At 63.0% G+C, this 115343-nt stretch carries 94 protein-coding genes and 1 pseudogene (1 of these 95 running past the window's edge); 49 read left to right on the top strand and 46 right to left on the bottom strand.

Annotated features, from left to right (window positions below; translation table 11 throughout):
• The 11 genes from FFS45_RS13565 to FFS45_RS13515 all read left to right on the top strand — a co-directional run.
• Positions 1-14 carry the end of a tetratricopeptide repeat protein gene (locus FFS45_RS13565; RefSeq protein ID WP_137955159.1) on the top strand. Its footprint begins 688 nt before the window's first position, so the window shows 14 of its 702 coding nt (coding positions 689-702); its start codon lies off the left edge, out of view; it ends in the stop codon at positions 12-14.
• A gap of 36 nt (positions 15-50) precedes the next feature.
• Positions 51-599, top strand: a complete 549-nt coding sequence (tssB, locus tag FFS45_RS13560; protein WP_137955158.1) for a type VI secretion system contractile sheath small subunit — start codon at positions 51-53, stop codon at positions 597-599.
• Between the two features lie 14 nt (positions 600-613).
• Positions 614-2104, top strand: a complete 1491-nt coding sequence (tssC, locus tag FFS45_RS13555; protein WP_137955157.1) for a type VI secretion system contractile sheath large subunit — start codon at positions 614-616, stop codon at positions 2102-2104.
• A gap of 72 nt (positions 2105-2176) precedes the next feature.
• Positions 2177-2716 carry a type VI secretion system tube protein Hcp gene (locus tag FFS45_RS13550; RefSeq protein ID WP_137955156.1) on the top strand — a complete coding sequence of 180 codons (540 nt, stop codon included), beginning with the start codon at positions 2177-2179 and terminating at the stop codon, positions 2714-2716.
• Between the two features lie 71 nt (positions 2717-2787).
• Positions 2788-3267 (top strand): type VI secretion system baseplate subunit TssE, encoded by a 480-nt coding sequence (tssE, locus tag FFS45_RS13545; protein WP_137955155.1) that lies wholly within the window; start codon positions 2788-2790, stop codon positions 3265-3267.
• Positions 3268-3332: 65 nt separating this feature from the next.
• Positions 3333-5171, top strand: coding sequence for a type VI secretion system baseplate subunit TssF (gene tssF, locus FFS45_RS13540; RefSeq protein WP_137955154.1), 1839 nt, complete (start codon positions 3333-3335; stop codon positions 5169-5171).
• Positions 5135-6220, top strand: a complete 1086-nt coding sequence (gene tssG / locus FFS45_RS13535; protein WP_137955153.1) for a type VI secretion system baseplate subunit TssG — start codon at positions 5135-5137, stop codon at positions 6218-6220. Before tssF ends, tssG begins: the two co-directional genes overlap by 37 nt.
• A gap of 85 nt (positions 6221-6305) precedes the next feature.
• On the top strand, positions 6306-8981 hold the full coding sequence (tssH, locus tag FFS45_RS13530; protein ID WP_137955152.1) for a type VI secretion system ATPase TssH: 2676 nt from the start codon (positions 6306-6308) through the stop codon (positions 8979-8981).
• Positions 8982-9053: 72 nt separating this feature from the next.
• Positions 9054-10175, top strand: a complete 1122-nt coding sequence (tssA, locus tag FFS45_RS13525; protein ID WP_137955208.1) for a type VI secretion system protein TssA — start codon at positions 9054-9056, stop codon at positions 10173-10175.
• Between the two features lie 204 nt (positions 10176-10379).
• Entirely contained in the window at positions 10380-10886 is a 507-nt protein-coding gene (locus FFS45_RS13520) for a hypothetical protein (RefSeq protein WP_137955151.1), read from the top strand.
• Positions 10887-11057: 171 nt separating this feature from the next.
• Positions 11058-11792, top strand: coding sequence for a Fic family protein (locus FFS45_RS13515; RefSeq protein WP_349292315.1), 735 nt, complete (start codon positions 11058-11060; stop codon positions 11790-11792).
• 19 nt (positions 11793-11811) lie between these two features.
• Here the strand turns inward: FFS45_RS13515 and FFS45_RS13510 are convergent, their stop codons facing one another.
• From FFS45_RS13510 to FFS45_RS13490, 5 genes are read right to left on the bottom strand one after another with little or no spacing between them, the layout of a single operon-like run.
• The gene (locus FFS45_RS13510; protein WP_137955149.1) at positions 11812-12810 is read right to left on the bottom strand and encodes an OmpA family protein; all 999 of its coding nucleotides are present in this window, start codon (positions 12808-12810) and stop codon (positions 11812-11814) included.
• Positions 12811-12814: 4 nt separating this feature from the next.
• Complete coding sequence (gene tagF / locus FFS45_RS13505; protein ID WP_137955148.1) at positions 12815-13807, bottom strand: type VI secretion system-associated protein TagF; 993 nt, start codon at positions 13805-13807, stop codon at positions 12815-12817.
• The gene (gene tssM, locus FFS45_RS13500; RefSeq protein WP_137955147.1) at positions 13804-17706 is read right to left on the bottom strand and encodes a type VI secretion system membrane subunit TssM; all 3903 of its coding nucleotides are present in this window, start codon (positions 17704-17706) and stop codon (positions 13804-13806) included. The genes tagF and tssM overlap by 4 nt, the downstream gene beginning before the upstream one ends.
• A gap of 20 nt (positions 17707-17726) precedes the next feature.
• A complete protein-coding gene (locus FFS45_RS13495; RefSeq protein ID WP_137955146.1) occupies positions 17727-18080 on the bottom strand; it encodes a hypothetical protein in 354 nt (117 codons plus the stop codon).
• A 31-nt stretch (positions 18081-18111) separates the two neighbouring features.
• Positions 18112-18951 (bottom strand): M15 family metallopeptidase, encoded by an 840-nt coding sequence (locus tag FFS45_RS13490; protein ID WP_137955145.1) that lies wholly within the window; start codon positions 18949-18951, stop codon positions 18112-18114.
• Between the two features lie 125 nt (positions 18952-19076).
• Between FFS45_RS13490 and FFS45_RS13485 the strand changes: the two genes are divergently transcribed.
• A complete protein-coding gene (locus FFS45_RS13485; protein WP_137955144.1) occupies positions 19077-20006 on the top strand; it encodes a hypothetical protein in 930 nt (309 codons plus the stop codon).
• Positions 20007-20113: 107 nt separating this feature from the next.
• On the opposite strand, the gene FFS45_RS13480 is transcribed toward FFS45_RS13485, so the two are convergent.
• The gene (locus FFS45_RS13480; RefSeq protein ID WP_137955143.1) at positions 20114-21070 is read right to left on the bottom strand and encodes a LysR family transcriptional regulator; all 957 of its coding nucleotides are present in this window, start codon (positions 21068-21070) and stop codon (positions 20114-20116) included.
• Between the two features lie 220 nt (positions 21071-21290).
• Positions 21291-22343, bottom strand: a complete 1053-nt coding sequence (locus tag FFS45_RS13475; protein ID WP_137955142.1) for an NAD(P)-dependent alcohol dehydrogenase — start codon at positions 22341-22343, stop codon at positions 21291-21293.
• A gap of 244 nt (positions 22344-22587) precedes the next feature.
• Here FFS45_RS13475 and FFS45_RS13470 point away from each other — a divergent pair, with 244 nt between their 5' ends.
• Positions 22588-23556, top strand: a complete 969-nt coding sequence (locus FFS45_RS13470) for an AraC family transcriptional regulator (protein ID WP_137955141.1) — start codon at positions 22588-22590, stop codon at positions 23554-23556.
• Positions 23557-23633: 77 nt separating this feature from the next.
• On the opposite strand, the gene FFS45_RS13465 is transcribed toward FFS45_RS13470, so the two are convergent.
• Positions 23634-24026 carry a VOC family protein gene (locus tag FFS45_RS13465; RefSeq protein ID WP_137955140.1) on the bottom strand — a complete coding sequence of 131 codons (393 nt, stop codon included), beginning with the start codon at positions 24024-24026 and terminating at the stop codon, positions 23634-23636.
• A gap of 182 nt (positions 24027-24208) precedes the next feature.
• Between FFS45_RS13465 and FFS45_RS13460 the strand changes: the two genes are divergently transcribed.
• Positions 24209-24529, top strand: coding sequence for a hypothetical protein (locus tag FFS45_RS13460; RefSeq protein WP_137955139.1), 321 nt, complete (start codon positions 24209-24211; stop codon positions 24527-24529).
• Here FFS45_RS13460 and FFS45_RS13455 read toward each other — a convergent pair.
• Both FFS45_RS13455 and FFS45_RS13450 read right to left on the bottom strand, forming a co-directional pair.
• A complete protein-coding gene (locus FFS45_RS13455; protein ID WP_137955138.1) occupies positions 24516-25235 on the bottom strand; it encodes a carbonic anhydrase in 720 nt (239 codons plus the stop codon). The two genes, FFS45_RS13460 and FFS45_RS13455, sit on opposite strands and share 14 nt — an antisense overlap.
• Positions 25236-25332: 97 nt before the next feature.
• Positions 25333-26811 carry a sensor domain-containing diguanylate cyclase gene (locus tag FFS45_RS13450; RefSeq protein ID WP_137955137.1) on the bottom strand — a complete coding sequence of 493 codons (1479 nt, stop codon included), beginning with the start codon at positions 26809-26811 and terminating at the stop codon, positions 25333-25335.
• Positions 26812-27117: 306 nt separating this feature from the next.
• On the opposite strand from FFS45_RS13450, the gene FFS45_RS13445 reads away from it, so the two are divergent.
• Entirely contained in the window at positions 27118-28050 is a 933-nt protein-coding gene (locus FFS45_RS13445; protein WP_137955136.1) for a 2-hydroxyacid dehydrogenase, read from the top strand.
• Between the two features lie 592 nt (positions 28051-28642).
• Positions 28643-30208, top strand: a complete 1566-nt coding sequence (locus tag FFS45_RS13440; RefSeq protein ID WP_137955135.1) for a methyl-accepting chemotaxis protein — start codon at positions 28643-28645, stop codon at positions 30206-30208.
• 1 nt (position 30209) lies between these two features.
• On the opposite strand, the gene FFS45_RS13435 is transcribed toward FFS45_RS13440, so the two are convergent.
• The 7 genes from FFS45_RS13435 to betI form a co-directional block, all read right to left on the bottom strand.
• Entirely contained in the window at positions 30210-33089 is a 2880-nt protein-coding gene (locus FFS45_RS13435; RefSeq protein ID WP_137955134.1) for an Hsp70 family protein, read from the bottom strand.
• A 5-nt stretch (positions 33090-33094) separates the two neighbouring features.
• Positions 33095-34942 carry an Hsp70 family protein gene (locus FFS45_RS13430; protein WP_137955133.1) on the bottom strand — a complete coding sequence of 616 codons (1848 nt, stop codon included), beginning with the start codon at positions 34940-34942 and terminating at the stop codon, positions 33095-33097.
• The gene (locus FFS45_RS13425; protein ID WP_137955132.1) at positions 34939-35535 is read right to left on the bottom strand and encodes a DUF2760 domain-containing protein; all 597 of its coding nucleotides are present in this window, start codon (positions 35533-35535) and stop codon (positions 34939-34941) included. Before FFS45_RS13425 ends, FFS45_RS13430 begins: the two co-directional genes overlap by 4 nt.
• A gap of 613 nt (positions 35536-36148) precedes the next feature.
• Positions 36149-37591 carry an MFS transporter gene (locus tag FFS45_RS13420; protein ID WP_137955131.1) on the bottom strand — a complete coding sequence of 481 codons (1443 nt, stop codon included), beginning with the start codon at positions 37589-37591 and terminating at the stop codon, positions 36149-36151.
• Positions 37592-37787: 196 nt separating this feature from the next.
• Positions 37788-39509, bottom strand: a complete 1722-nt coding sequence (betA, locus tag FFS45_RS13415) for a choline dehydrogenase (RefSeq protein WP_137955130.1) — start codon at positions 39507-39509, stop codon at positions 37788-37790.
• Between the two features lie 10 nt (positions 39510-39519).
• Entirely contained in the window at positions 39520-40998 is a 1479-nt protein-coding gene (betB, locus tag FFS45_RS13410) for a betaine-aldehyde dehydrogenase (RefSeq protein WP_137955129.1), read from the bottom strand.
• Positions 40999-41047: 49 nt separating this feature from the next.
• Positions 41048-41635, bottom strand: a complete 588-nt coding sequence (gene betI / locus FFS45_RS13405) for a transcriptional regulator BetI (protein ID WP_137955128.1) — start codon at positions 41633-41635, stop codon at positions 41048-41050.
• Positions 41636-41925: 290 nt separating this feature from the next.
• On the opposite strand from betI, the gene fdhA reads away from it, so the two are divergent.
• Positions 41926-43125: a formaldehyde dehydrogenase, glutathione-independent gene (fdhA, locus tag FFS45_RS13400; RefSeq protein ID WP_137955127.1), complete on the top strand. Its 1200-nt coding sequence runs from the start codon at positions 41926-41928 to the stop codon at positions 43123-43125.
• Between the two features lie 126 nt (positions 43126-43251).
• On the opposite strand, the gene FFS45_RS13395 is transcribed toward fdhA, so the two are convergent.
• Both FFS45_RS13395 and FFS45_RS13390 read right to left on the bottom strand, forming a co-directional pair.
• A complete protein-coding gene (locus tag FFS45_RS13395) occupies positions 43252-44553 on the bottom strand; it encodes an MFS transporter (protein ID WP_137955126.1) in 1302 nt (433 codons plus the stop codon).
• A gap of 46 nt (positions 44554-44599) precedes the next feature.
• A complete protein-coding gene (locus tag FFS45_RS13390; protein WP_137955207.1) occupies positions 44600-46027 on the bottom strand; it encodes a M20 family metallopeptidase in 1428 nt (475 codons plus the stop codon).
• Between the two features lie 134 nt (positions 46028-46161).
• On the opposite strand from FFS45_RS13390, the gene FFS45_RS13385 reads away from it, so the two are divergent.
• Positions 46162-47058 (top strand): LysR family transcriptional regulator, encoded by an 897-nt coding sequence (locus FFS45_RS13385; protein WP_137955125.1) that lies wholly within the window; start codon positions 46162-46164, stop codon positions 47056-47058.
• A gap of 49 nt (positions 47059-47107) precedes the next feature.
• Here the strand turns inward: FFS45_RS13385 and FFS45_RS13380 are convergent, their stop codons facing one another.
• On the bottom strand, positions 47108-47569 hold the full coding sequence (locus FFS45_RS13380) for a hypothetical protein (protein WP_137955124.1): 462 nt from the start codon (positions 47567-47569) through the stop codon (positions 47108-47110).
• Between the two features lie 55 nt (positions 47570-47624).
• The gene (locus FFS45_RS13375; RefSeq protein WP_137955123.1) at positions 47625-48641 is read right to left on the bottom strand and encodes a 1-aminocyclopropane-1-carboxylate deaminase; all 1017 of its coding nucleotides are present in this window, start codon (positions 48639-48641) and stop codon (positions 47625-47627) included.
• A gap of 214 nt (positions 48642-48855) precedes the next feature.
• On the opposite strand from FFS45_RS13375, the gene FFS45_RS13370 reads away from it, so the two are divergent.
• Positions 48856-49365 (top strand): Lrp/AsnC ligand binding domain-containing protein, encoded by a 510-nt coding sequence (locus tag FFS45_RS13370; RefSeq protein ID WP_137955122.1) that lies wholly within the window; start codon positions 48856-48858, stop codon positions 49363-49365.
• A gap of 78 nt (positions 49366-49443) precedes the next feature.
• Here FFS45_RS13370 and FFS45_RS13365 read toward each other — a convergent pair whose 3' ends face one another.
• A complete protein-coding gene (locus tag FFS45_RS13365; RefSeq protein WP_137955121.1) occupies positions 49444-49971 on the bottom strand; it encodes an Lrp/AsnC family transcriptional regulator in 528 nt (175 codons plus the stop codon).
• Between the two features lie 152 nt (positions 49972-50123).
• Here FFS45_RS13365 and mdeB point away from each other — a divergent pair, with 152 nt between their 5' ends.
• On the top strand, positions 50124-52871 hold the full coding sequence (mdeB, locus tag FFS45_RS13360; protein WP_137955120.1) for an alpha-ketoglutarate dehydrogenase: 2748 nt from the start codon (positions 50124-50126) through the stop codon (positions 52869-52871).
• Positions 52872-52917: 46 nt separating this feature from the next.
• Here mdeB and FFS45_RS13355 read toward each other — a convergent pair whose 3' ends face one another.
• The 4 genes from FFS45_RS13355 to FFS45_RS13340 all read right to left on the bottom strand — a co-directional run bounded on the left by FFS45_RS13355 (position 52918) and on the right by FFS45_RS13340 (position 58727).
• Positions 52918-54489: a methyl-accepting chemotaxis protein gene (locus FFS45_RS13355; protein ID WP_137955119.1), complete on the bottom strand. Its 1572-nt coding sequence runs from the start codon at positions 54487-54489 to the stop codon at positions 52918-52920.
• A gap of 113 nt (positions 54490-54602) precedes the next feature.
• Positions 54603-55682 carry a beta-propeller fold lactonase family protein gene (locus FFS45_RS13350; protein ID WP_137955118.1) on the bottom strand — a complete coding sequence of 360 codons (1080 nt, stop codon included), beginning with the start codon at positions 55680-55682 and terminating at the stop codon, positions 54603-54605.
• Between the two features lie 112 nt (positions 55683-55794).
• Positions 55795-57156, bottom strand: a complete 1362-nt coding sequence (locus FFS45_RS13345; protein ID WP_137955117.1) for an MFS transporter — start codon at positions 57154-57156, stop codon at positions 55795-55797.
• A 551-nt stretch (positions 57157-57707) separates the two neighbouring features.
• Positions 57708-58727, bottom strand: a complete 1020-nt coding sequence (locus FFS45_RS13340) for a GlxA family transcriptional regulator (protein ID WP_137955116.1) — start codon at positions 58725-58727, stop codon at positions 57708-57710.
• 425 nt (positions 58728-59152) lie between these two features.
• Between FFS45_RS13340 and FFS45_RS13330 the strand changes: the two genes are divergently transcribed.
• From FFS45_RS13330 to FFS45_RS13285, 10 genes are all read left to right on the top strand, one after another.
• The gene (locus FFS45_RS13330; RefSeq protein WP_137955114.1) at positions 59153-60427 is read left to right on the top strand and encodes a serine hydroxymethyltransferase; all 1275 of its coding nucleotides are present in this window, start codon (positions 59153-59155) and stop codon (positions 60425-60427) included.
• Positions 60428-60503: 76 nt separating this feature from the next.
• On the top strand, positions 60504-61475 hold the full coding sequence (locus tag FFS45_RS13325) for a dipeptidase (protein ID WP_137955113.1): 972 nt from the start codon (positions 60504-60506) through the stop codon (positions 61473-61475).
• 40 nt (positions 61476-61515) lie between these two features.
• Positions 61516-62049, top strand: a complete 534-nt coding sequence (locus FFS45_RS13320; RefSeq protein ID WP_137955112.1) for a DUF5943 domain-containing protein — start codon at positions 61516-61518, stop codon at positions 62047-62049.
• A 38-nt stretch (positions 62050-62087) separates the two neighbouring features.
• Entirely contained in the window at positions 62088-64151 is a 2064-nt protein-coding gene (locus FFS45_RS13315) for an NADH:flavin oxidoreductase (RefSeq protein ID WP_137955111.1), read from the top strand.
• A gap of 2 nt (positions 64152-64153) precedes the next feature.
• On the top strand, positions 64154-66073 hold the full coding sequence (locus FFS45_RS13310) for a (Fe-S)-binding protein (RefSeq protein ID WP_137955110.1): 1920 nt from the start codon (positions 64154-64156) through the stop codon (positions 66071-66073).
• A 4-nt stretch (positions 66074-66077) separates the two neighbouring features.
• Positions 66078-67265 carry an electron transfer flavoprotein subunit alpha/FixB family protein gene (locus tag FFS45_RS13305; protein ID WP_137955109.1) on the top strand — a complete coding sequence of 396 codons (1188 nt, stop codon included), beginning with the start codon at positions 66078-66080 and terminating at the stop codon, positions 67263-67265.
• A complete protein-coding gene (locus FFS45_RS13300) occupies positions 67262-68047 on the top strand; it encodes an electron transfer flavoprotein subunit beta/FixA family protein (protein ID WP_137955108.1) in 786 nt (261 codons plus the stop codon). Before FFS45_RS13305 ends, FFS45_RS13300 begins: the two co-directional genes overlap by 4 nt.
• 40 nt (positions 68048-68087) lie before the next feature.
• Complete coding sequence (locus tag FFS45_RS13295) at positions 68088-69329, top strand: aromatic ring-hydroxylating dioxygenase subunit alpha (RefSeq protein ID WP_137955107.1); 1242 nt, start codon at positions 68088-68090, stop codon at positions 69327-69329.
• A 45-nt stretch (positions 69330-69374) separates the two neighbouring features.
• Entirely contained in the window at positions 69375-70520 is a 1146-nt protein-coding gene (locus tag FFS45_RS13290) for a hybrid-cluster NAD(P)-dependent oxidoreductase (RefSeq protein ID WP_137955106.1), read from the top strand.
• A gap of 182 nt (positions 70521-70702) precedes the next feature.
• The gene (locus FFS45_RS13285) at positions 70703-71521 is read left to right on the top strand and encodes a glycine betaine ABC transporter substrate-binding protein (protein ID WP_249362774.1); all 819 of its coding nucleotides are present in this window, start codon (positions 70703-70705) and stop codon (positions 71519-71521) included.
• Between the two features lie 701 nt (positions 71522-72222).
• On the opposite strand, the gene purU is transcribed toward FFS45_RS13285, so the two are convergent.
• Together purU and FFS45_RS13270 are read right to left on the bottom strand one after the other, a co-directional pair.
• Entirely contained in the window at positions 72223-73101 is an 879-nt protein-coding gene (purU, locus tag FFS45_RS13275) for a formyltetrahydrofolate deformylase (protein WP_137955103.1), read from the bottom strand.
• 216 nt (positions 73102-73317) lie between these two features.
• Positions 73318-74220 (bottom strand): LysR family transcriptional regulator, encoded by a 903-nt coding sequence (locus FFS45_RS13270; RefSeq protein ID WP_137955102.1) that lies wholly within the window; start codon positions 74218-74220, stop codon positions 73318-73320.
• Between the two features lie 148 nt (positions 74221-74368).
• Here FFS45_RS13270 and betC point away from each other — a divergent pair, with 148 nt between their 5' ends.
• The 6 genes from betC (at position 74369) to FFS45_RS13240 (ending at position 80992) form a co-directional block, all read left to right on the top strand.
• A complete protein-coding gene (gene betC, locus FFS45_RS13265; RefSeq protein WP_137955101.1) occupies positions 74369-75907 on the top strand; it encodes a choline-sulfatase in 1539 nt (512 codons plus the stop codon).
• Positions 75908-76059: 152 nt separating this feature from the next.
• Positions 76060-76962, top strand: a complete 903-nt coding sequence (locus FFS45_RS13260; protein WP_249362773.1) for a choline ABC transporter substrate-binding protein — start codon at positions 76060-76062, stop codon at positions 76960-76962.
• 300 nt (positions 76963-77262) lie between these two features.
• Positions 77263-78402: a porin gene (locus FFS45_RS13255; RefSeq protein WP_137955099.1), complete on the top strand. Its 1140-nt coding sequence runs from the start codon at positions 77263-77265 to the stop codon at positions 78400-78402.
• Positions 78403-78524: 122 nt separating this feature from the next.
• On the top strand, positions 78525-79061 hold the full coding sequence (locus FFS45_RS13250) for a MarR family transcriptional regulator (RefSeq protein WP_137955098.1): 537 nt from the start codon (positions 78525-78527) through the stop codon (positions 79059-79061).
• Between the two features lie 207 nt (positions 79062-79268).
• On the top strand, positions 79269-80525 hold the full coding sequence (locus FFS45_RS13245) for an SDR family oxidoreductase (protein ID WP_137955097.1): 1257 nt from the start codon (positions 79269-79271) through the stop codon (positions 80523-80525).
• The gene (locus FFS45_RS13240; protein WP_137955096.1) at positions 80522-80992 is read left to right on the top strand and encodes a DUF2269 domain-containing protein; all 471 of its coding nucleotides are present in this window, start codon (positions 80522-80524) and stop codon (positions 80990-80992) included. The genes FFS45_RS13245 and FFS45_RS13240 overlap by 4 nt, the downstream gene beginning before the upstream one ends.
• Here FFS45_RS13240 and FFS45_RS13235 read toward each other — a convergent pair.
• Positions 80976-82037: a GlxA family transcriptional regulator gene (locus tag FFS45_RS13235; protein WP_137955095.1), complete on the bottom strand. Its 1062-nt coding sequence runs from the start codon at positions 82035-82037 to the stop codon at positions 80976-80978. The two genes, FFS45_RS13240 and FFS45_RS13235, sit on opposite strands and share 17 nt — an antisense overlap.
• Before the next feature lie 302 nt (positions 82038-82339).
• On the opposite strand from FFS45_RS13235, the gene FFS45_RS13230 reads away from it, so the two are divergent.
• From FFS45_RS13230 to FFS45_RS13210, 5 genes are all read left to right on the top strand, one after another.
• Positions 82340-83317, top strand: a complete 978-nt coding sequence (locus FFS45_RS13230) for a choline ABC transporter substrate-binding protein (RefSeq protein WP_137955094.1) — start codon at positions 82340-82342, stop codon at positions 83315-83317.
• A 67-nt stretch (positions 83318-83384) separates the two neighbouring features.
• On the top strand, positions 83385-84314 hold the full coding sequence (locus FFS45_RS13225; RefSeq protein ID WP_137955093.1) for a 3-keto-5-aminohexanoate cleavage protein: 930 nt from the start codon (positions 83385-83387) through the stop codon (positions 84312-84314).
• 40 nt (positions 84315-84354) lie between these two features.
• Positions 84355-85320 carry an L-carnitine dehydrogenase gene (locus FFS45_RS13220; RefSeq protein ID WP_137955092.1) on the top strand — a complete coding sequence of 322 codons (966 nt, stop codon included), beginning with the start codon at positions 84355-84357 and terminating at the stop codon, positions 85318-85320.
• Positions 85321-85507: 187 nt separating this feature from the next.
• Positions 85508-86002: a thioesterase family protein gene (locus tag FFS45_RS13215; protein ID WP_137955091.1), complete on the top strand. Its 495-nt coding sequence runs from the start codon at positions 85508-85510 to the stop codon at positions 86000-86002.
• Positions 86003-86044: 42 nt separating this feature from the next.
• Positions 86045-87034, top strand: coding sequence for an alpha/beta hydrolase (locus FFS45_RS13210; RefSeq protein WP_137955090.1), 990 nt, complete (start codon positions 86045-86047; stop codon positions 87032-87034).
• Positions 87035-87075: 41 nt separating this feature from the next.
• Here FFS45_RS13210 and FFS45_RS13205 read toward each other — a convergent pair whose 3' ends face one another.
• Positions 87076-87375, bottom strand: a complete 300-nt coding sequence (locus tag FFS45_RS13205) for a DUF3331 domain-containing protein (RefSeq protein WP_137955089.1) — start codon at positions 87373-87375, stop codon at positions 87076-87078.
• 337 nt (positions 87376-87712) lie between these two features.
• Here FFS45_RS13205 and FFS45_RS13200 point away from each other — a divergent pair, with 337 nt between their 5' ends.
• Positions 87713-88792, top strand: coding sequence for an AI-2E family transporter (locus FFS45_RS13200; protein WP_137955088.1), 1080 nt, complete (start codon positions 87713-87715; stop codon positions 88790-88792).
• On the opposite strand, the gene FFS45_RS13195 is transcribed toward FFS45_RS13200, so the two are convergent.
• Both FFS45_RS13195 and FFS45_RS13190 read right to left on the bottom strand, forming a co-directional pair.
• Positions 88734-89705: an alpha/beta hydrolase-fold protein gene (locus tag FFS45_RS13195; RefSeq protein WP_137955087.1), complete on the bottom strand. Its 972-nt coding sequence runs from the start codon at positions 89703-89705 to the stop codon at positions 88734-88736. The genes FFS45_RS13200 and FFS45_RS13195 overlap by 59 nt on opposite strands.
• An 86-nt stretch (positions 89706-89791) precedes the next feature.
• Positions 89792-90904, bottom strand: a complete 1113-nt coding sequence (locus FFS45_RS13190; RefSeq protein ID WP_137955086.1) for an OpgC domain-containing protein — start codon at positions 90902-90904, stop codon at positions 89792-89794.
• 417 nt (positions 90905-91321) lie between these two features.
• On the opposite strand from FFS45_RS13190, the gene FFS45_RS13185 reads away from it, so the two are divergent.
• A complete protein-coding gene (locus tag FFS45_RS13185) occupies positions 91322-92476 on the top strand; it encodes a porin (protein ID WP_137955085.1) in 1155 nt (384 codons plus the stop codon).
• Between the two features lie 113 nt (positions 92477-92589).
• Here FFS45_RS13185 and FFS45_RS13180 read toward each other — a convergent pair whose 3' ends face one another.
• From FFS45_RS13180 to FFS45_RS13165, 4 genes are all read right to left on the bottom strand, one after another.
• Positions 92590-94404 carry a flotillin family protein gene (locus FFS45_RS13180; protein ID WP_249362771.1) on the bottom strand — a complete coding sequence of 605 codons (1815 nt, stop codon included), beginning with the start codon at positions 94402-94404 and terminating at the stop codon, positions 92590-92592.
• A gap of 90 nt (positions 94405-94494) precedes the next feature.
• Positions 94495-95151: an OB-fold-containig protein gene (locus tag FFS45_RS13175; protein ID WP_137955084.1), complete on the bottom strand. Its 657-nt coding sequence runs from the start codon at positions 95149-95151 to the stop codon at positions 94495-94497.
• A 31-nt stretch (positions 95152-95182) separates the two neighbouring features.
• The gene (locus tag FFS45_RS13170; RefSeq protein WP_137955083.1) at positions 95183-95881 is read right to left on the bottom strand and encodes a PspA/IM30 family protein; all 699 of its coding nucleotides are present in this window, start codon (positions 95879-95881) and stop codon (positions 95183-95185) included.
• 72 nt (positions 95882-95953) lie between these two features.
• The gene (locus FFS45_RS13165) at positions 95954-96448 is read right to left on the bottom strand and encodes a hypothetical protein (RefSeq protein WP_137955082.1); all 495 of its coding nucleotides are present in this window, start codon (positions 96446-96448) and stop codon (positions 95954-95956) included.
• Positions 96449-96719: 271 nt separating this feature from the next.
• Here FFS45_RS13165 and FFS45_RS13160 point away from each other — a divergent pair, with 271 nt between their 5' ends.
• The 5 genes and pseudogenes from FFS45_RS13160 to FFS45_RS13140 all read left to right on the top strand — a co-directional run bounded on the left by FFS45_RS13160 (position 96720) and on the right by FFS45_RS13140 (position 102523).
• On the top strand, positions 96720-96965 hold the full coding sequence (locus FFS45_RS13160) for a type II toxin-antitoxin system prevent-host-death family antitoxin (protein ID WP_137955081.1): 246 nt from the start codon (positions 96720-96722) through the stop codon (positions 96963-96965).
• On the top strand, positions 96962-97348 hold the full coding sequence (locus FFS45_RS13155; protein WP_137955080.1) for a type II toxin-antitoxin system VapC family toxin: 387 nt from the start codon (positions 96962-96964) through the stop codon (positions 97346-97348). Before FFS45_RS13160 ends, FFS45_RS13155 begins: the two co-directional genes overlap by 4 nt.
• 431 nt (positions 97349-97779) lie before the next feature.
• Positions 97780-100608: pseudogene (locus FFS45_RS13150) on the top strand (molybdopterin cofactor-binding domain-containing protein).
• On the top strand, positions 100605-101243 hold the full coding sequence (locus FFS45_RS13145; protein ID WP_137955079.1) for a (2Fe-2S)-binding protein: 639 nt from the start codon (positions 100605-100607) through the stop codon (positions 101241-101243). Before FFS45_RS13150 ends, FFS45_RS13145 begins: the two are co-directional and overlap by 4 nt.
• On the top strand, positions 101240-102523 hold the full coding sequence (locus tag FFS45_RS13140; protein WP_137955078.1) for a cytochrome c: 1284 nt from the start codon (positions 101240-101242) through the stop codon (positions 102521-102523). The genes FFS45_RS13145 and FFS45_RS13140 overlap by 4 nt, the downstream gene beginning before the upstream one ends.
• A gap of 172 nt (positions 102524-102695) precedes the next feature.
• Here FFS45_RS13140 and FFS45_RS13135 read toward each other — a convergent pair whose 3' ends face one another.
• The 6 genes from FFS45_RS13135 to tssD form a co-directional block, all read right to left on the bottom strand.
• Positions 102696-103688, bottom strand: coding sequence for a sugar-binding protein (locus tag FFS45_RS13135; protein WP_137955077.1), 993 nt, complete (start codon positions 103686-103688; stop codon positions 102696-102698).
• Positions 103689-103869: 181 nt separating this feature from the next.
• Positions 103870-104895: an ABC transporter permease gene (locus FFS45_RS13130; protein ID WP_249362770.1), complete on the bottom strand. Its 1026-nt coding sequence runs from the start codon at positions 104893-104895 to the stop codon at positions 103870-103872.
• A gap of 26 nt (positions 104896-104921) precedes the next feature.
• Entirely contained in the window at positions 104922-105662 is a 741-nt protein-coding gene (locus tag FFS45_RS13125) for an ATP-binding cassette domain-containing protein (protein WP_137955076.1), read from the bottom strand.
• Positions 105663-105795: 133 nt separating this feature from the next.
• A complete protein-coding gene (locus FFS45_RS13120) occupies positions 105796-106065 on the bottom strand; it encodes a hypothetical protein (protein ID WP_137955075.1) in 270 nt (89 codons plus the stop codon).
• Positions 106046-106564: a DUF2778 domain-containing protein gene (locus FFS45_RS13115; RefSeq protein WP_137955074.1), complete on the bottom strand. Its 519-nt coding sequence runs from the start codon at positions 106562-106564 to the stop codon at positions 106046-106048. The genes FFS45_RS13120 and FFS45_RS13115 overlap by 20 nt, the downstream gene beginning before the upstream one ends.
• Positions 106565-106582: 18 nt before the next feature.
• Positions 106583-107065 carry a type VI secretion system tube protein TssD gene (tssD, locus tag FFS45_RS13110; protein ID WP_137955073.1) on the bottom strand — a complete coding sequence of 161 codons (483 nt, stop codon included), beginning with the start codon at positions 107063-107065 and terminating at the stop codon, positions 106583-106585.
• Between the two features lie 827 nt (positions 107066-107892).
• Here tssD and FFS45_RS13105 point away from each other — a divergent pair.
• Positions 107893-108990 (top strand): peptidoglycan DD-metalloendopeptidase family protein, encoded by a 1098-nt coding sequence (locus FFS45_RS13105; RefSeq protein ID WP_137955205.1) that lies wholly within the window; start codon positions 107893-107895, stop codon positions 108988-108990.
• Positions 108991-109185: 195 nt separating this feature from the next.
• Here the strand turns inward: FFS45_RS13105 and prpF are convergent, their stop codons facing one another.
• From prpF to prpB, 4 genes are all read right to left on the bottom strand, one after another.
• On the bottom strand, positions 109186-110376 hold the full coding sequence (prpF, locus tag FFS45_RS13100; protein WP_137955072.1) for a 2-methylaconitate cis-trans isomerase PrpF: 1191 nt from the start codon (positions 110374-110376) through the stop codon (positions 109186-109188).
• A 107-nt stretch (positions 110377-110483) separates the two neighbouring features.
• Positions 110484-113081: a Fe/S-dependent 2-methylisocitrate dehydratase AcnD gene (gene acnD, locus FFS45_RS13095; RefSeq protein WP_137955071.1), complete on the bottom strand. Its 2598-nt coding sequence runs from the start codon at positions 113079-113081 to the stop codon at positions 110484-110486.
• Positions 113082-113191: 110 nt separating this feature from the next.
• A complete protein-coding gene (gene prpC / locus FFS45_RS13090) occupies positions 113192-114358 on the bottom strand; it encodes a 2-methylcitrate synthase (RefSeq protein ID WP_137955070.1) in 1167 nt (388 codons plus the stop codon).
• Positions 114359-114388: 30 nt separating this feature from the next.
• Entirely contained in the window at positions 114389-115282 is an 894-nt protein-coding gene (prpB, locus tag FFS45_RS13085) for a methylisocitrate lyase (RefSeq protein ID WP_137955069.1), read from the bottom strand.
• Positions 115283-115343 lie beyond the last annotated feature (61 nt).

Below are 115343 nucleotides of genomic sequence, written 5' to 3'. Positions count from 1 at the left end.
GCGCACTTCGCTAATTCACACGCAAGACCACCTGCTTCAGGGAGCCGACGATGGCGAAGAAAGAAAGTATTCAAAAACGTTTGCAAAAAGTACGGCCGCCGCGCGTTCAATTGACCTATGAGGTCGAACGTGGCGACGCGATCGAGATCAAGGAGCTGCCGTTTGTCGTCGGCGTGGTGGCCGACCTCGCGGGGCAATCGGAGGTGGAGCAGCCGAAGCTACGTGACCGCAAGTTCGTGAATATCGACCGCGACAATTTTGACGACGTGATGAAAGGCATCGAACCGCGCGCCGCCTTCCAGGTGGAAAATCGCCTGAGCGAAACAGGCGGCAAGTTTGCCGTGGATCTGCGCTTTCGTTCCATGGCCGACTTCAACCCGGACGAAGTGGTCTCGCAGATCGACCCGCTGCGCCGCCTGCTCGAGGCGCGCTCGAAACTGGCCGATCTGCGCAACAAGCTTGCCGGTAACGACAAGCTCGAAGACCTGCTGAGCGAAGTGCTGACCAATACCCAGCAACTGCAGGCCCTCGCGAAGAGCCAGGGTGAGGCGGCAGAACAGCACGGCAGCGCGCCGGATAAAGACCAGCAGGGCGAATAAGTACGGGGTGTGAGATGAACCAGCAAACGGCAGCAGCCCAACTCGCCAGCCCGCAAGGCGGCGCTGAGACCACGCTGCTCGACGAGATCGTCGAGAAGAGCAAGGTGGCGAAGTCCGACTCGGAGCACGCGCGCGCGAAAGACCTGATCGGCGAGCTCGTGCATCAGGTGCTCGACGGCACGGTGATCGTATCGGACAACCTCTCGGCGACTATCGACGCCCGCGTGGCCGAGCTCGACCGCCTGATCTCCGCGCAACTGAGCGCGGTGATGCATGCCCCGGAATTCCAGCGCCTCGAAGGCACGTGGCGCGGTCTCGACTACCTGTGCAAGGAAAGCAACACCGGCGCGACCGTCAAGATCAAGGCGCTGCATGCGCCCAAGCGCGATCTGGTGCGCGACTTCAAGAACGCGATTGAGTTCGACCAGAGCGCGCTCTTCAAGAAGGTCTACGAAGAAGAGTTCGGCACCTTCGGCGGCGCGCCGTTCGGCACGATCATCGGCGACTTCGAAGTGACGCGCCAGCCGGAAGACGTTTATTTCATCGAGCAGATGGCGCACGTCGCCGCGGCGGCGCACGCACCGTTCATCGCCTCGGCTTCGCCGGAACTGCTGGGCCTCGAGTCGTTTGCCGACCTAGGCAAGCCGCGCGATCTCGGCAAGGTGTTCGATACGGTCGAATACGCCAAGTGGAAGTCGTTCCGCGACTCCGAAGATTCGCGCTATGTCGGTTTGACGCTGCCGCGCTTCCTCGGCCGTCTGCCGTTCAATCCGAAGGACGGCGCGACGGCGGAAGGCTTTAACTTCGTCGAAGACGTGGACGGCACGGATCACAGCAAGTATCTGTGGTGCAACGCGGCGTGGGCCTTTGCGGCACGTCTGACCGCGGCGTTCGACGATTTCGGCTGGTGCGCGGCGATCCGCGGCGTGGAAGGCGGCGGCCTGGTCGAAGACCTGCCCACCCACACGTTCAAGACCGACGACGGTGAAGTGGCGCTGAAGTGCCCGACTGAAATCGCCATTACCGACCGCCGCGAAAAGGAATTGAGCGACCTCGGCTTCATTCCGCTGGTGCATTGCAAGAACTCGGACTACGCCGCGTTCTTCGCCGCCCAGTCGGTCCAGAAGCCGAAGAAGTACAGCACCGATAGCGCGAACGCGAACGCCGTGCTGTCAGCGCAGTTGCAGTACATCTTCTCGGTATCGCGCGTGGCGCATTACCTGAAGGCGATGATGCGCGACAAGATCGGCAGCTTTGCGTCGGCACAGAACGTCGAAGTGTTCCTGAACCGCTGGATCTCGCAGTACGTGCTGCTCGACGACAACGCCACTCAGGAACAGAAAGCGCAGTTTCCGCTGCGCGAGGCATCCATACAGGTTTCGGAGATTCCAGGCAAACCCGGTTCGTACCGTTCGGTCGCGTTTCTGCGCCCGCACTTCCAGCTGGACGAGCTGTCGATCTCTTTGCGACTTGTTGCTGATCTGCCGAAGCCGGCAAATTCATAAACGTAGCCAGTATGCCTGGGCTGGCCGTCCGGGCTGGCTGTAAAAACCACCTCTTTGGGGAGTCGATGAGTTATGAAGGACATCTATTTAAAATTCGGCAATCCGGCGATCAAGGGCGAGTCCGCCGATAAGGATCACCAGGGTTGGATCGAAATCGATTCGTGGAATCACTCGATCACGCAACCGCGTTCGGCAACGGCTTCGACGGCCGGCGGCCATACGGCGGAGCGCTGCGAGCACGGCGACATGATCTTCACGAAAGACATCGACGTGGTCAGCCCGCTGATTTATCAACACGCCTCGGGCGGCACGACGTTCGACGAAGTCACGGTCGACTTCATGCGTTCGGACGGCGAAGGCAACCGGATCAAGTATCTGGAAGTCAAGCTGAAGTACGTCATCATCTCGAGCGTTGCACCGAGCGTCGGCGCGGTTAGCTCGGGCAACGGCACGGCTGATGCCACGGGCATTTCCTTGCCGAACGAACAGTTCTCGCTGAAGTACGCTGCCGTGCAGTGGAAGTACACGCAGCAGAAGATCGGCGGCAACCAGGGCGGTAACGCGCAAGGCGCGTGGAGCCTGACGAAGAACGACAAGACGTACGCAGTCTGAGGTCCGGGCGCGGCGGCCGTACTTGACCCGCGGGCGCCGCGCCCCGTTTTGCAGCGCTTCTCTGGCACCTGATGAAACGATTCGAACCGAGCTTTCTCGACAAGCTGTTCGACGACGAACCGCATTTGCCGGCGTCCCCGGCGATGCGGCAATTGTCACTGGACGAACTGAAGGCGACCGTCGCGCGCGACGTCGAGGCAATCCTGAACACCCGGATCGCCTTGACCGAACACGAGCTGGCGGCGCTTCCCGAGTGTCAGCAATCGGTCTTGACGTACGGTCTGAACGACTTCGCGGGCCTGAGCCTGGCGAGCCACTACGACCGTACGTTCATCTGCAAATCGATTCAGCAGGCGATAGCACGGCATGAGCCGCGCTTAAAGCAGGTGGCGGTCACACTCGAATTGAACGAACAGTCGACCAATGCGCTGTATTTCGGCATTCAGGCGCTGCTGGTCGTGCATCCGGCAGAAGAACCGGTGAGTTTCGATGCGATGCTGCAGCCCTCGACGCTGCAGTATTCCGTAACGCGCGCACGCGCGAAGCTTTAACACCGCTTGCTGGCCACCGTTACGCGCAACGGCGGCGCGCAGGTATCAGGTCCGGGGATAGGTTGATGGAAGAACTGCTGCCGTATTACGAGCGCGAACTGGCATTTTTGCGGCGCTACTCGAACGATTTCGCGGACCGGTACCCGAAGATCGCTGCGCGCCTCGCGATGTCCGGCGAGCACTGCGAAGACCCGCACGTCGAACGGATGATCGAATCGTTCGCGCTGCTCGGCGCGCGCATCAACAAGAAACTCGACGACGATTACCCCGAATTCACCGAAGCACTGCTCGAAGTGCTTTATCCGCACTACCTGCGGCCGTTCCCGTCGTGTTCGATCGCCCAGTTGGGCACGTCCAGCGCCTTTAGTCATATGACCGAGCCGGCCACGATCGAACGTGGCACGGAGCTGAAGTCGCGCCCCATCCGCGGCGTGCAATGCCGCTTCCGCACGGCCTACGATGTCACGCTGGCGCCGATCCGCATTTCCGAGGCCAGGTACACCTCAGTGGCAATGGCGCCAAGCGCAACGGTGTTGCCGGCCAACGCCTCGGCGATGGTCTCGATCACCTTCGAATCGACCGCGCCGCAACTGGATCTGGGCGCCCTGAAGCTCAGCACGCTGCGTGCTCACCTGCATGGCGAGCAATCGTTTATCGCGGGCCTGACCGATTGCCTGTTCGTCAATGCGATGGCCACCTATGTCGAGGCCGACCGGCGCGGCGTATGGACCGCGCTGCGCGCGTCGCCGCTCGCACAGGCCGGCTTCGACGAAGAAGATTCGTTGATCGACTACCCGGCCAAATCGCACCCGGCGTACCGGCTGCTCACCGAATACTTCGCCTTTCCCGACAAATTCAATTTCGTCGATTTCGATCTGGCGGCGATGACGCGTGCGAGCGGCCGTTGCCAGCGCCTGACGCTGCATGTCGTGCTCAAGGACGTGCGCAACGATTCGCATGTCGCGCGCCTGCTGGATTCGTTGTCGGCGCAGCACTTCCGGCTGTTCTGCACGCCGGTGGTCAACCTGTTCCAGCAGCACGGCGAACCGATCCGCCTGAGTCATCAGGCCGTTTCGTATCCGGTGATCGCCGAAGGGCGCCGTGCCTTTGCTTACGAGGTGTACTCGATCGATTCGGTGAAGCTCGTCCGTCAGCAGGCGCACGAAGAAACGGTGATCGAATTCAGGCCGTTTTACTCGCTGCATCACGGCGAACGGCAGCGCGCCGGGCATTACTGGTTCGCGCGCCGCAACGATTGGGTGGCCCAGAAAAGCCCGGGCTACGAAACCGAAATCTCGATCGTCGATATCGACTTCGAACCGGCTGCGCCGCAAACCGACACGCTGAGCCTCGATCTGACCTGCACCAATCGCGACCTGCCGGCAGGGCTTGCCATGGGGATCGAAGGCGGCGACCTGTTTCTGGAAGGCGGCTCGCTGACCAGCAATATCTCCATGCTGCGCCGGCCCACGCCGAGCGTGCGCTTCGAGCGTGGCCGCGCGGTGCATTGGCGTCTGATCTCGCACCTGGCGCTCAATCACGTCTCGCTCGCGAGCAGCGGCCTCGCGGCGCTCAAGGAGATGATGGTGCTGTACGACGTGCGGCGCACGGCGGTGTCGGCGCGGCATATCGACGGGCTGGTCGGCATCGAGCAGCGCGCGGCCGTGCAATGGCTGCCGGGCAAACCGTTCGCTACCTTCGTGCGCGGCATGGAGATCCGCCTGACGATCGACGAGGACCATTTTGTGGGCACGAGTCTCGCGTCGTTCGTGCGTGTGATCGACACGTTTTTTGGGCTGTACGTGCACCTGAACAGCTTTGTGCAACTGGTCGTCGTGTCGAAGCGCACCGGCGAGGAGATCTTGCGATGCAAACCCCGCAGCGGCGAATCGATCCTGGCGTAGTCGAGCAACTGCTCGACGAGCCGCACCGCTTCGAGTTTTTTCAGGCGGTGCGGATTCTCGAGAAGTGGTTCGGCAAGGAGCATTCCACGCGCCCCGGGGAGATCGTGGCGCAGCGCATTGCGTTTCGCAACACGCTCTCGCTCGGTTTCCCGCCGAGCGAGTTACATGGCGCCCAGTCTTACGACGAACAGGGCGTGGCGCTCAAGGACAAGCCGCAACGGACTACAGCGGTGGAGGACGGCACGCTTGGGCGCGTCGATCTCACGCCGGCATTTTTCGGGCTGCTGGGCGGGCAGGGCGCGCTGCCGCTGCACTATACCGAGCAGATCATTGCCCGCGAGCAGTTGCGGCGCGACCGTGCGGCGCGCGAGTTTTTCGACGTGTTCTCCAACCGGGCAACCGCGCTGTTCTACGCGGCGTGGAAGAAGTACCGGCTGCCGTTTCACTACGAGCTGGACCGTGACGAGCGCTATCTGCCGTTGCTGCTGGCGCTCGCCGGCGTGGCCGATGACGACACCCGCGGCAGTCTGCAGGAAGGCGACGGCGCGCTGTTCGACGAGGCGATTGCCGGTTATGCGCTCGCGGCGCGGCATCGGCCGGTGTCGGCCGCTTACCTGCAACGCACGCTCTCGGAGTATTTCCAGGTGCCGGTGCGCGTCGACCAGTTTGTCGGCAAATGGTATGACGTGCCGCGCGATCAGTTGACGGTGCTCGGCAGCTACAACGCAACGCTCGGCGCCACGGCGCTCGCCGGCGAACGGGTCTGGCAGCGCGACATGCGCGCACGCCTCGTGATCGGCCCGCTGCGCAAGAAGGACTACGAGGCTTTCCTGCCCGGCGCCGAACGCGCTATTGCCTTGGAACGGATGTTGACGCTGCTTGCCGGAGTGACGCTCGAATACGAGGTCTCGCTGGTACTGCGCCGCGCCGAGGTGGGTTCGATCCAGCTTGGGCAAGGTGCGCGGCTCGGCTGGGATGCGTTTCTGTGCACGCACGACGCCGACCGCGACCGCGCCGATGCCCGTTACGAGCTGCACGTGATTCACTGAATATAACGACGTGTCGCGAGAGATCGCGAAACAGCGTGAAGCAACACGAGACGTCAAGACACCAACAGGACCTGGACCGCACGACATGAGCACGCCCCTCAAGACCCTGATCGCGAAACTGAATCCGACCTGCCGCCAGGCGACCGAGCGCGCGGCGAGCCATTGCCTGTCGCGTGGTCACTACGAGGTGGATCTCGAGCATCTGTTTCTGGCCTTGCTCGACGAGCCGGCAAGCGACGCGTCGCTGGTGCTGCGCGCGAGCCGTATCGATGCTCATGGGCTGCGCGCCGACCTCGAACGTGAGCTGCAACGCCTGAAGACCGGCAATGCGCGCACGCCGGTGTTTTCCGTGCATCTGATTGCGCTGTTCGAACAGGCCTGGCTGGTGGCGTCGCTCGATTCGCAGATTGGCCGTATCCGCTCGGGGCATCTGCTGCTTGCCTTGCTGAGCGCGCCGGATCTGGCGCAGTTTGCACAACGGATGTCGCCCTTGTTCCGCGACGTCCGCCTGACCGATCTCAAGCACAAGTTCGATGAGCTGACGGCCGGCTCGTGCGAAGTGGAGCGCAAAGCGGACGTGTCCTCTGCGGAGGACGGCGAAGGTGACGGCGATCTGCGGCCGGTGCAAAGCGGCGGCCTGTCGAAGACCCCCGCGCTCGATACGTACACCACCAACCTCACGCAACGGGCGCGTGACGGCCATATCGATCCGGTGATTGGCCGCGAGGCGGAAATTCGCCAGACCATCGACATCCTGATGCGCCGCCGCCAGAACAATCCGATCATGACGGGCGAAGCGGGCGTCGGCAAGACCGCCGTGGTTGAAGGCCTGGCGCTGCGCATTGCGGCCGATGACGTGCCCGCGCCACTGAAAGGCGTGGCCTTGCATGTGCTCGATATGGGGCTGTTGCAGGCCGGTGCGAGCGTCAAGGGCGAATTCGAAAACCGCCTGAAGAACGTGATCGACGAGGTCAAGAAGAGCGCGCATCCGATCATCCTGTTTATCGACGAAGCGCATACGATCATCGGCGCAGGCGGACAGGCCGGGCAGAACGACGCGGCAAACCTGCTGAAGCCGGCGCTTGCGCGCGGCGAACTGCGTACGATTGCCGCCACCACGTGGAGCGAGTACAAGAAGTACTTCGAGAAAGATGCGGCGCTGGCGCGGCGCTTTCAGGTCGTGAAGATCGAGGAGCCGAATGAGACGCTGGCGGCGTCCATGCTGCGTGGTATGGCCGCCTTGATGGAAAAGCACTTCAACGTGCGTGTGCTGGACGACGCGATTACCGAAGCCGTGCGGCTGTCGCATCGCTATATCAGCGGGCGGCAATTGCCCGACAAGGCGATCAGCGTGCTCGATACGGCCTGCGCGAAGGTGGCGCTGGCGCATAGCTCGACACCCGCGGCAATCGACGATGCCAGGAAGCGGATCGAACGGATCGACGCGGAAGTGGCCGCGCTCGAGCGTGAAGCGGCGAGCGGCGCGCAGCACGACGAGCGGCTTGGCGAACTGCGCAGCCTGCGCGAGACGGACGTGACCGCGCTGGCTGCCGGCGAAGCGCGCTATGAGAACGAGCGCGCGCTGGTATCGGAGATCGGTGAACTGCGGGCGCAGATCGACGCCGCCCGTGGCGGCAGCGCCGACGCTGACCAGGCGGAAAAGGCCGCGAGCGCGCGTAAGACCCTGGCGGCGCGCGTGAGCGAACTGCACGCGCTGCAAGGCGGCCAGCCGATGGTGCCGTTGCAGGTCGACGGCCACGTGGTCGCCGAGATCGTCGCGTCGTGGACCGGCATTCCCCTGGGGCGCATGGTCAAGGACGAGATTCAGACCGTGCTGAACCTGCAGCCGCTGCTGGGCGCCCGCGTGATTGGCCAGGACCATGCGCTCGAAGCGATTGCCCAGCGCGTGCGAACCGCAAGCGCGAACCTCGAAGACCCGAACAAGCCGCGTGGCGTGTTCATGTTCGTCGGCCCGTCGGGCGTCGGCAAGACGGAAACAGCGCTGGCGCTGGCCGATATCCTGTATGGCGGCGAACGCAAGATGGTCACGATCAACATGAGCGAGTATCAGGAGGCGCACAGCGTCTCCGGTCTGAAGGGCTCGCCGCCGGGTTACGTGGGCTATGGGGAAGGCGGCGTGCTGACCGAAGCGGTGCGCCGCAATCCGTATTCCGTCGTGCTGCTCGACGAGGTGGAGAAGGCCCACCCGGACGTGCTCGAAATGTTCTTCCAGGTGTTCGACAAGGGCACCATGGATGACGCGGAAGGCCGCGAGATCGACTTCCGCAATACCTTGATCATTCTGACCTCGAACGTCGGCTCGCAGGCCGTCATGCAAGCCTGTCTGAACAAGAGTGCCGAAGAGTTGCCGGACGCCGATGCGCTGGCCGAAACGTTGCGCCCGCAACTGTACAAGGCCTTCAAGCCGGCCTTCCTCGGGCGCATGAAAGTGGTGCCGTACTATCCGATTTCCGACGATGTGCTCGCCGAGATTATCGAATTGAAGCTTGAACGGATTCGCCGGCGTATCGAGACGAACCACAAGGCGACGTTCGAATGGGACGAATCGCTCGTAGACGCTGTGCTGGCCCGTTGCACGGAGGTGGATTCCGGCGCGCGCAACGTCGATCACATCCTGAACGGCACACTGCTGCCCGAAGTGGCGCAACAGGTGCTGGAGCGGATTGCGGACGGTACGGCGCTCGAACGCATTGCGGTGCGGGCGAGCGAGGCCGGTGAATTCGAATATACGGTGGTTTGAGGTGCGTGCCTTGACGCGCGGACCTGACTGTTGCAACGCCTCATCAGGCACTTATCGCTTTCTGCCATGCTAATGCCCGCTCATATCAACACGCTGCTGGAACCGATCAGCGAAAGCTCGCCTTGCGGCGACGACATGCTGTTCTCCGCCGACTTCGACGCGATCCAGAACGCGCGCCGTTTCGACGACCCATCGCTCGATCAGGGCGAGTGGGTCACGGACATCAAGGAGGCGAACTGGCCGTTCGTCGTCGAGCGCAGCACGAATCTGCTCAAGACGCAGACCAAGGACTTGCGGCTCGCGGTGTGGCTCACGGAGGGGCTGGCGATCGAGGAGGGCGTGACAGGCCTCACCGATGGCTATGGGCTGATCACCGGGCTTTCGGAGCGCTATTGGGAGCATCTGCACCCGCTGCCGGAAGGCGATGACGCGGAGTACCGGCTCGGCAATGTCGCATGGCTGGTGGGGCGCACAGCGGAGTTGCTGCGCGCCATGCCGCTCACGGGTGCGCCGGGCGACGCTTACAGCACGGTCGATTGGGAAGTGGCGACGCACGTCGCGCAGGCCGTGAAGCGCGACCCCGACCACGCCGACGATATCGCGCGCGGCAAGCCGTCGATCGAGCAGATCGAGGCGTCGAAGCGCGCCACGCCGGCGCCGTTCTACTCAGGCTTGCTGGCGGACCTGAAGGCGTTCGAAGCGGCCATGCTCGCGCTCGAGCAGGAACTGGACCGGCGCGCGGGTGATGCGGCGCCGAGTTTTCGACAGGCGAAGGACGCGTACGAAGGGGTGTACCGGCTCGCCGAGCGCTTTGCGCGCGAACAGGGTGTGACGGCCGAAGCTGCCGCGCCGAAAGTGCAGAAGCCGGAGAGCAGTGAGCTTTCCGAACGTACTGAACCGAGTTTCAAGACCTCACCGCAACGGGAGGAACCCGTGTTGACGAGTGTATCAACGAATGCGCCTGGGAGCAGCGCCGGCATCCAGAACCGGGCCCAGGCGGTGGCGCAGTTGCGCGCGGTGGCCCGCTTCTTTCGCAGTACCGAGCCGCATAGCCCCGCGGCGTATCTGGCCGACAAGGCGGCGGAATGGGCGGAGATGCCCCTGCATCAATGGCTGTCTACGGTGGTCAAGGACGATGGCTCGCTCGCCCATATTCGGGAGCTGCTGGGGGTGAAGCCGGAGGCGGGGCAGTAAAAAGGCTGTAAAAATTTCCCGGCGACCATCAAGAAACTCCTTTTCGTGCCGATATCCACGGCAACGAAAGCACCTTGTCCGTCCAGAGATCTAGCGATCCGGCGCGGAGTGAGGGAGCAAGGAGATGAGATGGCGTTTGCGACAGTTACGTTCCCCCGGCAGCGGCAAAACTCAGATAACGATAACGTTAGCGTTCGCGGCGGTATGGCGAAGGCGGCGGTCCGTCGCCGGCCCGGTTTTGTTGCGATGCGGCAGATTTTTGCCCGTATCACGCTGGTGGCGCTGATCGGTAGCCTGGCCGGTTGCAGCGACAGCATGTCTGAGACCGACGTTCAATTTGTCATTGGCGCCATGCCGCCACAGTTCCAGTCGATGCGCATGTACCTCACCGCGCCCGAAAACGCCGCGCCGTTCGGCAGTTCCGCGCATGCGGCGGTGAAGCTTCAACAGGGTTGCGAGGCGGTGCTAACGGTGCCCGGCGGCCAGAAGCGTGAGGCTGTGATTCTGGAGAGCCAATCGGCGGCGACATTCGACCTCGATGCCGTGCGCACCGCCGACGGCTGGAATGTCACCTCGGATGGACTCGCGCCGCCGGGTGACCATCCCGTGGAGTTTCGCACCCAGTTCACCAACTGCGTGAGTGCGATTGAGGATAAGTACCGGTCCGAGCCGGAGCCGGCGCCGTTTTCGGGGGCGACGGTGTTTAAGTGAGGGGCGCGTCGCCGGAGCGTGGCTTCGCCGAACCAGGCAGAAGGCCGTTTCGATGCCCGGCAAGGCATAAATTGAGGGTGCAATCGCAGTGCTATGATAAGCAAAGCTCCCTTCAATTGATCCGCCTGCTATTGGCTGTTTAGGAACGCGATGTCTCTCCCAACCACGGCGCTGTTGCACGCAATCGACGCCGACAAGACGAAGCTCGACGCTGCGCGTCCGCTCCCGGTTCATACGCTCGCGTCGTTGCGCGAGAAGCTGACGCTGGAATGGACTTATCACTCGAACGCCATTGAGGGCAACACGCTCACGCTGCGTGAGACGAAGGTCGTGCTCGAGGGCATCACGGTGGGCGGCAAGTCGTTGCGCGAGCATTTCGAGGCCACGAACCATCGGGACGCGATTCTCTACGTCGAGGCAATCGTCGCGAAGAACGAGGCGCTTAGCGAATGGCAGATCAGGAACATTCACAGCCTGGTTCTGAAAAGCATCGACGACAAGGAAGCGGGCCGTTATCGTCAGGAAAACGTCGTGATCGCGGGTGCGAGCACCACGCCGCCCGATTTCCTTCATCTGCCCGAGGAAATGAAGTCGCTCGTTGAGTGGTACGAACAGGCGGACCAACTGCATCCGGTCGAACGCGCCGCCGAACTGCATACCCGTTTCGTCAAAATCCACCCGTTTGTCGACGGCAATGGCCGCACGGGCCGCCTGCTGCTCAACTTCGAGTTGATGAAGGCCGGCTATCCACCGGCGATCATCCAGAAAGAGGACAGGCTGGAGTATTACGACTCGCTGGACGAAGCGTGCGTGAGCGGGGATTACGGCGGCATCACGCAGCTAGTAGGGAACTCGGTGCAGCGTTCGCTGGACACCTACCTGAGCGTGCTGGGCCTACGCAACTAGCGCCGCCGAGCCCCTCCAGTCACGCGCCGCCGCTTGTCCCACCCAACCCGGCGCGAAACTCGATCCGCCGGTTCCGTGCGCGACCATCGTTCGTGTCGTTGGACGCAATCGGCTGGTCCGGTCCAACGCCGGTGGTCGTCAGCTTCTGCGGCGAGATTCCCTTCGCCACCAGGTAGCCCTTGACCGCATCCGCACGCGCCTGGCTCAGCGCGATATTCGACGTGCGATTCCCCGAGTTATCGGTGTGCCCGATAATCTCCACCGTGTTGTTGGTCATCGTCAGCAGCACCGCCGCCATCTGATCGAGAATCGCCTTGCCCTGCGGCGTCAGCGTCGCGCTGCCGGTTTCAAACTCGATCGTGCGGTTGGCCAGCGTCTGATCGAGCAGCCCCTGTTGCGACGCGCTCACACGCAAGCCGTTCTTGATCGTATAAGTCGGGTTGAGCGCGTTCGCCATGTCGCTTGCCAGTTGCTGGCGCTGCGCTTCGTTATTCACTTCGCCCTTGACGTCCACCTGGGTGCCGTCGATCTTCAACTGCCCCTTGCTGATCTGTTTCAACTGCGGCCCGATCAGTTTCTGCACGTTGGCGGCCCAGTTCGGCGGCGTAGCGACGTCGCCCACCTCGATCTGATCGACCACATTGCCGGCGCCATAGGTATCGCGCAAGCGTTGCAGGACCGCCGCCTTGGTGGCTTCGTCCGGCACCTTGCCGCCTGCCACCACCTGGCCCGGCGTCGCATTGGCAGGGGCGGGCATCTGCGTGACCGCTCCCGTGCCCGTGCTTATGCCGCCGGCAGAAGCCGTGCCGCTTCCCGACGCCTGCGCCGGCAGGATCGTCGTATGGATCTGGATGCCGCTGTTGTCGACCGGTGTGACGCTTGCGGGCCCGACGCTGTCGGCAAACGCGCTAGCGCCGCCCAATACGCCAGCGAGCAATGCAGCCACGAGCGCCGTAACCGGAACCAGCTGGCTTCGGTCCGAGCGGCGTGTCGTCAAACGTTCAGGATTGCTGTGCATCGTCTCACTCCCCGGAGAATGCTTCGCGGAACGTGTCGATACTGACGCGCAGCGACAGTTGCGGTTGGTCGAGGTAACTGACGAGCTTGCTGATGCCATGGTCGTTTTGTGCGTGTTCGTCGATCCACTCGGGGTCGTCGATATCGATGTTATGTGCTGCATAGGCCTGCGGGTCCACCACGCTGTGCAGCGTTTTCGCCGAGGCGCCGTTAAAGCCGATCACGAGCCGTTCGCGCTGCGCAATCGTGCCGATAAAAATCGCCAGCTCGAAATCGGCCCGTGCGACGAACGGCGCGATCAGTTCGAGCCAGAACGCGGCGACGAGGCTGCGGTAGAACGGATCGTTCGGCAGCGGCAAGGTCAGTCCGCGTTCGAGATGCGACGAGCCGCTGTTCATCACCGGCCGCAGCAGCGAACCGAGCGCCAGCATTGCGCCGCGCAGCCGCACCGGATGGCCGTTGGCGAGCAGCATCTGTTCGAGGCCGGCCAGCGTCTGGTGCTCGACGAAATCGTTAAAGGTGCCGTCATGCGGATTGCCTGGGCCGCCGCCGACTTCGATCGGCACCTGGGTGTCGCCGAGCGCCTGCAGCGCACCGCTGGGCTCGGCCTCGCCCAGCAGCGGCCGCATCTGCGAGGCAACCCGTGACCACAGGCGCGCGAAGGCGAGCGGGCTGCGCGCGAGGAAGGTCAGCGGCCGTTCGACTTCAAGCGCAGTCGCGGCAAGAAACGGAAAGCGCCGCGACGACTGGTCGTGGCTCGCCATCATATGGCCGGCAATCGCCAGCTTGCTGCGCGAGCCGAGGAATGCAAAATGCAGCGGCCGGGCGTTTTCGTAGACGATCTTCCAGCGCGGATCGTTGGTCAGCAGTTCCATGGTTTCGGCGAGCCAGCGGTCGAGCGTTTGCAGCAACTGCGGGTTATGCGCGCTTTTGACGAAATCGCCACGTGACGGAATCTTGCCGAAGTAGGCGATTTGCGCCTGGATGGTTTGCGTCATTGCGCACCCCCTGTGTTCGAGTTCGCAGTCGTGGCGGCGTTCGGGTTCGCCTGCATCGAGGTGGAGCCCGAAGCGGAACCCGAGGTGGCGCCACCGGCGGCTCCAGAGGCGCCGGTCTGCGTTGCATTCACCGAATTCGCCGCCGCGCTCACGTCCGCCACCGAGGACGGCAGCTTGAGGCCGCGCAGGCTCTGCTGCTGCGGCGCGTCGCCGCCGCCGCTCGACGGCTGCGAGGTGCTGATGATGCGCATGCTCACCGCCACGCTCACGTTGCCCTGCGTCCACGACAGATCGAACGTGCCGTCCGGCTGGCGCTTGCGCTGCGCCGAATTGATCAGCTTCTCGAGACCGTAGCGGCCCGGCTCGTTGACGAGCTGGATCGTGCGGCCGTCGAAGGTCGTTGCCGACAGCGTGGCGCCCGGCGAGCCGGACGGATTCGGCCAGACGAAGTTGGTCCATTGCGGCGGCGTATTGCGGTAACGCAGTTGCTGGCCGTCGATCGCCAACGTGTATTCGGTCGTCCCGCTGCTCGGCTGCGGCAGGATCTGGAACACCGTCTGCGGCTCCGACGAGCCGCCCTGAGCCGCACCCGCGGCGCCGCCCGAGAGCGGGGCCACCCAGCGGGCGAAGCCGCTCGTGAAGTCAGGCGTCAGCGCGAGGCCCATGTCGCCCCATGTGCGTGCCGTCAGCGTATCGCCGCGGCGCACCGCGAGCGGCCCGAGCGTGGTGCCGACAAACTTTGCCACTGCGCCGTCCGGGCCGAACACCTGGGCGATTTCGTTCGCACCGGCTTCGACCTTGGCATCACCCGAGAACGGGTACTTGCTGGCGAGCGAGGTCTGGAACGGCTGATACACCTGCGCATTCCACACCTTGTTGACTTCGACGCTGGCCGGCTGGATCACCACCGCGAACGCCTGCATCAGCGGGCGCACCAGCAGCGGGCGCAGACCCTTGCGTTGCGAGTCGGTCAGGCCGGTGAGCATCTGCTCGTCGACGTACTTCAGCGAATCCGCGAGTTCCGAGCCGTTGCCGTCGAGCGTCTGCTGCATCAGCTGGCGCGCGCCCGGTCCCGGGTCGCCCTGGTTCTTGATCACGTTAAAGCGCGTGCGGACCTTCGACAGCGTGTCCATATAGCCTTGCAGCATCGAGCCGTTGTCCTGCTTGACGACGATCCGCCCGAGCCCTGCAAACTCCTGGCCGATCGGTCCCATCGGCATGTCGACCGGGTTGCCGTTGATGTCGATATTGGCCGTGACCGGGGCGGCCGGCGTATGCGAGAACCAGCGCGTGAACCAGCTCGTCACGCCGCTTTGCGCGCCCTTCACAGCCGCGCTCGCGAGCGACGGGTTGTCCCACGAAGTCTGGTCGTAAGCGGTTTCGAGCACCTTGCGGATCGGCGAATCCTGCGGGTCGCCGAGGCGGTTCATCGCATCCACGGCCTGGTTGAACGTGCCGAAGTTCTGCACCGCAATGCCTTGCATGAACTTCTGCCAGTGCATTGCATACTCGGTCTTGTACATCGTCACCAGCGCTTTCTGGATCTGCTCCGGGCTGCCTTCGAGCGTCAGGTCGTCATGCGCCGAGGTGTTGAGCACCCAGTCCTTCGCCTGCAGTTCCTTGGTCGCGGCATCGCGAATCGCCGGCTGCACGTACTGGAACCAGGCGTCACGCGTGAACGTGCCGGGGATCGCATAGCTGCCCGCAATCAGGCCGGTGTTGTTGTCCCCGACAATGCGGGCGATCGTCATTGGCGCGAAACGGGTCGAGGCGCGCGCCTTGATCTCTTCGTAGACGCGTTGGCGGGCCGGCATGCCGCGCACCACGCGGCGCAGGTTCTCGCGGGTCTGGTCGACGAGCGCGAGGTTCTGGTCGATCATCGGCCAGTCGTCGTCCGAGACGCGCGACAGGTAGAACGTGATCATCCTCTCGGCGCTGCGGATCATCTCGTCGCGCGGCATGTTGCCCCGGTTGGTTTCAAGCCAGCCGCGCCAGAAGCGCGCCACCTGATCGGTCAGGTGGGCCGTTTCGACGTGACGCTTGTCGCCCAGCATCAGGTAGGTCTTGAGCGCGTTGTAGGCGTCTTCCACGTTGGTGGGGGAGGCGTCGCTATAGAGACCGCCCTGGCTCGTGGCGACCATCGCGGACGCGCGCGAAGACACGGGGATGGCGCCCGAGTCCGGTGTGCGCGTCATCGGCGCGAGCTGTTCCGGATGCGAGTTGACGTCTTTGAGGAAGCCTTCGAGATTTTGCGCGACCGGGTCCAGCATGATCTGCCGCACGCCGTTGTAATACTCGGTCAGCAAGTGCTGCTCGAGACGGTCGCCCTGATAGAGGCCGAGCGACACCGCCAGCGGCCGCTCGCGGCGGAACTGCTCGAGCTGGTCGATGCGGTCTTCAAGAATATCCATGGCCTGCAGGCGCGATTGCAGGTCGTTGCGGTTCTGCTGCAGACGCACCACGTTGTCGAGGTCGGCCTGCACGTTCGAGGTGAGCTGCTGATTGTTGACGGTCGACCAGGTCCAGCCGCCCAGCGCCAATGCGAGCACCGCGACGAAGCCGAAGAACGTCGCATAGCGCATGCGCGTCTTGGCCGGGCTGGCAAACTGCTTGACGGTCTGGCGGTCGGCAAAAATGACTTTCGAGAACAGATCGCGCAGGAAGAAGCCGTTCTTCGAGATCGCGCTTTGCGGCTTGGGGAGGCCGGCGCCATCGAGACCGAAGCGGGTGGCGATGCGTTGCGCCGCGGCGCTGTTGGTTTCGCCTTCCTGCAGCGCGCTCGTGAAGTAGAAGCCGCGGAAAATCGGCTTGTACTGGAACGGGTTGGTTTCGAACAGCGTGGCGAGGAACGAGCGCAGCGCCGGCTTGATGGTCGAAAATTCGAGCGGGAAGCTCAGTTGCCCCGGCGACAGTTTATTGCCGCGGTTGATAGACATCTGCGCCACGCTGATTTCCTTCAGGCCGTCGTACAGCTCTTCGAAGCGCTCGTCGAACAGCGCCACCACATCGCGCTTTTCGTCCGGCTCATAGGGCAGGGTGGCGCCCCATACGCGGTCATACTCGTGACGTTCGCTGCCGCTGAAGAATTCCGTGAAGCCCGTAATCAGGTCGGTCTTCGTGAACATCACGTAGACCGGGGCGAACACTTCGAGCTTCTCGGTCAGCTCCTGCACCCGCTGGCGCAGGTTCTTCGCCAGATTGATGGCGAATTCCGGCTTGCTGCCGGTCAGCTCGGCAATGCTTGCCGTGACGATGATGCCGTTGATCGGCGCTTTCGGACGGTGGCGTTTGAGCAGGCTCAGAAAGCCCAGCCATTCCGTGCGGTCTTCCTCGTGCACCGAGTAACGGCCTGCGGTGTCGAGCAGAATGCCTTCGGTCGTGAAGAACCAGTCGCAGTTGCGGGTGCCGCCAATGCCGTGGATCACCGCGTTGTTCTTGTCCGCGAAGGGAAATTGCAGACCCGAGTTCAGCACCGCGCTGCTCTTGCCGGCCGCCGGGTTGCCGATCACGATGTACCACGGCAACTCGTACAGTGCCGCGCCGCCCGAGACCTGGCCGATCTTGGAGGTCTTGATGGTCTTGACCGCGTCGACGAGACGGGTGCGCAGCGCGTCCAGCTCCGCCTGGCGGGCCGGCGTGGCAGCGCTCGTTGCCTCGGTCTGCTTTTCGGCCTGCTGTTCGAGCATCTCGCCGAGCTTGCGGTTGGCGCGCCGCGCGGCGAGCCTGCGCACGAGCCAGATCAGGAACCACAGGACCAGCACCGCGCCGAGCACGATGGCGGGCCAGATCGGGTCGATCTGCAAGGTGTCGGCCGCGATGAACAGCACGGCGGCTAGCGCGATCACCCCGATGATCGAGAGCGTTCGAGAGTGGGTCAAGCCGTTGAGGAAGCGTTGCATAGGCCGTTCAGGTCTGGATGTTATGGGTAGCGTGTGGAAGGACGATCAGCGCTCTCGCGTTCGCGGGCGTCGGCAAGCGTGGCGGCATTCCGTTTTGAGTTGGGATGGGATGAAGCGCTGCGCCCCGGCGTGGCCAGACGCAGATGCGAAATAGATAAGGAGAAGGGCCCGTCAGCGAAGTCGTGACTAAAGGGCTGCAATGCGGGCTGCAATGCGGGCCGCAATGCAGGTTGTAATGCGGGCTGTAACTGTAATGCCGGCTGCAATACAAGCGGCAATGCGGGCTGTGAGGCGGCCTGTAGCGAGAGCTGTAATGAAAAGCCAGCGCCGACATGATCGGCCTTGCCGCCGAAAAGGTTAAATGAAAGCCCCATGCAAACCCCATTATTTGCCGCTTTGTGCCGCTTAATGCCGCCCGAGTACGAAGCCGGGTTTGTGATATTCAACGTGCCCAAGATCCATCAATTTCCAGCGGCCCCCCCACACCAGGCCGCATTGCTCGGCGACCTGGCCGTATAACTGATAGCCTCGCATGGCCCACGGATCTTTTTCTGAAATCACAAGCTTGCCGTCGCGCAAAAACGCATTGTCCGCCGCTAGCCCGTATTGGTGATAGCTTTGAAACGCTGCGGCATTGGTGACACCCCCCATTTGCGCCAGCCGGTTTTGCCGCTCCGGGCTGCGATAGCCTTCCAGCAGGGCCATTTCATAGCCATATTGTTCGTGCATGATTTTGTAGACGAGCAATAAACGGGTTCTGAAATCGGCATCGAGCAGATTCCAGTCGCGGCTTGCATCCTGCAGCGCCGGGCGAACCTGCTCCACTTCCTGCGTTGCAAATACTTCGGGCGGCAGTGCGGGCGGTGGGACGAGCTGCTCGCCGTTCAGCAGCGCGGCAATTTTCTCGTCCGGAACCCGTACTGTGTCGTCGTATTGGAAAAACTGACGACCGCGCAATGCGATCGCCACCAATGGCGGCGTCGCAAGAATACCTGCGGTAGTTAAAATCAGCAAGCGCCGCTTTACGAGTAAATTTTGCATATCGACTACTGTCGATTGCGAAATTTTTGCCGAGCGACTTAATTGCCCACGCGCACGCGCTACACCATAAGATGCATTGCGCATAAATCGGCCTTGCAAATTCCGCACAATGGCCAGTATTGAAGATCGCACAGGCGGCAATAGCAGCATGGCTGCGATCAGCACGGCGATGGCGAAATAAGCGACGAGTACGACGGCAATCAAAGGTAACCCCGGGAAATTGGAAACAATTGTATTTTGTAATGCTTGCTCTTAGAATCAGGCCTGCTCGAAGACGAGCCGAAACGTATTATCACGGCGAAATAAACCAGGATTCAATGAGACAGTGAATGAGTGCGCCGGACAGCTCGAATTCCAAAGCCCCGCCTAGCCTGCTACCCGATACGGCACAAGGCTCACAAGCCAATGGCTCGCGGATTCTCGCGAACCTCGAAGGCCGCGTTGCGCCGCCCACGGACAAGCCGCGCCGCTCGAAGGCGCCGGCCGTGCTGGTGGCGCTGCTGGTGGTCGCCGCCGGCGGCTGGGGTGCATGGCACCTGCAGCAGCGCGCCCGTAACGGGCACGCTGAGGTAGCCGCTGCGCCGGCCCCCGAGGTTGCGCAGGCCGCCGCGTCCGCCGCAGGCGCCAGTTCTACCCAGGCGTTGGCGAAAGCCGCACCTGCCGAGAGTGCCTCCGCGTCGCAAGCGGCCACTATCGTGGCGGACGACACCGATAACAAGGATTCCAAACCATCTGCTGAAGCAGCCGCTTCGACGGCTGGCGGGATTGACGACAATCGCCTTTCGCGGGCGCTCGCCAATGGCGCCGAGGTGAGCGGCGCGTCGGCGCCGGCAACGGAAGCGGCGAGCGGCGCAAAGCCGGCTGCAACCGCAGCCAGCCACGCGCATCACGAAACCGCGACGGCGCACGCGAAGCACGATGCGGCGAATACTCGCCACGCCAGTGCGACCGCGGTCGCGCAGGAAAAGAAGGACAAGCAACGCACGGCGCATAACGCTCCCGCTGGATCGAAGGACGATCCTGATGCGGACCTGCTGGCGGCGCTGGTTGCGCGCACCAAGCCGGCTACGCCGAAAGCCGATACGACCAAGGTCAGCGCTGCCACGGGCAATCCGAAGCTTGCCGAGCAGGTAAAGGAGTGCGGCACGCGTGGTTTCTTCGAAGACCAGTTGTGCCGCTGGCGTGTGTGTGAGGGGCACTGGGGCAAGGATCCCTCCTGCCCAGGCGCGGCTGCCCAGCAGCCCAATAAGGAACCGTAAGGCGGCGGCCTGAAAAAAGCGGGCGGTGGCGCGTGATAAGCGCAACCGCCCGTCTGTCAACCCATCCGCTACGAACCCCGCGGATTCAAGCCTGGTTCAGATTCGGCTCAAGCCGGATGCAGCCCGCGCAACAACTGCCGCACTCGCGACAGATCCTGGTCGACGTGCTCGGCCTGCTCGAACAGCACCGCCAGCCAGTCCACAAAAGCCCGCACGCGCGGCGAGACGACCCGGTTCTTCACGTACGCCACTGAAACCGTCATCGGGATTGGCTTCCATTGCGGCAGGACTTCCCGCAACTGGCCCGAATCGAGGTACGGTTGCGCCGCGATGCGCGCCGGCTGGATCAGCCCGAGCCCTTGCAGGCCGCAGGTCAGGTAAGCCTGCTCGTCGCTGACCTTGACGAAGCCATTCACCTTCACGTTGAGCGCACTGCCGCCGACCTCGAAATCGAAGTCCACCGCGCGTCCGTTATGCGGCGACAGGCAGTTGACGGCGACGTGCCGCGCAAGGTCGTCCAGATCTTGCGGCATGCCATGGCGCTCCAGGTAGTCCGGACTCGCGCACGTCACGTGTTCGATTGTGCCGAGCCGGCGCGCCGCGAGACCCGAGTCGGGCAGCTCGCCGAGCTGGATGCTGCAGTCCACCGCCTCGGCGACCAGATCCACCGCACGGTTGCTGACGCCAATCGCGAGGTCGATGTTCGGATACAGCTCATGAAAATCGTCGAGTGCCGGCAACACCAGCGCAGTCGCCACGGCGCTGGGCATTTCGACGCGCAGGCGGCCGCTCAGGTTGTCGGTGGAATGGCGCAGGCTCGCTTCCATCTCATCGATGTCGGCAAGAATCTGTGCACAACGTTCGTAGTACGCAGCACCTTCCGCCGTCAGGCTGAGGCGGCGCGTGGTGCGCACCAGCAGGGTCGTGCCGAGCATGGCTTCCAGATTCTGAACTAGCGTCGTCGCCGTGGCGCGCGGCATGTCGAGCGATTGCGCGGCGCGCGTGAAACTATTGGTATCGACGATACGGATAAAAGTGCGCATCGCCTGAATACGGTCAATCACGGGCAATCTCCTATGCAAACGGGACAATCCGAATAAAGGACGTACAGCCAACGTGCCTTGTCCCGTTGGGAAGGCGCGTCGGCATGACGATGCAAGGCGGGAGCAGGGCAGGCCGCCGCAGCGGGCGCGGCCTGTGCATCACGCGTGGCGGGTGTTGAACCCGCCGGCGTGACGACCTGTGGAACTACCGGGGTGAAGCCTGGGGTAAAACGACCGGCAGTTACTTCCGGAGCGAGTCGAGATCAATCACAAAGCGATACTTCACATCGCTCTTCAACATCCGCTCATACGCATCGTTAATCTTTTGCATCGGAATCAGTTCGATATCCGATGTAATGCCGTGCTCGCCGCAAAAATCGAGCATTTCCTGCGTTTCAGCAATGCCGCCGATCAGCGAACCCGCCAGACGGCGGCGCTTGAAGATCAGGTTGAACACCTGCGGCGACGGGTGATCGTGTTCCGGTGCACCGACCAGCGTCATCGTGCCGTCCCGGCGCAGCAGGTTCAGGAACGGGTTGAGGTCGTGCGGGGCCGCGACCGTGTTGATGATCAGATCGAAGCTGTTCGCATGGGCTTCCATCTCCTGCGGGTTCTTCGAAATCACCACCTCATGGGCGCCGAGACGTTTCGCATCTTCGATCTTCGACTGCGAGGTCGTGAACAGCACGACGTGCGCGCCCATTGCACGGGCAAGCTTCACACCCATGTGGCCGAGACCGCCCAGGCCGACGATGCCGACCTTCTTGCCGGGACCCGCGCCCCATTGGCGCAGCGGCGAGTAGGTGGTGATACCGGCGCACAGCAGCGGCGCCACGCCGGCCGGATCGAGATTCTCCGGTACGCGCAGCACGAACGCTTCGTCGACGACCAGTTGGGTCGAATAGCCGCCGAACGTGAGGTCGCCGCTCACGCGGTCCACGCCGTTATAGGTGGGGACAAAGCCGTTCTCGCAATACTGTTCGAGACCTTCGGCGCAACTCGGGCAGGTGCGGCACGAGTCGACGAGGCAGCCTACGCCGACCAGATCGCCGGCCTTGTAGCGCGCGACGTCCGAGCCGACCGCCGTGACGCGGCCGACGATTTCGTGCCCCGGCACGACCGGATACACGGAGTTCTTCCATTCGTTGCGGGCTTGATGCAGATCCGAATGGCAGACACCGCAAAACAGCACTTCCATTTGCACGTCATTGGCGCGCAGTTCGCGGCGCTGGAATTCAAATGGGGCGAGCTTGGACTGCGCATCGCTCGCAGCATAGGCATAGGTCGTGGTCATGAGTGCTCCTGCAAATAGAGGGGTGGCATCAGGCGCCGCCGCAAGCGCTGGGCTTGCGTGGGCCTCCCGGGTGTCAGCGCGGCAATCGGGTGATCCGGCAGGGTTCCCATCGTAGGCGGTGGCTTATACCTGGGGAATACCTGAATGTCTTGAAGATTTGCCTATTTCTCCTGGCTGCGAGCGCTATAGGCCGTTTGGTGCTAAATTTCAAGCCTTATTCTCTGCCGAATCTATAGGCATTGTCATGCAAACGACTCATTCATCCCGTCCACCCGTCAGTCCGGCGCAGCAGCGCATGGTCGAACTGTTCGATATTCTTGCGCCGTCCGAGGGCTTTACGCAGTCGTGTCTGGAGGGCGTCAAGCTGATGCGCGCGAGCCAGCCCATGTCGCGCAGGCCGGTGCTCTACGAGCCGAGCATCGTGATTGTTTGTCAGGGCAGAAAACGCGGCTTCATCGGCGAGCAGACCTACCTGTACGACGCGCAGCAGTATCTGGTGCTGTCGGTGCCGCTACCGTTCGAGTGCGAGACCGAGGCGAGTGCGGAGGAGCCATTTCTGGGCATCTCCGTGCAGGTCGACTTGGCGGTGGTCGCAGAGTTGCTGATGGTGTTGAACGAGACCCATGGCGCCACGCATACCGAGCCGCGCGGCATTTATTCCACGCCGCTGGACCGGGTCATGAGCAATGCGGTGCAGCGCTTGCTCGAGGCGCTGGCTTCGCCGGTCGATGCCAAGGTTCTCGCGCCGGCCATCATGCGCGAGATCTGCTATCGCGTGCTGACCGGTGAGCAGGGCGATGCGATTCGCGCGGCGCTCACGCACCAGCACCACTTCGGGCGCATTGCCAAGGCGTTGCGGCGCATTCATGCCGATTATCAGGGCGAACTCGACGTGGATACGCTGGCGCGTGAGGCCGGCATGAGCCTTGCGGTGTTTCACTCGCAGTTCAAGGGCGTGACCTCGACCTCGCCGATGCAATATGTGAAGACCACGCGGCTGCATCATGCGCGGCTCTTGATGGTGCAGGACGGTCTGAATGCGGGTGCGGCGGCGGCGCGGGTCGGTTATGAGAGCGCGTCGCAGTTTAGCCGCGAGTTCAAGCGCCTGTTCGGGCTGAGCCCCATGGACGAAGTGAAGCGCATGCGCGCGGCGTTCGATCCATCGCCGCCGCGCGCGGTGCCGCCGGCGCCGAAGTATGTGACTGCGGGGTGATGCCTGCCGGGGCGGTGCGGTTTGCGTAGCGGCTTTCTCGCAGCGGTTGCGTGCCCAGGTTCAACGCGCCAGTCAGTTCATTCAGGCTCGTGGCAGCATACGCAGAGTTTGTTGCCATCAGGATCGCGGAAGTAGGCGCCGTAGTAGTGCGCGTGATACTGCGGGCGCAGACCCGGTGGCCCTTCGCACCTGCCGCCGTGAGCCAGCGCCGTGCCATGCGCGCGTTCGACGCCGGCGCGATCCGGCGCCAGCAGGGCGAGCATCTGACCGTTGCCGGCGCTTGCCGGATTGCCGTCGTAGGGCCGGCCGATCACAAAGAGCGGCCGGGGTTGCCCGCCCGCCATCCAGCCGGCCCAGCCTGTATCCGCGTCACGGAACTTGAGCTTGAGGTTCAGTCCGTCCATCAGAGCGGCGTAGAAACCGAAAGCGCGCTCGAAGTCGGTGATGCCGACGAATACGTGGGAAAGCATCTCGCGCTCCTGTCGATATGAAGCTAGTTGGTGTGACGTTAGCCACCGTGCATGTTACGCGGTGTTTCCTCGTGACTCAGCGCAAGACCGGTAACGTCAATACCAGAATGATTGGGCAACTGGTTAGCTTTTGAGCACCAGACTAGGATGGCGTCACTCACCTCTCCTGGAGACATAGAAACATGAAGCGCTTCCATATCGCTCTTGCCGTTGCCGATCTCAATGCATCGATTGCCGACTATAGCGAACGCCTCGGCCAGCGCCCCACCGCGGTCGTGCCTGGCCGCTACGCGATGTGGCGCACCGATCTGCTCAACTTCTCGATCAACGAGACGCCCGAAAAAGCAGGCCAGCTTCGGCATGTCGGGTTCGAGGACGATAGCGCCCAAGGCTATTCCAGCAGTGTGGACATCAACGGTCTCGAATGGGAGCTGTTCCCGGCGCAGGAACAGGATCGCCGGATCGTCGCCAGCTATGGCAAGGCTGTGCTCACAACAGATTGACCTTGCCGGTGGCCAGATCGTAAACCCCGCCGACCACTTTTACTTTGCCATCCTTCACATAGTGGCCGATGATCGGCTTCGACACGCTCAGGCGGTTGGCATTGAGCCGCACGTTCTCGACGGTGGCGCTGGCTTTCAGGTCGGCGTCTTTATGCAACTGGGCGATCGCCACTGCGGGCTTGATCGAGCGCACCAGGTCAGGCAGATGGCCCGGCAGTACAACGCCTTTCTGAATCGCGTCGACGGTGGCGCTCACAGCGCCGCAGTTGGTATGGCCGAGCACCACGATGAGCGGCACCTGCAAAAACTTCACACCATACTCGAGGCTCGCGAGTCCATCCTCGTTGACGAAGTTGCCCGCCACCCGCACCACGAAGAGATCGCCCGGCCCCTGATCGAATGCGAGTTCCGGGGCGACGCGCGAGTCCGCGCAACTGACGATTGCGGCGATCGGATACTGCGCCGTGACACGGCTCGCGCGGCCAGCCGAGTAGTCCTTGTTGGCCGGCGCATTGGCTGCGTAGCGCGCGTTGCCGTCCATGAGACGCGCGAGCGCCTCGTCTGGGGCGATCGCGTTGGGGGCGTTCGGGTCGGCGGGCTCGGCGGCATCCGCTTCGCCAGTGGCGAAGCGGGCCAGCGTCAACGACGCGGCACCCGCGAGCAGCAACTGGCGGCGTGCCGCGGACGGCAGAAGAGGGGCACACATGGTTCGTCTCCTTGCGAGAAGGACTTCGGCGTTCAGGCGACAGATAGAACCAGAGTGCGGGGGAGCCGTCGCGCGAGGCCACCCGGGCCGGCAGGTGTCAGTCGTTCACGCCACCCGGCCCCTGGTTCGCGTAGTGCGCACGCTTTTCTTCATACATCAGCAAATCTGCCCGCTGTATGGTGGTCTCGAGCCGTTCGCCTTGCTGGCAGGTTGCCGCACCCATCGAAAAGCTCAGCACCGAACCCGGGTAGAACTGGTTGTTCAGCTCGACCAGTTGCCGGATCGTGTCGATCATCGCCGCGCCGCCATGCTCGTCGGTACTGGGCATCAGGATGGCGAATTCGTCGCCGCCGATACGCGCCGCGTGAAACGGCGACTCCATCGCTTTCGCCAGCACCTCGCCGGCACGCCGCAACAGCGCGTCGCCTGCCGCGTGACCGAGCTGATCGTTGATCCGTTTCAGGCCGTTCAGGTCGGCCATGATCACGGTCACGGGGAACGGGCCCTTGCGTTCGAGCCGGTTCAGTTCGTCGACATAGAACGAGCGGTTGCGCAGCTTGGTCAGTACGTCGTGCTTGCCGAGAAACTCCAGATAGGCCTCGGCTTTCTTGCGCGCGGTGATATCGGTGAGCGCGACCAGCACGAGGTCCCAGTTCTGCTCATGGCCCGGCAACACCGAGAATTGCAGATGCACGTGAACCTCGCTGCCGTCCAGCGAATAGTTGAGGACTTCGCGCTGCTGGAACAGCTTGCCGTCCCACAGGTCGATAAGCTGCTCGCGGAAATGCGGCCGCATGTCGTCGCGGAACACATCCTGCAGGTGCGACAGCAGCGTCGCTTTGTCCGGCGCCGCAAACATGGCAAGCGTGTGCCGGTTCACGTCGAGCACGTGAATTTCCTGCATGCAGCGATCGACGAACTCCGGGTGCACATCAGTGAACACGCGGAAGTCGGCGATGCCGGCCGCCCGTGCTTCGTTGAGCAGGCGTTTGACCGCGCTGAAATCTTCCACCCACAGCGACACCGGTGAGTCTTCGAACAGACCGCGTGCGTATTGCTCAGCCTGTACGAGGCGATGGCGCGCGCCTTCGAGCTCGCTGACATCCTCCAGCGAGACCAGCACGCGGTCCCATTGCGCTTCGTGCCCAGGCAGCACGGCGCCCTTGAGCAGGACGTCGACCCGTCGTCCGCCCAGCGTGTAATTGACCGTCTGGCTCATGAAGCTGTTCTGGCCGGCCCACAACTGGCAAAGCTCTTCGAGGTGGGTCTTCAGCATGTCGTCGCGAAACACCGTGCCGAGATTGCCGGTCAGTGTGGCGAGACTGTCCGCTTCGAACAGGTCGAGCGTCTTGCGGTTGACCTTGACGACGCGGATGCTGTGCGCGCATTGCGCGACCCGCTCGGGATGCTCGCGGAAATGCACGCGCAGATCGGTCACGCCCTCGGCGCGCCAGGTGTCGAACAGGGTGCGTACGCCGCTGAAGTCCTCGAGCCAGAGCGAAACGGGGGCTAGCTCGAACATCTCCGAGTCGTCGCTGGCGGGGGGTATCTCTTGAGCGTTAAGGGAATCCAGCATGACGAATCCGTGGTGAGGGTGTGGCTATTCTAAGACGACTTTGCGGGCGGAGGCTGACCGGTCAATAACGACCTTGGCTGAAGGCAGAGCAGGGGCGGCGTGCTGGCCCCCCAAAGCGCCGCCGGACCCGGCCGGAGGTGTTTGAACCCTTGCCGCATAACGGCAGACAGGGCGGGAACTTGAGCGGGGGCACGCGTCGGGGCGGCCGCCTGCACGGTCGCCGGGCCCTTGTTACACTTTCCGGCGTCGCCGTGTCCCGCCAACGCCGCAGTTTTCCGCAATCCCGCTAATCAACGCATCGAGCCCATGAAACCCACCCTGCTGATTCTGATTCCCTTGAATGACGAGAGCCGTGAGCGTATCGCCGCGGCCTTTGAGTTCATTTACGCGCCGGATCCCGCTTCGCGCACCGCAGCGATCGCGTCGCATGGCGCAACGGTCCGCGCCGTGCTGACCAACGGCACGACTGGCCTGACAGCCGCTGAAGTCGACCAGTTGCCGCAACTCGAATTCATCAGCGCGCTGGGCGCGGGCTACGAAAACCTTCCGCTCGACCACGCCCGCGCGCGCAATATCGCGCTGGTCAACGGCGCGGGGACCAACGATCACTGCGTCGCCGATCATGCGTTCGCGCTGCTGCTTGCCGTGGTGCGCGATGTCCCGCATCTCGATCTGGCGACCCGCCAGGGCGTATGGCGCGATACGCTGCCGATGCAGCCGAACGTGTCGGGCAAGCGGCTGGGCATTCTCGGCCTCGGCAATATCGGCCAGAAGATCGCCCGGCGTGGTGCGGGGTTCGACATGGAGTTGGGCTATCACAACCGCAAGCCGCGCGATGGTGAGCCGATGCGCTACTTCGACAGCGTTACGGCGCTCGCGCAGTGGTGCGATTTTCTGCTGATCGCGACGCCCGGCGGTCCCGGCACGCGGCATCTGATCAACAAGCCTGTGCTTGAGGCGTTGGGGCCGGGCGGCTACATCGTGAATGTGTCGCGCGGGAGTGTTGTGGATACGGCGGCGCTGGCCGACGCGCTCAGGGCGGGAACGATTGCGGGGGCCGGGCTCGACGTGTACGAGGGCGAGCCGCATCCGCCCGAGGCCTTGCTTGAACTACGCAACGTGGTGTTGACGCCGCATGTGGGCGGCAGGTCGCCGGAGGCGATCATGGCCTCGGTGCAGAACTTTATAAATAACGCGACGCGGCATTTTGCAGGCGAACCGGTGTTGACGCCGATCTGAGCGGATTCAACGTGTTCATGTTGTGGCCGGGCGTGCTGCCCGGCGAAGGCGTTCGGCGGTGAGCTTGCGCTTGTGTTCTGCGCAAGTCAATTTCCCTTGGGACACGAATGACGCCCTCGCATCGGCCGGGGTGTCAATGGCGATGCGTGCGATTAGGCCATGCCTGCTTGCTTTGTTTCGTCAGAGAAATCAAAAAAGTATCGGTGGGTTTCGCTTGCTTCACATTAACCCGCTAATTTATTTAATGAATGTTAAATCACTGTGTCAATTCGCAGGCGTCGACCCTGCTTTTCCGGGGCTAAAAGACGAATCCTGGCGATTCGTGCAGATGCCCAGCCAGCTTGATAGATCTGCAAACCATGGGCGCGGCTGGATTATCTGTATAGGGAAATGTTAAATCCAGATCAATTGCACGGATCGTAAAAAATAAAACAGACGCAAACCTTTGCGTAACTAATGAAAATTGTGCCGCTGCCGTTAAGGCATTTAGATGGCAGGTAATGCCGCAGCCGACCCGGGCCGTTGGAATATGAGAGAGATGTGACAAACAACGAACTATTTTTCTCGATTCAATCGAGGGGACCGGAAAAACATGAACTTTAAAGATATGTCCGTAAAAGCCCGGCTGTACAGCGCTTTTGGGACCTTGACTGTGGTGGTGATGGTGGTGGCGGGGATGTCGTTGAAGTCGCTGAGCGACTCCAACGCGCGCTTTGCCGGTTTCGTGTCCGGCATTGATACGCGTGCCAACATCGCCCAGCAGGTGCGAACCGCGGTCGACCGGCGCGCCATTGCAGCCCGCAACATGGCACTGGTGACGAAGCCGGACGAGTTCCAGTTGGAGAAGGATGCTGAGGCGCAGGCGCAGCAGGATGTCCAGACGAATCTCGCGAAACTCAACCAGTTGATCGCATCCGGCAGCGACGTCAGCGATCAGGCTCGCGACATGGTGAAGGAGATCAACCGGATCGAGGCGGACTACACGCCGGTGGCGCAGGCCATTGTGGCGCTGGCCGTTGCCAACAAACGCGACGAAGCGATCGCGAAGATCGACAACGATTGCCGGCCGCTGCTTGCCGCGCTGGTCAAAGCCACCGACGCCTACGAGGCCTACACCCGCACCCGGGCCGATGAGTTGGTGGAGGCTTCCGCCGATCAATACGCGGTGCAGCGAGGGGTCCTGATTGGTACCTGTGTCGCAGCCGTTGCGCTTTCGTTACTGCTGGGATTTTTGATTGCCCGCGGCCTGATCCGCTCACTGGGCGCCGAACCGGGCGTGCTGGGCGAGCTGGCCCAGCGTGTCGCCAGCGGCGACCTGAGTGCAGTCGCGGGCGCCGCACAGGCCCCAGCGGGCAGCGTGCTGTCGTCGATGGGCCGGATGCAGGCGAGTCTGGTCGAATTGATTGCACGCGTGCGGACGGCGGCGGACAACATCGCCACCGGCTCGAGCCAGATTGCCGCGGGCAATATCGACCTGTCGTCGCGTACCGAACAGCAGGCCTCGTCATTGCAGGAAACCGCGTCGAGCATGGATGAGCTCACCTCGACGGTCAAGCAGAACGCCGAGAACTCGCAGCAGGCGAGCGTGCTGTCGGCGAACGCTTCGGACGTGGCCGTGAAGGGCAATCACGTGGTGAGCCAGGTCGTGCAGACCATGGGCGAGATCAGCACAAGCTCGACCAAGATTGCTGATATCACCAGCATCATCGAAGGCATTGCCTTTCAGACCAACATTCTTGCGCTCAACGCGGCGGTGGAAGCCGCTCGCGCAGGCGAGCAGGGGCGCGGCTTCGCGGTGGTGGCGAGCGAAGTGCGCAGTCTCGCGCAACGTTCGTCGAGTGCGGCGAAGGAGATCAAGGACCTGATCGCCGAATCAGTGGCGAAGATCCAGGGCGGCTCGGAGCGGGCCAGCGAAGCCGGAAAGACGATGTCGGAAGTGACACAGGCGGTGGCGCGTGTCACGGACATCATGGGTGAGATCGCGGCGGCTTCCATCGAGCAGAGCCGAGGGATCGAGCAGGTCAATCAGGCGATCACGCAGATGGACTCGGTCACGCAGCAGAACGCGGCTCTCGTCGAGCAAGCGACTGCGGCGTCAAAATCGCTGGAGGGACAGGGGTATGAATTGAATCAGGCGATTGCGTTTTTCAGGCTATAGCTCAACCAATCAGCTTGAGCCCCGCCGGCAGCGACTCACCGAACACGCGTCCCTCATCGGCCTCGTCGAGTTCGACTGCCTCGCGGACCATCGTGATCCAACTGGCCGGCGCATGCGCGGATTCCAGCCGCTTGACGACGCTTGCCCGCACCTCGTCGGCGAGATCCCGCGAGCGGTCGCCGCTCATCCGTGCGATCTGCACGGCGGCAAACGCGGCCGGTTCGACCTTCTTCCAGTCGAGCGCCAGAATCGTCTCGAGCCATTGCGTCGCGACCTCCGGCGGCACCACGCTGTGCGCGCTGCCATAGAACGGCCGGCGCGCGCCGATGCGGCCGACGGCCCACCAGCCCTGGTGGTTCTCGGCGGGCTTTTTGAGCCGCTCGATCAGCCGCGCGCCCAGTTCGATCTTGCGCTCGGCCGGCACCCGTTCGAGCGACGCTTCAAGGCGCACCATGTCGGCATAGCCGGACTTCGCAGGGTCGAACGGCAGCCTCGCGCGCGAGCTCGCGGCGGACTGCATGAACGCCACCGCGTCGAGCACGTCGAGCTGTTCGCGCTCACCGAGGCCACCGGCGGCGCGCCGCCACAGCGTCCACCATTCCGACCAGACCTGGCTGTCGTTGACGTACTGGATGCCGTCGTCGAAGAGTGTCCATAGTTGCTCGACGCGCCATTCATCGAGCGGATAACCGAAACCTGGGCGCACGCAATAGCCGGCGAGGTTGAGCCAGAGACGCTCGTGGTCCGCCGAACGGCGCCGCCGTTTGGCGCGCTCCCACAGCGCGTTGAAGAGTTCGCGCAGCAGCGCGCTATTCCAGCCCGCACGCGGACCTAGGACCTGCTCCAGTTCGGCCCGGGTGCGCTTGACCTCTTTGGGATCGATTTTCTGCGAACGCGAACCGAAGGCGCGGTCGATCAATTCGAGCGCCTTGGGCAGGGCGGGGTGCGGGGCCTCGCCGGGTACGGTGACTTTGGCCTCGCCGCGGCGCAACTGGAATTCGAGCAGCCAGCGTTGGGCGGTATCACCGGAATCGCCAGCATCCCCGGCATCGCCGGCGTCAATGCAGTGCACCTCCAGCGTACCCACTTCGGTAAGCGAGGCGGCGAGCTGCACCGGTGTCTCGGCGGACTGGCCGGCCTCACGCGGCGCCACCACCGTGGCGATCGGCGGCAGGCGCACGAATTCGCCCAGCGGCAGTTCGGCCAGCTCGCCCGCTTGCCAGCGGGTGTCGGATACAGAGGACACCAGATGAAACTGCACCGGTTGCCCGAGCCGCAGCGCGAACGTGCGCTCGGCCAGATGAATCTCGTGACCTTCTTCCGTGCCGCGCGGCAGCACGCAGACGCCGCGCAGCGTTTGCGCGTCCTCCTCCAGCACGAGGAAATAGCTGCGTGGCGAGCCGCCGCCGATCCGCGGCGAGCGACCGGCCCGCGCGAGCGCATAGGCCACCGCGCCGCGCGCCACCGCTACGTCGGGATTGTCGTTGTGCAGGACATGCAGAGGTTTGCCGCGCCACGTTCCCAGCGTGCCGGAAAGACGTTCGCTGAGCGCATCGGCACGGAACACGCCGCCGTTGAGCAGCAGGGTATCGGGCACGGGCAACGCGCTGTCGTCAGCGGCGGCGGTTGAACCGAGTGCCTCGCGCGACTGTGTCGCGAGCCGCCCGAGAAACGCTGCGACGTGGCGCGTGATCGCCGCGTCGCTCGCATAGGGCAGACCGAATTCGACGATGGCGCCACGCGGGCGCCCCGGCCGTGCATCGGCGGCAACGGCCGGGAAAAAGCCGTCGACGATGATGCGCTCGACTTCCTCGCGGGTGATTTCCGTCGTCCGCGCGCCGCCGATCAGCTTCGAGCCGGCGCCCAGCAGCGTGATCGGCACCGAGGCCGGCGCTGAGGCGCCGAGCAATTGTTCTTTCGCCACCCGACAGCGCTCGACAAGCTGCGATAGGCTCGCCGCCGAGAGCCGCGCCTGCGGCGTCGACAGCCGGCTCTCGGCCAGATGCGCAAGCGCGAGATCCATGTTGTCGCCGCCGAGCATCAGGTGGTTGCCCACGCCGACGCGCGTCAATTGCGGCTGCCCGTCCTGCATCTTCACCTGGATCAGCGTGAAGTCGGTGGTGCCGCCGCCCACGTCGCAGATCAGTACGAGCCGGGTGTCCGCCAGTTCCGTATCGAGCGAGCCGCGATGCCGGAACAGCCAGTCGTAGAAAGCCGCTTGCGGCTCTTCCAGCAGCCGGAGCTTTGGCAACTGCGCCAGGCGCGCCGCTTCGAGCGTCAGCGCGCGAGCGCCGTCGTCGAACGAAGCGGGCACCGTGAGCACCACGTCCTGCTGTTCGAGCGGGGCATGCGGGAAGCGCTGGTTCCAGGCCGAGCGCACATGCGCCAGATAGCTGGCGCTGGCGGTAACGGGGGAGACCTTGTCGACGTCCTCGCCTGCGCCCCACGGCAAAATCGGCGCGGTGCGATCGACCGAGGCATGCGAGAGCCAGCTTTTTGCGCTGGCGACGAGCCGGCCCGGCACCTGGGCGCCGAGGCTGCGCGCAAGCCGCCCGATCACGACCGGCTGGTCAGTGGCCGGGGCAGGGGCAGGCGCGGCTGTGTCGCGGGCGGTGGGAGCGGCGCCCTGGTGGTTAGCCTGACGCGTGGCCCGATTCGCACCCGCTTGCGCCGCAGACCACGGCAGTTGCAGATCGCCCGCGCTCAGTTCCCCCTGCGCCGCGTGATACTGCACCGAGGGCAGCAGCGGCCGCGCTGCGACTTCGCCGGGACTGACGAGCTGATCGATCTCGAAGACGCGGATGTCCTCGGCCCCGGCCTCGGTGTACGCGACCACCGTGTTGCTGGTGCCAAGATCGATCCCGACGAGGTACTGCTTCATCGTGCTCAAGCGTTGGCGTTGCCGCGCACGTCGAACTCGACTTTCCAGCGCTCGCCGGTGCCGCGCGGGATGGCTTCCAGTTCCAGCGTCCCGGCCTCGGTGACGCGCGCATGCAGTTTCACCGGCACGATCTCGCCGGGGCTGCGGCCTTCGGGCGGCAGCGTGGCCTGGATTGCGTCGAGTTCCTGCAGCTCCTCAGGCGACCAGTAATCGAGCAGCGTGCCGACCTGATCCTGACGCCGCACCGACGAGCCGAAGAAGCGGAACTGCACCGGCTCGCCGACCACGAGGCCGAACTCCTGGGCCGGCAGTTCCGCCTCGGTGCCTTCCTCCATGCCGAACGGCGCCACGCACAGCGCTTGCACCGGCGGCTCGAGCCCCGGCACGGCGGGCATGGACGATTCGACCGCAATATAGAAGGCCTGCGCAATGCCGCCGCGAATCCGCACGCCCTGGCCGCGCTTGACATAGCCGTAGTAGGCCGCGCCGCGTGCGACCGCGAGGTCGAGGTCCGCGCCTTCCAGCAGGCGCGCCGGTGCAGCGCCCTCCGCAGCGAGCCAGCCGCTGAGCGTCTGCAAAATGCGCTCGACCAGCAACGGCGACTTGAACACGCCGCCATTGAACAGCACTGCCGTGGGATGCAGAAAGCTCGCGCCTTCCGGCTGCGTGCCTTGCAAGCCTTCGAGTTCGGCAAGCGCGCCCACCTGACGGCCGAGGAACGCCGCCAGATGGCGCGTCACAGCCGCATCCTGGGCGTAGGGCAGACCAAGTTGCGTCAGGCCGACGCGCGCGCGGCTCACCGGACGCGCCGCGCTATCCACTTGCGGGAAGAAGCCTTCGAGGATCGTCTGTGTGAGTTCGGCGCGCGTGAGTTCGGTACGGATCGAGCCGCCGATCAGCTTGGAGCCGCGGCTTGGGACGACGAGCGGCACGGCATCGGTGCTGGCGTCGCTCAGCAGCGTTTCCTTGGCGGCGCGGCACGCGTAGGTCAGTGCGCGCAGTTGCCACGGATCGGCTTGCGTGCCTTGCGCGGCCAGCTTGCGGGCCACCACGTGGGCGAGCGCGAGATCCATGTTGTCGCCGCCGAGCAGGATGTGTTCGCCCACGGCGACGCGGTGCAGTTCGAGGTTGCCTTCGCGCTCGACGACTGCGATCAGCGACAGGTCGGTGGTGCCGCCGCCCACGTCCACGACGAGGATGATGTCGCCCACCTGCACCTGCTTGCGCCACTGGCCGCTACTTTTCTGGATCCAGCTATAAAGCGCCGCCTGCGGTTCCTCCAGCAACGTCATGCCGGTATAGCCGGCGCGCTGCGCGGCTTCGGCGGTCAGTTCGCGGGCAGCCGGATCGAACGAGGCGGGAATCGTGACGGTGATTTCCTGCTCGCTGAAGGGCGCCTCGGGGTGCGCATGGTCCCACGCTTCGCGCAGATGCGTGAGGTAGCGAATCGAGCTTTCGAGCGGCGAGACGCGTGCTACTTCGGGCGGCGCGTCATTGGGCAGGATGGCTGCGCGACGGTCGACGCCCGGGTGGCACAGCCAGCTCTTGGCGCTCGACACGAGCCGGATCGGCGTGGCCGCGCCGCGGCTGCGCGCCATTTCGCCCACTGCGAAGTCGCGTCCGCCGGTCCACGGCAAGCCCAGGTCGAACGGTGCGAGCTCGCTCGGATGCGGCAGATACAGGAACGAGGGCAGCAGCGGCAGGTTGTCGATAGTGGCCGGCGCGGTGAGCTGCGTGATCGGCTGCACTTCGAGGGTGGTCTTTTCGCCGTCGCTGCCGGCGAGGTCGACATACGAGAGCGCGCAATGGGTCGTGCCCAGGTCGATGCCGATCGAGTAGCGCGAATCGCTCATAGCTCCACCTCGGCGGCGGCGATCACCGAGGCGTCGTGGCTCGCGGCCAGCTTCGGCAGACGCACCTCGTCGACGCGCCAGCCGCGATGGCTCAGGCTGCCGGTAAACGGCGCCTTGCCGACCACGTTGCCTGTGAGGCGGACGGCGCTGGCGTCGAAGCCTTCGGGCAGCGTCACGCGGCTGCCTTCGGCTTCCTCGCGCACCGGGCGGATCGTGAAGTGCTCGCGCAGCACCGTGCGGCAACCGCCATGCACGACGCGGGCGGCCGCGCCGATGTCGGCGTCCGAGTAGCCGGCCACATCTTCTTCGATGAAGTCGACAAAGCGCGCATCGCGTTGCAGCAGGCCCAGCAGTTGCAACGCGGCGTCCGGGCTTGCCTGCTTCAGCACCGGGGCAGCCGGCTGCGGCGCAGGGGCCGGCGCGGGCGCGGGTGCGGGTGCTGCAACGGGCGCAGGCGCTGGCGTTGCCGTGACGGGTGCGCCGCTGCGCAGCCGTTGTACGCGGGCGGCGAACTCGCCATCGCCGAGAATGCTGAAGAACGTTCCGACAGCCAGCGAAATCCGGCCGAGGAAAGACACGTTCGTGTCGGTCATGTGTGGCTCCTGAGGGGCTCTGTCAAGGACGAGCTGTCCTCGGGCGACGCCGGATCGAACCGGGGTCGCCGCGGGTGATTCGGTTGCGGATATCGATGCGCGGACCGGCCTCGCGGGTCGGCGGGGTCCGGCATCGGTTGGATTAGCGGCCCGCTTTGGGCACGGCCCATCCGGGCCTCGTCTGCTATTTTACCTTTCGGGCGGCGAGAGGCTTAAGGAGGGCCGCAAGCGGGGGGCGCTGGAAGGGTGGCAGAGCACGCATGAAGAGCGGAAAGTGCCCTACATGTCGCGCGATGCTGCATTGCGGTGCACGGAGAGCGCGGCAGGAAGCGGCAGCGCGGCGGGGCGTCAAGACCGGGAAATTACTCATGAAGCATTGACAACGTCAGCCGATAACATGAGAACGTATTCGTGACTGGCTGGGTCACGCGGCGGTCGGCGCCGCAGTTCACACCCGGGCCATGCCGGTAGCGGATGCAACCGGTCGCAGGTTTGACCGGTACCTCATTTCGAAGCGCGTCTGTGCCGCACGGCAGTGCGTCGTGGTGCACGAGACGGGCTTCATGGCGTCAGGCGCATTTCGCCGGGCTCGTTTCATCAGGCGTCACGACGCTCACCGCGCGTCGTCCACCGCGACCTGATAGCCCGGCGCAGCGTCGGGCGGCTCGTGCGAGGCGAGCGATTCAAGCGCCAGGCCTTTCGTTTCAATTCCCATTACCCATACCGCCAGCGCGGCCACCGCGAACGACAGCGCGCCCAGCGTAAACACGCCGCTCTGGCCGAACAGCGGCAGTACCACGCCGACGGCATACGGTCCGATCAACGAACCGACCCGGCCGATTGCCGACGCAAAGCCCGACCCGGTTGCGCGCGCGCCGGTGCCGTAAAGCTCGGGCGTATAGGTGTAGAGCACGGCCCACATGCCGAACAGGAAGAATTGCATCAGCAGTCCTGCACAGATCAGCAAGCCGACGCTGTCCGCATGCAAGGCGGTTTGTCCGTACAGAAAGGCCATAACCGCGCCGCCCGTGAGCGACGCGATACAGGTGGGTTTGCGCCCCCAGCGCTCGACCAGCCACGCCGCGCACAAAAAGCCGGGCACGCCACCGAGCGAAATCAGCATCGTGTACAGCACCGATTTCGTCACCGCAAAACCGGCTTGCTGCATCAGCGCGCCGAGCCATGAAGTCAGCCCGTAGAAGCCGAGCAGTGCGAAGAACCATAAGAGCCAGACCATGGTGGTGCGCTGCCGGTACGCGGCGCTCCAGATTTCGCGCAATGCGCCGTGTTTGCCTGCCGGTGCGGCCTCGGCCAGCAGGGAAGGCGTGGGCAGCCACGTGAGGCCATTCGACTTCATCACCTTCGCTTCGATGTGCGTAAGAACCGCATCGGCCTCAGCCTGCTTGCCATGATGTTCGAGCCAGCGCGGCGACTCCGGCACGACCCGGCGCACGATCAGCACGAACACGGCCGGAACGGCCAGCAGGGCGAACACGGTGCGCCAGCCGAACTGCGGCAGGACGAAATACGACACGAGTCCCGCGGTAATGAAGCCGAGCGGCCAGAACCCGTCCATTAGCGCCACGAGCCGGCCGCGCGAGGCGGCAGGCACGAACTCGGAGAGCAAGGTCTGCGCAATCGGAAACTCCATGCCCATACCGATGCCGAGCAGCACGCGATAGAAAATCAACGCATCGACCGAATGCGCGGTCGAGCACAGATACGATGCAATACCCCACAGCACCATGCTCCACTGGAACACCGGACGGCGGCCGAAGCGGTCGGCGAGCAGCCCGGCGACGGCCGCACCCAGCACCATGCCGAAGAAGCTTGCGCTCGCAACGAGTCCTGCCATCGCGCTGGAGAGTTTGAACTCGGTCTTGATCGAGCCGAGCACGAAGGTCATCGTGCCGAGGTCGATCGAATCGAAGAAAAACGCTGCGGCAATGATGATGAAAATGGTCCGGTGGTAGCCGGAAAACGGCAGGCGCTCGAGACGCGCAGCGGCACTGGGACGGGCGGAAGACAAATCGCGGGGCGTAGCGGCGCTCGGCATGGCGTCCTCTGAGTGGATGGTTCGGAAACCTTGGCGGACCTCGCTACCCGCTGGGGTTCGAGGCCCGGTTCCATTCAGTAGACTGCGCCATTAATGGCCGACATAGAACGAAATCGGCATTCGAATGGAACGGGCGCGCCATTTGGACCCGTCCCGGGTGACTGCGCGATCTTCGCGTATTTGCGCGCCCGGATGCTCAGACGGCGTGTACGGGCGCCACTTGCGCCTCGCTTGCTGTTGAGCGTGCAGCCGTGCCGCGTGCCGGTGCACCGTTTGCCACGAAGTAGGGCGTATCGACCCGCGCCAGTGCAGCGCGGCCGCGAATCCGGTCGGCGATCTTTTCGGCCATCATGATAGTGGGCGCGTTCAGATTGCCGGTGGTGATGCGCGGCATGATCGACGCGTCCACCACACGCAGCCCTTCGAGGCCATGCACGCGGCCTTCGTTGTCGACCACGGCCATCTCGTCGTAGCCCATCGCGCAGGAACAGGATGGGTGGTAGGCGGTTTCGGCCCGCGCCCGCACGAATGCGTCGATCTCCGCGTCGCTTTGCAGTTCCCCGCCCGGGCTCAACTCGCGGCCGCGGAAGCGGTCGAGCGCCGGCTGGCGGATGATCTCGCGGGTAATCCGGATGGCGTCGCGGAATTCGCGCCAGTCGAGCGCCTCGGCCATGTAGTTGAACAGAATCGACGGATGTTCGCGCGGATCGCGCGAGCGCAGCTTGACGCGTCCACGGCTTGGCGAGCGCATCGAGCCGACGTGCGCCTGGAAGCCGTGCATCTTGATCGCATGGGTGCCGTTGTAGTTGATCGCCACCGGCAGGAAGTGATACTGGATGTTCGGCCACGGATCGTCGTCGCGGGTGCGGATAAAACCGCCTGCTTCGAAGTGGTTGCTCGCGCCGATTCCCGTGCCCCTGAGCATCCATTCGAGTCCGATGGCCGGCTGGTTGTGCAGCAGCAGCGCCGGATAGAGCGAGACCGGTTCCTTGCACTCGTACTGCATGTACATCTCAAGATGGTCCTGCAGATTCTGGCCTACGCCAGGCAAATCGAGCACCAGGGGAATGTCCAGTTCGCGCAGCCACGCGCCGGGGCCTACCCCTGAGCGCTGCAGGATCTGCGGCGAGGCGATCGCGCCGCCGCACAGCAGCACTTCGCGGCTTGCGTAGGCGGCAAGCGAAGTGTTGCCCTGCAGATAGACGACACCGGTGGCGCGCTTGCCGATGAACAGGATGCGGTCGGTGGTGGCGTGCGTGACGATGGTGAGGTTCGGCCGCTGCCGCGCCTGGTCCAGATAGCCGCGCGCCGTGCTGGCGCGCCGTCCGTTGGCCGTCACCGTGCGGTCCATGGGTCCGAAGCCTTCCTGCTGATAGCCGTTCAGGTCGTCGGTGCGCGGATAGCCTGCTTCGACGCCCGCTTCGACCATCGCACCGAACAGCGGATTCGCGCCGGGCTTGCTGGTGGTCACGTGGACGGGACCGTCGCCGCCGTGATAATCGTTCGGGCCGATGTCGCGCGTTTCCGCCTTGCGGAAGTACGGCAGGCAGTCGCGATAGCTCCAGTTTTCCAGGCCTTTGCGCTCGGCCCAGCCGTCGTAATCGAGTGCGTTACCGCGGATGTAACACATCCCGTTGATCAGCGACGAGCCGCCCAGCCCTTTGCCGCGCCCGCATTCCATGCGGCGGTTGTTCATATGCGGCTCGGGCTCGGTTTCGTAGGCCCAGTTGTAGCGCCGTCCCTGCAGCGGATAAGCGAGCGCGGCCGGCATCTGCGTGCGGAAATCGAAACGGTAGTCCGGACCGCCCGCTTCGAGCAGCAGCACAGTGACGCCCGGGTCCTCGGTGAGCCGCGTAGCCAGCACGTTGCCCGCCGAGCCGGCGCCGATCACGATGTAGTCGTACTCCTTCGCTGCCATGCTGCGCCCCTTAGAACACCGGTTGGTAACGGCCCAGTTCGACCTGGATGGACTTGATACGGGTGTAGTGCTCAAGTGTCGTGATGCCGTTCTCGCGTCCCACGCCCGACTGCTTGTAGCCGCCCACCGGCATTTCGGCCGGCGATTCGCCCCATGTATTGATCCAGCAGATGCCGGCTTCGAGGCGATGAATCACCCGGTGTGCGCGTGCGAGGTTTTCGGTCACCACGCCTGCGCCGAGGCCATAGATCGTGTTGTTGGCGCGCGCGATCACTTCGTCCTCGTCGTGGAAGGTGAGCAGGCTCATCACGGGGCCGAAGATTTCCTCACGGACGATCTTCATGTCGTCGCGGCAGTCGGCGAATACGGTGGGCAACACGTACTGCCCGCGTGCAAAATCGCCTTCGACAATCCGCGCGCCGCCTGTCACGAGGCGCGCACCTTCCTGCTTGCCGCTTTCGATGTAGCCGAGCACCTTGTCGAGCTGGATGGCGCTGGCGAGCGGCCCGAAATTGGTTGTGGGGTCCGAGGGCTTGCCGATGCGGATGCGTTTGACCCGTTCGAGAACCTTGGCTTCGAAGACCTGTTGCACCGATTGATGAACGAACACGCGCGTGCCGTTGGTGCAGACTTGACCGCAGCTGAAGAAATTCGCGGTGACGGCGATGTCGGCCGCGCGGTTGAGATCGGCATCTTCGAAGACGATCAGCGGCGACTTGCCGCCGAGTTCCATCGTCACTTCCTTCAATGACGAGGCGCCGGCGAGCGACATCACCTTCTTGCCCGTTTCGACGCCGCCGGTAAACGAAATCTTGGCGATGCCGGGATGCGCGGCGAGCAGCGCGCCGACTTTGCCGTCGCCCTGCACGACGTTGAACACGCCAGGCGGCACGCCCGCTTCCAGATAGATTTCCGCAAGCTTCGAGGCGGACAGCGGCGTGATTTCACTCGGCTTGAAGATCATGGCATTGCCGGCCGCGAGCGCCGGTGCGGACTTCCAGCAGGCAATCTGGACCGGATAGTTCCAGGCGCCGATGCCGGCGGTCACGCCGAGCGGCTCGCGCCGCGTGTAGACAAACGACTCGGCGCGCAGCGGAATCTGCTGGCCTTCGATCGCGGTGGCGAGGCCGGCGTAATACTCGATCACGTCCGCGCCCGTGACGATATCCACCGTGCGGGTTTCGGCGAGCGGCTTGCCGGTGTCGCGCATTTCGAGTTCGGCAAGGGCGTCGTTGCGCTCGCGCAGCAGCTCGACCGCGCGGCGCAGGATGCGCGAGCGTTGCATCGCTGTCAGCGCGGCCCATTGGCGTTGCCCTTCGTGGGCCGATTGCACGGCGCGGTCGATATCCGCGGCGCTCGCCTGCTGGACCGTGGCGAGCTTTTCGCCGGTGGCGGGATCGAAGGTGTCGAAGGTGGCGCCGCTGGTGGCATCCACATACTCGCCGCCGATATAGAGGCGTTGCAGACCGTGAGCGGGTAACAAAGACATCAGGATTCTCCTTGAAAGCGGGCGACGCTGTTTGACGTGACCCTGGGCATCAGGCTTCGGGCGCCAGCAGCATGTCGATGTATTCGTTCGCGAGCCTGAGCGCCGCACGGGTGTCGAACGGCTCGCCCGCGAGCGCGCCGCGCAGCCACAGTCCGTCGATCATCGCGGCGAGGCCGCTGGCTGCGCGCCGGGCCGAGGCGCGCGGGAGTTCCTTCGCAAACTCCGCGCACAGATTCGAAAACAGCCGCCGCGTGTTGACCCGTTGCAGCCGCCGCAGTTGCGGCTCATGCATGCTCTGCGTCCAGAATGCGAGCCAGGTTTTCATGACCGGGCCGCTTACCTGGCTGACGTCGAAATTGGCCGCCACGATGGCCCGCAGACGGGCGCGCGCCTGAGGTCTCGCAACGATTCTGCGGCGCGTTGTTGCCGCCCACAGGTCGCGCAGGATGTGGCGCATGGTGGCTTCGAGCAGACCGTCCTTGTCGCCGAAGTAGTGGCTGACGATGCCGGTTGAAATATTCGCGCGCTGCGCCACCGACGCCAGCGTGGTGCCCGCAAGCCCTGCCTGGTCGATGGTGAGCAGGGTGGCGTCGATCAGTTGCGCGCGGCGCACTTCGCGCATTCCAACTTTAGGCATGGTTCTCTCAGATTCTGGCCGCGATTGCGGTTCGCCTGTTTCGCTCGCAGGTCTGGTCGCAGTTCCGGTTGCGGTCCCGGCGAAAGACTTCACTCTAGCGGTTTTTTATTGATCGTTCAATCAACAAAAACGGCGCTGTGCTTGCGTTGTCGGTTTGGGCCAAGCTCATGTCGGGTTTTGCACACTTGTCGCAGGGGCTCAAGGCATACGCTCGAAGCAGCGGCGTTCGCCGGGTGTCGTGGCGAGACACGCTATCAACCGAGCAGCGTGACAAACATGGAGACGAGACAATGAGCAGCAATCGTGGAGTCGTGTATCTGGGGCAGGGCAAGGTCGAAGTGCGGCCGATCGATTATCCGAAGATGGTCGACCCCAGCGGCCGGCAAATCGGCCACGGCGTGATCCTCAAGGTGGTGTCGACCAACATTTGCGGTTCCGATCAGCACATGGTGCGCGGCCGCACGACCGCGGAGGTCGGGCTGGTGCTCGGCCACGAAATCACGGGCGAGGTGGTCGAGCTGGGCCGCGATGTCGAGACGCTGAAGATCGGCGATCTGGTCTCGGTGCCGTTCAACGTGGCGTGCGGCCGCTGTCAGACCTGCAAGGAGCAGCACACCGGCGTGTGCCTGAACGTGAACCCCGCGCGTGCCGGCGGCGCGTACGGCTACGTGGATATGGGCGGCTGGATCGGCGGCCAGGCCGAATATGTGCTGGTGCCGTATGCGGACTTCAACCTGCTGAAATTCCCGGACCGCGATCGAGCGATGGCCAAGATCCGCGATCTGACCTGCCTGTCCGATATCCTGCCCACCGGTTATCACGGCGCGGTGATGGCGGGTGTGAAGCCGGGGGCCACGGTGTATATCGCAGGTGCGGGGCCGGTGGGGATGGCCGCGGCGGCATCGGCGCGCCTGCTGGGCGCGGCTTGCACGATTGTCGGCGACATGAACGCAGAACGTCTCGAGCATGCCCGTGCGGTGGGATTCGAAACCGTCGACCTGTCGCGCGATGCGACGCTCGGCGAGCAGATCGCGCAGATTCTCGGCAAGCCCGAGGTGGATTGTGCCGTGGATTGCGTGGGCTTCGAGGCGCACGGCCACGGCAGCCATGGTCACCAGGAGGAAGCGCCCGCTACGGTGCTCAATTCGCTGATGGATATCACGCGGGTGGCCGGAGCGATTGGCATTCCCGGCCTCTATGTGACCGACGATCCGGGTGCGGCCGACGCCGCCGCGCGCAAGGGCAGCCTGAGCATCCGTTTCGGCCTGGGCTGGGCCAAGTCACACTCGTTCCATACCGGGCAGACGCCGGTGATGAAGTACAACCGCAACCTGATGCAGGCGATCTTGTGGGACCGTCTGCCGATTGCGGAGATCGTCAATGTGACGGTGGTGTCGCTCGATGAGGCGCCGGAGGGGTATCGCAAGTTCGATGGCGGCGCGCCGCGCAAGTTTGTGATCGACCCGCATGGGTTATTGAAGGCGGCTTGATGGGGCAGTGGGCGGGCGGTGGCGCGCTTGCGACCGGCCGCCCGCCGCAGTGTGGCGTGCAGCGGGCCGGCGCCGCTGCATCTGCCGCACGCCAGCGCGTATCCCATGCGGGGCTTCCAATGCGCGTTAGCGCAGATTCAGCGTCTTGCGGCACCGCCACAACGCAACCAGACTGATCACGCCGAGCAACATCAGATAAAAAGCCGGCGCCAGTTTGCTGCCGGTCGCCTGAATCAGCGAGGCCACAATCAGCGGCGCGAAGCCGCCGAACAGGGTCACGCCAATGTTGTAGCTGATCGCCATGCCGGTCGCCCGCGTTTCGACTGGGAACGTCTCCGCCATCAATGCCGGCAAGGCACCGAAATAGACCGCTTTAAGCAGACCCACCCACGCCATCATCGCCATGAGCGCGCCAAGGCTGGCGTGTTCACCGAGACCCTTGAACACAGGGTAAATGGTCAGTGTGAAGACGATGCCTGACCAGGTCATCAGGCGCACCCGCCCGACCCGGTCGGAGAGGTGGCCGACAAACGGTGTGACGAATGTGAGAATGGCACCCGTGAGCGCTGCCGCGATGAAACCGAAACTCTCGGGAAGGTGAAGCTGGCGGACCGCATAGGTCGGAATGTAAAGAATGACGTAGCTGGTCCCGGTCGAAAGGACCAGCGTGCCGATGGCAAGGAGCATACGGCTCTTCTGGCGCGCAAACACCGCGCTGACCGGCGACTCTTCTGGTTTGGCTTCCTTGAAACTTTGTCCCTCGTGGACGTGCTTGCGCAGATAAAGGCCTACGGGTCCGATCAGGATGCCGAACAAAAACGGCAAGCGCCAGCCCCAGGATTCAAGTGAAGCCGTATCGAGCGTATTCGTCAGGATGACCCCGAACCCCGCTGCGAGCAGGTAGCTCAGGCCCTGGCTTGCGAACTGGAAGCTGGCGATAAAGCCTTTTCGTTCGGGCGCCTGCTCGACCATGAAGGCGGTGGTGCTGCCGAATTCGCCTCCCGCGGAAAATCCCTGGATCAGACGCGCGCAGACGACCGCAATCGGCGCCGCGACGCCTATCGCCGCGTAGCCCGGCATCAAGGCGATGATGGCGGTGCCCAGCATCATCATGACAATCGACACCATCATCGACGCCTTGCGACCGCGCCTATCCGCGTAGGAGCCCAGCACGAGCGCGCCGACCGGCCTGACGAGGTACGAAATGCCAAATGTGCCGAGTGTCACGAGGAGCGACACGGTCGCGTTCGACGCCGGGAAAAACGTCTTGGCGATGGTAGTGGCGAAAAATCCATAGATCAGGATATCGAACCATTCAAGCGCGTTGCCGATCGAGGCGGCCATGATGATCCAGTAAAAACTGGAACGCCTGGTCTCAATCGGAACGGCGTCGGCATCGGTATCGGTTACAGTCGCGGCGGTATGCATTTGACACTCCAGGGGATGGGGGAGTATTCGCTTGGGCAAAAGGGCTTCAGGTCATTTCGCTGGTGAGGTTCTGCTGTCGGCGATGATTTCGAACCATCGAGCCTGTTTCGCCGAGATCCCAGAAGAGGCCGGCCATGATCTGCAGCGCTTCGCGCGCTACGCTCGCAAGCAGATGTTCATTCGGCGCGTGCTGGGAGCAGGCGCCATACGAATGCGGAATCCAGATCGTCGGCATGCCCAGGGTGTCCGCAAAGACGTTATTGGGTATCGAGCCGCCGAGATTCGGCAGCAGGTCCGGTTTCTTCCCAGTTGTTTGCCGCAGCGATCCAAGTGCCCATTCGACCCAGGGATCATCGGGCGGCAGGCGTGTCGCGCCCATCTGTTCGCCGATCTCAATCTCGACCATGCCGAAGCCAAGCCGGTCCAGGTGGCTGCGCAGGAACGCAGCGATGTTGTTGGCGTCGGTGCCCACCACATACCTGAGCTGGCAATGCGCACGCGCGGTTGCGGGAATGGCGCCAACCGGATTGGCGGGGTTTCCGGTCGTGAACGCCAGCACCTCCAGCGCGTTCCAGCCGTAGACGCGCTCCTGAGCGCTCAGGGATGGTTCGCCCCAGTCAGGATCAATGGCGGGATCGTTGGGTCCGCCGCCTACGGCGATATCCCTTAGCGCATGGCGTACGGCCTGCGGAATGCCCTGGGGGCGCAACGGCTCGACGAGAATCCGGCCACGCGCATCGACGATGGACGCAATCGCGTTGGCGAGCACCGTGCCGGGGTTGCGCAGCAGCCCGCCCCAATTGCCCGAGTGGTGGGCGCCGTCGCGCAGGTTGACCGAGAGGGTGAAGTTGACGAGTCCGCGCGAGCCGAGAAAAACGCAGGGTGTGCCGGCGCTGGCGCGAGGGCCGTCGGAAGCAACCAGAAGATCGGCCGCGAGGGTTTCCTTGTGCTGTTCACAGAGCGTCTGGAGTCCGGGCGATCCTGCTTCTTCGCCCATTTCGATAAGCAGCTTGACGTTGAAACCGAGGCGCTGGTTTCTTGCGGCCATGACCTGTTCGAGCGCGGCCAGGTTGATCGTATGTTGGCCCTTGTTATCCGCAGTGCCGCGGCCGTACCAGCGGTCTCCGTCTATGGTGATGTCCCACGGACACATCTGGTTCTTCCATTGGCCCGCGTATCCGCGCACCACGTCGCCGTGTCCATAGATAAGGACGGTGGGCAGGGCAGCGTCTTCGATGCGGGCCGCGAGCAGGAACGGGCCGCCACCTTCAACCGGGTTCGCCACGATGTGCGCTTCGAAGCCGAGCCGTTCGACCGAGGGGCCAAGCTCGCGGTTCAGATAGTCCCAGAGTACGGGCATACCCGAGGCTTCCTGACTCTCGGTTTCCATGCGGACCCTGCGTTCCAGGTCTCGCAGAAAATCGCCCGAATCGAAATATGAAATGGCGTTGTCGATCGCTTTATCGCGTGTCATCATGCTCCTCATCAGCGGGCTTGTACGTTGCTTGCGATTGCTTCGATGAACCAAGCGTACGAAGCCAAAAGCCGTACCACAATTGACTTATTTGCGGCCTCCCTTTTCCAAAAGCGCAAACCAGCGCGTCCTGCATGCACAGCGTCGCTCTTCGTTACTTTCTGGCGGTTGCAAACACGGGCTCGCTAAGCGAAGCGTCCGAGCAATTGCACGTGACGATCTCGGCGATCAGCCGGCAGATTGCGAAGCTGGAAGACGAAGTGGGGTATCCGCTATTCGAGCGGCAGCCGCGCGGCATGGCGCTCTCCAAGGCAGGCGAGCTTCTGGCTGCTCATGTGCGGCGTACCCTGCTTGAGGGCGAGCAGGTGCTCGACGAAATCAAGGCCCTTGCCTCGTTCGATCGAAGCACGATTCGGATTGCCTCGTCGGAGGCTTTTGCGCGGGATATGCTGCCGCGTGTCATCGCACGCTTTCTCGAGAAATCGCCGGGCACGCGCTTCGAGTTGACGGTGACCGCGCCTCAGGACGTGACATTGCGAGTGCGCAACGGCGACGCGGATATCGGCTTGACCTTCAGTGTTGCCCGCGACCCTGAGATCCGCGTCGAGTACGCGCGCAGTGCGCCGATCTATGCGTTGATGCAGCGCACGCATGAACTGGCTGTTCGCAGCAACGTGTCGCTGGCGGACCTGCAACGCTTTCCGATTGCGCTACTCGATCGGAGCACCACGATCCGGCAAATGTTCGACGTGACGTCCAGTCTTGAAGGTCTGCTGTTCGACCCGGTCTTAACCTGCAATAACTCGAGCACGCTGTGCGTTTTTACGCAGCTTTCAGGTGCTGTCTCACTGACGAGCCGATTTACCGTGCAGACGCGGCTGGAGCAGGACGGTCTCGTGGCGATCCCGATCGACCATCCCGGCATGGCGCTGCGCAGCGTACAGATTCAGACCTTGTCTGGGCGCATGTTGTCGGCTGCCTTGAAAGAGTTCGTCCTGCAGTTGATCGAGCAACTGCAGGACGAATCGTGAACGACGTGGTGCGAGGCGTTTCAATGCGTCCGCTCGATGCGGATAGCGGTCAATAGCTGTCTCCCCACTTTTCGGTGAGCGAGGCGCGTAAGGCATCTTCCATGGTGCCGATCATGGCTGCGAGTTGCCGCTGCTGATTGACGTCGGGACGATAGTGGGTAAAGAAGACCCGCTGTCCGACGACTCCGCCAAGCCACTCCAGTGCAGCCACATCCACGGAGCAGAGCAACAGGCGGCAGTCGCGCGGGAGCGGGTCGATAGCCTTTTCGAGCGCATTTTCCAGCTTGCGCGGTCTGGTTTCACTGCACTCGCGTGTAGCGAGCCACTCGGCGTGTGCCGTCGCCGGGTCGTAGAGGTGCAGCAGAGCCACCTGTGGCGAGTTTCCTAACCACGCCACCAGAGCCTCTTCGAACGTGTCCGTCACGCTGTCATCGGTGACGATGCACACCTGGGTGAGCCTTGAAGGCTGGCGGCGCCAATGCCAGGCATGCGTTTCACCACGCAATTGCATAACGTTCTCCATTGCCCACCTCAGACCCGAATGCGCGTTTCGCCTTTGCGACGTATCAGCCGCTGCGGAACAGGAAGCTATAACCGTTCAGCGCCGGCACACCGCCCAGGTGAGCGTAAAGCACCCTTGAGCCGGCGGGGAATTCGCCGAGCCGCACCTTGTCGATCATGCCTTGCATCGACTTGCCTTCGTAGACCGGATCGGTCAACACACCTTCGAGCTTCGCGCACAGGCGGATGGCTTCCAGCGTTCCCTCGCTCGGCAAGCCATATTCCGGGCCGCCGTAGCGTTCGTCGAGCACGATATCTTTCGCCACGATGTCGCGGCCCAGTTCGACCTTCTCGGCGGTTTGCTTCGCAATCCGGAAGATCTGGTCGCGCGTTTGCGCGGGCTTGGCCGAGGCGTCGATGCCGATCACCCGGTCGGCGCGGCCGTCCGCTGCGAAGCCGACCACCATGCCGGCCTGCGTGCTGCCTGTCACCGAGCACACGACGATATAGTCGAACTTGAACCCCAGTTCGGCTTCCTGCTGCCGCACTTCCTCGGCAAAGCCCACAAATCCGAGCCCGCCCAACGGATGATCCGAGCAGCCCGCCGGAATCGCGTACGGTTTGCCGCCGGCCTGGCGCACGCTTTCCAGCGCGTCTTCCCAGCTCTTGCGAAAGCCAATGTCGAAGCCGTCGGCGACCAGGCGCACGTCTGCACCCATGATGCGCGACATCTGGATGTTGCCGACACGGTCATACACCGCATCGGAGTAGTTCACCCAGTTCTCCTGCACGAGCACGCATTTCATGCCCAGATGCGCGGCGACCGCAGCCACCTGGCGCGTCTGGTTCGACTGGATGCCGCCGATCGAAACCAGCGTGTCGCAGCCCTGCGCGATCGCTTCGGGAATCAGATATTCGAGCTTGCGGGTCTTGTTGCCGCCAAACGCGAGGCCGCTGTTGCAGTCTTCGCGTTTCGCGTACAGCTCGACTTTGCCGCCGAGGTGCTGGCTCAGACGCGGCAACGCCTGGATAGGGGTCGGGCCGAAGGTGAGGGCGTGGCGGGGGAATTTCTTCAGATTCATGCAAGGCTCCGGTGAGAAAGAGAGTCTCAGTGTCGACTCGCCCCCAGGCGCTCAACGCCAGAAGGGGTCGCCGTCGATGCTGCGGCAGCCAGCGCCGCGATGAAGTCTATGGTAGAAAAGTTTGGAAGAAACTTGGTTGCGAATAAATTGGCGAATTGCGGCTTTAAATAGGTTGATGGTATTTTTAACCTACATTTGCTTCTTATGAGCCGCTATGTCCGCAAGAAAATTTCGTGCCCCTGCGCCGGAGGCCCGCCAGGCAAGCCCGGAGATAGATCGCGTCGATCGGGCCATCCTGCGGCAGTTGCAACGCGACGCTTCGATCTCGAACGTGGCGCTCGCGTCCAGGGTGAATCTGAGCGCGCCGGCGTGTCTGCGCCGGGTCGAACGGCTCAAGGAGATGGGGCTGATTCGCGGGGTGGTGGCGCTACTCGACGCCAAGGCGCTGGACGCCGGCATGCTGGTGATGATCGGCGTGGTGCTGGACCGTTCGACGCCGGAGTCGTTTGCCGACTTTGAAACAGCCGCGCAGAAGGTGTCGGGCTGTATGGAGTGCCACGTGGTGACGGGCGAGTTCGATTACTTCATGCTGGTGCGCACCAAAGACAGCGAAAGCTTTAACCGGCTTCACGCGGAGCAATTGCTTTATCTGCCGGGTGTGCGGCAGATCCGGTCCTTCGTGGTGCTCAAGGAGATTCTTTCGACCACGAGTATTCCTGTTTAGGCCTAAGGCAACTCAACGCACCTTGATGCCCCCTAAGGCGCTCCAACGTACCCCAAGGTGCTTTGCTATTAACGCCAGTCAGCGCCAGTCCGTCGCCACATCATCGGGATCGACCAGCGTCAGCCCCGACGCGGGCAGCGGCAAGGCCGTCTTGTAGCGCACCTGCTTGAGCGCGAAGCTCGAACGGATGTTCGACACACCGGGGATTTTCGTCAGATGTTCGAGAATGAAGCGCTCGAGCGTCTGCATGTCGGGCATGACCACGCGCAGCAGATAGTCGGCGTCGCCGCTCATCAGATAACACTCCATCACCTCCGGGCGCTCCGAGATAGCCTGCTCGAAGCGCTGCAACGCCTCTTCGACCTGCTTTTCCAGACTCACCTGAATAAACACGTTGATGCGCAGACCGAGCGGCTCGGGATTGAGCAGCGTGACCTGCTGCTTGAACAAGCCCAGCTTTTCGAGCGCCCGCACCCGGTTGAAGCACGGCGTGGGCGACAGGTTGACCGCACGCGCCAGCTCCGAATTGGTGATGCGAGCGTTTTGCTGCAACTGGCTAAGTATCCCGATGTCGATGCGGTCGAGCCGTTTCGGTGGCGTCGTCATAGATGACATATTCCGTAAATGAGGACATGCGCAGAATAAATACACTACCGTAGCTGCGAAGCGCAAGCAAATGAGACGCCTATTTTGTGGCTTGATGGTTAACATCTATCCATCCATTTGTGAACCGAATGCCTCCATGCGGGAGTGATGCCATGACGGATCTGTCGAGCGGTGCGTTGCAGTTGCGGTCCCCGGAACGGGTTGAGGAAGATAGCGATCCCGCGGAAACAGCGGAGTGGCTGGAAGCGCTCGAGGGGGTCGTCGCGCACGTGGGCCATGACCGCGCGCAGTATCTGTTCGACCGGCTCGCGGCCCATGCGCTGTCGCTCGGCGTCGAGTCGTCCCGCGCGCGCATCACGCCCTACGTCAATACGATTCCGCTCGATCAGCAGCCGCGTTATCCGGGCAATCTCGAACTCGAGGAGCGGCTTGCCGCGGCGTTGCGCTGGAATGCACTCGCGATGGTGGTGCGCGCCAACAAGGCCTATGGCGAACTGGGCGGACACATTGCCAGTTACGCGTCGGCGGCGGACCTGTTCGAAGTCGGTTTCAACCATTTCTTTCGCGCGAGCGGTCCCGAAGCAGGCGAGGGCAGCGGTGGCGATCTCGTCTACTTCCAGCCGCACTCGTCGCCGGGCGTCTATGCGCGCGCCTACCTCGAAGGCTTCCTCAGCGAGGAACACCTGCAGCATTACCGGCGTGAAATCGCTGGACCGGGTCTGTGCTCGTATCCGCACCCGTGGCTGATGCCGGACTTCTGGCAGTTTCCAACCGGCTCGATGGGCATTGGCCCGATCAACTCGATTTACCAGGCGCGCTTCATGCGCTATCTGCAGAACCGCGGGCTGGCGCACACCGAAGGCCGCAAGGTATGGGGCTTTTTCGGCGACGGCGAGATGGACGAGCCGGAGTCGCTCGGCGCACTTTCGCTGGCGGCGCGCGAGGGGCTCGACAACCTGGTGTTCGTCATCAACTGCAATCTGCAGCGGCTCGATGGTCCGGTGCGCAGCAACGGCCGCATCATCGACGAGCTGGAGGCCCACTTCACCGGCGCGGGTTGGAACGTGATCAAGGTGGTGTGGGGCTCGGATTGGGATGCGCTGTTCGCTCGCGATCGCACGGGAGCCTTGATGCGTGCGTTCGCCCATACGGTGGACGGCCAGTTCCAGACCTTCTCGGCCAATGACGGTGCGTATAACCGCGCCCGCTTCTTCGGCCAGAACCCGGAGCTCGCCGCACTGGCCGCACAACTGAGCGACGACGAGATCGACCGCCTGCGCCGCGGCGGCCACGACGTGCGCAAGCTGCACGCGGCCTACGCCCGCGCGCTGGCACATCGCGGCCAGCCCACGGTGATCCTCGCCAAGACCATGAAGGGTTTCGGCATGGGCACTTCAGGCCAGGGCCGGATGACGACGCACCAGCAGAAGAAGCTCGATTTCGACGACCTGAAAGCGTTCCGCGACCGCTTCCGTTTGCCGATCCCGGATGAGGACGTCGAACAGGTGAAGTTTTACAAGCCAGCAGCAGACAGCCCGGAAATGCAGTATCTGCATGCACGCCGGGCGGCACTTGGGGGCTATCTGCCCAGAAGGCGGAGAGTCGCAACGAAGGGGCTGATCGTTCCTTCGTTGCAAACCTGGGGGCAATTCGCGCTGGAGGCGAATGGCCGCGAGATGTCCACGACGATGGCGCTGGTGCGCATGCTCACCGCGCTGCTCAAGGATGAACAGATCGGCCGGCGGGTGGTGCCGATCGTCGCCGACGAGGCGCGCACCTTCGGCATGGCCAACATGTTCCGCCAGGTCGGCATCTATTCGCCGCTGGGGCAGTTGTACGAGCCTGAAGACCTCGGCTCGATGCTCTATTACCGCGAGGACATCAACGGGCAGATTCTCGAAGAAGGTATTTCGGAGGCGGGCGCGGTGTCGTCGTGGATTGCCGCGGCAACCTCGTATAGCGTGCATGACCTGCCGATGCTGCCGTTCTACATCTACTACTCGATGTTCGGCTTCCAGCGTATTGGCGACATCATCTGGGCTGCGGCCGATCAACGCGCACGCGGTTTCCTGATTGGCGCCACGTCCGGCAAGACCACGCTCGGCGGGGAGGGGCTGCAGCATCAGGACGGCACGAGCCATCTGGCCGCTTCGACGATTCCGAACTGCCGTGCGTACGATCCGGCTTTCGCTTATGAAGTAGCGGCGATCGTCGATGAGGGCATGCGCGAGATGGTCGAGCAGCAGCGTGACGTGTTCTATTACGTGACGGTGATGAACGAGAACTACGCGCAACCGTCGGTCCCTGAGGGCGATTTGCAGCGTGTGCGCGAAGGGATACTGAAGGGGATTTATCCGCTGTCTTCCGCTGGATCGCAGGAAGAAGCACTTGAAAAAGCACACAACGCAGCACGTGTGCAACTGCTCGGTTCCGGCGCGATTCTCGGCGAGGTGCTCGCGGCGCAGCAGATGCTGAAGGATGAGTGGGGCGTCGCGGCCGCAGTGTGGAGCGTGACCAGCTTCACCGAATTGCAGCGTGACGGCATGGCGGCTGAGCGGCTTGAGCGGCTCGGCGAGGCTGCACCTGCGCCGTATGTCACCACGGCGCTTGCTGCGTCACACGGGCCCGTTATCGCGGCAACGGACTATGTGCGTGCGATTCCCGAACTGATCCGGGCGTATGTGCCGCGCCGTTACGTGACGCTCGGTACCGACGGCTTCGGACGCAGCGACACGCGTGCAGCCTTACGCGAGTTCTTCGAGGTCGACCGCGCATCCATTGTGATCGCGGCGCTGAAGGCGCTCGCGGATGAGGGCGAGATCGCAGCGAGCGTACCCGGCGAGGCGCGGCGGCGTTACGGCAAAGGCGCGCCGGCCGGCCCCGGTTCGTGGGAGCGCTAAGCGTTGCAATAGATACGCTGGCGCGCAATCTGGCGCCCGCCGGACACTACCTCGAACCCGGCTGCTGCAGAAGCCGGAACGAAGACACAGCCTCTTCCAGTTGACGGGCCTGTGCCTCCAGCGACCCGGCTGCCGCGGCCGCCTGTTCGACGAGCGCGGCATTTTGCTGGGTCACTTGCTCCATCTGCGAGACGGCCTGGCCTACCTGCACGATGCCGGTGGTTTGCTCGGCGGATGCCGTGGCGATTTCCTGCACGATTTCCGCCACCCGGCGCACAGCGGCAACGGTTTCGCTGATCGCGCCGCCCGCCTGTGTGACCAGGGAGTTGCCTGCTTCGACCTTGCCGTGCGAGTCGTCGATCAACGCCTTGATTTCCTTCGCGGCGCTCGCGCTGCGCTGCGCCAGCGCGCGCACTTCACTCGCGACGACGGCAAATCCGCGTCCCTGTTCGCCGGCGCGGGCGGCTTCCACCGCGGCGTTCAGCGCAAGGATATTGGTCTGGAACGCAATCCCGTCTATCACGGCAACGATGTCGGCCATCTTCGCGGAGCTGCTGCTGATTTCATTCATCGTCGCCACGACACCCTGCACGACGTCGCCGCTGCGAATCGCGAGGTCCGCCGCGTTACTGGCGAGCTGTCGAGCCTCGCCTGCATTATCGGAGTTATGCGTCACGGTGGAGGTCAGTTCCTCCATGCTGGCTGCCGTTTCTTCCAATGCGGCCGATTGCTGCTCGGTTCGCGAGGACAGGTCCATATTGCCCGCCGCGATTTCCTGAGCGCCGAGGTTCACCGCGTCCGAGCTGATCCGCACCTGCAGCACCGTGCGCGTCAGCCCCTCCTGCATGCGGGCAATCGCGGCGAACAGGCGGCCCACCTCGTTGTTTCCCGCGGCGGTCTTCGCGCCGATCGTCAGGTCGCCATCGGCAACCCGCCCCAGCAGGCTTGCGGCCTCCGTAAGCGGACGTATGACGTTGCTTCGCAATGCATAGTGAACCGCGACGATCAGACCGAGTGCACACAATACGCCTGCTGCGACCAGCTTGACGATCAGCGCGTAACGGTCCTGTTCGGCGTCCGACTCCTGCTGGGCCAACTGGTTTGCTTGCCGCTGGAATTGCTCCACCGCTGCCGAGTACGCTGCGCCGGAACTGGTGATGTCCTTTGCGTTGATCGCCGCGTAGGCCTCGGGGTTGTTGGCGCGCAATGCTTCAAGCGCCCGCTGCACGATCTGCGCGTGATCGCGGGCGGACTGCAGGATGGTTTGCTGAAGAGCCTCATCCTGGCCGGCAAACGGCGGAGAGTCCGCGAAGGTCTGCAACTGTGCGACCGAGTGCTTCAGGCTTGTCGTGGCGCTGTCGATGGCGCCGGTATTCACGCCGCTGGCGGGATTTTCGCGCGCCGTGCTATAGGCGCGCGTCAGCGCGGCGCGGGCCCGCGTCATGTCCTTATAGGCGTCGTTGAGCAGGATGCAGCGCGCGGAAATCGTATGGACGCGCTCGGTCGACGCGTTGGCGGCGCCCAGCGCGACAATGCCGGCGACTCCACCGCCGACGATCATGGCTGCGAAGGCGGCGAGGATCGCCAGCAAGGCTGTGCGTATGCTTAAGTTCTTCATGTTCGGATCACCGAAAAATGACGTTAACCCCAGCGGCCGGCGCGGATCAGTCACGCGTTAGCGGCTGCAGCCTGCAACCTGCAACCGTGACGCGCGACCGAGCCGCATACCGGCTAGTTGATGTCGACGATCTCGACCCAGGAAGGATTCTTGCCGACCAGAAACGAGCCGAGCCGCACCAGTTCGCCGCTGCCCTGATCGATCCTGTGAACGCTTACCGCATTCGACAACTGGCCTGCCGACAGGAGATAGCGGCCTGACGAATCGATTGCGAACGCACGCGGCTGAGTCTCGGTCGGGTATTGGCCGAAGCTCGTCAGTGCGCCATCCTGAGCGGCGATGCGGTAGCCGATCAAGGTACTCGAGGTGCGCTCCGAAACGTAGAGATACTGGCCGTCGGGCGTAGTGTGGACGTCCGCTGCCCATGGCGTGCCGCCAAAGCCCGAAGGCAAAGCGGAGACCGTCTGTTGAATGGCAAGCGTGCCCTTGTCCGGATCGAACGAGAGGCGCTCGAGCTTGCCGTCGAGCTCGTCCACTACATAGACGACACGTCCATTCGGATGGAACACGAAATGGCGCGGACCGGCCTGGTTGGCGAAGTTCAGGGTTGGCGGGTCGTTCGGTGTGATCGCCCCTGTCGCTGCGTCGAAGCGGCACTGCATGATGATGTCGCCGCCCAGATTGGTCGCGAAGAGCCAGCGGTTCGATGGGTCCGTCTTGATCGCGTGCGCCTTGGGTTTGGTCGGAATGACGAGGTGCGCGGGCTCGACGAGACCGTCGGCGCCAATGCGGCTTTCACTGATCAGATTGCCGCCATACGAGGCGGCCAACAGGTAGCGGCCGGAGCGATCGTTGGAGAGGTTCGCCATGCTCTCCGGCAGGGGACTCGTGCCGATCGGCGTGAGCTTGCCGCTGTCCGGGGCAATACGGAAGCTCTCGACGGAGTACGGTTTCGAGCGCAAGGAGGCAAACAGGTACCGGCGGTCCGGGCTGACCGCGAGCGGCATGACCATGCCGGACACGGGCACATCCTGGATCGTCGACAGTGTGCCGCTGTCCTTGTTCAGTTGCAGTACCGAGATTGTCCGGCTATCCGCGTTCGAAACGTAGACGACGGTGGTAGCAGAGGCCGCGCCAATGCTCATGGCCACGCTCGCCGCGACAGCGGCGCCCCATTTGACGACGGATTGCATCTATAGATCTCCAAAGCAGGTCTGTTATGTGAAGCGGATTGTTATGTGATGCGGACTGCCGACCCCGATACGGGCGAGCCGGGTCGCGCACATTAGTGCAACTTCGTATGGCTCAACTCGCGGCGCGCAACTCGACACGCTTGATATCCTTCACGATCACCAGATAGCCGAACACCGTCAGCAAGGCATGCGCGCCGACAAAAACCAGCGCGCCGTCGAACGAACCGGTCTTGCTGAGGATGTAGCCGATCACGATAGGAGTGACGATCCCGGCGACATTGCCGAACATGTTGAAAATGGCGCCCGAGAGGCCAATAGCGTCGCGTGGCGCCGTGTCCGCGACCACCGCCCACCCTAGCGCACCGATGCCTTTGCCGAAGAAGGCCAGCGCCATCAGGCAGACCACGAGCCAGTCGGCGCTCACATAGTTGCAACCGATCATCGTCACGGACAACAGCATGCCGCCCACAATTGGAATCTTGCGCGCCATGGTCAGCGAGTAGCCACGCTTGATCAGCGCATCCGAGAACACGCCGCCGAGCACCCCGCCGGCAAAACCGCAGATAGCCGGTATGGATGCGACGAAGCCTGCCTGCAGGATCGACATGCCGCGGGCCTGCACGAGGTACAACGGAAACCAGGTGAGAAAGAAATAGGTCAGCACGTTGACGCAGTACTGGCCCAGGTACACGCCGAGCAGCATGCGGTTGCCCAGCAGCTCGCGCATGCGCTTCAGGCTTGCCGGGTTGGCGGGATTGTTGGCCGCATCGCCGGCCGCGTGAGGGCTGCGCTTCTTCGGCGTGTGTATGACCCCGCCGCCTTGCTCGATATAGTCGCGCTCGGCCTGATTGATGCGCGGATGGTCGGCGGGACTTCGCATCACCTTTAGCCAGATCATGGCCAGCGCGATCCCACCGATGCCCATCGCCACGTAGACCTGCTGCCAGCCGAACGCATGCGTGAGCCACGCCATCAGCGGTGTAAAGATGACGGCGGCAAAATACTGGGCCGAATTGAAGACGGCCGATGCCGTGCCGCGTTCCGCAGTGGGAAACCAGCTTGCGACGACCTTGCCGTTGGCGGGAAACGCCGGGGCCTCGGCTATCCCAACGGCGAAACGCAACACGAACAGCGCGACCACGGCCGCAGCGCTGCCCATCATGCCGACGCTACTCTGCAGCAGAGTGAAAAACGACCAGATGAAGATACTGGCCGCGTAGACGCGGCGTGCGCCGAAGCGATCGAGAAGCCAGCCGCTCGGCAATTGCGACAGGACATATGCCCAGCTAAACGCGGAGAAGATGTAGCCCATCTGGACCGGGTCGATGCCGAACGCCTTGCGCATGGCGGTGCCCGTAATCGACAGGGTGGCCCGGTCTGCGTAATTGAAAGTCGTGATGATGAAGATCATCAACAGGATTCCATAACGGACCCGTGTGCGGGCCGTGGCACCGGCAATATGGCTTATTTCCATCGTGGTTCCTGAAAGTCGCTGACTCGGGCGCCACCGATGCTTTATCGCGTACTGCGGCGTGGAATGACGCAGCAGCAGTGCGGAAGCCTCGATGCCCTTCATCTTGTAAAGCAACCACGAGGGTACATATAAAGTTGTCTGTCAACAAACGTTAATGGTTAGGTATTTACCCTTACCACGCGGGGCGGCCCGCCGGTTATGAGAGGGTATCAACACAATGGGGAATATGTCAGTTGTTTTACAACTGATTCTACCTGCATGTGTTTACGACCGGAAAGAATGAGTCTGAAGGCGGCAAAGCGAATCTTTTACGCTTTAAACCGGAAGATTTTCAGGAAATAGAGTTTTTCTAAGGATTTCCTGATTGATTGGTGAGGAAATGACTACATTAATGGCCGGTATTGTCACGGCGCAGAGGACTGCGCGATTGAATACCCGCTGCATTAAAAGAAGCAATTAAGCACGGCTGCCTGCGGCTATTGCCGTATCCGTATTGGCTGGCCGCGTGCGGCTGCTTCGCCGCACGCGATGCAGAGACCGCAACTGTCCTCTTAGACTCTCAGCGCAATGCCGACCGGCGCACCGGCGGGCATGGTGTGCGCAAGCGGTGCAACCTGCTTGCGCCGTTCGCGGGTGGGGGCGGTTCCGAAGGCGTCGCGATAGCTCTTGCTGAAGTGGCACGCGGACTGGAAGCCGCACGCCATGGTGATATGCATGATGGACATATCGGTCTGCAACAGCAGTTCGCGGGCGCGGCGCAAGCGCAAGGTCAGGTAGTAATGCGTCGGCGTCATGCCGAGGTGTTCGCGGAACAGGCGCTGCAACTGGCGCTGCGACATACTGGCGAGCCGCGCAAGTTCTTCGCGCGACAGCGGCTCCTCGATGTTGTTCTCCATCAGCGCAATCACTTCGAACAGCGACTTGTTGGCTGAACCGAGCCGCGCCACCAGCGGCATGCGCTGTTGCGCGTTGGTGTCGCGCACATGTTCGACGATGAACTGCTCGGCAATCTGTGTAACGCGTGCCGTGCCGACGCGCGCTGCAATCAGGTTGAGCATCATGTCGAGCGGCGCGACACCGCCGGTGCAGGTCACGCGGTCACGGTCGATCACAAAGAGTTCCTTGAGGAAACGTGTGTCCGGAAACTCTTCCTTGAGCGCCGACATGTTTTCCCAATGGATCGCACACGCATATCCTGCTAGCAGCCCGGATTTCGCCAGAGCATAGGTGCCGGTGCACAGACTGCCGAGCGCCACGCCTGCGCGTGAAAAACGCCGCAGCGTCGAAAGGTGGGCGGGGGTGGTTTCGCGCTGCACGTCGATGCCGCCGCATACGAACACGATATCGGGCTGGCCGACGCATTCGGCCGGACCCGTGTCGACCGCGAGGCCATTGCTTGCCGTGACCGGGCCGCCTTCCGGGCTGATGATCGACCAGCGGTAGAGCTGCTGTCCGCTCAGGTAGTTCGCCATGCGCAGCACTTCGATCGCATTGGTGAACGCGATCATCGTGAAGTTCGGCAGGGGCATGAAAGCGAAGTGGGACAGCGACGCGGTGCGGTCAGGCGACATGGTGCGGGTGTTCCTTCGGCTCTGTATTGTTGCGGCCGTCGTGGGGAGACGGCTTCGTCATTCTGGGTTCGAGCGCAACAAGCATGCCATACGGCTAAACCCTGGCCTTATCAAGCTGGATGAAAGGGCGGAGTGCGCCGCCGCACCGGGTGTGTGCGGCAAAGGCACTGTTCGCGGGCGCATTGCGCACGCAAGCAGTGCGGACACGCTGCGCTGCAGCAGCCCATTCGCACGAGCGGTCACTTGTCCAAAACGGACTTGAATGGCGGAAAAGGCAAAGAACGCGTCTGAATTCATAAATTGGCGTTTCAGACGAGGGGGAAGAATAGAGCCGTCGGTAGCCGGTGGCAGCAGGCCAGTCAAGGGATTCACGGAGTTTTGCGGGCCGCCTCCATCCATGCATTCCATCCTATTACGGACGCCCCATGTCGAACGCCAACCCTTTCTTTTCGCAGACTCTCGCAGAACGCGACGCGCCGGTGCGCGGCGCAGTGCTTAAGGAGCTCGAGCGGCAACAGTCGCAGGTCGAGCTGATTGCGTCGGAAAACATCGTCTCGCGCGCCGTGCTCGAAGCGCAAGGCTCGGTGCTGACCAACAAGTATGCGGAAGGCTATCCGGGCAAGCGTTACTACGGCGGTTGCGAATTCGCCGACCAGATTGAAACGCTCGCTATCGAGCGCGTCAAGCAACTGTTCAATGCCGGCTATGCCAACGTGCAGCCGCATTCCGGTGCGCAGGCCAATGGCGCAGTGATGCTGGCGTTGACCAAACCGGGCGATACGGTGCTCGGCATGTCGCTCGATGCGGGCGGCCACCTGACCCACGGCGCGAAACCGGCGCTCTCCGGCAAGTGGTTCAACGCGGTTCAGTATGGCGTGGACCGCGAAACGCTGCGTCTCGACTACGACCAGGTTGAAGCGCTCGCGCACGAGCATAAGCCCACGCTGATCATTGCCGGCTTTTCCGCTTACCCGCGGGTGCTCGACTTTGCGCGTTTTCGCGCGATTGCCGACAGCGTCGGCGCGAAGCTGATGGTGGATATGGCGCACATCGCCGGGGTGATTGCGGCGGGCCGGCATCCGAATCCGGTCGAACATGCGCATGTTGTGACTTCGACGACGCATAAGACCTTGCGTGGTCCGCGCGGCGGCTTCGTGCTGACCCATGATGAAGACATCGCGAAGAAGATCAACTCCGCGGTGTTTCCGGGCCTGCAGGGCGGGCCGCTCATGCATGTGATCGCCGGCAAGGCGGTGGCGTTCGGTGAAGCGCTGCAGGATGGCTTCAAGTCGTATATCGACAGCGTGCTTGCCAACGCTCAAGCCTTGGGTGAAGTGCTGAAGGCCGGTGGTGTGGACCTCGTCACGGGCGGCACCGACAACCATCTGCTGCTGGTGGATCTGCGTCCCAAGGGCCTGAAAGGCACTCAGGTCGAGCAGGCGCTGGAGCGCGCCGGCATCACCTGCAACAAGAACGGCATCCCGTTCGATACGGAAAAGCCCACGATCACTTCCGGCATTCGCCTCGGCACGCCCGCGGGCACGACACGCGGCTTTGGCGTGAGCGAGTTCCGCGAGATTGGACGCCTGATTCTCGAAGTATTCGAAGCGCTGCGGGTTTCGCCTGAAGGCGACGCAGCCACCGAGCAGCGCGTGCGCCGCGAGATCTTCGCACTGTGCGAGCGCTTCCCGATCTACTGATTCGCTGTCAGGCCAAACCACGTCACGCCAGGGTCATAGCAGCGTCCCCACACGCCAGCCAGATGGAGCAAACAGAATGAGCAATCTGCACGAGAACAGCATCATCATCGACGGTCTGAACATCTCGCGGTTCGACCGCTCGGTGTTCGAAGACATGCAAAAGGGCGGCATTACCGCGACGAACTGCACGGTATCGGTCTGGGAAAGCTTTGCCAAGACCGTCGACAACATTGCATTGATGAAGCAGCAGATCCGCGAGAACAGCGAACTGCTGACGCTGGTGCGCACCACCGACGACATCCTGCGCGCCAAGAAAGAAAAGCGCACGGGCGTGATTCTCGGCTTCCAGAACGCGCATGCCTTCGAGGACAACCTCGGCTATATCGAAGCCTTCGCCGATATGGGCGTGCGCGTCGTGCAGCTTTGCTACAACACGCAGAACCTGGTCGGCACGGGCTGCTATGAGCGCGACGGCGGCTTGTCCGGATTCGGGCGCGAAGTGATCAGCGAAATGAATCGCGTCGGCATCATGGTCGACCTTTCGCACGTGGGCGGCAACACCTCGTCCGAGGCGATTGCTTTCTCGAAGAAGCCGGTGTGCTACTCGCACTGCCTGCCCTCGGGCCTGAAGGAGCATCCGCGCAACAAGTCGGACGAGCAACTGAGGGAGATTGCCGATGCGGGCGGCTTTGTCGGCGTCACGATGTTCGCGCCGTTCCTCAAGCGCGGCATTGATGCGACCGTGGAGGACTATGTCGAAGCCATCGACTATGTGGTGAACCTGATCGGCGAAGACACCGTGGGGATCGGCTCGGACTTCACGCAAGGCTATACCGTCGACTTCTTCGACTGGATCACGCACGACAAGGGCCGTTATCGCCGGCTGACGAACTTCGGCAAGGTGATCAACCCCGAAGGTATCCGCACCATTGGCGAGTTCCCGAACCTCACCGCGGCAATGGAAAAGGCCGGTTGGAGCGAGACGCGAATCCGCAAGATCATGGGCGAAAACTGGGTGCGTGTGTTCCGCGACGTCTGGGGCGCTTGAGCCAATAACAAATAACCTCTACCCCACGGAGCGCCCCGCCATGCAACCGCAACTGCCTATCGACGTCGATCCGAGCACCGGCGTCTGGACTACCGACTCGCTGCCCATGCTGTACGTGCCGCGACATTTCTTCACCAACAACCACACCGCGGTCGAAGAAGCACTGGGCCGCGACGCCTACGCCGAGATTCTTTACAAGGCCGGCTACAAGTCTGCCTACCACTGGTGCGACAAGGAAGCGAAGCAACACGGCATCAGCGGCATGGCGGTGTTCGAGCACTACCTGAACCGCCTGTCGCAACGCGGCTGGGGCCTCTTCAAGATCGTCGAAGCCGATCCGGCGAATGCCCGTGCGCGGATCGAATTGCATCACTCGTCCTTTGTGCTGGCGCAACCGGGCAAGGAAGGCAAGCTTTGCTACATGTTCGCGGGCTGGTTTGCCGGCGCCATGGATTGGGTCAATGACACCACGGAAGCGGGTAAGGGCGCACCGCGCTCGCGCTCGGCGGAAGTGCAATGCGCGGCCGAACATCACGCGCATTGCGTATTCGAAGTGTCGCCGCTCGCTCATTAAAACCCGCCTTAATCGAACCCCGCCCGAGGTCGTCCGCGATGCGTTACCCGAACCTGTTCAAACCTTTGACGCTGAATCAGTTGACCTTGCGCAACCGCATAGTCAGCACCGCGCATGCCGAGGTCTATGCTGAACCGGGTGGCCTGCCCGGCGACCGCTATATCCGTTACTACGAGGAAAAGGCCAAGGGCGGTGTCGGCCTCGCGGTGTGCGGCGGATCGAGCCCGGTGTCGATCGACAGTCCGCAGGGCTGGTGGAAGTCGGTGAATCTCTCGACCGACAAGATCGTCGATCCGCTCGGACGCCTCGCTGAAGCAATGCACCGGCACGGCGCGAAGATCATGATTCAGGCGACGCATATGGGCCGCCGCTCGGCGTTTCATGGCGAACACTGGCCGCATCTGATGACGCCCTCGGGCGTGCGCGAACCCGTGCACCGCGGCAACGCCAAGATTATCGAAGTCGAGGAAATCCGCCGCATCATCGCGGACTTTGCCGCGGCGGCGAGGCGGGTGAAGCAGGCGGGCATGGACGGCATTGAGATTTCCGCCGCGCACCAGCATCTGATCGATCAGTTCTGGAGCCCGCGTACCAACTTCCGCTCCGATGAATGGGGCGGCAGTTTGCAGAACCGTTTGCGCTTCGGCGTGGAGGTGTTGACCGCCGTGCGTGAAGCCGTTGGACGCGATTTCTGTGTCGGCTTGCGCATGTGCGGCGACGAATTCCACGAGGACGGGCTGGACCACGAACAGTTGAAGGAGATCGCGCAGGCGATGTCCGAGACGGGGCTGATTGACTATATCGGCGTGATCGGTTCGGGTGCGGATACCCACAACACGCTGGCGAACTGCATGCCGCCGATGGCGCTGCCGCCGGAGCCGTTCGTGCATCTCGCAGCGGGGATCAAGTCGGTCGTGAAGCTGCCGGTGATGCACGCGCAGAGCATTCGCGATGCGGGTCAGGCGGAACGGCTGCTCGCCAACGGCATGGTGGATCTAGTCGGCATGACGCGCGCGCAGATTGCCGACCCGCATATGGTCATCAAGATCCGCGACGGACGGGAAGACGAAATCAAGCAGTGTGTGGGCGCGAACTATTGCATCGACCGCCAGTACAACGGTCTTGACGTGCTGTGCGTGCAGAACGCCGCGACCTCGCGTGAAGCGACCATGCCGCATGTGATCGAAAAGACACGCGGGCCGCGCCGCAAGGTGGTGGTGGTCGGCGCCGGGCCGGCGGGGCTCGAGGCGGCACGGGTGGCGCGTTCACGCGGCCATGATGTCGTGCTGTTCGAGAAGAGCGAAGCCGTCGGCGGTCAGATCATGCTGGCCGCGAAGGCGCCGCAGCGCGAACAGATGGCCGGCATTGTCCGCTGGTTCGATATGGAAACGAAACGTCTCGGCGTGGACCGGCGTCTGGGCGTCGCCGCGGATGACAAGATGATTCTCGCTGAGAAGCCGGACATCATCGTGCTTGCCACGGGTGGTTCGAGCTTCACGCAGCAGGTGCCGGCCTGGGGTGTAGACGAAGGCCTTGCGGTCAGCTCGTGGGACATTCTGGCGGGCCGCGTCGAGCCGAAACAGAACGTGCTCGTCTATGACGGCGTAAGCACCCATGCCGGCGCAGGCGTCGCTGACTTCATCGCCAGCCGCGGGTCGAAAGTCGAGATCGTCACGCCCGACGTCAAGGTGGCGGACGACGTCGGCGGCACGACTTTCCCGATTTTCTACCGCCGCCTCTATGCGCAGGGCGTGATCCATACGCCGAACTACTGGCTCGACCGCGTCTACGAAGAGGACGGCAAGAAGATTGCCGTGTTGCGCAACGAATACACCGAGGAGCAGGAGGAGCGTGCCGTCGATCAGGTGGTGATCGAGAACGGCAGCACGCCCAACGACGAACTGTACTGGAAGCTGAAGCCGGAATCGGTGAACCGCGGCCAGGTTGACGTCCACAAGCTGTTTGCAGCCGAGCCGCAGCCCTCGCTTTCGGAAGAGCTGGGCAATGGCCGCTTCCTGCTGTTCCGGGTCGGCGACTGCATCTCGATGCACAACATCCACGGCGCGATTTACGACGCGCTGCGCCTCTGCAAGGACTTCTAACGATGAGCCCGGCGTTTCTCATCACCGCGTTGCTGTGGGTCTCGGTTGCCGGTCTCGCGTTTGCGGTCGCGAAGCGTTCGTCTTACTGGCGGTTGGGACGCGCGACGGCCGCGGGCGCGTTCGGCTGGACCAACCTGCTGACTATCCCGAAGCGCTACTTTGTCGATCTGCATCACGTGGTGGCACGCGATCCGTACATCGCCAAGACGCACGTTGCCACGGCGGGGGGCGCGATTGCCGCGTTTGCGCTGGTGTTTCTCAACTATGGACTGGCGATTTACTCGCCATGGCTCGACAGGCTGATCTTTCTCGCGGCGCTGGTCATGCTGGTGGGGGCGGTGTTCGTCTGGCGCCGGCGTAGTGGGGCGAAAGCGGTGCCGGCGCGCCTGTCGCGCGGTCCGTGGGATACCTTGCCCTGGTTGCTCGGCTCCTTCGCCCTGGGGTTGCTGCTGTTCGTGCTGGTGCCCGCTTCGACGATGTCCGGTGGCCTCGCTGTGATTTTCGCGCTGCTGATTGCAGTGGGCGCGTTTGCCATGACCATGGGTGCCGCGCATGGCGGCCCGATGAAACATGCCTTGGCCGGGCTGTTGCATCTGGCGTTCCATCCACGGCAGGAGCGTTTTGCCGGTCACGCTGAGGTGCGCGCCGATGCGACGCCTCCGACGGCATTGAAAACACCTGTACTCGAACAGAACGAATACGGCGTGGGAAAGCCGGTGGAGTTTCGCTGGAACCAGTTGCTGAGCTTCGATGCCTGCGTGCAGTGCGGCAAGTGCGAAGCAGCATGCCCGGCATTTGCCGCGGGGCAGCCGCTCAATCCAAAGAAGCTGATTCAGGATCTGGTGACCGGCATGGTGGGCGGTTCGGATGCGGCCTACGCCGGCAGCCCGACGCCGGGGCTTACGGTCGGACAGCACATGGGTGCACCGGACCGGTCTATCGTCTCCAGCCTGATCGAAGCCGATACGCTGTGGTCGTGCACCACCTGCCGTGCCTGCGTGCAGGAGTGCCCGATGCTGATCGAGCATGTGGATGCGATTGTGGACATGCGCCGCAATCAGACGCTGGTGCACGGCACCGTGCCGGGCAAGGGCCCGGAAGTGCTGGCGAACCTGCGCGAGACCGGCACGGCAGGCGGCTACGACAAGGCCGCGCGCTACGATTGGGCGGTTGATCTGAATGCGCCGGTCGCACAAGCGGGCAAACCGGTCGACGTATTGCTGGTGGCGGGTGAAGGCGCGTTCGACATGCGTTACCAGCGCACCCTGCGCGCACTGGTGACGGTGTTGAACAAGGCCGGTGTCGACTACGCCGTGCTGGGCGGCGACGAAACCGATACCGGCGACGTTGCGCGGCGCCTCGGCGATGAAGCCACCTTCCAGCGGATGGCGAAGCAACTGGCCGGCACCTTGTCGAAGCTTTCGTTCAAGCGCATCGTTACCGCCGACCCACACGTCATGCATAGCCTGCGCAACGAATATCGTGCCTTGGGCACGCGTTTTGAAGTGCTGCACCACACGAGCCTGATCGCCAGCCTGGTCGCATCCGGCAAGCTATCGCCGAAGGCTGCCGAGACGCTGGCCGAGAAACGCATCACGTATCACGATCCCTGCTATCTGGGCCGCTATAACGGCGAGACGGAAGCGCCGCGGCAACTGCTCAAGTCGATCGGCATCAAGGTGGTCGAGATGGAGCGCAACGGCAAACGTGGCCGCTGCTGCGGCGGAGGCGGCGGTGCGCCTTTGACGGATATCCCCGGCAAGCAGCGCATCCCCGACATCCGGATTGCCGACGCGCGGGCGATTGGCGCCGAGGTGGTTGCGGTGGGCTGCCCGAACTGCACGGCGATGCTCGAAGGCGTGGTCGGTCCACGTCCGGAAGTGCTCGACGTGGCCGAACTCGTTGCCGCGGCGCTGGAGTGAAGCGATGAACACGATCCTCAAACGTATCGATCCGCGCAGGCCGTTCACGATTTCCGCGTCGGGACTCAGGCGTATTACGCTGGGCGCGGTGGTTGACGCAGCGGCTGTGTATGGGGAAGCGCTGGGTGGCTTACAGACCCATGCGCATGGTGGAGTTGTTGCCAGGCCGCGTCGTACCACGCAGGCGCCGCAACACACGTTGCTGGTGGTGGCTCATAGCGATCGCGGTTCGCTTGACGAGCACGCCCGTCAAACGCTGGCGGCCGCTGCTTTGATCGCCGATGCGCAAACCCAGGTTGCGTTGCTGGTGCTCGGTGAACTGAAAGACGACGCTGCCGTCCTCGGCGCCGACAAGATTATCGAGCTGGCGTCGTTCGACCGCCGCACGTTCGCACCGCAAAGCGAGTTGCAGGTGCTGGCGGCGTGCGTCGCGCAGCTTGCGCCCGCGCACATCGTGATGCCCGACAACGCAACTGGCGACGGCGACCTGGGCCGTCGTTACGCGGCCTATGCGAGGGTGAGCGTCGCTACGCATGTAGTTGAAATATCAGGTACGCACGTGGCTACCTATGTGCATGCAAAGAAGTCGTTTGCGACCCGTGCCTTGCCCGACGTCATCCTGCTGGCGGCGGGCGCGGTCGATCCGCGTCTGCCGTTTGTCGGCGCAGGCGAGCGGCTCGACATTCCCTCGCTGGTGACGGGCAACAAGCCGGCCAGCACGGCTTACCGCGACCTGGGCATCGAGGAAATCGACGCCGCTCAGGTTGCACTGGAAGAAGCCGACTTCATTGTCTCAGCCGGCAACGGCGTGACCGATGTCGGTGCGTTCGAGAAGCTGGCGGGCACATTGGGCGCGGCAATCGGCGCGAGCCGGGTGGCCGTCGACAACGGCATGTTCACGCGCGACAAGCAGATCGGCGCCACTGGCAAGACGGTCGAAGCGAGCGTGTATATCGCTTTCGGCATCTCGGGCGCGGTGCAGCATCTGCAGGGCATCAAGGACTGCCGCCACGTGATTGCCATCAATCTCGACGGCAGTGCGCCTATCGTCAAGCGCGCCAACCTGACCATTATCGGCGGCACGCAGACCACCATCGCCTCGTTGATCGAGGCCGTGGGGCTCGCGCGGGCGGCGCGTTCGCAGGCGGCACTACCGCTCACAGAAACGCTTGCCGAGGGAGTCGCAGCATGAGCACGAGCCGCAAACTGACACGGATTGCGGTGCTCGTTTCGGTGGGCCGTCACCCGGTAAGCGGGGTGGCGCGCTACAGCCGCAACGACGCCGCCGCACTCGAAATCGGCCGCACGTTGTCGCGCCAGCATGGTGCGCAACTCGATACGCTGCACGCCGGCGACCCGGCGAACCCGGCGCTGGAAGAGTATCTGGCGCTAGGAGCCGAGCATGTCGAAGTGCTTGCATGTGGCGAGCATGAGGATGCAGCCGCGGCGCTGGCCGCTCGCTTGCAGGACTACGACCTCGTTCTGACCGGCACGTGTGCGGAAGGCGCGTTCGATAGCGGCATGCTGCCATATGAGCTTGCCGATGCGCTCGGTTATCCGCTGGTCGGCGCGGCCGTCGACGTTGCGGTCGACGAGGCGCACGTCACGGTGCGGCAATTTCTGCCGAAAGGTGTTCGTAGGCGTGTTGAGGCCGCGTTACCCGCCGTGGTGGCCGTGCATCCGCTTGCCGGCGTCACGCCGCGCTATGCGTATGCCCGCCAGCGGGCCGGCTCGATCGATACCTCGCATGTCGCGCCGCCTTTGAGCGCCGACGCCGCCGAATGGAGCATTGCCGCCGCACAGCGCAAGCCGGTTCGCCTCGCCGCGCAGGAGAAGCGCTCGGGCCACGCGCGCATGCTCTCGGCGACCACCACCGAGAGCCGTGGCGGCAGCGTCGTAATTGAAGGGACTTCGGTCGAAAAAGCACAAGTGATACTCGGCTATTTGCGCGAGCATCAACTCATCGATTACTGATTTGCGCCGCACCACGGCCCCAGCAATTCCGGAGCACAAGATGAAAGTATCGGCAGACATTCACGCGCTGGTCGACCGGCGCAAGAAGGGTTACAGCCTCGAAGCGCCGTTTTATCTGAGCGAGGACATTTTCGCGCTCGACATGGAAGCGATCTTCCGCAAGCACTGGATTCAGGTCGCAGTCGAGCCGGATATTCCCGAGCCAGGCGACTACACGACCGTTCAGCTCGGCAGCGACTCGATCCTGATCGTGCGCGACGACGACATGCAGGTGAGGGCGTTTCACAACGTCTGCCGCCACCGCGGCGCGCGTCTGTGCAATGAGGACAAGGGCTCGGTCGGCAATATCGTCTGTCCGTATCACAGCTGGACCTACAACCTGACCGGCCAGTTGATGTTTGCCGAGCATATGGGCGAGCAGTTCGACCGCTGCAAGCACAGCCTCAAAACGGTGCATGTGCAGAGCCTTGGCGGTCTGATTTTCATTTGCCTGGCAGAGGAGCCGCCGGTCGACTTCGAGATGATGCGCGCCGCGATGGAGCCTTATCTGTTGCCGCACGATCTGCCGAACTGCAAGATCGCCGCCACGATCGACATCATCGAGAAAGGCAATTGGAAGCTGACGATGGAGAACAATCGCGAGTGCTATCACTGCGTCGCGAACCATCCCGAGCTGACCATTTCGCTTTACGAGTATGGCTTTGGTTATCAGCCGTCTCCGGCCAACGCCGAAGGTATGGCCGCATTCGAGCGCACCTGTCTGGAACGGACCGCGCAGTGGGAAGCGCTGGACCTGCCCTCGGTTGAAGTGGAGCACTTGTCGGATGTGACGGGTTTCCGCACTCAACGCCTGCCGCTCGATCGCAGCGGCGAATCGCAGACGCTCGATGCAAAGGTGGCTTCGAAAAAGCTGCTGGGCGAATTCAAGCAAGCCGATCTGGGCGGTCTGTCATTCTGGACTCAACCGAACTCATGGCACCACTTCATGAGCGATCACATTGTGACGTTCTCGGTGATTCCGCTCTCGGCGGGCGAAACGCTGGTGCGCACGAAATGGCTCGTGCACAAGGATGCGAAGGAAGGCATCGATTACGACGTGAAGAACCTCACCGCCGTATGGAACGCGACCAACGATCAGGATCGCGCGCTGGTGGAGTATTCGCAGCGTGGCGCCGCGAGCAGCGCTTATGAACCGGGGCCGTATTCGCCGTTCACCGAAGGGCTCGTCGAGAAATTCAGCGACTGGTATATCCGGCGCCTCGCAGCACAGATCGACAACTGAAGACTGATTTCACAACCGGATGCCTGGCGGCAGGTGGAGCGAACAATGATGCGGGATGCGGCAACCTTCGAACCCGTTGAAAGCCGGCTGACCCAGCCGCAATTCTGGGGCGCGCTGCCGGCACGCTGGACGAGCGACGTCGAAGAGACGCTCGTCTGCTGCCAGGTCCGTCAGGAAACGCACGACGTGAAGAGCTTTTTCTTCCGTTCACCGGCCGGGCATGCGTTTTCTTTCGAACCGGGCCAGTTCGTGACGCTCGAACTCGAAATTGACGGCGAGACGATCAACCGCTGCTATACGATTTCCTCGTCGCCAACACGCCCGCATACGATTTCAATTACCGTGAAGCGCGTGCCGGGCGGCAAGGTGTCGAACTGGCTGCACGACAATCTGCAAGCCGGTGCGCAAGTACGCGTGCTCGGACCGGCCGGGGAGTTTACCTGCGCGCGGCATCCGGCGCGCAAGTACCTGTTCCTCTCGGCGGGTTCGGGCATTACTCCGCTCATGTCGATGAGCCGCGCACATCACGAGTTGAGCGAAGACCGCGACATTGTGTTCGTCCATAGTGCCCGCACGCCGGACGACATCATCTTTGCGCGCGAACTCGATCTGATTGCAGCCAACCAGAGCAATTTCCGCACGTCGTTCGTGTGTGAGCGGCTTGGTGCGCGAACCAACTGGCCAGGCGTAACGGGGTTTCTGACCCTGCCACTGCTCAAGCTGATTGCACCGGATTTCATGGAGCGCGAGATATTCACTTGCGGTCCAGCGCCCTATATGAAGGCTCTGCGTGACCTGCTCGACGAAGCAGGGTTTGAGCGCAAGCACTACCACGAAGAGAGCTTTTCCTTCGAGACGCTCGTTGAAGCAGCGCCCGAACTGCTTGCGGAAACGGCGCCGGACGCTTTGGATGCAGCGCCCGCGGCGGCCACGTTTGCCGTGAGCTTCACGCGCAGTAACCGGGAAATTGTTTGCGGTACCGATCAGCACGTGCTCGACGCAGCACGGCAGGCTGGTGTGCGTTTGCCAGCATCGTGTACACAAGGGATGTGCGGCACTTGCAAGGTGAAGCTGGTATCGGGCCAGGTGGAGATGAAACACAACGGCGGCATCCGCCAGCGCGAGATCGATCAGGGCATGGTGCTGTTGTGCTGCAGCAAGCCGCTAACGGATCTGGTGGTTGAGAAATAGTCTGCGGAATCAGCGGTGTATGCAGGTCGCATTTAGGCAAACAGGTGTCGCAAAGCTTACTTCGTGGGGATTTCTGGCTGGGGATTCTAAAGACTCACCGCGTGGGCGGGTACAAGGAGATCATCATGAAGGTCATGAAAAAGCGGCTGCTTTGCAGCGCCTTGGGTGCTGTGCTGATTACGATGCTGGGCGCGACCATGACGGCGACTGCGGACACGAAGCCGACCATCAAGATCGGCTACGTGGAGGGGTGGGACGATAGCGTGGCGACGTCGAACGTGGCTGCTGAGGTGATCGAAAAGCGATTGGGTTATCCGGTTCAACTGGTTCCGGTGGCGGCCGGCATCATGTGGCAGGGCGTTGCGCGCGGCGATCTGGATGCGACGCTTTCGGCCTGGTTGCCGGTGACGCAGGGGGCTTACTGGGACCAGTTCAAGACCAAGGTGGCCGATCTCGGGACTAACTTCCCGGACGCGAAGATTGGGCTGATTGTGCCGGCCGATGTGCCGGAGAAGAGTATTAGCGATCTGGCGGAGCACAAGGCGGATTTCGGCGGGCGCATTGTTGGGATTGATGCTGGTGCGGGTGTGATGAAGAAAACCGACGACGCCATCAAGGCTTATAACCTTGACTATCAGTTGATGCCGAGTTCGGGCAGTGCGATGACTGCTGAGCTTGCGCGTTCCATGCATGCTAACAAGCCTGTGATCGTTACGGGGTGGGCGCCGCATTGGATGTTTGCCAAGTGGAAGCTTAAGTTTCTTGATGATCCCAAGAAGGTTTATGGTGAGGCTGAGCATGTCGATAACGTTGTTAACCCTTCGCTTGAGACTAAGGCTGCGCCTGTTGTTGCGTTTTTGAAGAAGTTTCAGTGGAAGCCGGGGGAGATTGATAGCGTCATGCTGGCTACGGAGAATGGGGCTAAGCCTGCGGCGGCGGCAGATGCCTGGATTGCTGCGCACGCTGATAGGGTGGATAGTTGGGTGGGGGGGGCGCAATAACTTTTTTTTGCCTACGGCGTTTTGGTTGGTGTTTATGGGGTGTTGGCCTTTCCTTGTTTTGTTATCGGTCTATTGGCGTTGCCCCTGTGCGGGGCGGCACCTACTTTTCTTTGCCGCCGCAAAGAAAAGTAGGCAAAAGAAAGCGGGCTGCAACCGCCAGCTTGTAGTGAGCCATCCCAGTTTGCCACGGGGAACGGCCCAAGACGAGACCCGCCCTCGCACACTCCCCCTCAGTGACAAAGCACTCATCCGCTCCAGCGTCGCGCTGCGCGCCCCGCTGAAGGGAATGGCACCGATTGCGAGCTATGTAGGTATACTAAATATTACGCTTACTTAACCGGCCTTCCCCTGCAGACCCATCCGCGACGCACGAAGTGCGGAGTGGGGTGGATGAGCGCTGTGTCACGAAGGTGGAGTTTGCGAGGGCAGGTCTCGTCTTGGGCCGTTTCCGGTAGTAAACCTAGATGGCTCACTACCGGCTGGCGGTTGCAGCCCGCTTTCTTTGCTTACTTTCTTTGCGGCGGCAAAGAAAGTAAGTGCCGCCCCGCACAGGGGCAACGCCAATAGACCGAAAACAAAACAAGGAAAGGCCAACACCGCAAGAACACAGCCAGGGGCAACGCCAATAAACCAAAAACAAAGCAAGGAAGCGCCAACACCGCCAGAACACCAACCAAAACGCCGTAGGCAAAAAACCCCCATCAAATCACCACAGTCCTCTCCCCATTAATAAAAACCCTCCTCTCAACAAAAGCCTTAACCGCCCTGGCAAGAGTAATACACTCAACATCCCGCCCCACAGCAAGCAGCCGCTCAGGCCCATAAGAGTGATCAACCCGCTCAACCACCTGCTCAATAATAGGCCCTTCATCAAGATCATCAGTAACGAAATGCGCAGTAGCCCCAATCAACTTAACCCCTCGCGCATACGCCTGATGATAAGGCTTAGCCCCCTTAAACCCCGGCAAGAACGAATGATGAATATTGATCGCCCGCCCAGCAAGCGCCCGGCTGGTTCCGTCTGAAAGAATCTGCATATACCGCGCAAGAATCATCAACTCAGCCCCGCTGGACTCAAAAATCTCCAGCACCTGGGCCTCCTGCGAAGCACGCGTCTCCGCACTAACAGGCAGATGCCGAAACGCCAACCCATGCTGCGCCGCAAGCCCCTCAAGATCAGGGTGATTCGACACCACCCCAACAATGTCCATCTTCAACTCCCCCATCTTCCAGCGGAACAGCAAATCCGCAAGACAGTGTTCGAGCTTCGACACCAGAATCAAAACCTTCGGCCGCACCGCGACATCGTGAATCGCCCATGTCATCTCGAAGTCGGCAGCAATAGGCGCAAACTCGCGCCGCAGCACATCAATCTGCAAAGGCAAGGCGGGCGCGGCTGCCACCCCATGAAACACGCAGCGCACAAAAAACCGCGTACTGATCTCGTCGTCGAAGACCGTCAACTCGTCGATATAGCAATGGTGCCGCTCCAGAAAACCAACAACGGCGGCAACCTGGCCTGCCGCGCTCGGGCACGAGAGGGTCAGGGCGAACTGGTGGGAACGATCGGTGGCGGGCATGCGGGTCCTTGGCTTCAATAGGAAAACCCGCGCTGGCGCAAGCAGAACAGCCGACTGCGCGCGGGAATGCTGAAGTAAATCAGGCCAGATATCCCGCGAATAGAATCGAAACGCCGTGATGCTGGTATCAGTGCGTCAGCGCCTTGTGCTGCGACACATGCACAGCTTCATGCAGCTTCAAGCAGCGTCAGGCGCCGCGCCGCCGCATCGGGCGGATCAGGCGCATTCGTCGAACAGCCATCTCCGGAACAACGGCACCGCCGCGGCCTCTGGCCGAGCCTGGGGACGCACCAGGAAATAGCCACGCGAGGTCACCACCGGCTCGTCGAGCAGTTTGACCAACTGGCCGGTTGCCACCAGTTCGTCGATCAGAGGCGTCCAGCCCAGCGCAATCCCCTGGTTCATCAGCACCGCGTGAATCACCAGCGCGTAACTGTTAAACGTGATGCCGTCCCGGTCCGCAGGCGGATTGAGCCCCTGAGCGGCAAACCAGTCGCTCCATGCCAGCCAGCGCTCCGGTTTGGTCGGTTGCACGTGCAGCAGCGGCAGGCGCACGAGGTCGGCGGCATCGGTCATCTGCGGATGTGCCGCGCGAAACGCGGGTGAGCACACCGGCGTGACTTCCTCGGGGAAGAGCCGCGTCGCGGTGCACGGCGCCCAGTCGCCATCGCCGAAGACGATGGCGATGTCCGCATGGTCGTGGCGTGGGTCGAAAGCTGCTTGCGATGTGACGATCTTCACGTTCACATCCGGCATCAACTGCTTTAGACGTGTGAGCCGCGGCATCAGCCAATAGGTCGCAAAACCGAAATCGGTCAGGATGGTCAGGGCGCCGCTCGCGCGGCGGGCGCGAATGTCGGCGGTGGCTTCGCGCAAGGTGTCGAGGCTCTGGCTGACTGCTTCGAACAGCCGTTCACCTTCGGGCGTGAGCGACACGCCGCGGTGCCCGCGCGCGAACAGCGGTGTGCCGAGGTCTTCTTCCAGTTGCACGACGCGCTGGCTGACCGCCGGCTGGGTGGAGCCGAGTTCGCGCGCCGCGGCCGTAAAGCTGGCGAGTCGCGCTGCCGATTCGAACACCGACAAGGTCTGCATTGGCGGCAAACGGTCCTGTCTCGACATAACTCCCCCTTATGGGCCCATAAGCATTGAGCACCTTCACAGTGCGTTTATGAGCGGCAATAGTGAAGACACTCGCGCATGGCACGGTAAGCCGCAAAGCCGGGCATTCGCCGCGCGGAAATCTTCAAGATTCTAATCGACCCCGCTCATGAGCCTTAACACAAAGCAGAATATCCTTATCTTGATGGCGGACCAGATGACGCCGTTTGCGTTGCGGGCATATGGCCATAAGATTTCGCACACGCCGCGTCTCGATGCGCTCGCCCAGGAAGGGGTTGTGTTCGACTCCGCTTATTGCGCAAGTCCGCTGTGCGCCCCAGCGCGCTTTTCGATGCTGGCGGGCAAATTGCCGTCCAACATAGGTGCCTACGATAACGCCGCCGAATTCCCGGCGCAAACCCTGACGTTTGCGCACTATCTGCGGGCGGCAGGCTATCGCACCATCCTGTCGGGCAAGATGCATTTCTGCGGCCCGGATCAGTTGCACGGTTTCGAGGAGCGGCTCACCACCGACATCTATCCTGCCGACTTCGGCTGGGTGCCCGATTGGTCGCAACCGGAAGTGCGCCCAAGCTGGTATCACAACATGAGCTCGGTGCTCGATGCCGGTCCGTGCGTGCGCACCAATCAGCTCGATTTCGACGATGAAGTCACCTTCACCGCGCGCCAGAAGCTCTTCGACATCGCCCGCGAAAGGCAGGCAGGACGCGATCCGCGGCCGTTCTGCCTGGTGGCCTCGCTCACGCATCCGCACGACCCCTATGCGATTCCCCAGGAGTACTGGGACTTGTACCGCGACGACGAGATCGATCTGCCGCGCACGTCGTTGAGCGCGCAGCAAAGCGATCCGCATTCGCAGCGCTTGCGCGTGGTCTGCGAGACGGATCGTACGCCGCCCACCGTGCAGCAGGTCCGCAATGCGCGCCATGCCTACTATGGAGCGCTGTCGTACGTCGACCGGCAGTTCGGCGCCATTCTGGATGCGCTCGATGCGACGGGTCTCACCGACGACACCATCGTGATCGTCACCTCGGACCACGGGGAGATGCTCGGCGAGCGCGGCCTCTGGTACAAGATGACGTGTCTCGAGGGCGGTATCCGCGTGCCGCTGATCGTGCACGCGCCTAAGCACTTTGCCGCGCATCGCGTGTCGGCCTCGGTATCGCATCTCGATCTGCTGCCGACGCTCGTCGAACTCGCGACCGGTGCGCCGCGCAGCGAGTGGCCGGACCCCGTCGACGGCCGCAGTCTTGTGCCGCATCTGCGAGGCGATGGCGGGCACGATGAGGCGATCGGCGAATATCTGGCCGAAGGCGCGATTGCGCCGTTGGTGATGATCCGGCGGGGCGACTTCAAATACATTCATTCGCCGGTCGATCCCGACCAGCTCTTCAATCTGGCTGCCGATCCGCAAGAGCTCACCAACCTCGCCACCAATCCCGCGTTCGCTGAGTTGCTTGAGTCCTTGCGCGACGAAACCGCTCGCCGCTGGAATCTACCCGCGCTGCACGAAGCCGTCCTGGCCAGCCAGAAGCGGCGCCGCTTCCACTTTGAGGCGACGACGCAGGGCCGCATCCAGTCGTGGGACTGGCAGCCCTTCAGCGACGCCAGCCAGCGCTACATGCGCAACCATATCGAACTCGACACGCTGGAGGCCATGGCGCGCTTTCCGCGTGTCACGCCGTAGCCTCCGCCCACCCGGCACATTGAGCGCACATTGAATCCACCTTGAGCGCAGCGATCGCACCCGACGAACCGAACGAATTGACTGAACCGGAGCCGAGCATGAACAAACGCTGGACCTTATTGTTTTTGACGCTGTTCGCCACGCTGTGCGGCATGACAAGCGTCACGGCTGACGCGGCGGACCCGCAAAGCTGCACGCAGGTCCGCATGGCCGATCCTGGCTGGACCGATATCGACGCGACCAATGCCGTCACTGGCCTGCTCCTGAAGGCCCTCGGCTATCAGCAGAACGTTTCCAATCTGTCCGTGCCGATTACCTATCAGGGCTTGAAGAAAGGGCAGATCGACGTGTTCCTCGGCAACTGGATGCCTGCTCAGGGGCCGCTGGTCAAGCCGTTCATCGAAGAGCATTCGGTGGACGTGTTGCACGCGAACCTGACCAATGCCAAGTTCACGCTGGCGGTGCCGGACTATGTCGCCGCCGCGGGGGTGCATTCGTTCGCCGATCTCGTCAAACATGCCGATCAGTTCGACGACAAGATCTACGGTATCGAGCCGGGGGCGCCGGCTAACCAGAACATCAAGAAAATGATTGCCGACAAGGCGTTTGGTCTCGGCGACTGGAAGCTGGTGGAGTCCAGCGAAACCGGCATGCTGACCCAGGTGGAACGGGCCGTGCGAGACAAAAAGTGGATTGTGTTCCTTGCCTGGGAGCCTCATCTGATGAACACCCGGTTTCATCTCACGTACCTGTCGGGCGGTGACGCGTACTTCGGCCCTAACTATGGAGGCGCGACGGTCAATACGGTCGCCCGTGCGGGCTTCGCAGGGCAGTGCGCGAACCTCGCCAGGCTGTTCCAGCAGGTCACATTCAACGTCGATCTCGAGAATCAGATCATTGCTAACGTGCTGCAAAACAAGGTCGATGTGAATACGGCTGCGCTTCATGCCTTGCAGGCCAACCCGGCGTTGCTGTCAACGTGGTTGAACGGCGTAACGACCATTAACGGTGCAGATGGGTTGCATGCGGTTCAGTCGTCATTAGGACTGCATTAGATTTAACCACTGCCACATCAAGCGCGCTGCACGTCCCCCCAGGCGCGCCCCGTGCTCGCTGCGTTGCAGCACGCCTTTAGCATTTTCCCTTGTTGTCGCAATCAGACCAATCAGCGTCGCCTTTGGTCGAGTTGCCGCAAATATGGGCTTGTACTGTCCCAGCATCGCCGCGTGGGTTTGCGTGGAAATACGCGGCGGGCGCTCTGAAGACAGCGCGTCATTCCAGCAAGATCGGGCAGTTCCGCTGCGGTTGATGCGGAACGCTCTTCCCATCGACAAAGGCAAGAGAGAACGTCACATATGAAAAGAACGAATGCCGCAGCACTGTCTGGTGTAGCCTTTGCGCTTGCCAGTCTTCCCGCCGTGAGTCAGGCCCAAAGCAGCGTGACGCTGTATGGGATTGTCGACGCGGGCATTACCTACGTCAGCAATACCGGTGGCTCGCATGTCGTCAAGTTCGACGACGGCATCGCATACGGCAACCGTATCGGTTTCAAGGGTACGGAGGATCTCGGCGGTGGCCTGTCTGCCGTATTCGTTCTCGAGAGCGGCTTTCACCTGGGTACCGGCAAGCTCGCGTTCGACGGCGCAGAGTTCGGCCGCCAGGCATATGTCGGCCTGAAAAACCAGTGGGGCACGCTGTCGTTCGGCAATCAGCTCGACCTGACCAACGAGATGGTGTCCATTTACAACATCTCGGCCTGGGGCAGCGGCTATGCGATCCACCAGGGCGACTTCGACCGCTTCAATGGCGACCGGCTGCCCAACTCAGTGAAGTTTGTCTCGAACGAATTCGCGGGCTTTACGTTCGGCGGCCTGTATTCGTTTGGCGGTGTCGCGGGCGACTTCCATCAGGACAGCGCCTACAGCCTGGGCGCGCACTATGCGAACGGTCCGTTCACAATGGGCGTGGCCTACACGCAGTTGAACAATCCGTTCGGTATCTACGCATTCGATCCGTATGCGATGATCGGCACGAGCACCTTCCTCGGCCGTCCGACCATTAGCGTCAGTCCAAGCGGCGCGATTACCGATCTGTATGCGAACACGCCGTTCGCCGTCGACAAGCAGGGCACGTTCGGCGTAGGCACCAGCTACGCCATCGGCAATGTGACCTTGAATGTGAACTATACCTACACGACCATCAAGGCATACGGCGAGTCGTCGCACATGCAGGTGGGCGAGGGCGGGGCGAACTGGCAGATCACGCCGGCGTTCAGCGCGATCGGCGGCTACCAGTACACGACCTTCGAAGGGCATCACTGGAACCAGGGCACGCTGGGCCTGCACTACCTGCTGTCGAAACGCACGGACGTGTATATCTCGGGCGACTATCTGAAGGCGTCGAACGGGGTGAATGCGGTGATCGGCTATAGCTTCGCGCCGTCGACCACGAGCACCCAGTCGGATGTGCGGATCGGCATGCGGCATTCGTTCTAGGCGGCGGAGCGGGAAGGACATGGCGGCAGCGGGAACGTGCTTTCCCCGCCGCTTGCCCTGTTGTGCAAGCAGTCAGTTATTTCTGTCTTGACAGAAATAACTGACTGCTCTAAATTTGCCACATGGAACTTACACCGGTCGCACAGCGCTTTGTTCTGCATTGGGGTGAAATGGGCTCACGCTGGGGCGTGAACCGCACCGTCGCGCAGATTCACGCGCTCCTTTACCTCACAGGCCAGCCGCTAACGGCGGAAGACATCGCAGACACGCTCGGCGTGGCGCGCTCTAACGTCAGTACCAGCCTGAAAGAGCTGCAATCGTGGCGGCTCGTACGCATCACCCATGTGATGGGCGATCGGCGCGATCACTTTGAAACCTCCACGGATATCTGGGAACTGTTCAAGCTGATTGTGGAAGGACGCAAGCAGCGCGAGATCGATCCCACGCTCACGGTGCTGCGCGATTGCCTGACGAATCCGGAGATCGAGGACGAAAGCGCCGAGACCCAGAAGCGTATCCGGCAGACGCTGGAATTCATGGAGACGCTTACGACGTGGTCTGACGAGATGCTGCGCATGAAACCGGAGACCTTGATGAAGACGCTAGGCATGGGGGCGAAGATTAGCCGCACCGTGCGCGGCAAGCCGAAACAGGGTTAGGCCGCCAGCAAGAGGTAGAAGGCGGCAAGGAGCGGGCGGAGAACGCCCGTTTTTTTGGTGTGGAAATTTCTGTTGTTACAGAAATAACAGTTAATAATAGCGGAGCGGTTCGATGAGCAAGCGGGGATTTTCGATGCTGCAAGCTGTGTCGGGCAACCTCGCGTCTCCCTTCGCGCACAGCGTTGCAGTAGACGGTGGGGTGGCATCGTGAAGGTCCTCGTTTGCGGCGCACGTGGTTTTCTGGGGGCGGCGATTTGCGAGTGCCTGGTGCAGGCCGGTCACACGGTCGTCGAGGGCGTTCGGGAGCCGCGAACCGTCCACGAGCTTGCGGTCGATTTCAGCCGCGATCTGACGCCTGACGCCTGGCTGCCCAGGCTCGCCGGCATCGATGCGGTGGTCAACGCGGTCGGTATCCTGGTCGAGCGTAAAGGGCAGCGTTTCGCTGATATCCACGAGCAGGCTCCCATTGCGCTCTTCACCGCCTGCAGCGTGGCGGGCGTGCGGCGTGTGGTGCAGGTGTCGGCGCTGGGGGCCGAGCGGGGCGGATCGGCTTACTTCGATAGCAAGCTGGCTGCAGACACGTTTCTGGCTACCCAGCCTGTCGAATGGCAGATCTGCCGGCCTTCGCTGGTATACGGCGCCGAGGGTAAGTCGGCGTCGTTCTTTCGCGCGCTCGCGAGTCTGCCGGTCTGCGTCGTCCCTGCGCAAGGGCGGCAGATGCTGCAACCGATCCATATCGACGATTTCGCGCAAGCGATTCTGCGTCTGCTCGATCCGGCAACGCCGGCGCGGCAGTGTGTCGAACTGGTCGGTGCGACGCGGGTGGCTTACCGCGACATGTTGTCCAGCTATCGCCGCCAGATGGGATTCGAGAGCGCGCGGACGCTGAGCATACCGGCCTGGTTGATCGGCGCCACCGCTGCCATGCTCGACCCGATCCCAGGTGCGATCCTGACGCGCGATACATGGAAGATGCTGCGCGCCGGGAACGTGGGCGACGTTGTGCAAACCGCCTCGCTGCTGCGGCGCCCGCCGAAGGGTGTGGACGGTTTTATCGACGCTGCGCAAGCCCTGCCGATGCGCGAACAGGCACTCGCGCACTGGCGGCCGGGCCTGCTTCGCGGGGTTTTGGCGCTGGTCTGGCTCTGGACCGCGCTGGTCAGCCTGTTCATGTATCCGCTGCATGACAGTCTCGCACTACTGGCCCGGGTACACGTGACGGGACCCGTCGCTACCGCCGCGCTTTACGGCGCTGGCCTGCTCGACCTCGCGTTCGGCGCAGCCACGCTGCTCATGCCCTCCAGACGCTTGTGGTTCGCGCAAGCCGCGCTCATAGCGTTCTACACGGTGGTCATTGCGATTGCCATGCCTGAATTCGTCATTCATCCGTTCGGTCCGCTGCTGAAGAATCTGCCGATTCTCGCGGTCCTGTTTTTACTCGTTGCTGAAGAGAAGACATCGTGAATCTTTATTTCGTGGTCAAGACCCTGCATATCCTGTCGTCGGTGCTGCTGGTGGGAACCGGTTTTGGCACTGCGTTCTATCTGTTCTTTACGAATCGTACGCGCTCGGTTGACGCGATCGCCATCGTTTCGCGTCTGGTGGTCCGGGCCGACTGGTGGTTCACCACGCCCGCTGTGATCTTTCAGCCGCTATCGGGGCTCTGGCTCGCTCATACCGACGGCTGGGCGTGGCAGACACCGTGGCTGATCGCTTCCGTTGCGCTGTATGTCGTGACCGGGTTGTGCTGGCTGCCGGTCGTGTGGCTGCAGATTCGTCTGGCGAAAATGGCGGCGACCGCGGCAGCCCAAGGCGAAGCGCTGCCGGCGCTCTACTGGCAATACGCGAGAATATGGGAAGCGCTCGGCTATCCGGCCTTCGTGGCGATGATCGGGGTGTACTTCCTGATGGTGATCAAGCCGAACTGGTAGGCGTGCCGGTTCTTAATCCAGCGGTGACCGCACGTGGCGAAGACTTTGCGCTCGCCGCCTTGCCCGATGCGACCGCCCCAGTCGCAGCCGTCGCCGCCGCGCTTGCCAACGGGTGCCGGTCGCCACGCGGCGTCGTCCCAAAGCGCGCCCGATACGTCCGTGAAAAATGCGAGGGCGATTCAAACCCGCAGGCCACGCAGATCGACGTGATCGACATATCGGTCTGCTGCAGCAGCTCCCGTGCGCGATTCAGGCGCAGTTGCTGATAAAAATGCGTCGGTGTGTCCTTCAGCGCGGCGCAGAATAGCCGCTCCAGTTGCCGCCGCGTCACGCCAATCTCCCGTGCGAGTTCATTCGGCGCCAGCGGTTCCTCCATATGCTGTTCCATCACGCCGATCACCTGGATCAGCTTGCGGTTATGCACGCCGTAGCGCGCGGCGATCTCCATGCGCTGATGGTCCGAGCGCTGCCGGATCCGGCTCACCACGAACTGTTCCGACACCGCCGATGCCAGCGCCGCCCCATGACTGCGGCCGATCAGGTCGAGCATCATGTCGATCGACGCCGTGCCGCCCGCACACGTAATGCGGTGCTCGCCGATCTCGAACAGCTCCTGACTGGCGGTAAGCGCCGGGTAACGTTCACGAAACGCCGAGAGCGCTTCCCAGTGCACCGTCAGGCTGTCCGCCGGACTCAAGACGCCCGCTTCGGCGAGCACAAAGCTGCCGGTATCGATTCCGCCCAGGGTCGCGCCTGAGCGGTCCAGCCGTTTGAGCCAGTTGCCGAGGCCGCGCGTGTAGCAGGCAAGCGGTTCGAAGCCCGCCACCACAAAAAGCGTGCGCAGCTCTTTCACCGTATCGAAAGCCGCCTCGGCGTTCAGGGAAATACCGTTGCTCGCCGCCACCGGTGCGCCGTCGACGCTGAGGATGTGCCAGCGGTACAGATTCTCGCGGAAGCGGTTCGCAACCCGCAGCGGCTCCACGGCCGACATGAAGCCGATTGCCGAGAAGCCCGGCAGCAACAGGAACGAAATATCTTCGGGCATCGTGCGGCGATGGTTGGGGGACGGGGCAAGCGGTTTGGGGGATGCGCAAAAGCGTAACAAGCGGCGCCCTGGCCGGCAAGGCACGCCAATATTAGCCCACGGGCCGATGCTGCACCGCACCGGCCGTCATGCTGGTTTTCCCTCATGGTCGCGGGCGAGCAAGAACGGGTCGCTGACGGTCGCTTTGCGCAGAATATGCACTTGTACCTTTACATCACACCAGCAGTTCAGATATCCGGCTGGCCGCGCCTTGCGGCCTGATACGAAACACGCAGTGACAAGTGTCCGAAAGGGGGAACCTCATGAAGTCGAGCGTCAAAGCTTTGTCCGTTTGTCTTGCTGCCGCGGTTGCGACCGTGGCTGCGACAGTCGCCGCATTGGCCTTTCCTCAGCCGGTCTTTGCGCAAGACCCGGAGTCGTGCCGCGCCGTGCGTTTTGCCGACATCGGCTGGACCGACATTACGTCGACCACCGCGCTCGCTTCTACCGTCTTCGAAGGGCTCGGCTATCAGCCGGTGACGACGGTCGCTTCCGTGCCCATCTCGTTCGCCGGGCTCAAGACCAAACAGATCGACGTTTCGCTCGGCTACTGGTGGCCGGTGCAGGAGAAGGCCATCACGCCGTTTGTGGATGCCAAGGCAATCAACGTGCTGCAGCCGCCTAACCTGACCGGCGCCAAGGCGACCTTTGCCGTGCCCACCTATGAATACGATGCGGGCCTGAAGACCTTCGCGGATATCGCCAAACATCGCGCCGAGCTCGATGGCAAGATCTACGGCATCGAGCCGGGCAGCAGCGCCAACGCGGCGATCCAGAAAATGATCGCGACCAATCAGTTCGGCCTGGGCGGCTTCAAGCTGATCGAGTCGAGCGAAGCGGGCATGCTGGTGACGGTGGATCGCGCTGTGCGCGACAAGAAGTGGGTGGTGTTTCTGGGCTGGGAGCCGCATCCGATGAACATCACCATCGACATGAAATATCTGAGCGGCAGCGATGGCGCGTTTGGTCCCAACGAGGGCGAAGCCCGTGTCTATACGCTCACGTCGCCGGACTTCCTGACGCGTTGTCCGAACGCGGGCAAGCTGGTGAGCAACCTGCACTTCACGACACAGCTTGAAAACGTGGTCATGCAGTCGGTGATGAACAAGGAAAAACCCGCCGATGCGGCGAAGGCATATCTGAAGAAGAACCCTCAGGTGCTCGATGCGTGGCTCGCGGGCGTCAAGACCTATGACGGCAAGGACGGTTTGCCGGCAGTGAAGGCCTACCTTGGTCTGTGATCCTGCTTCGCGTGGGCAGACAAGAAGAAGCATTGAAAGCACAACGAACCAACAGGAATTCGCAAGCATGAATCATGAAGTCATTGTGACCTGCGCGGTCACCGGCGCAGGCGACACCGTCGGCAAGCATCCGGCCATTCCGGTGACGCCGAAGCAGATTGCCGAGGCGGCCATCGAAGCTGCTAAAGCAGGCGCGACCGTTGCGCACTGCCATGTGCGCGATCCGCAAACGGGACGCGGCAGCCGCGACCCGAATCTCTATCGTGAAGTGGTGGACCGCATCCGTTCCTCGGGAACCGACGTCATCATCAACCTCACCGCGGGCATGGGGGGCGATCTGGAGATTGGCCCCGGCGAGGACCCAATGCGCTTTGGGGCGGGCACCGATCTGGTGGGCGGCCTCACGCGTCTGGCGCATGTCGAAGAGTTGCTGCCGGAGATCTGCACGCTGGATTGCGGCACGCTCAATTTCGGCGATGGCGACTACATTTACGTGTCGACGCCGGCGCAACTGCGTGCCGGAGCGAAACGCATCCAGGAACTCGGTGTGAAGCCGGAACTGGAGATCTTCGATACGGGACACCTGTGGTTCGCCAAGCAGTTGCTCAAGGAAGGGCTTCTCGATGCGCCGCCGTTGTTCCAGATTTGCCTGGGCATTCCATGGGGCGCGCCGGCCGATACGACGACGATGAAGGCCATGGCCGACAATCTGCCGCCGGGTGCGCATTGGGCCGGCTTCGGGATCGGCCGCATGCAGATGCCCATGGTCGCTCAGGCCATGCTGCTGGGCGGCCATGTGCGGGTGGGCCTCGAAGACAACATCTGGCTCGACAGGGGCGTGCATGCCACCAACGGCACGCTGGTGCAGCGCGCGGTGGAGATTATCGAGCGGCTCGGCGGCCGGGCGCTGACGCCCGCCGAAGGGCGCAAGAAGCTGGGCTTGCCGGCGCGCGGGGAGCGGCAACTGGAACGCCGCGCCGTCGCACAGTTCGCATAGAAATACACAACTCACAGCGCTTCGCAAAGGATCGTCAGCAATGGCAGTGATCGTCGATATCAAGACATTTGCAGCAATCGGGGCAGGGGTGATTGGCAGCGGCTGGGTGGCGCGTGCGCTCGCCCATGGGCTGGATGTAGTTGCATGGGACCCCGCGCCCGGCGCTCAGAAGCAGTTGCGCGACAACGTCGCGAACGCATGGCCCGCGCTGGAGCGGGTCGGATTGGCGCCGGGCGCATCGCAAGAGCGTCTGAAGTTCGTTAGCACTATTGAGGAATGCGTTGAAAACGCCGACTTCATCCAGGAAAGCGCGCCTGAACGCGAAGAACTGAAGCTCGCCCTGCACGAGCAGATCAGCCGCGCAGCGAAACCGGAGGCGATTATCGGCTCGTCTACGTCGGGTCTGTTGCCGAGCGACTTTTATGCGCGCGCCTTGCATCCCGAGCGCTGCGTAGTGGGGCATCCGTTCAACCCGGTTTATCTGTTGCCGCTTGTCGAAGTGTTAGGTGGCGAGCGCACCGCGCCGGCGGCCATCGAGGCGGCCGTGACGATCTATCGGTCGCTTGGCATGCGGCCGCTGCGGGTGCGCAAGGAAGTGCCGGGCTTTATCGCCGACCGGCTGCTGGAGGCGCTGTGGCGCGAGGCGCTGCATCTGGTCAACGAAGGCGTTGCCACCACCGGGGAGATCGACGATGCGATCCGCTTTGGCGCGGGTATCCGCTGGTCGTTCATGGGCACCTTCCTGACCTACACATTGGCGGGTGGCGATGCGGGGATGCGTCACTTCATGCAGCAGTTCGGTCCGGCGCTCGAGTTGCCATGGACCAAACTGGTGGCGCCGAAGCTGACCGACGAGCTGATCGACCGCGTCGTGGACGGCACGGCCGAACAGGTGGGGCCGCGTTCGATCAAGGAGCTGGAGCGCTACCGCGACGAATGCATTACGAGCGTGCTGGCGGCGATTGGCGAGACCAAGGCGCGTTACGGCCTGCGTCCGGAAGACTGATGCTGCGTGGAGATGCGATGCAGCGCACGTCCAGATGCGCCAACGGTGGATGCAGGGTACGCTAGCGCAAACGTGCTGCCTAAAACGATCCACTGCAGGCAATCCACCGCAGGCAATCCACCGCAGGCAATCCACGGCAAGCAGTCCGCCACAAGCAATCCGCCACGAACCAGGGAGACGCCTGAACATGTCGCATACCTCGCCGCTGCCGGCATACCGCGATACCGTCCGCGCCGAGTGGGTGGATTACAACGGTCATCTGCGCGACGCGTTCTATATGCTGATCTTCAGCTACGCGACCGACGCGCTGATCGACCAGATCGGTCTGCCGGACGTGGTTCGCCGCGCGCGTGGCCGTTCCATCTACACGCTCGAAGCGCATATCAACTATCTGCAGGAGATCAAGCTGGGCGCCCAGGTGCGTGTCGAGATGCGGTTGCTGGCGCATGATGCCAAGCGACTGCATGTCTACCTTGAGATGTTTGCCGACGGCGGCGCGGAACCGGTGGCGGCGAGCGAGCAGATGCTGTTGCATGTGGACACCAGTGGACCACGCTCGGTGGCTTTCGACGAGGATGTCGCCGAGTGCGTGGATCAACTGGCGCGCTCGTGCGCGGCGCTGCCTGCCGCGGCGTGGGCCGGGCGGCTGATTGGGTTGCCCGTGGCAAAGGCGAGCGCGTGAACCGGTCGCGAAGGCAGGCGGAGAAACGCGAGGAGCGGCGCCATGCACGAACCTGAGCCTCGACGTAAGTTTGAACCTGAGCTCGACCCCAAGCTGGAACCCGAAATCGCCGCCTTCGTCGCGCAGACCGAGGCGGTCTATCCCCCCAACACGGCAACGCTGCCAGTCGCGCAGCAGCGTGCAATCTACGATCGCTACGCGGCCGGGCTCACGCCGCCGTTACCCGCGGGTCTGCAGATCGAGAATGGGGGTTTGCGTTCGAATGCCGGTCATGTGATCGCACTGCGTCTGTACCGGCCCGCAGACCGTCCGGCCACACGAGGTACCGTGCTGTATTTTCACGGCGGCGGCTTTGTGATGGGTTCACTGGATAGCCACGAGTTCGCGACCGCGCGGCTTGCGGCAGATACCGGCTTATGTGTGATTGCGGTGGACTACCGGCTTGCGCCTGAACATCGCGCGCCGGCAGCGCATGAGGACTGCTTGGAGGTGACGCTTGCGGCGCTCGCGGGCCGCCTGCCTTTTGCGTCGCTAGCGGCGCCCTTGCTGCTGGCCGGCGATAGCGCCGGTGGCAATCTGGCGGCGAGCGTGGCGATGGTCCTGCGCGATTGTGGCATCGACGGCGTCCGCGGCATGGCGCTGATCTATCCGATGCTGGGCGCCGAGCCACAGTTGCCGGCCCGTGATACCGAAGCCCACGCGCCGATGCTCACGCTAGCGGACGTCCATGCATTCCGGCATCTCTACTGGGGCGATGCACCGCCACCGCCATGGACCTTTCCGCTTCACGCGCAACGTTTCGACGGTCTGCCTGCAACGCTCGCAATCGGCGCGGAACACGATCCGTTGCGCGACGACGCACGTGTTTTCGCAGAACGAATTCATGCGGCCGGTGGGCGCGCTCGGGTATGGATAGGCGAAGGACTCGTGCATGGCTGCTGGCGCGCATTGTCGACCAGCCCAACCGTGCAATATTTGCACGACCTCGTATGCGGCTTTTTGCTGGACGCCGCGCGCCCCAAAACTGACTGACCGGCTAACGACACTGGCCGAACTCACCGCTCACCGGCTCACTACGCCGCCTGCAATTCCCCAACCAGACTGCACAAGGTTTCGACCGAAATCATCGCCGCTGCATTCGACGGTGCCGGGCGCTCGGCCGGTTTGAAGACCGCATCGCCGCGACGGATCTTGCGGCGCGAAACAGCGCAGGTGCCCGACGTGTGCGCCGAGCGCCGGCGCCAGCGTTGTTCGCCGTAGTGACAGCGTCCCGGCTCGACCCAGCGGATCACCAGCGTGGTGTCGGAGCGCTCGAGAATCTCGATGCGTACGCCATTGGCACCGTCAAGGGGCAGGGACTCTATGGTCTTCATTGTCGGCTCCGTATATGTGGTGTGCCGAATGTATTCCTGTGCGAGCCCGAGAGCCATTGTGCGCCAGTTGAAACACTGTTCTCCAAATAGCAACAATGATGCTTGACTTTGCTGATGGAACGAAAAGACGTGGGTTTGCGGGGTGGGGCAGCGCGCAATTCCGATATAGAGCGGATTTTTGCAACGCAGTGTTGATCTCAGCGCGACGTGGGAAGGCGGTGAAACGGAAGGCGCGGCCGCTTCCTTTAAGATGTGAACATTGACGAGCCGAGCCGGAGCTAGTGTAGCCGGTTTGCGTTTTTCCGGTCGGCTCGTGCACATATTTCATAGAGGTCACATGGTCACACGTCCGCCCCCCGTATCCCCCGAACCCGATTCACCGGGGCGCCAGAAAGCGCAGCAGGTGGCCTCCGTCTTACTGTATGTCGGCCTTGTGCTGCTGGCCTTGTGGATCATCCGCGATTTCTTGCCGGCAGTGGGCTGGGCCTGTGTGATCGCGATTGCATTGTGGCCGGTGCTGCGCAAAATCAACGATCGCAAATGGTTGCACGGACGCACGACGCTGATCGCCGCCATCCTGACGCTTGCGATTGCCTTGCTGGTGGTGCTGCCGGTTGCGATAGGGCTCGGTCAGGCGGGCCACGAAGCACACGATCTGATGGAGTGGTTCAAGGGCGTGCAGGAAAAAGGCATCGCCATGCCTGACATCGTTCGGCGCCTGCCGTTCGGCGCGCAGCAGGTGAGTGCGTGGTGGCAGGCAAACCTCGCCCAGCCGCTGCGCGAATCACCTGCCATGAAGGGGCTGCATGGCGAGGCGGTGATGACCTTCGGCCGTCATTTCGGCGCCCGCGCCGTGCGTGGCCTGATGGTGTTCGGTTTCATGCTGGTGACGCTGTTTGTGATTTTTCAGGCGGGGCCGCGTCTGTCCGGGGTCTTGCTCAAAGGGGCGCGACGCGCCTTCGGCGAGAACGGCGCGCAATTGCTCGAGCGCATGGCAGCGGCGGTGCGCGGCACGGTGGCCGGGCTGGTGGTGGTAGGGATCGGCGAGGGCGCGCTGCTGGGTCTCGCCTATGCGGTGGCCGGCGTGCCCCACGCCGCCTTGCTCGGCCTCGTGACGGCGGTCGCCGCCATGCTGCCGTTCTGCGCGCCGCTGGTGTTTTGCGGCGCCGCGCTGTGGCTGTTCGCGCAGGGAACCGTCGCGTGGGCGATCGGCCTTGCGGTGTTCGGCTTTGTTGTCGTGTTTATCGCCGAACACTTCGTGCGGCCGGTGATCATCGGCAGCTCGACCCGCCTGCCGTTTCTGCTGGTGCTGTTCGGCATACTGGGCGGCGCGGAGACCTTCGGGCTGCTGGGGCTTTTTATCGGTCCGGCGTTGATGACGGTGTTGATGGTGCTGTGGACTGACTGGGTGCGATAGCGTTGGTGTCGAGCGGCGCCTTCACGCAAGCCAGTGTGTATTTCAGGGCCGCGGGTAGCAGCGCGCTCCAGACATCCCATGTATGAGCGCCGTCGATAATGCGCAGCGCCGCCGGATTTCCGGCGAAACGCAGGTTGGTATAAAGCACGGAAGCGTCGGCCTGGATAATCAGGTCGTCGTCGCCGGCGCCGATGAAGACCGGCAGCCGGTACGGCCGGCTCATATAGCGCTCCCATTGCGCCGGATAGTTGAGCGCGTGCCACACGTGCGGATCGAACTGATGATCGCCGAACACCCCGACCCGGCGCGCGGCTGACCCGGGCGGCGGTTCATTCGGATAGATCGCGGGGCTCAGCAGCATGGCGCTGCAGAACCGCTCCGGCTGCGTGAGCGCATAGCGCAGTGCGCCGAAACCGCCCATCGAGACGCCGCCAATCATCCGTCCCCCGCGCTGATTCGCCACGGCATACTGCGCTTCGACTTCCGGCAGCAAGTCGTTGAAGAACGCGGTTTCCATTTTCTCCTTGCGATCGACGTACCAGTCGGTGCCGCCTTGCGGCATCACAATCACAACCGCTGGAATCTCCTTGCGTTCGATCAGCGCATCAACGGTGCTCTGCAGATGGCCTTGCGAGAGCCAGTCATTGGCATTGCCGTTGTTGCCGTGCAGGAGGTACAGCACGGGGTAGCGTGCGCCATTGGCGTGATAGCCGGTGGGCAGATAGACGGTATAGGCCCAGTCGCGCTCAAGGGCGGCTGCATGAAAACTGCGGCTCACGACCGTGCTGGCGAACGCGGCGGGGACGACGGCGGCGAATGCGGCAAGCGCAGCCAGGGCGGCGGCAAGAGTGAGAGCGCTGCGCAGTACGTTGAGCACGAACGGCAGCGGAACGGGAGGGGACTGTCTGGACATGAGGGTAAAAACTGAGCGGGTGTGGCGCGCGGGTTCGTTCATTGCTGCGACGGGGGGAGCATTGCCGCGGGCAACCGTGCCTTTCTTTAACTGGACACGCGGCCTGCCGTCCGGGCGGCGCGCACGCTCATCAGGCGCTTGACCGGTTCGGCCAGACGGGCGACGAGGAGTAGCGCGCCAATCGCCGCGGCATCGGTGGCGAGCCCGAGCGGTATGTCGAGATATCCGTCCGTCGCCGTGTACAGCAGCGAATCGGCTACCAGCGAGATCACCGCGCCCGCCACGAAGCACAGCAGCCCCTTGCGGCCGACCATGCCGACCCACGGTAGCCATTGCGCGAGCTTCTTCACCCAGCCGAGCCGGATCAGGTTGGCGACGAGCCATGCAATCGCCAGAAAATTGCCGGCTCTCAGCCACGACAGATTCTGCTTGTAGTTCGCATCGAGCGGAGTATGTTCGATGAAGAGCTTGTAGCAGGCCGCTGCCACGACAATAGCCAATGCAAGCAGGCTGACAAGCCATCCCATGCGGTGCGCGCTGACGCTCTGGTAGACCGGCTGGCAATGCGCCAGCACCCCGAGGACGAATAGCAGTTGCCACGCGAGCGGATTGAAGTCCCATTGCGCGTCTTCGACGGCCGGCAAATAGGCACCCACAGCAGGCGCCGCGGCCCATAGCGCGATACTGCCGGCCAGCAGCCACCAGGGCCGGCTACGCGCGAGCGGCAAGACCAGCGGCACGCTCAGCGCGAAAAACGCATACATGGGCAGTACCGAGGCCAGATAGGGCTGACGCCTGAACAGCAGGACGTCACGCAGCGCGGCGAGCGGCGCATCCATGAAGTCTTCGAGATCGGTGATGGTCAGATTCGGCGCGTCGACGCTGAAGGCGATCAGCACCGCGCTGACCGCGAGCATGAGGCCGGCGGTAACGAGAAAGGCGCGGTAGATTTCGAGCGAACGCCGCAGGAAGCGGTGGCGGGCGGCTGCCTCGGTGCGCCGTGCGGCGAGCGTGGCGTAGGCCGTCGCGGTGGCGAAGCCGCCGAGGAACACGAACACTTCGGCCGCATCGCATAGCGCGTAAGCGTGCAGCGTGACACGCGACAGGATGCTGCCGCCGATATGGTCGACTACGATGATCATCAGGACCAGTCCGCGAAAGAAATCGAGTTCGAGCAGACGGGAGGGTGACTTTTGCATTGCGTATGACGGAAAGCGAGTTTGGCTGGCCGGGTGAGATTTCTTTCGAAATTATTTCATGTAATTACGAAAAGGTGTGCGCGAGCCATGCAAGAGGCGGCGAGGCGGGTTGCCGCAGGCTGTTCGGCCAGGCGTTTTGAGCCGGTTCGTCAGCGTAAACCGAGCCCGGATGAACATCGCAAACTGCCAAGCACAACTGTCAAATTGCGCAATATGCGAATGTGTACGCGTGGACATTTAGCAACGATTTGCGACGGCCTAACTTGTCCCGATGGACGACCCACTAACGGTGTGCAAGCATCGTTTTCACCACTCGTGATCGTTAAAGCCCTAATGTAGTTGCTGCTGAAAAACAAGAAGAGCTGTCTCAAAGTTGGCTAGCCGACAGGCTAATGACTAGAGATTCGGGAGATCTTCATGAAAAAGAACATGATCGCGTTGGCTGTGACCGCAGCCTTCGCTCTGCCTGTGTTCGCGCAGACCAGCATTACGCTGTATGGGGTGATCGACGAAGGTATCAACTACACGAGCAATGCCGGCGACAAGTCCGCCTACCAGCTCGAGAGCGGCTACGCGCAAGGCAGCCGCTGGGGCCTCAAGGGCTCCGAGGATCTCGGCAGCGGGCTGAAGGCAATCTTCGACCTTGAAAACGGTTTCGACGCGAGCACCGGGGCGTTTGGCCAGGGCGGCCGCATGTTCGGCCGTCAGGCGTTTGTCGGCTTGACAGCCGCCAACTACGGCACGGTGACGCTTGGCCGGCAGTACGACTCGGTGGTCGACTATCTGGCGCAGGCCACGGCCAACGGCAACTGGGGCGGCTACCTGCTCTCGCATCCCTACGATAACGACAACACCGACAACTCGTTCCGCGTCAACAACACGATCAAATACGCGAGTCCTGACTTTGCCGGCCTGCAGTTCGGCGGCACCTACAGTTTCAGCAACGACACCAACTTCGCCAACAACCGTCAGTACAGCCTGGGTGGCCAGTACACGAGCGGCGGTCTGCTGGTGACGGGCGCTTACCTGCAGGCCGACAATCCCGGCCTGACGACGAGCGGCTCCATTGCGACCGACGACGCCAATTTCATCTCCGAGCGGCTGCGCATTTTCGGCGGCGGGGTGAACTACACGTTCGGCGGGGCGACAGTCGGCTTCGTCTATACCAACACGAACGTCGGCGAGCCTGCCGCGACCGATACCTCGGCGTATGTCGGCTCGATCACCCCGCCTAACGGCGGCACGCTGACGGCGCTCAAGTTCCAGAACTTCGAGGTGAACGGCAAGTACCAGTTCACGCCGGCCTTCTTTGTGGGCGTGCAGTATGTCTACACCGCGGCCACCATGGATGCCACCTCCGGCAACGAGAACCCGAAATATCACACCTTTGGGCTGATGGCCGACTACAACCTGTCCAAGCGCACGGACTTCTACTTCCAGGCGGCGTACCAGAAAGTGGCCGGCGACAAGACCGACACCGTGCTCGACGACGCGTATATTCCGGGCTCGGCGGGCACGTCGTCGTCGTCGAACCAGTTTGCGGTGCGCGCCGCGATCCGTCACAAGTTCTGAACGGGCGGCGCCCGTGCCGCCCGTGCCTGATGGAAAGGCAAACGGGCTCGTGAACCCAGGGGTTCACGAGCCCGTTGTCCGTTCAGGCGAGGAGGCGGGTTCGGCCTTGCTGTTTAGCGCGGGCCGTAGCTCGGACCCTGGCCGGCGACGCCGTTGGCGGGCGCGCTGGAATGCGCCGGACCCGCTTCGCCGTGCTGCGCGATGGCCGGCGTTGCCGGATGGGCCGACGCCTCAATCGCTGCAGCATCCACACCGTTTGCCGCCAGGCCCGGAACCAGTCCCTGCAGCGAACCACCGGAAAGACCGACCTCCTTGAGCAGGGAGTCGATCAGCGGTGCGTGCGCGCGATAGGCGAGCGCCGCGGACATGGCCTGCTCGGCCAGATTCGTGCCGTTGTGACCGGAACCGCCACCCGCCACGCCGTCCACACCGTTGCTGCCGGCGCCATTGCGGTTCAGGCCGTCGACCTGGATGATCTTGATGCCGTCGATGGCCTTCATCGGCTCGACCGTCTGCTGGATCACGGCCGGCAGCGCCTGCAACAGCGCCAGCTTGAACTTGAGGCTGGTCTGGTCGGACGACAGCGCGTTAATCGCGTCGTTGAGCGCGCGTTGCGCCTCGGCCTCGGCGAGTCCCTTCTTGCGGGCCGCTTCGGCCAGCTCGACGATCGCGGTGGCTTGCATCTGCGCCGCCTCGCGTTCGGCGCGCGCCTGGGTGGTCACGTGCACGGCGGCGGTTTCGGCCTGCTGGGCGGCCTCGATCAGCGCCACCTGCTTGGCGCGGTCGGCTTCCGCCGTGCGGCGGGTGGTTTCCACCAGCTGCTCGGCTTTCACCGCTTCGGCAAGCGCTTCGTTGGCGCGCGCCTGAGCCTGCGATTGCGCCTCCGACTTCGAGGCAATCACAATCGCCTTGTCCTGAGTGGCGATCTCAGTGACCTTGGCCTGTTCAATCGCGGCCATTTGCGTGACCTTGGTCTGCTCGATCTCCTTCACCCGAACTTCGCGCTCGGCTTCCACCTTGCGGGTACGCACCGCCTGCTCGCGCTGGATTTCGGACTCCTGCACCTGGCGCTCCGCCGCAATCCGGCTTTGCTCGGCTTCCTGATGACGCTCGGCTTCATAGGCGGCAATCCGCGCGCTCTGCTCAGCCGTGCGGGTCTTCACCTGCTGCTCCTGCTCGAGCTTCATGAACGATTCCTGCTGCTCGATGGCCAGCTTCTTGGCGAGCGCATCGCGGTTCTTTTCGCGCACCGATACTTCGGTATCCTGCTCGACTTCGTTGCGCTCCTTGCGACGGCGCTCGGTTTCCTGAGTGAGCTTGGTCAGGCCTTCGGCGTCGAACGCGTTGTTCGGGTCGAAGAATTCCTTCGAGGTCTGATTGAAGTTGGTCAGCGACACGCTTTCCAGTTCCAGGCCGTTCTTGGTCAGGTCTTCGGCGACCGTGTTCTGCACGCCCTGGACGAAGTTCTCGCGGGCGTCCTGCAGATCCTGCATGGTCATCTGCGCGGCGGTGGAGCGCAGCGCGTCGACGAACTTGTCGTCGACCAGCGCGCGCAGGTCTTCCGGTGCGTTGGTGCGCTGGCCGAGCGTTTGCGCGGCAGTGGCGACGCCTTCCGAAGTCGGCTTGACGCGCACGAAGAACGCCACCACCACGTCGACGCGCATGCGGTCCTTGGTAATCAGGCTGTCGCGCGAGGAGCGGCTGACTTCAAGCTTCAAGGTGTTCATGTTGATGGCGACGACCTCATGAAACACCGGCAGCACGACCGCGCCGCCGCTCATGATGACCTTCTGCCCACCGAGGCCGGTGCGCACGAACGCGCGCTCGGCCGACGCGCGCACATACAGCCGCGCAAAGATCAGGCCGATCACCGACAGGCCTATCACCACTGCGAGACCAGTGGCACCCCAGAAAAATATGGCATCCATGTTGTTCCTCAACTCCCATGTAATGAAACGGCGTGACAAAGCCGCGGGCGCCGCGCATGCATTGCGCCGGCGATCCCGCAGGTGAACCCGTTACAGCAGATCCGGACGTGGATTGGCAATGGCGCGATACAGCGAGCCGGAGACACGTGAGACGATCAGGACGGTCGAGCCGCGCGCAAAACGCACCTCCGCGTCGTCGGGTTCGATGCGCAGATAGTGCGGCTGACCGTATTCGTCGACGAGACGCGCTTCGGCGGGATTGCCGGACGATGCTTCGCCCGTGACGATCTGCGCCGTGCGTCCGACAAAATCCGCTTCCGACAGCGCCGACGTTTCGTTCTGCGGCAGATAGTGGCCCACCACCGCCGCGCTCTGCCGGACGAAGGGCAGCGCGCCCAGCGCAGCAATGGCCGCGGCCACAGCCGGCGGCAGCATGAAGCCGGCGAGCGCATGCAGCAGCGCTTGCAGCAGCAAGCCGATGATCGCGAAGCCAAGCAGGAACAGGATCAGCAGGATCAGGAGCGGCACGCGCCCCAGATGCAGCCAGCCCAGCAACTGGCCGATCACGCCGGTGTCGGCCCCCGCGCCGGAGTGGTCGATGCCGAAGTGGCTTACCAGCATGCTGCCGGCGTGTTCGGTGAGGCTCAGACCGAACAGCAGCGTGACGCCCTCGAGCGCGCCGATGGCGATCATCAGGCCGATCGCGGCTACGAAGGGCGCATTCCCTGGTAGCAGAAGCGGAGTCATTGTTGTTTTTTTCCCTGAATCAGTGGGTGGGTCACGAGTTTTCGCCGACCGGCCTGTCGCTCGCCGCCTTCAGACGCGCGACGCGTTCGTTGATGCGCTGTTCCTTGTGCAGCGTTTCGAGGCGGCGCAGCAATGAGGGATCGGCGCTCGCGGGGGCGGTTTGCAAACCCGCGAGGCCCGTGGCGCCCGTCATCGTGCGGTTGAAGCCTTGCTCCAGCTGCTCGGCACGAATGCCGGCTGCCGCCCCTGAGACGCCGTCGACGCTGCTCGCGCGTTGCGCTACCGTGCGCGCGGCGATCATTTCCCCAAGCGCCTGCTCCATCTCGGCGCGTTTGGCGCGCAGGCCGAGCAGGTCCGATTCGGCCGCACTGGCATGCTCGATGGCTTCCTGCAGCGCCTGGTTGAGCGTGCCGAGCTGGTCTTCGAGATCGATCTGACGCTCGGCGCCGGCGTGCGTGGCGGCTTCGTCGCCTTGCGCGAGGGCCGTGGCGATGAGCTCATTCAGGCGTTCGATTTCGTTGTTGACGCGGGTGATGGCCTTGGTGGCCTGATGCCGCGCAGCTTCGTGCCGGCCCAGTTCGATGCGTGCCTGGGCGATCACTTCGTCGAACTCGCGCAGGTACTGCTCCAGCACGGCCTGCGGCGTGCGGCTTTCGAGCGAACTGACCAATGCATGCACGTTGGCCGTGAGCAATCGTCTGATGCGGTTACCCAGACGTTCTGTCGTCATGATGCTAGCTCCTGGATAGGGCGGAAAACGGTACTGCTGCGATGAAATGGGCGGAATCGGGCGGCCAAGGCGCTATCCGGGAGGCCGCGCCACCTGGATGACCTGGGTGAGTTCCTGCAACTCCGTCACATAGTGATTCAGGACCGCGGGATCGTAGGTGGGCGGCCTTTGCGTGACGGCGAGCCGCAACAGGCCCAGCAGCATGCGCATGGCCTTGGCGGTCAGGCGCGCTTCGATTTCGCGCGCCACCTCCGCGACCCTTTTGCCGTCCGGCAACGCGGTGATGAGGCTTGCCATCAGCTCCGGCATTTGCGTGGCCAGCAACGTCACGATCTCCGAGTGAGAGTGCGTGGCGTGCTCGTAGGCCTGGGTAGCCTCCAGCAGCGGCCGCACCTGTTCACGCAGCAGGGCAACGCAACTGACGAAATCGTTCTCGCCGGTGGCGCGGCGCTGGGCGTCCGCGATCAGCGCGCGGATCTTGTCGCTGGGGCTGGAGGCGCCTTGCAATTGCAGGCTCGACAACCATGCGAGGTCGTCTTCGGGAATGCGCACGGATACGGTTTGCATGACACAGCACCTGTTTTCGGGTTCGCTGAAAACCAGCTTAGTACAAATGTATGCGTTTGTACACGTTTGCAATTGAAATCTGTGATGCGATGGCGAGGAGGGTTATGTCGCTTGATCGGAGCGGTCGCTCCGGGCTATTTGGTTCAGATATATTACATTTAAATTACGCATCAAATCCTAACAACACTAAGCTGAGTGACCACGCTGGAAGGTTTGCAGGGCCGCCATTTTTAAACTAAACTAATAGAACTTAGTTCAATTGGGGCGTGCTATGCAAACTGTGAATATTCATGAGGCTAAAACCCATTTGTCCCGCCTCGTGGAAGAAGCCGCGCATGGCGAGCCGTTCGTCATTGCGAAGGCCGGCAAGCCGTTGGTCAAGGTGGTTGCCCTGGATACCCCGTTAGAGGGGCAGACCCGGCGTCTCGGATTTATGGCGGGCCAATTCACCGTGCCAGATGATTTTGATCAGATGGGCGCCGAGCAGATCGCGCAAATGTTCGGTGAGGGGCTATGAAATTGTTGCTCGACACGCATCTCCTGCTGTGGGCTGCGGGAGAGCCTCATCGTTTGTCCCCTGAGGCTCGTCGATTGATCGAAGATCGCGCGTACGAACTGTTCTTCAGCGCGGCCAGCTTGTGGGAGGTTGCAATCAAGCGTGGCCTGGGCAGGGAGGACTTTCGAGTCGATCCGCGGCTACTGCGCCGCGGTCTGCTGGATAATGGCTACAGCGAGTTGGTGATTGAGAGTGCGCATGCAGTTGCAGTCGACACGCTGCCGCCAATTCACAAGGATCCGTTTGATCGTATCCTCGTGGCTCAGGCGTGGACGGAAGGTATTACTTTGCTGACGGCAGATCCGCTTGTCGCTCAATACCCGGGACCTGTGCAACGGGTCTAAGCGGGTCGACAACTAGCCAGACAGGTCGATTCTAAAAACAATAAGTAGACCAAAGAATCAACCTCTATATCAGATCAGTTATCTGATTTATATCGGACAAAAAGTGCCTCATTTACTGTCCAACGAGGCGATAATCGCGCGGTTTGCCCGTTGCTAGGGCAGGGACCTGGCAGTTTCAGTACATTCCAAGGCAGTTCAAGCACAGTTCACACGCAATACAGGACTCATCAGATCGACCGCGGCGGCGCCGGTGTTCGCGCCGTCACGCGTCGCCGCTATGCCCGGACCCGCGCGGCCGGGATCGCTTGATTTTCCAACGTGGTCTGGTGTCGCCGGCTCGCATATCCCGTGCAGGCGCGCTCGTGTGCGTCGATCTTGCGTGACCGTCCGCCCCCTGAAGCTGCCGTTGTCGTTCACTAAAGGAGAAGTCCATGGGGAAACTCGACCTTTCGCGTCGCAGTTTTCTGAAGGCCAGCGTAGTAGCGGGTGTCTCGGTGTATCTCGCGCCGATTGGCAGCCGTGCTTTCGCTGCGTTGTTCGAAGAGAAGATTCTGACGCCGGTCCAATGGGACGCGGCTAATGGGCAGCCTAAATTCCGTATCGACGGCATTGCCAAGGTGACCGGTGCGAAAGTGTTCGCGCGCGACGTCCGCGCCGCCGACATGCCGCATTGGCCGAAGCAGCAGTCGCATGCCTTCATTCTGCGCACTACCCAGGCTGATCGTCTCTATGAAGGCTTCGACCTGTCGCTGCTCGGCGACGAGCTGAAGCCTGATCGCATCGTCACGGCCGACGATCTGACGCGCGACGGCCTGATCTTCCCGGCGTTCTATGGCGACGACATGTTGCTGCCGCCAGGCAAGACGCCTGCCTATCTGGGGCAGGCGGTGGCGATCCTGATCTATCACGACTTCGCGCGCTTCCGCTTCGCCAAGGACAAGCTCAAGTTCCACGACGAGATCATTCGCTACGGCGCGCAGACCGGCCCGCTCGAACGCGACCCGTGGGGCACGTTCCGCTTCGTGCGCGTGGGCGGCAAGACGCCTTATGACGACGACACGTTCTCCAGCCTGAAAGACGCGCCGGTGTTCCCGAGCATGATGCGCAAGCACCAGCCGGTCTGGCCGGACGGCAAGGAGCACGGCAAGCTCGACGAGCAGGGCATGTTCTACGCAGGACAGATCCAGCAGGAACTCGACCGGCCGTCGCCGGACTGGCTCGTGATGGAGCGCGAGTACAACACGCAGTCCATCGACACCGCCGCGCTCGAACCCGACAACGCGAACTGCTGGTACGACGCGGCAACGCAATCGCTGCATATGGTGGTGCCGACCCAGGCGCCGGCGGAAGTCGTGGACAGCGCGGCCGGCATGATCGCGAAGTGCGCGTTCCCGGTGAAGAACCTGTTCGTGCACCCATGCTACACGGTGGGCTACGGTTCGAAGGATCACTTCAACGTACCGTTCTACGGCCTCGTCACCGCCATGTACGCGGAAGGCCGTCCAGTGCGGCTCGCCAACGACCGCTAAGAGCAGTTCCAGACTTCGCTGAAGCGCCACGCCTTCAGGATGAACTACCGGATTGCCGTGGACCGGAAGACCGGCCTGCTGCAATCGTTCAAGGCCGAGATGGAGGCGAACGGCGGCGGCCGCTGCAACTTTTCGCCGTCGGTGGCGATGGTCGGCGCGACCGCGGCGCAGTCGATCTACTACTTTCCGAAGAACGACCTGGCGGCGGTGGCGATCGCTTCGCGCGCCATCGACGCCGGTTCTGCGCGCGGCTACGGCACGCTGCAGAGCATGGCGGCCACCGAGATGATGATCGACGAAATCGCCGCGCAACTCGGCGTCGATCCCATCGACTTCCGTCTCAAGAACGCATTGCGCTCGGGCATGAAAAACACCCAGGGGGCAGTGCCGGCCGGGGCGATCCGCGTCGATGAAGTCTTGCAGAAGGCGAAGGCCCATCCGTTGTGGGTCAACCGGGCCAGCAAGAAGCGCGAATTCGAACTGGCGCATCCAGGCAAGCGCTATGGCGTCGGTTTCGCTTGCGTGCAAAAGGACTTCGGCACGGGCGCCGAGACCTCGCTGGCGAAGGTCGAATTCACCGCCGACGGCAAGATCAGCCTGCATCACACGGCGGCCGAAATCGGCACCGGCATGTCGACCTCGCAGGCGATTGCCGTCGCGAAGTGGCTCGGCAAGCCGGCTACCGAGGTGCGCGTCGCCGTCACCGACTGGCCCGATCTGCCGGTCGTCACGAGCGGCGACCCGTACATGATGTCGCAGGCCGATCAGGACAAGCTCTCAGCCAATCCGCGCTGGTCGCCCGGTTATGCGTCGCCGTCGAGCGCGACCAACTCCGCGTTCTATTTCACCCACAGCACGCGCGAGGCGGCACGGGTGGTCTTCAGGCACGGACTGTGGCCGGCGGCCATGTCGATCTGGAGTCAGGGGATCGGCGGCGGGCAAGCCGCGCCGCTGACGGTGCGTATCGAGGACGCGCGCTGGGTCGACGGCAAGCTGTCGGCGGCGGGCCTCCAGGCGCTGCCGTTCGAACAGCTTGCGAAGAAGGCCCACGAACTCGGACTCGTGACGGGTGCAGCGGTGCACGTGTTCAACCGCTGGCAGTGGGCGGAGGCCGAGTTCGAGATTGACGGCAGCGTCGAGCGCCTGCCGCTCGATGGCCTCTCGCTGCGCTACGGCGACAACGCCGGCGCGGACAGGAAGAAGTTGCAGACGACGCCGAATCAGTACCGCGTGCTCGATCGTCAGCGCGTGTTCATTCCGCCGGTGCAGCGTAACAACGCGACGGTCACGTACTACAGCGCAGTCGGCACGCTGGTTGAGCTCGCGGTGCATGAAGCAACCGGCAAGGTGGAACTGCTCACGCATCACTCGATCATGGAGTGCGGCAACCAGATCGCGCCGCAGCTCGTGTCGGGCCAGTTGCAAGGCGGCCTTGCGATGGGCATTGGCCACGCACTGCATGAGTATCTGCCGCTCTATGAAGATGGCCCCGGCAACGGCACGTGGAACTTCAACCGCTACCGGTTGCCGCGTGCAAAGGACGTCGCCGTCTGGACCCAGACCGGCGAAGTGCTGCCGCCGCTCACCGAAACCGATCCGCCCAAGGGCATCGCCGAAGTGGTGATGATCCCGGTGGTCGGTGCGCTCGTGAACGGAATCGCAAACGCGATCGGACATCGTTTTACTGACCTGCCGGTCACTCCGCAAAAAATTCAGGAGGTGCTCGCATGACGGCCCCTAATCAAACTTCCGGTCCGGCGGCTAGCGCCGTGCCGGCTAACGGCGCCAGCGCACCGATCGTGGAACGCCCATTGACGCAATTCAAGGCGCAACCCGTTTCGTTGAAAGTCAACGGCCAGGAAGTGGGGCCGTTGCAAGTGCCCGCAGGTCTGATGATGATCGACCTGCTGCACGAATACCTCGATCTCACCGGTTCGCGGCTTGGCTGCGGGCAGGGCATCTGCCACGCCTGCGTGGTGATTCTCGACAAGCCCGACGGCACCAGCGAGGAAATCCGCACCTGCATTACAGGCGCGAATTTCTTCGACGGCAAGTCGATTCGCACCATTGAAGGCCACGCACAGCGCGACGAGCATGGCGAGGTGGTGGCGCTCTCGCCGATCCAGCAGAAGTTTCTCGAGCACTTCAGTTTTCAGTGCGGCTACTGTACGCCGGGGTTCGTCAATGCCGCGACGGTGCTGATCGAACGTCTGAAGCGTCAACCGGTTGCCAGGGCCAAGGTGGAAGAAACCATCACCGAGGCGCTGAACGATCACATCTGCCGCTGCACGGGCTATGTGCGTTATTACGAGGCGGTCAAGGAAGTAGTGCTGACGATGCCGGGTCTCGTAAAGGACGCCGCATGACGACCCGCCTTCCGACTCTGCTCACTGTGCGCCGTGTTGTGCTGGTGTTGAGCGCCGTGCTGCTGGCGGCGTGTGGCGACCAGCACGACGACACCTCGGCTGCCGCGCTGACCGCCTCGCCTGCCAACACGCCCGCTGACCTGCAAAACGCCGCCGCGGACCGGTTCGCACGCGGCCGTTACCTGGTGAAGGCCGCCGACTGCGCCGCCTGCCACACCGCCGCGGACGGCGCACCGTTCGCCGGTGGCGTGGAGCTCGCTTCGCCGTTCGGCACGTTCTACGGCACCAACATTACGCCGGACAAGGAGCATGGCATCGGCAAATGGAGCGCCGGAGATTTCTACAAGGCCCTGCATGACGGCATGACGCCCGATGGTCCGCTGTATCCCGCGATGCCCTACACGTCGTACCGCCAGATCTCGCGCGCCGATAGCGACGCCATGTACGCGTGGCTCATGGCGCAAAAGCCGGCCGCCGTGCCGAACCGCGAGGCCAAACTGTCGTTCCCGTTCAACATGCGCTTTGCTGTGCGCTTCTGGGACATGCTGTTCCTCAAGGACACCTTACCGGATGCGTCGAAAGGGACATCTGCGGACTGGAACCGCGGGCGCTATCTGGTCAGCGCGCTCGGGCACTGCGCCGAGTGTCACACTCCGCGCGGCAAGCTCGGTCAGCTCGATAACGCTTTGCCGCTCGGCGGCGGCGCGCTTGGCCGGGTAGTCGCGCCGGACATCACGCCGCATGGTCTCGCGGCGCGCGGCTGGAGCGCGGCCGATCTGCAGGCCTTTTTCGCTAGCGGGATTGCGCCGCAAGGCTCGGCCTTCAGCGAGATGTATCCGGTCGTGCACCTGAGCAGCCAGTATCTGAGTCACGACGATCTGCGCGCGATCTCCACCTATCTGCTCGGCGACCAGCCACCGGCTCCGCAGCCGCTGCAGTCTGTCTCGGCAGATGCGGCGCAACTGGCGGCCGGGCGCAATGTTTATCTCGCCGTTTGCGCGGGCTGCCACGGCCGCGACGGCGAAGGCAAGCCGCACGTCGCTGTGCCGATGCACGGCAATTCGACGCTGCGGCAAGGCGATCCGCACAATCTGATTGTGACGATGCTCGACGGGGTCGGCGCGCAGGATTTCCCAGGGCTTGAACGCATGCAGGAGATGCCGGGTTTCGCTGGCCAACTCAGCGATGCGGAACTGGCGCAACTGGCGAGCTATCTGCGCGCCACCTGGGGCGGACAGCCGGCGGACGTGACGGCGGATGCCGTGAAGGCATTGCGCTAGGCGGGGGGGCCGTGTTTTAGCGTGGTGCTGGCCTAGGCCTTGGCTTGAGCGGCATGCACGCGCCGCTTCTTCAACGAGGAAGGAGCCGGGTCAGGGCTGACCCGGCTTCCGCTCGCTTCCACCCGGTCCTCACAATGGCCGCATCTATCCTTGAAATGGGGCCTCGCGGCCTTCAATGCTTGAGGCAGGTGTCGGCGTTCTTCCACGTGCAGGTGTCAAGGCCGGTGTGAATAACCGTTGGCACCGTCTTGCCTGCCGCGAGGTCACGCATGACCATGGCTGCCCGGTAGCCCATTTCCTCCGGCCGCTGACCGACAAGCACATTGACCTTGTGGTCCTTCAGCGCTTGCAGCTCCGGCCCGAGCGTATCGGCCGAGACGATCACGAACTTGCCGCTATTGATCTTGTCCATGATCGGCGCGACCACCTGCGAATAGGCCTGCGGCGCAAACAGCGGCCAGCCACCCTCCAGCACGAAGGCATCGAGACCGGTGGGGTTGGCCGTGAGCGTGTCCTGCATCATCTGGTTCGCCTTGGCGGCGTCGTCGTTCACATAGAGCGGGCAGGCGCTGATCTCATGCCAGCCGTTTTCGCCGTCGAGCTTCGTGATTCCCTTCTTGCCTGAGAGCACGTCGCGCGTACCCTGGGCGCGTTGATTGATATTCTCTGCTGCGGGGTTGCCCATCACGAGGCAGATGTTGCCGCCCTTGGGCATCAGCAGTTTCAACTGCTCGCCGAGCTTGACGCCCAGATCATAGTTGTCGGTGCCGACGTAGCTCTTGCGTAGCGATGCGTCCTTCGGCAGCAGATCGGCGTCCGCGGTAATGACGGGGATCGTCACACTGCGGCGGCGCAACTCTTCCGCCACGGCCGGCGCGTTCGCGGGCGAAATCGCAATTGCCGCCACACCCTTGGTCAGCAGGTCGTCGATGATCTGCACTTCGGCGCTTTCGTCCGCCGCCGTCGCGGGGCCGGTGTAGTAGCAGGTATAGCCCTGCTTGCTGAGCTCCTTGTTGGCCCGGTCGCATCCCTGATGCATGAGGTCGAAGTAGGGGTTGTCGAGCCCCTTCACGACCAGCGCCAGGGTCTTGTCGGCTGCGAATGTGGGGCTGGCCAGCATGGCAAGCGCTCCTGTCGCAGCAAGACACATCAATATCTTCTTCATTGTTGCCTCCTGTGTCCTCCTCGCACGATTGTCGGAATAATCGCAAGGAAAGGCCGCATGCGAGTTTCGACCTCCCCGCGGAATCTCGCGATCCTGTGACACCTGCGCCCGGCAGTTCCGCGCCTTGTCCGGACGCCCCCGGCGCACCGGCCGCAGCGCAGCCGATGCGCCTGAAGACAGTTCAATCTTCTTGCCGCTCGCCGCCGAGCCGGTTGAAAAGCACAGCGACGATGATGAAGGCGCCCACCACCGTTCCTTGCCAGAACGAATCGACGCCGAGCAGGATCAGGCTGTTGCGGATGACTTCGATCAGCGCGGCGCCGACGACGGTCCCAAAGGCGCTGCCGATACCGCCCATCAGATTGGTGCCGCCGATCACGGTCGCTGCGATCACACGCAGTTCGTCGCCCGTGCCGAGGCCTGTCGTCACCGCACCGAGCCAGCCGACTTCGAGGATCGCCGCGACGCCCGCCATCAGTCCGGCGAGCACATAGACCGAGCAGATGATGCGGCGCACCGGAACGCCGGTGAGATTGGCCGCATGACGGTTGCCGCCGACCGCGAAGACGTAGCGGCCCCAGCGCGTCCACGTGAACGCGAACCAGAACAGCAGGGCGAGCACAACGAGGAACCACACCGGATTCGCGACGCCGAGCGTCTTGCCGCCGCCGAGCGCAAGCAGCTTGCTGCCGTCGGGACCGAAATCGAAAATGGTCCGGCTGCCGGAGAACACCAGCGCGAGGCTTCGGCCCATGCTCAGCATGCCGAGCGTCACAACGAACGGCTGCATGTCGAGATAGGCGATCAGCAGACCGTTCACGAGGCCGACGAGCCCCGCGGTCAGGAGTCCCATACCGATGCCGGCCCAGATCGGATAGCCGGCATTCATGACCACCGAGAGGACGATGCCGGAGAGGCCGATTGTCGAGCCGACCGAGATATCGATGCCGCCGGTGACGATCACGGCCATCATCCCAAGCGCGACGATGGCGACGAAGGCAAAGTTGCGCGTGACGTTGAAAAGATTTTGCTGCGTCGCAAAGGTGGAGGTGACGAACGACAGCAGGATGCAGGCGACGACCGTTGCCAGCACGACCCAGAACACCTGGCTGGCGAGAAGTCCCGTCCAGCGGGTATGAGTCTTCGCGGCTTGCGGACTATCGAGCAACGCCGGGATTGAGGTGGGGCGTTCCTGCTGATCGTTCAATTTCGGGACTCCCGTGCGAGTCAGGTTCAGGCGGTGGCGATGGCTCCGGTAATGAGGCCGGTGACTTCCTCCGGAGAAGACGCTTCGGTCTTCTTGTCCGCGACCTTGTGCCCGCGCCGCATGACGACCACGCGGTGGGCGACGGCAAAAACGTCCGGCATGCGGTGGCTGATGAGAATGACCGCGATGCCATGGTCGGAAAGGCGCTGGATAAGGTCGAGCACTTCCGCCACTTGGCGCACGCTGATCGCGGCCGTTGGCTCGTCCATGATGACGAGCCGCGCCTCGGACAGACGCGTGCGGGCGATTGCCACTGCCTGCCGCTGTCCGCCCGACATCTGCCGCACCAGATCGAGGGGGCGCGTCTCGGACTTGAGCTGCCTGAAGAGCTCGCCGGCGCGCCGGTTCATGGCGGCGTGATCGAGAATGCGGATGGGCCCGAAGCCGATTCGTGGCTCACGGCCGAGAAATACATTGGCGGCCGCCGTCAGGTTGTCGCAAAGCGCGAGGTCCTGGTAGACGACTTCAATCCCTTGAGCGCGGGCGTCAACCGGCTTGCTGAAATGCACCGGATTGCCGTCAATGAAGATTTCGCCGTGCGAGGGAGGAAAGTTGCCGGCAATTACCTTGACCAGCGTCGATTTTCCGGCACCGTTGTCGCCCATGAGTCCCACCACCTGGCCCGGCTCCAGACTGAACGTCACGTCGTTCAGGGCGCGGATGGCGCCGAAGTGTTTGGAAACGTCTCTGAGTTCCAGAAGACTCATGGATTGTCGCGTTCGCTCCAGTGGAGCCGCCCATTTTTTGTCGGCCGGGCGACGTGCTGACTAGCTTTTTGTATAGCACAAAGGGGTTTTTTGGCAAGCCAACCTGCAAACGTCTCGCAAGTCACGCGGGTTTTCATCGGGTGAGACGTCGCCCCGCGAGAAACCGCCATAGCCTCAATACCAGGACGTAAGCCGCGATGCTCGCGATGAGCTCGATCATGAGCATGACCGGAATATAGAGGTCATCCGGGTCCCGAATTCCGAGACGGTTCGCTGCCGAGAGCCACGCGTCGAGCTGGCTTTCCGGCATGCGGACAGGGTAAGTATGGACGTAACGGATCGAGAGGAAAAACAGGCCGACGAAGAGGAGCGTTTTCCCTAACCTACGGGCAAGTATCGCCATATGTGATTACCTCGATAGTGCCATAGGCGCGTAATCCCGAGTTGCGGGCTGGTATGGTCGGCGCGTGCAGCAAGGCTTGCCGGATCTTTTCAAAATCGGTATAGCTCGTCAGGGTGATACAGCCAAGCGAAATGCCGCGCCCGCCGGCTGGGTGCAGCCGGAATTGTCCGCGCTGCACACCCTTGACCCAAGTGTAATCGTCGATTTTCCCGCCGTCCCGATAGAGGGCGAACCACTCCGAATGATGGGATGGCGCGCCGGTAATGCTGTTCCACGCGTCCTTTGTGGCAGCCCATGCCTGCGAGCCGAGACCTCCCTCGGGCCGGTCGACGATCCAGTATCGTCCCGCTGGAATCGGACCATTGTCGGGGACGGCAGTACAGCCACCGCGGTTACGATAAATTCCATTGCCCGAAAATGCCATGAAAGTGCCGACACCGTACATGGTCAACGGCGAGAGAGGCGCATTGTTCACGAGAAATTTGCCTTGCAGAGCCATGAGCGTATCTCCCGGCGGTTAACGCTCAGTCCATGCGTCGGAATATTTGATATTGCCGTCCGTATAGTGCCAGGTAATACCCTCGTACATCATCGAAACGGATTCGACATGGTTGAGCGCCGCCGCCAGAGCGAGCTTCGTATTTGCCATACCGGGATTCATGCCGGCGATTTTGACGCCCTCCATAAGCATGATGAAATACACCTCTTCCTTTCCGGCGTCGTTAATGCGATACCATTTGATTTCTGCCGATTTAAGCGTTTGCCCTTTTGATACCGCCTTGTAGAGGTAAGGGCTGGCCGCGTCGAATTCCTTTTCAAACGCTATCGCCGAGTGTATGCGGGAGCCCGTAATTTTCCCGGTGAGGCCGTCGACCGGCAGGTTGACGCCATGACTGAAGCTGATGATTTCTATGCTTCCCTCGCGGCCCGTTACCGTTGATGAGCCTTTAATATCGGCACCGCCATCGTCTTTTAACCACATGTGCGCGGGAATCGGCATGACTCAAATCTCCGTTGGCTATTGATGGATCGTTGAGGAGTCCACAATCTGACATGCCACAAGTCCATTCATCGCTTCTACCGGAGGCGTTATCGGGGCGCAATGGAAGCCTTGCCCCGTTTTTTGACGTGGAACAAACTTTCGCGAAGTTTTGAAGGGTGGCAATGGCGTGTCATGACGGGCGTATCCTGGCGCGGTGCGGTGGCGGTGGCACGTTCGGACGCTACCCTTGGACGACACACATTCGGGCGCGCGATCCACTTTGGTTCGAAATCAGATCCAGCCACCCTCGCGGCGCTCGACAGCTTGCAAGAGCAGGCGAGTCTGTTTGCCTGGCGTCAGAAGCGTGGTGCTATCGGCGACTGGGTCGAAGCGCGGAAGCGCGCCCACTGTACCAGGCGGCGGGCGGGGCCCCGAGCATGCGTGAAACGGCGAGAGAGCAGGTCCCTCTGACCCCAGCACCCTACATGACCCCATCATTCAAGTTTTGTGACAATTTGCCGTTAAGGCAAACGTTATCGCGCGCCACATTCCGCGATACCGATCGTAAGGATTTGTATCAGTGTGTTCGGACGGCTCGTCTTTTGTCCAAGACATTTTACAATTCCGCTTGCATATTAACCGTCTATCTGGCCCTTTTTGCGGTAGAACACCTCATTTTTGAGATATTTGCCGCACAAAGCGTTGGGTGGCAGGCGGGGCACGGGTGATAGCCGCAACGAGGCGGCTCTTTCGTGTCGCGAGATCGCAGCGCTTCGCATGAATGCGCATCGGACGCGACGCGGAAACACTCGGGCTCGCCAGAAACAAGGCAGGAGTCGAATTTGTTGAGAAGTCGTTTCGACAAAACCATGATGGCCAGCGTCGCGGGCGTCTGCGTCGCAGTAGCGATGAGTGGTTGTGTGAATCAGGGGCAACCCGGTCAGCAGGCGGCTGTGGCGGCCTCCGCAGTCCCCGCGGCATCGGCCGCAGCCGCGGCGGCGGCAGCATCGGATGCGGCGGCGACGGCGTCGCAGCAGGCCTCCGCGGCGGTGAGCGCGGCCAAGCTGAAGGCGGCGCAGCCGCTCGTGTATCGCGTCAGACGCGGCGATACGCTGAGCCGCATCGCGCAGCATCACCACTGTAGCGTCCAGAATCTGCTGGCGTGGAACCATCTGAAGCCGTCCACACGGCTGAAGCTGGGACAGGCGCTGCATGTCGCCTCGCCTGAGGCGGTGAAGGAAGCCAACGCAGCAGCAGCGGCCGCAGTCGCCGCTCAGGCTGCAGCGGCAGACGCTGCGGCCAAGGCCGCGGCAGCGGCTAAGGTGGCGGCAGCCGCGGCGGCGGGAGCGAGTTCGGCGGCAAGCGCTTCCGCAAACGCGGCGGCAAGCAATTCCGCAAATGCGGCGGCAAGCCCGGCCGTGGCTGCGTCGGCGGCAGCCGCAGCCTCAGCCTCAGCCAATCCGGCAGCCGCTTCGGCCGCCTCCGTGGCTTCCGCACCCTCAACCGATGCCCCCGCACCCAGTGCCGCCGAAACGCGCCAGGTCGACGCCGAGATGTCGCGTCACGCCAAGCGTGTCGTGCTGGCGTGGCCGGCGCAGGGTAATGTGGTCGAGGGATTCCAGCCGGGGGCGACGCGCGGCATCGAGATTGGCGGCAAGCCGGGCGATCCGGTGCGCGCAGCGGCTGACGGCAAGGTCATGTATGCAGGCACCGGGCTCAACGAATACGGCAGCCTCATCATCGTCCAGCACAACAAGGATTTTCTGACCGCGTATTCGCACAACCGCAAGCTGCTGGTCAAGACCGGCGATATCGTGCGGCAAGGGCAGCAAATCGCGGAGATGGGCGACGAAAACAACTCCCGCGTCTCGGTGCTGTTCGAGGTGCGCCGCGACGGCAAGCCGGTCGATCCGATGCCGTATCTGCCGCCAAGGCAGGGTTGAGCTTGCGCGTGGGGCAGGGTGTGCCGCAGTTCTTGCGGGCCACCGGCCGCGGGCGGCGGGCGTTGGATGGCTGACGCCTACGCCCGATTCCCGACCTGAGGCTTCCGACCCGGGGCTCAACGCCCAAGGCCCGCATAAAGCACTAGCCCCGGAGCTTAAGCATCCGGGGCTAGTGCTTCGTCACACGTATCGGTCTTAGAACGTATCGCCAGGCACCCGCACCCAGCCTTCCATCAGTACCCGCGCGCTGCGGCTCATGATGGCCTTCTTTACGACCCACTCGCCATCCACCTTGCTGGCTTGCGCGCCCACGCGCAGCGTGCCCGACGGGTGGCCGAAGCGCACCGCCTGCCGTTCGCCACCGCCGGCGGCGAGATTCACCAGCGTGCCCGGAATCGCGGCCGCCGTGCCGATGGCAACCGCAGCCGTGCCCATCATGGCGTGGTGCAATTTGCCCATGGACATGGCGCGCACCAGCAGATCGACATCGCCCGCGGCGACCGGCTTGCCGCTCGAAGCCACATACCCGGTCGGCCGCGCGACAAACGCGACCTTCGGCGTATGCTGGCGCGTGGCGATTTCGCCGATATCCTTGATCAGGCCCATGCGCAGGGCGCCGTGCGCGCGAATCGTCTCGAACTTCGCCAGCGCCTTGTCGTCGCTGTTGATCGCGTCCTGCAGTTCGGTGCCTTTATAACCAATCGCTTCGGCATCGACGAAAATCGTCGGAATGCCGGCATTGATCATGGTGGCCTTCAACGTGCCGACGCCCGGCACTTCGAGGTCGTCGATCAGGTTGCCGGTCGGGAACATCGCACCGCCTGCGCCGTCTTCTTCCGCGGCCGGGTCCATAAACTCGAGCTGCACCTCGGCGGCGGGGAAGGTCACGCCATCCAGTTCGAAATCGCCGGTTTCCTGCACCGCGCCATTTGTAATGGGCACGTGTCCGATGATGGTCTTGCCGATATTGGCTTGCCAGATCCGCACGGTGGCCACGCCGTTGTGCGGAACACGGCTCGGGTCCACCAGGCCGGCGCTGATGGCGAACGGTCCGACGGCGGCGGAGAGATTGCCGCAGTTGCCGCTCCAGTCGACAAACGCCTTGTCGATCGACACCTGGCCGAACAGGTAGTCGACGTCGTGATCGGGCCTGCTGCTCTTTGCGACGATCACGGTCTTGCTCGTGCTCGACGTTGCGCCGCCCATGCCGTCAATCTGTTTGCCGTAAGGGTCCGGGCTGCCGATCACGCGCAGCAAAAGCGCATCGCGCGCCGCGCCCGGCGCCTGCGCGGCTTCGGGCAGATCCTGGAGGCGAAAGAACACGCCTTTGCTGGTGCCGCCACGCATGTAAGTGGCGGGAATCCTGATCTGGGGTACGTGTGCCATTGCGTAGTTGTCCTGTCAAGACGCGGGCGGTACGTTGCCGCACCGCCCGCGTATCATCCGCGTATCAAGCGCGACGCACATCATGCCGTGCGTCGGCGTTCCTGTCCTCAGGCAGCGGCCTGCGACGATTCAAGAAAGTCCTGTGCAAAACGTTGCAGCACGCCACCGGCTTCGTAGATCGACACTTCTTCCGCCGTATCGAGACGGCACGTCACCGGCACCTCCACGCGCTCGCCGTTCCTGCGATGGATCACCAGCGTGAGATCGGCACGCGGCGTGCGCTCGCCGATCACATCGAAGGTTTCGGTGCCGTCGATGCCAAGCGTCAGGCGGTTTACCCCCGGCTTGAATTCGAGCGGCAGCACACCCATGCCCACCAGGTTGGTGCGGTGAATCCGCTCGAATCCTTCGGCGACGATCGCCTCCGCGCCGGCGAGGCGCACACCCTTCGCGGCCCAGTCGCGCGACGAACCCTGGCCGTAGTCGGCTCCGGCAATCACGATCAGCGGCTGTTTGCGCTCCATATAGGTTTCGATCGCTTCCCACATGCGCGTGACCTTGCCCTCAGGCTCGATGCGAGCCAGGGAACCGGCCTTCACCTTGCCGTCTTCGAGCACCATCTCGTTCTTCAACGTCGGGTTGGCGAAGGTGGCGCGCTGCGCGGTCAGGTGATCGCCGCGGTGGGTCGCGTACGAGTTGAAGTCTTCCTCCGGCAAGCCCATTTTTGCCAGGTACTCGCCGGAGGCGCTATCCGGCAGGATCGCGTTGGACGGCGACAGGTGGTCGGTGGTGATGTTGTCACCAAGCACCGCGAGCGGGCGCATGCCCGCAAGCGTGCGCTCGCCGGCCAGCGCGCCTTCCCAGTAGGGCGGGCGGCGGATGTATGTGCTCATCGGACGCCAGTCGTACAGCGGGTTGGCGCGCTCGCCGGTGTCGGCCGTGACCGCGAACATCGGTTCGTACACCTTGCGGAATTGCTCCGGCTTTACGCTCGATGCGAAGATCTCGTCGATTTCCGCGTCGGACGGCCAGATGTCCTTGAGCATCACGGGATTGCCGGCGGCATCGGTACCCAGAACATCCTTTTCGATGTCGAAGCGGATCGTGCCGGCAATCGCATAAGCCACGACCAGCGGCGGCGAGGCGAGGAAGGCCTGCTTCGCATACGGGTGAATCCGGCCGTCGAAATTGCGGTTGCCCGACAGCACGGCGGTCGCGTACAGATCGCGCTCGACGACTTCCTTCTGGATCACGGGATCGAGCGCACCCGACATGCCGTTGCACGACGTGCAGGCATACGCGACCACGCCAAAGCCAAGCTGCTCCAGTTCGGGCAGCAGCTTCGCTTCTTCGAGGTACAAGGTGACGGCTTTCGATCCCGGCGCGAGCGAGCTTTTCACCCACGGCTTGCGGGTCAGGCCGCGTTGGTTGGCGTTGCGCGCGAGCAGCCCCGCGGCAATCATGTTGCGCGGATTATTGGTGTTGGTGCAACTTGTGATGGCCGCGATAATCACCGCGCCGTCGGGCATCAGGCCCGGCTCGTTTTCAACCTTGCCGCTGACGCCGCGTGCGGCGAGTTCCGACACCGGCAAACGGCGATGCGGGTTCGACGGGCCCGCGAGCGTGCGCACCACGCTCGACAGGTCGAACTTCAGCACGCGCTCGTATTGCGCGTTTCTCAGGCTGTCGGCCCACAGGCCGGTTTCCTTCGCGTACGTCTCCACCAGCTTGACGAGTTCGTCGTCGCGGCCGGTGAGCTTGAGATACTTGATGGTCTGCTCGTCGATATAGAACATCGCGGCGGTCGCACCAAATTCCGGCGCCATGTTGGCGATGGTGGCGCGGTCGCCCAGCGTCAGCTTTGCTGTGCCTTCGCCGTAAAACTCCAGATAGGCGCCGACCACCTTCTCCTTGCGCAGGAATTCCGTCAACGACAACACCACGTCCGTCGCCGTGATCCCCGGGCCCGGCTTGCCGCTGAGTTCTACCCCCACGATATCCGGCAGGCGCATATACGAAGCGCGCCCCAGCATCACGCTTTCCGCTTCGAGACCGCCCACGCCGATTGCGATCACCCCGAGCGCGTCCACCATCGGCGTGTGCGAATCGGTGCCGACCAGCGTATCCGGAAACGCGACGCCGTCTTTCACCTGCACCACCGGGCTCATCCGCTCCAGGTTGATCTGATGCAGGATGCCGTTGCCGGGCGGAATCACGTCGACGTTCTTGAACGCTTTCTTGGTCCAGTTGATGAAGTCGAAGCGGTCCTCGTTGCGCCGGTCTTCAATCGCGCGGTTCTTGTCGAACGCATCCTGATCGAAGCCGCCGCACTCGACGGCGAGCGAGTGATCCACCACCAGTTGCGTCGGCACGACCGGATTGACCAGCGCCGGGTCGCCGCCTTGCGCGGCGATTGCATCGCGCAGGCCCGCTAGGTCGACGAGCGCGGTCTGGCCGAGAATGTCGTGGCAGACCACGCGCGCCGGGAACCACGGAAAGTCGAGCTCGCGCTTGCGTTCGATGATCTGCCTGAGCGAGGCATCCAGCGCCTCCGGGTCGCAACGGCGCACGAGGTTTTCGGCCAGCACGCGCGAGGTGTACGGCAGCGTGTCATAGGCGCCCGGCTGGATTGCCTCGACCGCCGCGCGCGTGTCGAAGAAGTCCAGCTTGGTGCCTGGCAGGGGTTTGCGGTTTGCAGTGTTCATACCGTGGGGGGAATAAGAATGTAGTGCTCAGGGGGGAGTCTTGCCGGACGTCGCAGGACATAACAGGACGTCACCAGCAATTATCCCCCTTTCCCGATCAGCGTTTCCGGTCAGCGTTTCGCGATCGGCACGAACTTCAGGTTGTCCGGGCCGGTGTAATTCGCGCTCGGCCGGATGATCTTGTTGTCGATGCGCTGCTCGATGATATGCGCGCTCCAGCCCGCCGTACGGGCAATCACGAAGAGCGGCGTGAACATCGCCGTCGGCACGCCCATCATGTGGTACGACACCGCGCTGAACCAGTCCAGGTTCGGGAACATCTTCTTGGCGTCCCACATCACGCTTTCGAGCCGCTCGGCAATCTCGAACAGCTTCGTACTGCCGGCTTCCTTCGAGAGCTTCTTCGCCACTTCCTTGATCACCTTGTTGCGCGGGTCGGAGATCGTGTACACCGGGTGGCCGAAGCCGATCACCACTTCCTTCGCCTCGACGCGGCGGCGGATGTCGGCTTCCGCCTCATCCGGGCTTGGGTAGCGCGACTGGACCTCGAACGCCACCTCGTTGGCGCCGCCGTGCTTCGGGCCGCGCAGCGCGCCGATCGCGCCGGTGAGCGCCGAGTAGATGTCCGAGCCCGTGCCGGCGATCACGCGGCCGGTGAAGGTCGAGGCGTTGAACTCGTGTTCCGCGTACAGGTTCAGCGACGTGTGCATCGCCTCGACCCACGACTTCGACGGCTCCACGCCGTGCAGGAGATGCAGGAAATGGCCGCCGATCGAATCGTCGTCGGTCTCCACCTCGATGCGCTTGCCGTTGTGCGAGTAGTGGTACCAGTACAGCAGCATCGAGCCGAGCGAGGCCATCAGCCGGTCGGCGATATCGCGCGCGCCGGGCAGGTTGTGGTCGTCCTTCTCGGGCAGCACGGTGCCGAGCACCGAGACGCCGGTGCGCATCACGTCCATCGGGTGAGCGGCGGCCGGAATCCATTCCAGCGCGGCCTTGACGTTGGCGGGCAGGCCGCGCAGCGCCTTCAGCTTCGTCTTGTAGGCGGTCAGTTCAGCCTGGGTGGGCAGCTTTTCGTGCACCAGCAGGTAGGCGATCTCTTCGAATTCACAGGTGCTGGCGATATCGAGGATGTCGTAGCCGCGGTAATGCAGGTCATTGCCGGTCTTACCGACCGTGCACAGGGCGGTGTTGCCGGCCGTCACGCCCGACAGCGCCACGGACTTCTTCGGCTTGAATGCGCCGGCTGCCGGCGTGCTGTTATCTGCTTCGCTCATGGTGTCGTCCTCTTACTCCTGGATGCGGGTTTATTTGTTTGCGGCGAACAGGGCGTCGAGTTTTTCCTCGTACGCGTGATAGCCGAGATACTTGTACAGGTCGGCGCGCGTCTGCATGGTTTCGACGGCGGCCTTTTGCGTGCCGTCGCGCTTGACCGTCTCATAGAAATTGAGCGCCGCGGCGTTCATGGCGCGATACGCACCGCAGCAGTACAGCGCGATATCGACGTTGGCTTCGCGCAGCTCGGTGGTGGTGAAGAACGGCGTGGAACCGAATTCGGTCAGGTTGGCGAGAATCGGCACCTTGACGGCGGCCTTGAAGCGGCGGTAGTCGTCGAGCGATTGCATCGCTTCCGGGAAAATCATGTCCGCGCCGGCTTCCACATAGGCCACCGCGCGTTCGATGGCGGAGTCGATGCCTTCGGCCGCGGCTGCATCGGTGCGCGCCATGATGACGAACTGGTCGTCGGTGCGGGCGTCCACGGCGGCCTTCACGCGGTCCACCATCTCTTCTTTCGCGACCACTTCCTTACCCGGACGGTGCCCGCAGCGCTTTTGTCCGACCTGGTCTTCGAGGTGAACCGCGGCGACGCCGGCCTTGATGAACGAACGTATCGTGCGCGCGATATTGAATGCGCCGCCCCAACCGGTGTCGATATCGACCAGCAGCGGCAGGCCGGTGGCGTCGGTGATGCGGCGGGCGTCGATCAGCACGTCGTCCATGGTGCTGATGCCGAGGTCGGGGATGCCGAGCGAATTGGCGGCGACGCCGCCGCCCGACAGGTAGACCGCCTTGAAGCCGACGGCCTCGGCCATTTTCGCCGCGTAGGCGGTAATGGCGCCGACGACCTGCAGCGGTTGTCCTTCTGCGACTGCCGTGCGGAATTTCGCGCCGGCGCTGACTGGCTGTTTTGCTGAGCTCACGTGTGTCTCCCGGTGATATTGGGACACTGTAGTGCAAGGAGCGGGCCAGTGTGGGGGCGGG

The sequence above is a fragment of the Burkholderia sp. 4M9327F10 genome (assembly GCF_005503145.1).
Lineage (GTDB): Bacteria > Pseudomonadota > Gammaproteobacteria > Burkholderiales > Burkholderiaceae > Paraburkholderia.
This window is presented reverse-complemented; position numbering and strand designations above follow the sequence as displayed.

Bases quoted from the DNA above. Each gene is read 5' to 3' on its own strand.
- tssB (WP_137955158.1), top strand. From the start codon at position 51: ATGGCGAAGAAAGAAAGTATTCAAAAACGTTTGCAAAAAGTACGGCCG.
- tssC (WP_137955157.1), top strand. From the start codon at position 614: ATGAACCAGCAAACGGCAGCAGCCCAACTCGCCAGCCCGCAAGGCGGC.
- FFS45_RS13550 (WP_137955156.1), top strand. From the start codon at position 2,177: ATGAAGGACATCTATTTAAAATTCGGCAATCCGGCGATCAAGGGCGAG.
- tssE (WP_137955155.1), top strand. From the start codon at position 2,788: ATGAAACGATTCGAACCGAGCTTTCTCGACAAGCTGTTCGACGACGAA.
- tssF (WP_137955154.1), top strand. From the start codon at position 3,333: ATGGAAGAACTGCTGCCGTATTACGAGCGCGAACTGGCATTTTTGCGG.
- tssG (WP_137955153.1), top strand. From the start codon at position 5,135: ATGCAAACCCCGCAGCGGCGAATCGATCCTGGCGTAGTCGAGCAACTG.
- tssH (WP_137955152.1), top strand. From the start codon at position 6,306: ATGAGCACGCCCCTCAAGACCCTGATCGCGAAACTGAATCCGACCTGC.
- tssA (WP_137955208.1), top strand. From the start codon at position 9,054: ATGCCCGCTCATATCAACACGCTGCTGGAACCGATCAGCGAAAGCTCG.
- FFS45_RS13520 (WP_137955151.1), top strand. From the start codon at position 10,380: ATGGCGAAGGCGGCGGTCCGTCGCCGGCCCGGTTTTGTTGCGATGCGG.
- FFS45_RS13510 (WP_137955149.1), bottom strand. From the start codon at position 12,810: ATGCACAGCAATCCTGAACGTTTGACGACACGCCGCTCGGACCGAAGC.
- tagF (WP_137955148.1), bottom strand. From the start codon at position 13,807: ATGACGCAAACCATCCAGGCGCAAATCGCCTACTTCGGCAAGATTCCG.
- tssM (WP_137955147.1), bottom strand. From the start codon at position 17,706: ATGCAACGCTTCCTCAACGGCTTGACCCACTCTCGAACGCTCTCGATC.
- FFS45_RS13495 (WP_137955146.1), bottom strand. From the start codon at position 18,080: ATGGGGCTTTCATTTAACCTTTTCGGCGGCAAGGCCGATCATGTCGGC.
- FFS45_RS13485 (WP_137955144.1), top strand. From the start codon at position 19,077: ATGAGTGCGCCGGACAGCTCGAATTCCAAAGCCCCGCCTAGCCTGCTA.
- FFS45_RS13475 (WP_137955142.1), bottom strand. From the start codon at position 22,343: ATGACCACGACCTATGCCTATGCTGCGAGCGATGCGCAGTCCAAGCTC.
- FFS45_RS13470 (WP_137955141.1), top strand. From the start codon at position 22,588: ATGCAAACGACTCATTCATCCCGTCCACCCGTCAGTCCGGCGCAGCAG.
- FFS45_RS13465 (WP_137955140.1), bottom strand. From the start codon at position 24,026: ATGCTTTCCCACGTATTCGTCGGCATCACCGACTTCGAGCGCGCTTTC.
- FFS45_RS13460 (WP_137955139.1), top strand. From the start codon at position 24,209: ATGAAGCGCTTCCATATCGCTCTTGCCGTTGCCGATCTCAATGCATCG.
- FFS45_RS13455 (WP_137955138.1), bottom strand. From the start codon at position 25,235: ATGTGTGCCCCTCTTCTGCCGTCCGCGGCACGCCGCCAGTTGCTGCTC.
- FFS45_RS13450 (WP_137955137.1), bottom strand. From the start codon at position 26,811: ATGCTGGATTCCCTTAACGCTCAAGAGATACCCCCCGCCAGCGACGAC.
- FFS45_RS13445 (WP_137955136.1), top strand. From the start codon at position 27,118: ATGAAACCCACCCTGCTGATTCTGATTCCCTTGAATGACGAGAGCCGT.
- FFS45_RS13440 (WP_137955135.1), top strand. From the start codon at position 28,643: ATGAACTTTAAAGATATGTCCGTAAAAGCCCGGCTGTACAGCGCTTTT.
- FFS45_RS13435 (WP_137955134.1), bottom strand. From the start codon at position 33,089: ATGAAGCAGTACCTCGTCGGGATCGATCTTGGCACCAGCAACACGGTG.
- FFS45_RS13430 (WP_137955133.1), bottom strand. From the start codon at position 34,942: ATGAGCGATTCGCGCTACTCGATCGGCATCGACCTGGGCACGACCCAT.
- FFS45_RS13425 (WP_137955132.1), bottom strand. From the start codon at position 35,535: ATGACCGACACGAACGTGTCTTTCCTCGGCCGGATTTCGCTGGCTGTC.
- FFS45_RS13420 (WP_137955131.1), bottom strand. From the start codon at position 37,591: ATGCCGAGCGCCGCTACGCCCCGCGATTTGTCTTCCGCCCGTCCCAGT.
- betA (WP_137955130.1), bottom strand. From the start codon at position 39,509: ATGGCAGCGAAGGAGTACGACTACATCGTGATCGGCGCCGGCTCGGCG.
- betB (WP_137955129.1), bottom strand. From the start codon at position 40,998: ATGTCTTTGTTACCCGCTCACGGTCTGCAACGCCTCTATATCGGCGGC.
- betI (WP_137955128.1), bottom strand. From the start codon at position 41,635: ATGCCTAAAGTTGGAATGCGCGAAGTGCGCCGCGCGCAACTGATCGAC.
- fdhA (WP_137955127.1), top strand. From the start codon at position 41,926: ATGAGCAGCAATCGTGGAGTCGTGTATCTGGGGCAGGGCAAGGTCGAA.
- FFS45_RS13395 (WP_137955126.1), bottom strand. From the start codon at position 44,553: ATGCATACCGCCGCGACTGTAACCGATACCGATGCCGACGCCGTTCCG.
- FFS45_RS13390 (WP_137955207.1), bottom strand. From the start codon at position 46,027: ATGACACGCGATAAAGCGATCGACAACGCCATTTCATATTTCGATTCG.
- FFS45_RS13385 (WP_137955125.1), top strand. From the start codon at position 46,162: ATGCACAGCGTCGCTCTTCGTTACTTTCTGGCGGTTGCAAACACGGGC.
- FFS45_RS13380 (WP_137955124.1), bottom strand. From the start codon at position 47,569: ATGCAATTGCGTGGTGAAACGCATGCCTGGCATTGGCGCCGCCAGCCT.
- FFS45_RS13375 (WP_137955123.1), bottom strand. From the start codon at position 48,641: ATGAATCTGAAGAAATTCCCCCGCCACGCCCTCACCTTCGGCCCGACC.
- FFS45_RS13370 (WP_137955122.1), top strand. From the start codon at position 48,856: ATGTCCGCAAGAAAATTTCGTGCCCCTGCGCCGGAGGCCCGCCAGGCA.
- FFS45_RS13365 (WP_137955121.1), bottom strand. From the start codon at position 49,971: ATGACGACGCCACCGAAACGGCTCGACCGCATCGACATCGGGATACTT.
- mdeB (WP_137955120.1), top strand. From the start codon at position 50,124: ATGACGGATCTGTCGAGCGGTGCGTTGCAGTTGCGGTCCCCGGAACGG.
- FFS45_RS13355 (WP_137955119.1), bottom strand. From the start codon at position 54,489: ATGAAGAACTTAAGCATACGCACAGCCTTGCTGGCGATCCTCGCCGCC.
- FFS45_RS13350 (WP_137955118.1), bottom strand. From the start codon at position 55,682: ATGCAATCCGTCGTCAAATGGGGCGCCGCTGTCGCGGCGAGCGTGGCC.
- FFS45_RS13345 (WP_137955117.1), bottom strand. From the start codon at position 57,156: ATGGAAATAAGCCATATTGCCGGTGCCACGGCCCGCACACGGGTCCGT.
- FFS45_RS13340 (WP_137955116.1), bottom strand. From the start codon at position 58,727: ATGTCGCCTGACCGCACCGCGTCGCTGTCCCACTTCGCTTTCATGCCC.
- FFS45_RS13330 (WP_137955114.1), top strand. From the start codon at position 59,153: ATGTCGAACGCCAACCCTTTCTTTTCGCAGACTCTCGCAGAACGCGAC.
- FFS45_RS13325 (WP_137955113.1), top strand. From the start codon at position 60,504: ATGAGCAATCTGCACGAGAACAGCATCATCATCGACGGTCTGAACATC.
- FFS45_RS13320 (WP_137955112.1), top strand. From the start codon at position 61,516: ATGCAACCGCAACTGCCTATCGACGTCGATCCGAGCACCGGCGTCTGG.
- FFS45_RS13315 (WP_137955111.1), top strand. From the start codon at position 62,088: ATGCGTTACCCGAACCTGTTCAAACCTTTGACGCTGAATCAGTTGACC.
- FFS45_RS13310 (WP_137955110.1), top strand. From the start codon at position 64,154: ATGAGCCCGGCGTTTCTCATCACCGCGTTGCTGTGGGTCTCGGTTGCC.
- FFS45_RS13305 (WP_137955109.1), top strand. From the start codon at position 66,078: ATGAACACGATCCTCAAACGTATCGATCCGCGCAGGCCGTTCACGATT.
- FFS45_RS13300 (WP_137955108.1), top strand. From the start codon at position 67,262: ATGAGCACGAGCCGCAAACTGACACGGATTGCGGTGCTCGTTTCGGTG.
- FFS45_RS13295 (WP_137955107.1), top strand. From the start codon at position 68,088: ATGAAAGTATCGGCAGACATTCACGCGCTGGTCGACCGGCGCAAGAAG.
- FFS45_RS13290 (WP_137955106.1), top strand. From the start codon at position 69,375: ATGATGCGGGATGCGGCAACCTTCGAACCCGTTGAAAGCCGGCTGACC.
- FFS45_RS13285 (WP_249362774.1), top strand. From the start codon at position 70,703: ATGCTGGGCGCGACCATGACGGCGACTGCGGACACGAAGCCGACCATC.
- purU (WP_137955103.1), bottom strand. From the start codon at position 73,101: ATGCCCGCCACCGATCGTTCCCACCAGTTCGCCCTGACCCTCTCGTGC.
- FFS45_RS13270 (WP_137955102.1), bottom strand. From the start codon at position 74,220: ATGTCGAGACAGGACCGTTTGCCGCCAATGCAGACCTTGTCGGTGTTC.
- betC (WP_137955101.1), top strand. From the start codon at position 74,369: ATGAGCCTTAACACAAAGCAGAATATCCTTATCTTGATGGCGGACCAG.
- FFS45_RS13260 (WP_249362773.1), top strand. From the start codon at position 76,060: ATGACAAGCGTCACGGCTGACGCGGCGGACCCGCAAAGCTGCACGCAG.
- FFS45_RS13255 (WP_137955099.1), top strand. From the start codon at position 77,263: ATGAAAAGAACGAATGCCGCAGCACTGTCTGGTGTAGCCTTTGCGCTT.
- FFS45_RS13250 (WP_137955098.1), top strand. From the start codon at position 78,525: ATGGAACTTACACCGGTCGCACAGCGCTTTGTTCTGCATTGGGGTGAA.
- FFS45_RS13235 (WP_137955095.1), bottom strand. From the start codon at position 82,037: ATGCCCGAAGATATTTCGTTCCTGTTGCTGCCGGGCTTCTCGGCAATC.
- FFS45_RS13230 (WP_137955094.1), top strand. From the start codon at position 82,340: ATGAAGTCGAGCGTCAAAGCTTTGTCCGTTTGTCTTGCTGCCGCGGTT.
- FFS45_RS13225 (WP_137955093.1), top strand. From the start codon at position 83,385: ATGAATCATGAAGTCATTGTGACCTGCGCGGTCACCGGCGCAGGCGAC.
- FFS45_RS13220 (WP_137955092.1), top strand. From the start codon at position 84,355: ATGGCAGTGATCGTCGATATCAAGACATTTGCAGCAATCGGGGCAGGG.
- FFS45_RS13215 (WP_137955091.1), top strand. From the start codon at position 85,508: ATGTCGCATACCTCGCCGCTGCCGGCATACCGCGATACCGTCCGCGCC.
- FFS45_RS13210 (WP_137955090.1), top strand. From the start codon at position 86,045: ATGCACGAACCTGAGCCTCGACGTAAGTTTGAACCTGAGCTCGACCCC.
- FFS45_RS13205 (WP_137955089.1), bottom strand. From the start codon at position 87,375: ATGAAGACCATAGAGTCCCTGCCCCTTGACGGTGCCAATGGCGTACGC.
- FFS45_RS13200 (WP_137955088.1), top strand. From the start codon at position 87,713: ATGGTCACACGTCCGCCCCCCGTATCCCCCGAACCCGATTCACCGGGG.
- FFS45_RS13195 (WP_137955087.1), bottom strand. From the start codon at position 89,705: ATGTCCAGACAGTCCCCTCCCGTTCCGCTGCCGTTCGTGCTCAACGTA.
- FFS45_RS13190 (WP_137955086.1), bottom strand. From the start codon at position 90,904: ATGCAAAAGTCACCCTCCCGTCTGCTCGAACTCGATTTCTTTCGCGGA.
- FFS45_RS13185 (WP_137955085.1), top strand. From the start codon at position 91,322: ATGAAAAAGAACATGATCGCGTTGGCTGTGACCGCAGCCTTCGCTCTG.
- FFS45_RS13180 (WP_249362771.1), bottom strand. From the start codon at position 94,404: ATGGATGCCATATTTTTCTGGGGTGCCACTGGTCTCGCAGTGGTGATA.
- FFS45_RS13175 (WP_137955084.1), bottom strand. From the start codon at position 95,151: ATGACTCCGCTTCTGCTACCAGGGAATGCGCCCTTCGTAGCCGCGATC.
- FFS45_RS13170 (WP_137955083.1), bottom strand. From the start codon at position 95,881: ATGACGACAGAACGTCTGGGTAACCGCATCAGACGATTGCTCACGGCC.
- FFS45_RS13165 (WP_137955082.1), bottom strand. From the start codon at position 96,448: ATGCAAACCGTATCCGTGCGCATTCCCGAAGACGACCTCGCATGGTTG.
- FFS45_RS13160 (WP_137955081.1), top strand. From the start codon at position 96,720: ATGCAAACTGTGAATATTCATGAGGCTAAAACCCATTTGTCCCGCCTC.
- FFS45_RS13155 (WP_137955080.1), top strand. From the start codon at position 96,962: ATGAAATTGTTGCTCGACACGCATCTCCTGCTGTGGGCTGCGGGAGAG.
- FFS45_RS13145 (WP_137955079.1), top strand. From the start codon at position 100,605: ATGACGGCCCCTAATCAAACTTCCGGTCCGGCGGCTAGCGCCGTGCCG.
- FFS45_RS13140 (WP_137955078.1), top strand. From the start codon at position 101,240: ATGACGACCCGCCTTCCGACTCTGCTCACTGTGCGCCGTGTTGTGCTG.
- FFS45_RS13135 (WP_137955077.1), bottom strand. From the start codon at position 103,688: ATGAAGAAGATATTGATGTGTCTTGCTGCGACAGGAGCGCTTGCCATG.
- FFS45_RS13125 (WP_137955076.1), bottom strand. From the start codon at position 105,662: ATGAGTCTTCTGGAACTCAGAGACGTTTCCAAACACTTCGGCGCCATC.
- FFS45_RS13120 (WP_137955075.1), bottom strand. From the start codon at position 106,065: ATGGCGATACTTGCCCGTAGGTTAGGGAAAACGCTCCTCTTCGTCGGC.
- FFS45_RS13115 (WP_137955074.1), bottom strand. From the start codon at position 106,564: ATGGCTCTGCAAGGCAAATTTCTCGTGAACAATGCGCCTCTCTCGCCG.
- tssD (WP_137955073.1), bottom strand. From the start codon at position 107,065: ATGCCGATTCCCGCGCACATGTGGTTAAAAGACGATGGCGGTGCCGAT.
- prpF (WP_137955072.1), bottom strand. From the start codon at position 110,376: ATGGCACACGTACCCCAGATCAGGATTCCCGCCACTTACATGCGTGGC.
- acnD (WP_137955071.1), bottom strand. From the start codon at position 113,081: ATGAACACTGCAAACCGCAAACCCCTGCCAGGCACCAAGCTGGACTTC.
- prpC (WP_137955070.1), bottom strand. From the start codon at position 114,358: ATGAGCGAAGCAGATAACAGCACGCCGGCAGCCGGCGCATTCAAGCCG.